This is a genomic window from Vibrio sp. PID17_43, assembly GCF_002608565.1.
In the GTDB taxonomy this organism is placed as follows: domain Bacteria; phylum Pseudomonadota; class Gammaproteobacteria; order Enterobacterales; family Vibrionaceae; genus Vibrio.
Window position 1 is genome coordinate 1 of the sequence record NZ_LIXM01000013.1, and the last position, 115,343, is coordinate 115,343.

General features: G+C 44.5%; 91 protein-coding genes and 6 pseudogenes (1 of these 97 running past the window's edge). 47 read left to right on the plus strand and 50 right to left on the minus strand.

The window, feature by feature from the left end; all coding sequences use genetic code 11:
- Positions 1-106: 106 nt before the first annotated feature.
- The gene (pulA, locus tag AK965_RS10625; protein WP_099079587.1) at positions 107-4,066 is read right to left on the minus strand and encodes a pullulanase-type alpha-1,6-glucosidase; all 3,960 of its coding nucleotides are present in this window, start codon (positions 4,064-4,066) and stop codon (positions 107-109) included.
- 527 nt (positions 4,067-4,593) lie between these two features.
- Here pulA and AK965_RS10630 point away from each other — a divergent pair.
- The 3 genes and pseudogenes from AK965_RS10630 to pdxY all read left to right on the plus strand — a co-directional run bounded on the left by AK965_RS10630 (position 4,594) and on the right by pdxY (position 7,116).
- Positions 4,594-5,790 carry a tetratricopeptide repeat protein gene (locus AK965_RS10630; RefSeq protein WP_099079588.1) on the plus strand — a complete coding sequence of 399 codons (1,197 nt, stop codon included), beginning with the start codon at positions 4,594-4,596 and terminating at the stop codon, positions 5,788-5,790.
- A 210-nt stretch (positions 5,791-6,000) separates the two neighbouring features.
- Positions 6,001-6,145: pseudogene (locus tag AK965_RS20935) on the plus strand (AbrB/MazE/SpoVT family DNA-binding domain-containing protein).
- 101 nt (positions 6,146-6,246) lie between these two features.
- Positions 6,247-7,116 (plus strand): pyridoxal kinase PdxY, encoded by an 870-nt coding sequence (gene pdxY / locus AK965_RS10640; protein WP_099079589.1) that lies wholly within the window; start codon positions 6,247-6,249, stop codon positions 7,114-7,116.
- A gap of 95 nt (positions 7,117-7,211) precedes the next feature.
- Here pdxY and sstT read toward each other — a convergent pair whose 3' ends face one another.
- The 7 genes from sstT to malT form a co-directional block, all read right to left on the minus strand.
- The gene (sstT, locus tag AK965_RS10645) at positions 7,212-8,429 is read right to left on the minus strand and encodes a serine/threonine transporter SstT (RefSeq protein WP_099079590.1); all 1,218 of its coding nucleotides are present in this window, start codon (positions 8,427-8,429) and stop codon (positions 7,212-7,214) included.
- A gap of 365 nt (positions 8,430-8,794) precedes the next feature.
- Positions 8,795-9,871, minus strand: coding sequence for a ribosome small subunit-dependent GTPase A (gene rsgA / locus AK965_RS10650; RefSeq protein ID WP_099079591.1), 1,077 nt, complete (start codon positions 9,869-9,871; stop codon positions 8,795-8,797).
- A 517-nt stretch (positions 9,872-10,388) separates the two neighbouring features.
- Positions 10,389-10,853 carry a copper chaperone PCu(A)C gene (locus AK965_RS10655; RefSeq protein WP_099079592.1) on the minus strand — a complete coding sequence of 155 codons (465 nt, stop codon included), beginning with the start codon at positions 10,851-10,853 and terminating at the stop codon, positions 10,389-10,391.
- Positions 10,843-11,454, minus strand: a complete 612-nt coding sequence (locus AK965_RS10660; RefSeq protein WP_099079593.1) for an SCO family protein — start codon at positions 11,452-11,454, stop codon at positions 10,843-10,845. The genes AK965_RS10655 and AK965_RS10660 overlap by 11 nt, the downstream gene beginning before the upstream one ends.
- Before the next feature lie 9 nt (positions 11,455-11,463).
- Positions 11,464-11,889, minus strand: a complete 426-nt coding sequence (locus tag AK965_RS10665; RefSeq protein ID WP_099079594.1) for a hypothetical protein — start codon at positions 11,887-11,889, stop codon at positions 11,464-11,466.
- Positions 11,890-12,055: 166 nt separating this feature from the next.
- Entirely contained in the window at positions 12,056-12,973 is a 918-nt protein-coding gene (locus AK965_RS10670; protein ID WP_099079595.1) for a DUF368 domain-containing protein, read from the minus strand.
- 818 nt (positions 12,974-13,791) lie between these two features.
- Positions 13,792-16,500, minus strand: a complete 2,709-nt coding sequence (gene malT, locus AK965_RS10675; protein WP_099079596.1) for an HTH-type transcriptional regulator MalT — start codon at positions 16,498-16,500, stop codon at positions 13,792-13,794.
- A 568-nt stretch (positions 16,501-17,068) separates the two neighbouring features.
- Between malT and AK965_RS10680 the strand changes: the two genes are divergently transcribed.
- The 9 genes and pseudogenes from AK965_RS10680 (at position 17,069) to AK965_RS10720 (ending at position 30,563) form a co-directional block, all read left to right on the plus strand.
- On the plus strand, positions 17,069-19,522 hold the full coding sequence (locus AK965_RS10680) for a glycogen/starch/alpha-glucan phosphorylase (RefSeq protein ID WP_099079597.1): 2,454 nt from the start codon (positions 17,069-17,071) through the stop codon (positions 19,520-19,522).
- Between the two features lie 112 nt (positions 19,523-19,634).
- Positions 19,635-21,815, plus strand: a complete 2,181-nt coding sequence (malQ, locus tag AK965_RS10685) for a 4-alpha-glucanotransferase (protein WP_099079598.1) — start codon at positions 19,635-19,637, stop codon at positions 21,813-21,815.
- Between the two features lie 218 nt (positions 21,816-22,033).
- Positions 22,034-24,262: a 1,4-alpha-glucan branching protein GlgB gene (gene glgB, locus AK965_RS10690; protein WP_099079599.1), complete on the plus strand. Its 2,229-nt coding sequence runs from the start codon at positions 22,034-22,036 to the stop codon at positions 24,260-24,262.
- Positions 24,263-24,360: 98 nt separating this feature from the next.
- Positions 24,361-24,950: pseudogene (locus AK965_RS10695) on the plus strand (transglycosylase domain-containing protein).
- A 206-nt stretch (positions 24,951-25,156) separates the two neighbouring features.
- Positions 25,157-27,217: an alpha-amylase gene (locus AK965_RS10700; protein ID WP_099079600.1), complete on the plus strand. Its 2,061-nt coding sequence runs from the start codon at positions 25,157-25,159 to the stop codon at positions 27,215-27,217.
- Between the two features lie 474 nt (positions 27,218-27,691).
- The gene (locus AK965_RS10705) at positions 27,692-28,432 is read left to right on the plus strand and encodes a nucleoside recognition domain-containing protein (RefSeq protein WP_099079601.1); all 741 of its coding nucleotides are present in this window, start codon (positions 27,692-27,694) and stop codon (positions 28,430-28,432) included.
- Positions 28,432-28,899, plus strand: a complete 468-nt coding sequence (locus AK965_RS10710; RefSeq protein ID WP_005374849.1) for a YjiG family protein — start codon at positions 28,432-28,434, stop codon at positions 28,897-28,899. Before AK965_RS10705 ends, AK965_RS10710 begins: the two co-directional genes overlap by 1 nt.
- Before the next feature lie 9 nt (positions 28,900-28,908).
- Positions 28,909-30,033, plus strand: coding sequence for a M20 family metallopeptidase (locus tag AK965_RS10715; protein ID WP_099079602.1), 1,125 nt, complete (start codon positions 28,909-28,911; stop codon positions 30,031-30,033).
- A 155-nt stretch (positions 30,034-30,188) separates the two neighbouring features.
- Positions 30,189-30,563: a YkvA family protein gene (locus tag AK965_RS10720; RefSeq protein ID WP_099079603.1), complete on the plus strand. Its 375-nt coding sequence runs from the start codon at positions 30,189-30,191 to the stop codon at positions 30,561-30,563.
- Positions 30,564-30,636: 73 nt separating this feature from the next.
- On the opposite strand, the gene AK965_RS10725 is transcribed toward AK965_RS10720, so the two are convergent.
- The 4 genes from AK965_RS10725 to AK965_RS10740 all read right to left on the minus strand — a co-directional run bounded on the left by AK965_RS10725 (position 30,637) and on the right by AK965_RS10740 (position 35,283).
- A complete protein-coding gene (locus AK965_RS10725) occupies positions 30,637-31,947 on the minus strand; it encodes a dicarboxylate/amino acid:cation symporter (protein ID WP_099079604.1) in 1,311 nt (436 codons plus the stop codon).
- Between the two features lie 305 nt (positions 31,948-32,252).
- On the minus strand, positions 32,253-33,320 hold the full coding sequence (locus AK965_RS10730; RefSeq protein WP_099079605.1) for a DUF4056 domain-containing protein: 1,068 nt from the start codon (positions 33,318-33,320) through the stop codon (positions 32,253-32,255).
- Positions 33,321-33,330: 10 nt separating this feature from the next.
- A complete protein-coding gene (locus AK965_RS10735; protein WP_099079606.1) occupies positions 33,331-34,452 on the minus strand; it encodes a BamA/TamA family outer membrane protein in 1,122 nt (373 codons plus the stop codon).
- A 12-nt stretch (positions 34,453-34,464) separates the two neighbouring features.
- The gene (locus AK965_RS10740; RefSeq protein WP_099079607.1) at positions 34,465-35,283 is read right to left on the minus strand and encodes a hypothetical protein; all 819 of its coding nucleotides are present in this window, start codon (positions 35,281-35,283) and stop codon (positions 34,465-34,467) included.
- 267 nt (positions 35,284-35,550) lie between these two features.
- Between AK965_RS10740 and AK965_RS10745 the strand changes: the two genes are divergently transcribed.
- Positions 35,551-36,147: a TetR/AcrR family transcriptional regulator gene (locus tag AK965_RS10745; RefSeq protein WP_099079608.1), complete on the plus strand. Its 597-nt coding sequence runs from the start codon at positions 35,551-35,553 to the stop codon at positions 36,145-36,147.
- A gap of 668 nt (positions 36,148-36,815) precedes the next feature.
- On the opposite strand, the gene AK965_RS10750 is transcribed toward AK965_RS10745, so the two are convergent.
- The 4 genes from AK965_RS10750 to AK965_RS10765 are packed head-to-tail and all read right to left on the minus strand — an operon-like array spanning position 36,816 to position 47,870.
- A complete protein-coding gene (locus tag AK965_RS10750; protein WP_099079609.1) occupies positions 36,816-42,092 on the minus strand; it encodes a hypothetical protein in 5,277 nt (1,758 codons plus the stop codon).
- A 2-nt stretch (positions 42,093-42,094) separates the two neighbouring features.
- A complete protein-coding gene (locus AK965_RS10755) occupies positions 42,095-44,488 on the minus strand; it encodes a polysaccharide lyase 8 family protein (RefSeq protein WP_099079610.1) in 2,394 nt (797 codons plus the stop codon).
- The gene (locus AK965_RS10760) at positions 44,488-46,902 is read right to left on the minus strand and encodes a polysaccharide lyase 8 family protein (RefSeq protein WP_253252689.1); all 2,415 of its coding nucleotides are present in this window, start codon (positions 46,900-46,902) and stop codon (positions 44,488-44,490) included. Before AK965_RS10760 ends, AK965_RS10755 begins: the two co-directional genes overlap by 1 nt.
- A gap of 32 nt (positions 46,903-46,934) precedes the next feature.
- Positions 46,935-47,870, minus strand: coding sequence for a hypothetical protein (locus AK965_RS10765; RefSeq protein ID WP_099079612.1), 936 nt, complete (start codon positions 47,868-47,870; stop codon positions 46,935-46,937).
- Positions 47,871-48,249: 379 nt separating this feature from the next.
- Between AK965_RS10765 and AK965_RS10770 the strand changes: the two genes are divergently transcribed.
- From AK965_RS10770 to AK965_RS10805, 8 genes are all read left to right on the plus strand, one after another.
- Complete coding sequence (locus AK965_RS10770) at positions 48,250-49,035, plus strand: DeoR/GlpR family DNA-binding transcription regulator (protein WP_099079613.1); 786 nt, start codon at positions 48,250-48,252, stop codon at positions 49,033-49,035.
- A gap of 14 nt (positions 49,036-49,049) precedes the next feature.
- A complete protein-coding gene (locus AK965_RS10775; RefSeq protein WP_099079614.1) occupies positions 49,050-49,556 on the plus strand; it encodes a PTS sugar transporter subunit IIB in 507 nt (168 codons plus the stop codon).
- Positions 49,550-50,320 carry a PTS N-acetylgalactosamine transporter subunit IIC gene (gene agaW, locus AK965_RS10780; protein ID WP_099079615.1) on the plus strand — a complete coding sequence of 257 codons (771 nt, stop codon included), beginning with the start codon at positions 49,550-49,552 and terminating at the stop codon, positions 50,318-50,320. Before AK965_RS10775 ends, agaW begins: the two co-directional genes overlap by 7 nt.
- The gene (locus tag AK965_RS10785) at positions 50,310-51,206 is read left to right on the plus strand and encodes a PTS system mannose/fructose/sorbose family transporter subunit IID (RefSeq protein ID WP_099079616.1); all 897 of its coding nucleotides are present in this window, start codon (positions 50,310-50,312) and stop codon (positions 51,204-51,206) included. The genes agaW and AK965_RS10785 overlap by 11 nt, the downstream gene beginning before the upstream one ends.
- Positions 51,207-51,218: 12 nt before the next feature.
- Positions 51,219-51,659, plus strand: coding sequence for a PTS galactosamine/N-acetylgalactosamine transporter subunit IIA (gene agaF / locus AK965_RS10790; RefSeq protein WP_099079617.1), 441 nt, complete (start codon positions 51,219-51,221; stop codon positions 51,657-51,659).
- Positions 51,660-51,831: 172 nt separating this feature from the next.
- Positions 51,832-52,872 (plus strand): glycoside hydrolase family 105 protein, encoded by a 1,041-nt coding sequence (locus AK965_RS10795; protein ID WP_099079618.1) that lies wholly within the window; start codon positions 51,832-51,834, stop codon positions 52,870-52,872.
- A 65-nt stretch (positions 52,873-52,937) separates the two neighbouring features.
- Entirely contained in the window at positions 52,938-53,660 is a 723-nt protein-coding gene (locus AK965_RS10800) for a CBM9 family sugar-binding protein (protein WP_099079619.1), read from the plus strand.
- Between the two features lie 58 nt (positions 53,661-53,718).
- Positions 53,719-54,360 (plus strand): RpiB/LacA/LacB family sugar-phosphate isomerase, encoded by a 642-nt coding sequence (locus AK965_RS10805; RefSeq protein WP_099079620.1) that lies wholly within the window; start codon positions 53,719-53,721, stop codon positions 54,358-54,360.
- A 186-nt stretch (positions 54,361-54,546) separates the two neighbouring features.
- Here AK965_RS10805 and kdgR read toward each other — a convergent pair whose 3' ends face one another.
- Positions 54,547-55,329 (minus strand): DNA-binding transcriptional regulator KdgR, encoded by a 783-nt coding sequence (kdgR, locus tag AK965_RS10810; protein WP_099079621.1) that lies wholly within the window; start codon positions 55,327-55,329, stop codon positions 54,547-54,549.
- Positions 55,330-55,595: 266 nt separating this feature from the next.
- Between kdgR and kduD the strand changes: the two genes are divergently transcribed.
- From kduD to AK965_RS10825, 3 genes are all read left to right on the plus strand, one after another.
- Positions 55,596-56,357 carry a 2-dehydro-3-deoxy-D-gluconate 5-dehydrogenase KduD gene (kduD, locus tag AK965_RS10815; protein ID WP_099079622.1) on the plus strand — a complete coding sequence of 254 codons (762 nt, stop codon included), beginning with the start codon at positions 55,596-55,598 and terminating at the stop codon, positions 56,355-56,357.
- Positions 56,358-56,760: 403 nt separating this feature from the next.
- Positions 56,761-57,693: a sugar kinase gene (locus AK965_RS10820; RefSeq protein WP_099079623.1), complete on the plus strand. Its 933-nt coding sequence runs from the start codon at positions 56,761-56,763 to the stop codon at positions 57,691-57,693.
- A 9-nt stretch (positions 57,694-57,702) separates the two neighbouring features.
- Positions 57,703-58,326, plus strand: a complete 624-nt coding sequence (locus tag AK965_RS10825; protein ID WP_099079624.1) for a bifunctional 4-hydroxy-2-oxoglutarate aldolase/2-dehydro-3-deoxy-phosphogluconate aldolase — start codon at positions 57,703-57,705, stop codon at positions 58,324-58,326.
- A gap of 304 nt (positions 58,327-58,630) precedes the next feature.
- Here the strand turns inward: AK965_RS10825 and nfsA are convergent, their stop codons facing one another.
- Positions 58,631-59,353: an oxygen-insensitive NADPH nitroreductase gene (gene nfsA, locus AK965_RS10830; protein ID WP_099079625.1), complete on the minus strand. Its 723-nt coding sequence runs from the start codon at positions 59,351-59,353 to the stop codon at positions 58,631-58,633.
- A 144-nt stretch (positions 59,354-59,497) separates the two neighbouring features.
- On the opposite strand from nfsA, the gene rlmC reads away from it, so the two are divergent.
- The 4 genes and pseudogenes from rlmC to AK965_RS20690 all read left to right on the plus strand — a co-directional run.
- Complete coding sequence (rlmC, locus tag AK965_RS10835) at positions 59,498-60,628, plus strand: 23S rRNA (uracil(747)-C(5))-methyltransferase RlmC (protein ID WP_099079626.1); 1,131 nt, start codon at positions 59,498-59,500, stop codon at positions 60,626-60,628.
- A gap of 114 nt (positions 60,629-60,742) precedes the next feature.
- The gene (locus AK965_RS10840) at positions 60,743-61,384 is read left to right on the plus strand and encodes a MarC family protein (RefSeq protein ID WP_099079627.1); all 642 of its coding nucleotides are present in this window, start codon (positions 60,743-60,745) and stop codon (positions 61,382-61,384) included.
- Between the two features lie 180 nt (positions 61,385-61,564).
- A complete protein-coding gene (locus AK965_RS10845; protein WP_099079628.1) occupies positions 61,565-62,410 on the plus strand; it encodes a patatin family protein in 846 nt (281 codons plus the stop codon).
- A 32-nt stretch (positions 62,411-62,442) separates the two neighbouring features.
- Positions 62,443-62,670: pseudogene (locus tag AK965_RS20690) on the plus strand (GNAT family N-acetyltransferase); the annotation flags it as partial.
- Positions 62,671-62,750: 80 nt separating this feature from the next.
- On the opposite strand, the gene AK965_RS10855 reads toward AK965_RS20690, so the two are convergent.
- On the minus strand, positions 62,751-64,046 hold the full coding sequence (locus AK965_RS10855; RefSeq protein WP_099079629.1) for an alpha/beta fold hydrolase: 1,296 nt from the start codon (positions 64,044-64,046) through the stop codon (positions 62,751-62,753).
- A gap of 325 nt (positions 64,047-64,371) precedes the next feature.
- On the opposite strand from AK965_RS10855, the gene AK965_RS10860 reads away from it, so the two are divergent.
- Positions 64,372-65,529 (plus strand): D-alanyl-D-alanine carboxypeptidase family protein, encoded by a 1,158-nt coding sequence (locus tag AK965_RS10860; protein WP_099079630.1) that lies wholly within the window; start codon positions 64,372-64,374, stop codon positions 65,527-65,529.
- A 65-nt stretch (positions 65,530-65,594) separates the two neighbouring features.
- On the opposite strand, the pseudogene AK965_RS10865 reads toward AK965_RS10860, so the two are convergent.
- A pseudogene (locus AK965_RS10865) lies at positions 65,595-66,494 on the minus strand (LysR substrate-binding domain-containing protein); the annotation flags it as partial.
- A gap of 143 nt (positions 66,495-66,637) precedes the next feature.
- Between AK965_RS10865 and AK965_RS10870 the strand changes: the two are divergent.
- Complete coding sequence (locus AK965_RS10870; protein WP_099079631.1) at positions 66,638-66,856, plus strand: VF530 family DNA-binding protein; 219 nt, start codon at positions 66,638-66,640, stop codon at positions 66,854-66,856.
- A 51-nt stretch (positions 66,857-66,907) separates the two neighbouring features.
- On the opposite strand, the gene AK965_RS10875 is transcribed toward AK965_RS10870, so the two are convergent.
- The gene (locus AK965_RS10875) at positions 66,908-67,357 is read right to left on the minus strand and encodes a thioesterase family protein (protein WP_099079632.1); all 450 of its coding nucleotides are present in this window, start codon (positions 67,355-67,357) and stop codon (positions 66,908-66,910) included.
- 197 nt (positions 67,358-67,554) lie between these two features.
- On the opposite strand from AK965_RS10875, the gene AK965_RS10880 reads away from it, so the two are divergent.
- Complete coding sequence (locus tag AK965_RS10880) at positions 67,555-68,319, plus strand: ferredoxin--NADP reductase (protein ID WP_099079633.1); 765 nt, start codon at positions 67,555-67,557, stop codon at positions 68,317-68,319.
- A 163-nt stretch (positions 68,320-68,482) separates the two neighbouring features.
- Complete coding sequence (locus AK965_RS10885) at positions 68,483-69,319, plus strand: DUF481 domain-containing protein (protein WP_099079634.1); 837 nt, start codon at positions 68,483-68,485, stop codon at positions 69,317-69,319.
- Between the two features lie 63 nt (positions 69,320-69,382).
- Here the strand turns inward: AK965_RS10885 and AK965_RS10890 are convergent, their stop codons facing one another.
- The 7 genes from AK965_RS10890 to AK965_RS10920 all read right to left on the minus strand — a co-directional run bounded on the left by AK965_RS10890 (position 69,383) and on the right by AK965_RS10920 (position 77,010).
- Entirely contained in the window at positions 69,383-70,033 is a 651-nt protein-coding gene (locus AK965_RS10890; RefSeq protein WP_099079635.1) for a DUF2057 family protein, read from the minus strand.
- Positions 70,034-70,231: 198 nt separating this feature from the next.
- Positions 70,232-71,380 carry an AI-2E family transporter gene (locus tag AK965_RS10895; protein WP_099079636.1) on the minus strand — a complete coding sequence of 383 codons (1,149 nt, stop codon included), beginning with the start codon at positions 71,378-71,380 and terminating at the stop codon, positions 70,232-70,234.
- Complete coding sequence (locus AK965_RS10900) at positions 71,373-72,059, minus strand: potassium channel family protein (protein WP_099079637.1); 687 nt, start codon at positions 72,057-72,059, stop codon at positions 71,373-71,375. The genes AK965_RS10895 and AK965_RS10900 overlap by 8 nt, the downstream gene beginning before the upstream one ends.
- 19 nt (positions 72,060-72,078) lie before the next feature.
- Positions 72,079-72,966 carry an HlyD family secretion protein gene (locus AK965_RS10905; RefSeq protein WP_099079638.1) on the minus strand — a complete coding sequence of 296 codons (888 nt, stop codon included), beginning with the start codon at positions 72,964-72,966 and terminating at the stop codon, positions 72,079-72,081.
- A gap of 12 nt (positions 72,967-72,978) precedes the next feature.
- Positions 72,979-73,182 carry a DUF1656 domain-containing protein gene (locus AK965_RS10910; protein WP_099079639.1) on the minus strand — a complete coding sequence of 68 codons (204 nt, stop codon included), beginning with the start codon at positions 73,180-73,182 and terminating at the stop codon, positions 72,979-72,981.
- Positions 73,182-74,831: a TolC family protein gene (locus AK965_RS10915; RefSeq protein WP_099079640.1), complete on the minus strand. Its 1,650-nt coding sequence runs from the start codon at positions 74,829-74,831 to the stop codon at positions 73,182-73,184. The genes AK965_RS10910 and AK965_RS10915 overlap by 1 nt, the downstream gene beginning before the upstream one ends.
- A 13-nt stretch (positions 74,832-74,844) precedes the next feature.
- Positions 74,845-77,010, minus strand: a complete 2,166-nt coding sequence (locus AK965_RS10920) for an FUSC family protein (protein WP_099079641.1) — start codon at positions 77,008-77,010, stop codon at positions 74,845-74,847.
- Between the two features lie 563 nt (positions 77,011-77,573).
- Between AK965_RS10920 and AK965_RS10925 the strand changes: the two genes are divergently transcribed.
- On the plus strand, positions 77,574-78,032 hold the full coding sequence (locus AK965_RS10925; protein ID WP_099079642.1) for a GNAT family N-acetyltransferase: 459 nt from the start codon (positions 77,574-77,576) through the stop codon (positions 78,030-78,032).
- A 141-nt stretch (positions 78,033-78,173) separates the two neighbouring features.
- Here the strand turns inward: AK965_RS10925 and AK965_RS10930 are convergent, their stop codons facing one another.
- The 7 genes and pseudogenes from AK965_RS10930 to AK965_RS10955 form a co-directional block, all read right to left on the minus strand.
- Entirely contained in the window at positions 78,174-78,602 is a 429-nt protein-coding gene (locus AK965_RS10930) for a VF530 family DNA-binding protein (protein ID WP_099079681.1), read from the minus strand.
- A gap of 177 nt (positions 78,603-78,779) precedes the next feature.
- Positions 78,780-80,384, minus strand: coding sequence for an ABC-F family ATPase (locus AK965_RS10935; protein WP_099079643.1), 1,605 nt, complete (start codon positions 80,382-80,384; stop codon positions 78,780-78,782).
- A gap of 419 nt (positions 80,385-80,803) precedes the next feature.
- Positions 80,804-81,874, minus strand: coding sequence for a hypothetical protein (locus AK965_RS10940; RefSeq protein ID WP_143699943.1), 1,071 nt, complete (start codon positions 81,872-81,874; stop codon positions 80,804-80,806).
- Between the two features lie 661 nt (positions 81,875-82,535).
- The gene (locus tag AK965_RS10945) at positions 82,536-82,886 is read right to left on the minus strand and encodes a rhodanese-like domain-containing protein (RefSeq protein ID WP_099079645.1); all 351 of its coding nucleotides are present in this window, start codon (positions 82,884-82,886) and stop codon (positions 82,536-82,538) included.
- Positions 82,887-82,954: 68 nt separating this feature from the next.
- Positions 82,955-83,116, minus strand: coding sequence for a hypothetical protein (locus AK965_RS20445; RefSeq protein WP_172438127.1), 162 nt, complete (start codon positions 83,114-83,116; stop codon positions 82,955-82,957).
- A gap of 130 nt (positions 83,117-83,246) precedes the next feature.
- A pseudogene (locus tag AK965_RS10950) lies at positions 83,247-83,474 on the minus strand (PTS fructose transporter subunit IIB); the annotation flags it as partial.
- 338 nt (positions 83,475-83,812) lie between these two features.
- Positions 83,813-84,292, minus strand: coding sequence for a peptide-methionine (S)-S-oxide reductase (locus tag AK965_RS10955; protein ID WP_099079646.1), 480 nt, complete (start codon positions 84,290-84,292; stop codon positions 83,813-83,815).
- A 193-nt stretch (positions 84,293-84,485) separates the two neighbouring features.
- Here AK965_RS10955 and AK965_RS10960 point away from each other — a divergent pair, with 193 nt between their 5' ends.
- The 3 genes and pseudogenes from AK965_RS10960 (at position 84,486) to sodC (ending at position 85,720) form a co-directional block, all read left to right on the plus strand.
- Entirely contained in the window at positions 84,486-84,866 is a 381-nt protein-coding gene (locus tag AK965_RS10960) for a VOC family protein (protein ID WP_099079647.1), read from the plus strand.
- Positions 84,862-85,049 (plus strand): annotated as a pseudogene (locus AK965_RS20940) (DeoR family transcriptional regulator); the annotation flags it as partial. The gene AK965_RS10960 and the pseudogene AK965_RS20940, both read left to right, overlap by 5 nt.
- 158 nt (positions 85,050-85,207) lie before the next feature.
- The gene (sodC, locus tag AK965_RS10970; protein ID WP_099079648.1) at positions 85,208-85,720 is read left to right on the plus strand and encodes a superoxide dismutase family protein; all 513 of its coding nucleotides are present in this window, start codon (positions 85,208-85,210) and stop codon (positions 85,718-85,720) included.
- A 90-nt stretch (positions 85,721-85,810) separates the two neighbouring features.
- Here the strand turns inward: sodC and AK965_RS10975 are convergent, their stop codons facing one another.
- Positions 85,811-86,464: a nicotinamidase gene (locus AK965_RS10975; protein WP_099079649.1), complete on the minus strand. Its 654-nt coding sequence runs from the start codon at positions 86,462-86,464 to the stop codon at positions 85,811-85,813.
- A gap of 31 nt (positions 86,465-86,495) precedes the next feature.
- Complete coding sequence (locus AK965_RS10980) at positions 86,496-87,221, minus strand: NUDIX domain-containing protein (protein ID WP_099079650.1); 726 nt, start codon at positions 87,219-87,221, stop codon at positions 86,496-86,498.
- A gap of 390 nt (positions 87,222-87,611) precedes the next feature.
- On the opposite strand from AK965_RS10980, the gene pncB reads away from it, so the two are divergent.
- The 4 genes from pncB (at position 87,612) to AK965_RS11000 (ending at position 90,499) form a co-directional block, all read left to right on the plus strand.
- Positions 87,612-88,922: a nicotinate phosphoribosyltransferase gene (pncB, locus tag AK965_RS10985; RefSeq protein ID WP_099079651.1), complete on the plus strand. Its 1,311-nt coding sequence runs from the start codon at positions 87,612-87,614 to the stop codon at positions 88,920-88,922.
- Between the two features lie 123 nt (positions 88,923-89,045).
- A complete protein-coding gene (locus AK965_RS10990) occupies positions 89,046-89,405 on the plus strand; it encodes an acyl-CoA synthetase (protein ID WP_099079652.1) in 360 nt (119 codons plus the stop codon).
- 4 nt (positions 89,406-89,409) lie between these two features.
- Positions 89,410-89,757: a GlpM family protein gene (locus tag AK965_RS10995; protein WP_099079682.1), complete on the plus strand. Its 348-nt coding sequence runs from the start codon at positions 89,410-89,412 to the stop codon at positions 89,755-89,757.
- Positions 89,758-89,980: 223 nt separating this feature from the next.
- On the plus strand, positions 89,981-90,499 hold the full coding sequence (locus AK965_RS11000; RefSeq protein WP_099079653.1) for a glycine zipper 2TM domain-containing protein: 519 nt from the start codon (positions 89,981-89,983) through the stop codon (positions 90,497-90,499).
- A gap of 68 nt (positions 90,500-90,567) precedes the next feature.
- Here AK965_RS11000 and AK965_RS11005 read toward each other — a convergent pair whose 3' ends face one another.
- Both AK965_RS11005 and AK965_RS11010 read right to left on the minus strand, forming a co-directional pair.
- Positions 90,568-91,659, minus strand: coding sequence for a transporter substrate-binding domain-containing protein (locus AK965_RS11005; protein ID WP_099079683.1), 1,092 nt, complete (start codon positions 91,657-91,659; stop codon positions 90,568-90,570).
- A gap of 194 nt (positions 91,660-91,853) precedes the next feature.
- Positions 91,854-92,756, minus strand: coding sequence for a DMT family transporter (locus AK965_RS11010; RefSeq protein ID WP_099079654.1), 903 nt, complete (start codon positions 92,754-92,756; stop codon positions 91,854-91,856).
- A gap of 94 nt (positions 92,757-92,850) precedes the next feature.
- On the opposite strand from AK965_RS11010, the gene AK965_RS11015 reads away from it, so the two are divergent.
- Both AK965_RS11015 and AK965_RS11020 read left to right on the plus strand, forming a co-directional pair.
- Positions 92,851-93,735 (plus strand): LysR family transcriptional regulator, encoded by an 885-nt coding sequence (locus AK965_RS11015; RefSeq protein ID WP_099079655.1) that lies wholly within the window; start codon positions 92,851-92,853, stop codon positions 93,733-93,735.
- Positions 93,736-93,807: 72 nt separating this feature from the next.
- Positions 93,808-94,194, plus strand: coding sequence for a universal stress protein (locus AK965_RS11020; protein WP_099079656.1), 387 nt, complete (start codon positions 93,808-93,810; stop codon positions 94,192-94,194).
- A gap of 62 nt (positions 94,195-94,256) precedes the next feature.
- On the opposite strand, the gene AK965_RS11025 is transcribed toward AK965_RS11020, so the two are convergent.
- From AK965_RS11025 to AK965_RS11045, 5 genes are all read right to left on the minus strand, one after another.
- On the minus strand, positions 94,257-95,075 hold the full coding sequence (locus AK965_RS11025; RefSeq protein ID WP_099079657.1) for a 5'-methylthioadenosine/S-adenosylhomocysteine nucleosidase: 819 nt from the start codon (positions 95,073-95,075) through the stop codon (positions 94,257-94,259).
- A 182-nt stretch (positions 95,076-95,257) separates the two neighbouring features.
- On the minus strand, positions 95,258-95,767 hold the full coding sequence (locus tag AK965_RS11030; RefSeq protein ID WP_099079658.1) for a copper resistance protein NlpE: 510 nt from the start codon (positions 95,765-95,767) through the stop codon (positions 95,258-95,260).
- A gap of 211 nt (positions 95,768-95,978) precedes the next feature.
- Entirely contained in the window at positions 95,979-97,220 is a 1,242-nt protein-coding gene (locus AK965_RS11035) for a glycine betaine/L-proline ABC transporter ATP-binding protein (RefSeq protein ID WP_099079659.1), read from the minus strand.
- A complete protein-coding gene (locus AK965_RS11040) occupies positions 97,213-98,112 on the minus strand; it encodes a proline/glycine betaine ABC transporter permease (protein WP_099079660.1) in 900 nt (299 codons plus the stop codon). Before AK965_RS11040 ends, AK965_RS11035 begins: the two co-directional genes overlap by 8 nt.
- A gap of 88 nt (positions 98,113-98,200) precedes the next feature.
- On the minus strand, positions 98,201-99,190 hold the full coding sequence (locus AK965_RS11045) for an ABC transporter substrate-binding protein (RefSeq protein ID WP_099079661.1): 990 nt from the start codon (positions 99,188-99,190) through the stop codon (positions 98,201-98,203).
- 422 nt (positions 99,191-99,612) lie between these two features.
- Between AK965_RS11045 and AK965_RS11050 the strand changes: the two genes are divergently transcribed.
- The gene (locus tag AK965_RS11050; RefSeq protein WP_099079662.1) at positions 99,613-99,807 is read left to right on the plus strand and encodes a hypothetical protein; all 195 of its coding nucleotides are present in this window, start codon (positions 99,613-99,615) and stop codon (positions 99,805-99,807) included.
- Between the two features lie 83 nt (positions 99,808-99,890).
- Here the strand turns inward: AK965_RS11050 and fusA are convergent, their stop codons facing one another.
- Positions 99,891-101,915, minus strand: a complete 2,025-nt coding sequence (fusA, locus tag AK965_RS11055; RefSeq protein WP_099079663.1) for an elongation factor G — start codon at positions 101,913-101,915, stop codon at positions 99,891-99,893.
- Positions 101,916-102,465: 550 nt separating this feature from the next.
- Between fusA and soxR the strand changes: the two genes are divergently transcribed.
- Positions 102,466-102,894: a redox-sensitive transcriptional activator SoxR gene (gene soxR, locus AK965_RS11060; RefSeq protein ID WP_099079664.1), complete on the plus strand. Its 429-nt coding sequence runs from the start codon at positions 102,466-102,468 to the stop codon at positions 102,892-102,894.
- A 5-nt stretch (positions 102,895-102,899) separates the two neighbouring features.
- Here the strand turns inward: soxR and AK965_RS11065 are convergent, their stop codons facing one another.
- From AK965_RS11065 to AK965_RS11080, 4 genes are all read right to left on the minus strand, one after another.
- Positions 102,900-103,295 (minus strand): DUF2391 family protein, encoded by a 396-nt coding sequence (locus AK965_RS11065; protein ID WP_099079665.1) that lies wholly within the window; start codon positions 103,293-103,295, stop codon positions 102,900-102,902.
- A 9-nt stretch (positions 103,296-103,304) separates the two neighbouring features.
- Complete coding sequence (locus AK965_RS11070) at positions 103,305-104,156, minus strand: tetratricopeptide repeat protein (protein ID WP_099079666.1); 852 nt, start codon at positions 104,154-104,156, stop codon at positions 103,305-103,307.
- Between the two features lie 256 nt (positions 104,157-104,412).
- Positions 104,413-105,000 (minus strand): bifunctional 2-polyprenyl-6-hydroxyphenol methylase/3-demethylubiquinol 3-O-methyltransferase UbiG, encoded by a 588-nt coding sequence (locus AK965_RS11075; RefSeq protein ID WP_099079667.1) that lies wholly within the window; start codon positions 104,998-105,000, stop codon positions 104,413-104,415.
- A 113-nt stretch (positions 105,001-105,113) separates the two neighbouring features.
- The gene (locus AK965_RS11080) at positions 105,114-106,631 is read right to left on the minus strand and encodes a phospholipase D family protein (protein ID WP_099079668.1); all 1,518 of its coding nucleotides are present in this window, start codon (positions 106,629-106,631) and stop codon (positions 105,114-105,116) included.
- Positions 106,632-107,239: 608 nt separating this feature from the next.
- Here AK965_RS11080 and AK965_RS11085 point away from each other — a divergent pair.
- The 3 genes from AK965_RS11085 to AK965_RS11095 all read left to right on the plus strand — a co-directional run bounded on the left by AK965_RS11085 (position 107,240) and on the right by AK965_RS11095 (position 112,130).
- Positions 107,240-108,397: an efflux RND transporter periplasmic adaptor subunit gene (locus tag AK965_RS11085; RefSeq protein WP_099079669.1), complete on the plus strand. Its 1,158-nt coding sequence runs from the start codon at positions 107,240-107,242 to the stop codon at positions 108,395-108,397.
- A gap of 13 nt (positions 108,398-108,410) precedes the next feature.
- Positions 108,411-111,569, plus strand: coding sequence for an efflux RND transporter permease subunit (locus tag AK965_RS11090; protein ID WP_099079670.1), 3,159 nt, complete (start codon positions 108,411-108,413; stop codon positions 111,567-111,569).
- Positions 111,570-111,863: 294 nt separating this feature from the next.
- On the plus strand, positions 111,864-112,130 hold the full coding sequence (locus tag AK965_RS11095) for a hypothetical protein (protein WP_099079671.1): 267 nt from the start codon (positions 111,864-111,866) through the stop codon (positions 112,128-112,130).
- A gap of 447 nt (positions 112,131-112,577) precedes the next feature.
- On the opposite strand, the gene AK965_RS11100 is transcribed toward AK965_RS11095, so the two are convergent.
- Positions 112,578-115,343: the 3' portion of an efflux RND transporter permease subunit gene (locus AK965_RS11100; protein ID WP_099079672.1), read on the minus strand. 336 nt of this gene lie beyond the right edge of the window; only the last 2,766 of its 3,102 coding nucleotides appear in the window; the start codon falls outside the window, past its right edge; its stop codon occupies positions 112,578-112,580.

The following is a 115,343-nucleotide window of genomic DNA, read 5'->3' on the forward strand; positions in this document are numbered from 1 at the left end:
CCCCCATAGCTGCACACTTGGCTTTTTCATTACTTGGCCAATAGTGAGCCATAAATAAAAAAGGGAAGCATAACGCTTCCCTTTTATCTTGTTGTAATCTTAACGGTTAGTTCTTGGTTACCGTTACGATTGGCGCGGTCTTATCTGCTGCATTGAAGTGGAAGCGGTAGTTTCCATTTTCTGGTAACGTGATGCTGATGTTGCCACTTGCACTGCCAGCTTCCATTGTTAGAGGCGTACCGAACTCAATCGCACCTTGACCACCAAAGTTAGTTGAAGCTGCCCAGTCAGAGCTTGCTACCTTCATCTCGAATGTCCCTGCTGTTAGGTCGATGTTTAGTGAGTAAACATCATTCGCTACGTAGCTGAACTTCGCGGTTTCAATGGCTGCCCAGCCCGCGTCGGTCACATCACCACGTAGATAAAGTGCCGTTTCGCCGAATGTTGGAGCATCTGCTGCTTTGGTTACCGACACGACAGGTTTTTCAACGTTATCATCTTGTTCATGGATCGCATTTAGAATGAATGTATATTTACCTGTCTCTGCAATAGATAGTTGACAGTTCCCCTCAGCCCCAAGGTCGAGAGAACCGCTTGCCAACTCAACCGCATCACAACCAAAGTTTGGTGTCCCCCAGTTACCGTCGGCAAACTTAAAGCCATAGTCGCCTGCTTCTAACACGCCAGTTACTGAGTAAATGCCGTTACCAATAAAGGACATTTCCCACTCCGCAGCAGGATTCCAACCATTCATGTCTCCACGAATGTAAACCTTAGTGTCACCGTACGGAGGAATGCTAGAGACATCCTTTTCGCCCACAGGCAGACCAGTACCTTGTGCCCCGTTTTGTGGCTGAACAAAGACCGCCGTCGTCAGGGCTGGTACTGTGAATGTATCGCCAGAGAAGCTCGCACCTTTCACCGTTGTGTCCATCGAGTTCTTCTGAACGTTATGCAGTTCGAAGCTTGTGGCACCTTCAACTTTGAATGATTGCTCTGTCGCTGTTGAGTTTACCACGGCAACGATGGCATCGTAGTTTTGGTCGAGGTCCGCACCTGCCGAAGTACCGTCATCGATAGACATAACGATCAAGCCCTCTACTTGGTTTTGACCTACGTTATGGAAATCAACACGGTTCATCACTTCCTGAGCCGTATCTAAGCGGAACAGTTCGCTTGTACTACGGATTGTCAGTAACTCTAGGAATTGTTGTTTCGTTTGCTCGATGTCTGTTGTATCTGGCTTCGTTGTGCTATCTCCAATGATGGTTTTGATCAGCGCCCAGTTTGCACCGTCTTTGTCTTCACGAGGCAGACCAACGTTCCAGTTGTTGTCTGTGCCGTCGAAGAATACACGGTTAAACCAATCGCCCGAATCGTAAGAATCACGCTGCATCGATTTTGAGCGTAGTAATTCAGAGCCCATGTGGATAAATGGGATACCTTGCCCTAGCATCACAGTGGATAGGGATACTGACTGCATACGAGCACGGTCAGCTGAACTTGTTCCGGCGTCCACTTTGTAGGCGTTATTGTCCCAAAGCGTTTGGTTATCGTGTTTAGAGACGTAAGAGATGTTCTCTGAAGGCGCTTTCGTGTAACCCGCTGGCGCACCATTGTAGTCAACATTTTTACCCAGCTTAGTTTCGCCGGTGTAATCGATAAGAATAAAGTCAGCGAGGTTACCTGCCATGCCTAGACGCACAAGATCTTGATTGTGTAATGCACCATCAATTTCGTCTTGGCTACCCGTTTGCAGTTCATTCGGGTATGCGGCATTGCCGAAACCTTGGTTTTTGCGTAACCCGGTTCCCGCACCATCAAATGGTGAACCACCACGAACCGCATCACGGAGACGGTCAGAGAAGGTGCCGATGTCAGTGCCTGCCATGTTGATTTGATTTGCTTGATCAAAGCGCGCGTTGTTTGCGACTTCACCAAAGTCCCAACCTTCACCATAGAACAGTGTATTCGGATCAATCTTACGAACTTGCTCCAGCGCATAAACCATCACGTCTTTAGGTTGGTGACCCATCAAGTCGAAACGGAAACCGTCTACTTTGTAGTCGTCAGCCCAAACCAGCAATGAGTCCACCATCAGTTTACCCATCATCAAGTTTTCCGTTGCGGTGTTGTCACAACAGGTTGAGTTCTCGACGCCGCCAGTGTTGACGTTAAGGCGGTGGTAATATCCAGGGACGATCTTATCCAGAACCGATTTGTCGTTTACGCCAGATGCGTTGGTGTGGTTGTACACCACGTCCATGACAAGCTTCAGATCCATCTTGTGGGTCGCTTGCACCATTTCGCGGAATTCCAGAATACGCTTGGAGCCGTTCGGATCCGTCGCGTAACTGCCTTCTGGAACCGTGTAATGGAATGGGTCGTAACCCCAGTTAAAGCTGTCTAGCATGCGCAGATCATTCATCAACGCTTGTGCTGCGCCTGTTGTTGGATCGTAGCGGTTTAGCACATCTTCAATGACTTTCGCGTCATCTTCTGTTCCACAAATCGATGCTGCTGGTTTGATGCCACATAGCTTGCCAACGGTATCGGTGATGTCTACGCGTTTCTCTGCGTTTTCATCTACGGTCGCAATGTCGAAGGCAGGCAGAATATGAAGCGTAGTAAGACCGGCGTCTTTCAGTGCTTGAAGGTGAGTAACCGACTCTCGGTCAGCTTCCGTTAGCGCGAGATATTTACCATTCAGGCTAGGCGTTCCTTTGCTATCACTGAAGCTGAAGTCCCGAAGGTGAGATTCATACAATACGTGATCTGCGTCTTTTTCAACGGTTGGGCGAACGTAGTTATCCCATTCTGCTGGTTTCAAGTTTGCACTATCGAGATCAACAACTTGTGAGTACATTGAGTTCTGAGACAAGCTTAATGAGTATGGGTCTGTCACCAAGCGCGTTTCTACAACACCAGTTGTTGGATGATAAACGGTGACTTTATAGTGATAGTATTGGTTTAGGGCATGACTCTGCGCCTCTGATGCCCAAATACCAGTTTCGGGATTTTCCGTCATCTCAATCGTAGAGACTTCTTTAAAATTCTCATCGTAGATGACTAGGTCGACATTTTGTGCAGTTGGCGCCCAAAGTTTAAATGTCGCTGCGCTGCCCTCAACGATTGCACCAAGGGTTTCTCCAATTGCGTTACCAGTATTGGCATCTGCAAATACGGCGTCGAGCACACCAGGCTTTTGTACCTCTGTTGCTGAAATAACGTCACCATCTGCGTTATAAGCCACCATGACGATTTGTGACTTCAGGATAGAGCGCAATGTATCGGTATCAACATCGATCCCTGCGGCTGGTAAACTAGCAAGGTGACGGAAACGCGTTTTTAATGGTTCAGACAATTCACCCGCTTTCGTCAGTTCAACCGCTGTACCGCCTGTGATTTGCTTGTCTTCATCCATCGAGATGTCGTTGGTCAAACTATAGAAAAGCTTCATGATGTCGGCATTTGCTGCCGCTTCCCACGCGATCGTGTTCGCGTCTAACCAGTGCGCTTTTTGGCCATCGATGTCGACCGGGCGTTCTTCAATTGGCTCATAGTAAAGTTCGCTGCTACCATGGAAACCGAACAGACCTTTCGATTCGCCGAGCTTAGTGAGCTCAACTTTCGAGTTTGCGCTGCCGAATGCTTTTTCATCGCCTTTGTGCAGAATGAAGTTCATGCATGTGTGAGGATCGTTCGCATCAGGATCCATTTTGAGTACGTAATATGCGCCGTAGGTTTCACTGATGCCAGTGAAGAGCAGTGGTGCTCCCCAATCTGTGCCACTATCTGCAATGCCCATGGCTTCTAGGTCAGTACTGGTACAACCTTCACCATTCCAAAGGTGCAGACCCCAGCCGTCATAGTTACTGTTTTTTGCGGTTGAGGCCACATCGCGTTTGTAGTAGATGACCACTTCGTTCTCTCCCGCAGGGTATAAACCGGAACTTGGTTTAACGGTGTCATCATTGGAGTTGCCACAACCACTGATCACCGCGACGGAGAACAATGGCAATACAGTTTTAGCAATCGTTGTTAATTTGAATATTTTATTGTCCACGTTTACAAATCCATTTTTATTTGGGTATATAGGCGAAATGCCGAAAGTAGATGTTCAAATAAATGCTAATACAGTCAGTCATCAGCAAAGTGTGAGAGGGGGCCGTTTAGTTTTTTACAAGAGAAAAATTTCTATTCGAAGGGGTTTTGCTCGCAATTTTGATAATAAAACGTGTGCATAATGAGATGTTCAGCGCAGCTTAACGACGTCATTGTTTATAGGAGGAGAAGAGGAGGATGAGAAGGGAGGAGAATACCTCAGCCCCAAAACCGTGATTTGGTTCAATAAAATCTGGGTGAATATTTCTTGTCGAAAAATAAGTAGGATTGATGTGAGGCAATCTTATCGAATACTTTGATGGGATACTTCAGATTTTACTCAAGCGGTCGTTATATAATAGAGCGGTAATTTACTTCAAGATGCTCGGGTATACACCCATGGTTGGCGTGTCACTCGTCTCAGCATTTTCAATACTCCCCGGTTTGTGGGAAGTTCAACATAGGCCCTGACCTAAAAAGAGGATGCTTATGAGTAGTATGGGCATTGCTATTGCGGCAACTGGCCTTTCACTCGTCCTGATATTTTTTTGGATGATCTCGTTGTCAATGCGTAAGCAACGGCTTCAGGCAGAGAGGAAAGCTCGCGAAGTGGCGTATCGCAAAGCGATGCAAAAAGCACGAGAGCAAGAACAAAAAGAGCGAAAGTTTAAAGCAGAAACCGGTCATATCCCGACGATTTTGTTTTTGGCCAAAGAAGCAGAGCGAGAAAATATTAAGGAAGCTCTGTATTGGTACGATAAAGCGGCCAAACTGGACAACATTACTGGCATGTACGGTATGGTGAGACTGAGCGAGCGGATGCGTGAAGATGTCATTCTAAGAGAGCAAGCCAATTTCTGGCGCATGGCTATTGCTGGATTGGAAGGTGATGTAGATGCGACCTTTGCTACAGGTAAAGCGCTCGTCTTTGGCCGAGGAGTAGAGAAGAACCTAGCGAAGGGACATCAACTTATCGAAGCGGCCGCCAACAATGGTTGTATTGCCGCAATGCTGCATATGGGGGAGTGGCAACTTTCCCCTGAGAACGTTTTAGGCCGTAGTGCGGATGCATTGTATTGGTTTATGAAAGCAGCAGATAAAGACAGCGCTGATGGAAAGATCCAAGTTGGACTTTGTCATCTAAATGGCATTGGCACAGAAATGAGCATGGTAAAAGGATGTTATTGGCTAGAGAGAGCCGCTGAAAGTGGTAACGCAGAGGCGATGTTCCATGCTGGTGATGCGTGGAAGGACACCAGTAAAACAGGTAATGCGATTGCGTATATATGGCTCTTTCTTTCTGCGAATATGGGTTTTGAACCTGCACGAGCACTGCGCGATGAGGTCGCTAGTAACATCGGCGTAGATGTGGTTGTCGGTTTGCAATCTATTGCGAAGCCTCTTCAACGTAAACTGGTATCTGGTATGGTGAAGAAGCATTCCATTATCCGTGCATTAAATAAAGTTTATAAGCGTGAAGCATACTTCCCAAGTGGCGCAAAATTGTCCGAAGAGCTTCATCATGCGGATCAAGAAGAGACGCAATCACAGGGTGAGCTTTTAGAGTTAGGTCTTCAGTCTAAGTTGGTTGAGGAGCCTGCATTCTCTACAACCCTCTCTAAGGAGGCACTCGACTTTACGCAAAACTTCTTACAGCCACAGAATCTCAACAAGCCTCATTCGTGAGGCTTTCTTAACGATACCCAAGCATCTAGACGTTACTTGGATAGTATTTCGCACTATTCTAGATTAGTTACCAGCGTATTTTCAATTGAGTCTTCCCGTATGCTGTGTGGAAGGCTCTTTTTTTGGAGAACTGAAAACCCATTTTTAACAATTGGAGCACGAAAGATGATTAGCTAACCTGTTGAGTTCGCGGACGATACCGGCGTAGTCATTCCAAGCGTGAACCTGACTGAACCTCGGGATAACAGAGGGGGATACCCTCAAGATTGCGCTCAACAAAGTCAAAATGGAAATTAAGAAAATGGTCCTGAAAGCGAGCTCCCTTATCGGCTCCAGTGAAGAGCATGAGAATTGAGTTAGAGAATCCTAGTTTGTCGGATACACTACGTCTTTCGTGAATTTGGCGCTTGACGCTGTCTTTGAATTATTGATAACAACAAGAAGAGGTCTGGTACTATGCAAGGTATCCTCTCTATACAATCGCATGTTGCTTTTGGCCACGCTGGTAACAGCAGTGCTGTTTTCCCGATGCAACGTATGGGTTTCGAAGTGTGGCCTATTCACACGGTTCAATTTTCTAACCACACTCAGTATCAAGAGGGTTGGACGGGCCGTGCGTTTTCGGCTGACGACATCAGTGAATTAGTTTGTGGTCTTGGCAACATTGGCGCGCTAGAAAAATGCCAAGCGGTATTGACTGGCTATCAAGGTAGTGCAGAGCAGTGCTTAGCTGTTGTCGACACGGTGACTAAAGTGAAACAGGCTAACCCTGAAGCGCTTTATGTGTGTGATCCAGTAATGGGCGCGCCTGACAAAGGCTGTATCGTTGCGCCAGGTATTGCGGATCATTTGTTGACTCGATTGATGCCGATGGCGGATGTGATCGTGCCAAATCAGTTCGAACTAAGTCAATTTGCTGAAATGGAAATCCACACGCTAGACGATGCAATCACGGCGTGTCAGCGTGCTCTGGAGAAAGGACCTAAAGTCGTATTGGTGAAACACTTGTACTGCCTGTCAGACTCAAGCTTCAACATGTTGTTAGCGACCCAAGAAGGCACCTACTTAGCGAAGCGTCCTCATTTCGAATTTGCTAAAGCACCAGTGGGAGCGGGCGATTTGATCTCGGCGATCTTCACTGCAGGCTTACTGAAAGGGTGGACACCGAAGCAGGCGTTCCAACATTGTCATGATGCTTGCTTTGGCGTACTTAACGCGACTTTCCAAGCGGGTGAATGGGAACTGCAAACCATCGCGGCCCAACAAGAGTTCGTTGAGCCTAGTGCACACTTCCCATTGGAAGAAGTGACACTAAGCCACTTATAATCGTGACGTTTATACTACCCATGCATTTGAAGGCAACGGGAAAAAAGAAAGGGGGAGCAAATTGGCTCCCCCTTTGTTTATTTTCGCACTGCGTTTCAGTGTTCTTTTTGTTGCTCTGCACGGCACACAGCGGCGGTGAAGATAACATCTGTTGAGCTGTTTAGTGCCGTTTCAGCCGAGTCTTGAATCACACCGATGATAAAGCCAACGGCAACAACCTGCATCGCCACATCGTTAGAGATACCAAATAGACCACACGCAAGTGGGATAAGTAGCAGAGAACCACCGGCTACGCCAGATGCACCACATGCAGAAACCGCTGCCACAATGCTAAGAAGTAGAGCCGTCATTAGGTCGATTTCAATGCCCATCGTATGCACTGCTGCAAGTGTTAGCGTGGTAATGGTAATTGCCGCACCTGCCATGTTGATGGTCGCACCAAGTGGGATAGACACAGAATAAGTATCTTCATCTAGCTTTAGTTTTTCACACAGTGTCATATTCACCGGGATATTTGCAGCACTTGAACGAGTGAAAAATGCGGTTACACCACTTTCACGAAGGCATTGAAACACCAATGGGTAAGGGTTCTGCTTGGTTTTGTAGTACACGATTGCTGGGTTTACCACTAATGCAATGATCGCCATCGCACTTAGCAGTACCGCTAGCAGGTGAGCGTAGCTGGCTAATGCGCCAAAACCCGTTGTTGCAAACGTTGATGCAACTAGGCCAAAGATACCAAATGGTGCCAGACGAATGATGAAGCGAACAATATGAGAAACACTGTGGCTTAGATCTTCAAATACCGCTTTCGTTGTTGCTGACGCGTGATGAAGTGCCAGACCAAGACCCACACCCCAAGCAAGAATCCCGATGTAGTTTGCTTCTACGAGGGCGTTCACAGGGTTATCAACCAGTTTGAACAGCAGTGTTTGAATGACTTCTGCAATGCCTTGTGGTGGTGTTGCACCTTCAGCACCAGTTACTAGCATTAAATTAGTTGGGAAAAGGAAGCTAAGAACTACCGCAGTTAGTGCCGCAAAAAAAGTACCGGCTAAGTAAAGCACCACGATTGGACGCATGTAAGTGTGTTGGTTTTTCTTTTGGTTTGCGATAGATGCCGCGACTAAGATGAATACTAAGATCGGAGCAATCGCTTTTAGTGCGCCAACAAAAAGGTTACCTAGCATGCCAACGCTTTCGGCGTGGTTGGGTGAGATTGTTGCTAATAAGATCCCGAGGACGATCCCGACGAGAATTTGGAGGACGAGGTTACCACGAGCGTATCGGGCAACGAGGCTGTTGTGTTGCATACATCATTCCTGCAATTTATGTCTGAGCAACGGCGTAATGTTCCTTGAACGAAAAGGGGGGCCAAATATTGATTTATGCGTTGCTAAGAGCTCTGATTATCGATTTTCCAATTTAATCAATTCAGCTAATTTACCCGCTGAATATCACACATCTTAACTTGGTAATATTTTGTGTCTAGTTTTAGTTTATTCTAAGGATGATTGTTTGCAAAAAGTTGATTTGGGTGAGGGTGATGTTGTTATGTGTAACTAAGTATTAATGGCGGGGCGGCATTAGATTCTAAAAAGGAGGCTTTCGCCTCCTTGGTATTATCGCTAATAAGAAAACAGCATACACCCAAGCATCTCGAGGTTACTTGGGTATATCAAAAACCTTGCTGACGCTTACGTTTACCATCAACAACACTGCGCACCATTTTGCCGAACTGTTTGTTTTGCGCTCTCTGCTCTGCGAGAGTCGCGCCGTTATGGGCTTGTTCGCGCAATAACTTCTGATAGTTAGTAAAGCGTCGTAATTCAAGAGCGCCGTTTTCAATGGCGGCTTGAATAGCACAACCCGGCTCGGTTTGATGTTGGCAATCACTGAATCGACAGTTTTCTGCTAGTGCTTCAACATCGGCAAAGGTTTCACTGACGCCCGTTTCGCAATCCGCTAGTTGGATCTCCCGCATTCCCGGCGTGTCCATTAAGATCCCACCGGAAGGCAGTAGATGGATTGAGCGTGCAGTCGTTGTGTGTCGACCCTTGCTGTCATCCTCGCGAATGTCGCCTGTTGCTTGTTCTTGCTCTCCGAGTAGAGTATTGACCAAGGTAGACTTACCTACACCAGAAGACCCGATGAAAGCAACAGTCTGACCTTCACCACACCAACTCTTCAACTTAGCAACGCTTGCCTTATTCAGACCATTGACACTTTCTACCATAAGCAGTGGGTCGAGTTTTTGTACTTGAGCTTTGAACTCGTCAGCATCTTCACATAAGTCTGCTTTCGTCAGTACAATCACGGGCTCTACGTCAGCTTCATTGATGAGTGCTAAATAACGCTCAATACGGCTGAGGTTAAAGTCGTGGTTGAGTGAACAAACGATAAAGACAGTGTCCACGTTGGCGGCGATTAGCTGCTCCGCGACTTTACTGCCGGCGGCTTTACGGCTGAACAGGCTGCGACGTTCAAGTAAACGAGAAAACTGCTGCTGGTGGTTTAGTATCACCCAATCGCCCACCGTCATGCTAGGTAGCGAGGTCTGGATAGGGAGATGGATTTCGCCTTGTTCGCTAACCAAGACATAGCCACTACGATGGTGAGCAATCACTCGTGCGAAAAGCGTGTCTTCGTAATCGTCTAATGTCAGTTGTTGGTGAAAAAATGGTTTCCAACCTAATCGCTTTAATGGGTTAGGTTGAGTAAGTAGTGCTTCACAAAAAGAGTGTGTTTTGTTCATTGTTGAATTATCCCAGGCGCAACAAAGTGCATTAATACAAACCGCATTAGGGTCTAATTCGCATAGAGCTGACCCCGGTGAAGGCCGGGCAAAGAAGGGAGGAGTTGTGGCTCAGCCATGATAAAAGTTGGATGTTTACCCTTTCACTGCCCAGTTAGTGCTATTCATTACAATCATCATATTTCCTCTTAGTTGGTGAGTTAACGACTGGAGTATAACGGCTGTAATTCGAATCTTACAACTTCTTTGCGTTTTTTAGAGTTATATTCGACGCTCTTCCATCACTTGTGAATAGGCGAGAAATCGATTGTAGCATTGCGTAAAAAATACTTGTAAATCGCGCCTTGATTATATGTCTAAGTGACTTTACGCCAAGTCATTCTCGCCAAATCGGGTATGGGTATATCTAAGAAGGGAAGTCGTAGCACGGAGGTAAAGCGAAATCACGCTTTGAGCTCACCAACTGAAATAAAAAACGCTCCTGATGTACAGGAGCGCTAACAGATGATTCAAGCGATTAATGATGAACGTGCTTTTTCATTCCTGCCATCACTTTCTTAACGGGTGCTTTAAAGCTTTGTTTCTGGCCATTGTCGTAAGTAACAGTCACTTCGATTTCATCACCTTCGTTAAGCGGTTTTGTCAGGTCAAATAGCATGATGTGCAGGCTGCCTGGCTTAAGCTCGGTGGTTTCGTTCGCCTTTAGCGTGATGCGTTCAATTTGGCGCATTTGCATCACGTCACCATCTTTAATTACGTCATGCAGTTCCACTTTTCCGGCTGCAGGTGTTTCTGCTGCGATGATATTGATGTCCTCTTGGCTACGGTTGGCGAACGTGACAAAGACCGCACTCGTCAATGCACCAGGTGCCATTGCACGTGCATATGGGTCCTGCGGCATGACACTTAAGTTCGCTTGAGCAATCGAACTAAGTAGAAGTGCGCCCAGCACTAGCGTTTTGATTGCGTGTTTAACCTTCATTCGAATTTCCTTCTGCAGTCAGTTTTGAAATGGCGTCGACGATCGGCGCTGGTGTGAGTGTGTGCGGCACCTTGGTAATCAGCGTACCGTCAGGTTTTAAGAAGTAAAAGTAGGAACTGTGGTCTAGGGTGTATTTTAGCTCGGATCCTTCAAGCTCAGTCTTACGGAAAATGACGCCATAGCGGTGAGCGAGAGGAGTAGTGACATCGAGTGGTGCCGACAGGCCTTCAATCATTGGGTGGAAGTAGTGGGCGTATTTAGCAGAAGCATCCGCTTCATCACGTTCTGGGTCGAGAGAAATGAACATAGGACGAAGTTTTGCTTTTTGTTCATCATCAATTTGGTTCAACGCACCAGCCAACATCGCGAGTGATGTTGGGCATACGTCAGGGCAACGCGTAAAACCAAAGTACACCACGCGCACACGTTCGTCGCCCGTATCAAAAATCCTGACAGGCGTATCGCCTTCACCGAAGAGAATAACCTGTTCAGAGGTGGCTGCTTGCTTTTTCTCGGTTTCTGCTTGTCCATCTAAGTAGGTTTTGGTGCCAAAGCCGAGCACGAATGCGACCACGAGAAATAGGGACCAGTTGCGGCTCATAAGCGTTCCTTATCTTTGCATTTTTATGGCAGGGTAAATGGTGCTCTGCCCATCTGTGAGTTTTCCGACCCATGTCATGGTATCGTGCATACATACGGGCAGGGTTATCTCTCCTGAGTATGTGCCTAAAGCTTCTTTTTTAAGCACAAATTTAGGTTCTCCCATGTCCATTTCTCGTCCTGAAAGGCTCAGGACTAATTGTTCCGCTTGGCTGTCATGCCATGAGACTTCTAAATAGGCAGGAATCAGAGGTTGAGCGGTATCCACATTGAGTGTCATGCTGACTCCTTGTTGGAGACAAGCCGTGGTTGAGAGCAAGCAATACTCATCGAGAGGCTTTGATTCGGGAGCGGAAGAGAGCTTGTGGATGAGGTCGGGCGCGTAAAAACCCGCGACTAAAGCCGCAACCATCCCTAAGATTTTTAACACTTTCATTAAGATTCAGCATTTATAACTTAACATTGCCCGCATCCTAGCACAGATGCAAAACGTAAAAAGGTGTCACGTCGACAAATTTTGTACTACTCCTATGTAATTGAGTGGGTTGTGGAAATAAAAAAACGGAGCACTTGGCTCCGCTTTTCAATGGTTTTGTATTAGCTTATTTGCCCGAATCTGCGAATTTCTCTAGACCAAGGACAAGCGCAATGGCGACCAGCATCATGATAATCGCTAAGACCAGCTGCGAAGGTTGCGAGGTGATGTGCTCGAATTCAAACGGTGACAGGTTGTGTTGCAATAGTGGTACTTGCTCGCCTTTTGAATTAGTGCGCCAAGTCAGCGTCTCTTTCCATGGCCAAATTTTAGGCAACGTACCGATCATTAAGCCTGTTAGGAACATTAATGTGAAGTCGCGGAACTTGCGTAGTAACCAAGACAATAAATGCGAGAAAGAAAGTAGACCAATCACGCACCCAGTCAAGAATAAGGCGAGAATATCGACTTGGAGCCCCTTTACTGCAGCGAGAACAGGCGTGTACATTCCGATCAGAAGCAAAATGAAGCTGCCAGAAATCCCCGGTAAGATCATGGCACAGATGGCGATGGCCCCCGCAAGCAGAGTGTTCATCGCTGTTGGTTCTATATGTAATGGGTTAAGAACCGTAATGCTGTAGGCAAAAGCCACACCTGCGAGTAGGGTGACAAAGCTTAGGGCATCGCGTCTTTCCACTTGGCGAACGATGTGGTACACGGACACCAAAATCAGACCGAAAAAGAAAGACCAAATTGGAATAGGGTGTGTGTCGAGTAACCAAGTAATTAACTTCGCTAGGGTCACGATACTGGTAAAGACCCCAGTAAACAGCGAGATAAGAAAGAAGCCATTTATATGATTAAACGCGGCTTTAAAGCCATCTCTTCGCCAAATAGAGAAAAGTGATGGATTAATGCGACGAATACTTTCTAGAAGCGTGTCATAAATGCCCGTGATGAATGCAATGGTACCGCCTGATACGCCAGGAACAACATCGGCTGCACCCATCGCCATTCCTTTAAAGAAGGTGATTAGATAGTTCATTTCTCGAGTACTAAGTCATGTAGATGGTATTGAGTATACAAACATTGATGCCAAAAAAGTATGAAATAGTGGTACGGATGATATCGAAACAAATGCCAATTCTGAGAAAAGTAAGTACTTTACGACTTTAAGCTTGGGAAACACAGAGTGATATGGCGTTGTGCGCGGTGTCTATCTCTTAAGTAACCATCGCTGTTAGTTAGGTAAATTACAGCAAATAACAGACAAATACGGTGAATCTAGTTGTTTGATGACTTATTTATCATTTATGTTATCGAGTTGCGCAATGCAAATGCAATTTGCATTATTGTTTTGCATTTTGCAAAAGGTTGTTGCTTAAAGGAATTTGATATGAGATATCGTGCCCAAAAATAACACTTTACATTCATGGCATGATTAATGCATAATTTGTCTCGACCCTTCTTAAGCCGAGGGTCACCTAGCCAACTGACGTTGTTAGTGAATACATATTGTTCACATCAAATATAAGCCAATCGCGTTTATTGCGGTTGGCTTTTTTTTGTCTGAACGATATTCCTAAGGCAACCAACCCTTTGGGAGCGTGTCACTGAGACAATGTTATCGTTAAACAACTTGGAAAGAATTCGCGACTATGTTGCGTTATTTTCTTTGAGCTTGAGTCAGCGACCACGCACTGAATCCTGCATCTTGAAACCACTGGGTGTATATCTAGGTGATGTTGCTATATGTGAAAAGTTGCTTATTTTCTTTGCAATTTGCATTATTTGATAAAATTGCGAAAAAAAAGGGCTGACGTATTACGTCAACCCGGTGTTTTACAGCGGTCATCTAACGGCTTAATAGCCCATCAACTGCAACAAGTTTTCTGCTGTAACAATCGCTTCTTTACGATTAGCAATATTCAGTTTCTGATATAAGTTGCGAATGTGCGTCTTGATAGTCGTGCCAGCAACATCCAATTCTTGAGCAATTTGTTCATTGCTAAAGCCCGAATAAATTAAGCCCAGTACTTGCCATTCACGTTGAGTGAGTGGGCTAGTACGCACTAGTTCTGGCACGTTCGGGTGATTCACCAATTTTTCGATGAAGTCTTCATCAAAGTGAATGGATCGACTCCGCTGATTGGAAGAGATGTCTTTCATCAACTGTTGGGCGCGGTGACGCTCTAGATCGCCCAATTCATGGCGTAGACTCAGTTTTTCGAGTAATCCGCCAATGATCGCGCCATCAATAAGGAAGTTGCCAATCATACCGGTTTGGTTGGTCATCACCAATGCCTCTTTCAGCAGATCTTTTGCTTGTTCCTCGTCTTTTTGACGCACCGCAAATACCGCCTCTACGACTAGGTTGCGGTTGGTGTCAGTGATCAAATTGGCACGCAGTGCTTCACTTTTTAAGAATTCCAACGCTTGGCGAGCTTCATCGTACTGACCCAAATTAATGTGGGCACGTACGATGTTACGCCACTGAAGTTGCTGGAAGTGGTTGCATGCTGACTCAGGGCGCACAGCAGTAATTAACCACTCTTGAATCGCTTCTATATTGCCACGGGCTTGCCAGAAAAGGATCAACGACAGTGAGGCATTTGCTGTCCAATCGACGTGGTAAGTCGATTGATTCATCAAGTGTTGAATGTGCTCAATGAACTTGCCCGCTTTGTCCAGTTCACCACGGCCAATTGCAATACGTGCCAGCATAGAATAGCTGTGTAAGTGCTTGCTTGGTGAATGGTTTTCCAGGATTTGCAGACCCTTGTACGCACACTCTTCGGCTTCATCTAGACGATTCCAACACCAGAAAACTTGCGCACGAATACGCAGCAAGAACTCGTGCAAAGGAACATGCTGCAGTTGTTGGTCTTCAATCAAGCGGAAGGCGGAATCTTGCAATTCGAATGCTGCTTGAACGTAACCTTGCGCGATCATGATCTCACTTTGCTGCAAGATAGCCCAAAGTGCTTGGTGGTATACCTGATATTGGCGTGCCAGTTTTTCAGTTTGTTGCATCATCGGCAACGCTCGGTCTAGTTGACCAAGCACATGATTCACTTCACCTACGACTGAGGTTGCAACGATACGGCTACGGTATATCGTTGAACTTAGCTGGCTCAACGCCAGTTCAGCGAGTTCAAGCGCGCGTTCTGGCTGGTTACTATTTATGGCAACTTGGGCAAGTAGGGCATTGGCTTGGCCTTGGTAGCCAGAGTCTAATTCGATCTTGCGCTTAGTGTGTTCCTTTTCTGCCTCTGCTAGTAGCTTGCCAACTTGATTATAGCGATGCTGACTTTGCGCTAGCCAAGCACGTAGCATGGTTAATTTAGGGTGACTAAACAGCAGCTCACGATCAAGTTGGTTAATTGCCGCTTCGAGAGTGGCCAACTCACCTTGGTTAAACATCTTCCAGCCAAACTCGTTAAGAATTTCAATGATTAAGATTATGTCACTGGATTTCTGTGCATGATGGAGCGCTTGATGTGGTGCTTTTTGGTTTAGCCACGCTACGGCGGCATTGCGGTGTAAGTCTTTTTCTTGCTGAGGAATGCGAGCAAGACGCTCATGAGATAAAAACTCACCAAACAGATTATGGAAACGGAACCAGTTTTGCTCTCCTTCTAACGGATAGATGAAAAGACCGTATCGGTTGAGCGATTCAATCATGCCTAATGCATCTTCACGTTGAGTCAACGCGAACACCAGCTCATCATTGAAGTGGTTCAAAACCGACACTTGCATGAGAAAATGACGGGTTTCGTTATCGAGTAGGTCAAAAACCTCTTCAACTAAGTAATCCCATAGATGAGCGTGATTAAACTGAGAAACTGACTCTACCGTTTGCGCGAGAGTACGGTTTTGATGCTGTGCTTGTAGTGCAATGAGCTGCAATGCCGATGGCCACCCTTCTACGTAACCGCGTAGGTTGTTTGCCATATCTTCATCAATGCCATCGGCAATGCGTTGGTTAAAAAAGCGCGTGGTTTCTTCGGTATCGAATGCCAGCAGCTCATTGCCAATTTCGATCATCAGGTCACGCACTCGTAGGTTAGCAGTCCCTAGTGGTGGGTTAGCACGACTCGTCACGACCACCGTGAGGTTATCTGGCATGTGCTTTAAGAAAAAACGCATCGATTCATGGATTTCGTCGTTGGCGATCAGATGGTAATCATCTAAAACGATATAACACTCGTACTGAAAATCTTCCATCTCAGCGAAAACTTCGCTAAATAAAGAGCGTAAAGAAGAGAATTGACGCTTTTCAGCCAGCTTTTGAGCGTTAGAGCAACTGTAATTGGTTGCTTTGTTTAAAGCTTGTAGTAAGTAATTGACGAAACGGAAGCCATCATTGTCGCTATCGTCGATGCTATACCACCCGACGTTTGGCTTATCTGACAACCATTGAGCTGCCATGGTTGTTTTGCCGTAACCAGCAGGGGAGCGAAACAAAACCAGTTTGTAGTAAGGCGCATGTTGTAGTAAGTCCAACACTCGTGGGCGGACGATGGCATTGTGTAAGCGCCCGGGGCGAGTGAGTTTAGATGGAATCCACATTGTTAATTCTGTCCTTAAATTTTTGAGCTAGCGAAACTAGAAACAGACCCACACGACCAAATTTTGATTGTGTGCAAAAAATGTTAGGGTGGCGAGTCGCTTTGAATGGTACGACATGAGAAATGCTATTTACTTTGATCCACTTCCTAATTCTTAAGAACTGAGTAAACATTGCTCATCTACGCCCTGATTTTGTGATTTTAATCACCTAAATGTTGATTTTGTTAGTCTCGTGTAGATTGGGTTGCGCGATTTTTACAGAAAAACCATTAGCGTAAAATCTTTTAATGTGATCGATAAGACAGTTTTTACATCCCAGTAAAAAGGTCAATTAAAAAAACGTCATGAATAAAATTTACTCTTTCTCTAAATTGGTTGTGATCTGAATCACCAAGAAGGACTGGATAGTCTGTCGTGTTGGGATTTGGATCACTATCTTTGCAATGCACCCCCCCCTACGCCCTACCCCCTACTCCTATCAGGGAGGAGAAATAGGAGGATGTTTCTTCACAGAGGGAAATGCAGGATGTATAGCAGATGAATTACTACAAGACGTGAGCATTTCTTTATGAAACCTACTCAACAGAAACAATTTGACAAGAAGTCGTTCCAAGAAAGCGTGAAGAAACATCTATCTGTCACTTACGCACATACGATTGAAAATGCAGATAGCCGCGCTTGGTATCTAGCAATGGGGCGCGCATTGGCTGAATTCACAACATGCGATTTGTTGGCCACAGAAGAAGATCCTCGCATTAAGAATGCGAAAAGTGTTAACTACCTTTCACTAGAATTCCTTATCGGTCGTTTGACTGGTAACAACCTAATCAGCATGGGCCTTTACGAAGAGATCACTGAAGCAATGGCTGAACTAGGTCACAACCTAACAGACCTTCTAGAAGAAGAGCGTGACCCATCATTGGGTAACGGTGGTCTAGGTCGTCTAGCGGCATGTTTCATGGACTCATGTGCAGCGCAAGAATTCCCAACCGTAGGTTACGGCCTGCACTACGAATACGGTCTGTTTAAGCAGTCGTTCAAAGATGGTCGTCAACAAGAAGCGCCAGACGCATGGCGTGGCGTTGAAGGTTACCCATGGGAAATTGCTCGTCCAGAGCTCGCACAAGAAATCGGCTTCTATGGTCACGTTGAAGTGGTCAACGTGAACGGTAAAGAAGTTCGTAAATGGGTTCCTGGCATGTCTGTAAAAGCAATGCCTTGGGATCTACCTATTGTAGGTTACGAATCAGATACGGTTTACCCTCTACGTCTTTGGGAATGTCAGGCAATTGCACCATTCTCACTAGCTAGCTTTAACAATGGTGATTACTTCGAAGCGCAACACGCGCTGATCGACGCAGGTAACATCACCAAAGTGCTTTACCCGAACGATAACCACGAGAAAGGTAAAACACTGCGTCTAATGCAACAGTACTTCCACTCAGCAGCGTCTGTGCGCGACATCCTACGTCGCCACGAAGCAGCAGGTTACACGCTCGCGGAATTGCCGAAGCAAGAGACTATCCAGCTAAACGATACGCACCCAACGATTGCTATCCCTGAGCTAATGCGCATCCTAGTGGACGAGAAAGGTCTTACTTGGGAAGCGGCTTGGGAAATCAGCTCTCACACGTTCGCGTACACCAACCACACGCTACTACCAGAAGCGCTAGAGACATGGCCAGAGTCGCTAATCCAGCGTCTACTTCCACGTCATATGGAAATCATTTTTGAAATCAACCACCGCTTCCTACAAGAAGTTCGATCGATGTGGCCTGGTGACGGTGAGAAGCAAGCTAAGCTCTCTATCATTCAAGAAGGTTTCAACCGCATGGTTCGCATGGCTAACCTATGTGTCATCGGTTCTTACGCGGTAAACGGCGTAGCAGCGCTTCACTCTGAGTTGGTTAAGAAAGACCTATTCCCAGAGTTCCACGAGATGTACCCAACTCGTCTACATAATGTAACGAATGGTATTACGCCTCGTCGTTGGTTGAAGTTCTGTAACCCAGGCCTTTCTAAGCTAATCACAGAGAAAGTGGGTTCAGAATGGCCAGCGAAACTAGAGCAACTTGAAGGTATTGCTCAGTACGCTACTGACGCGAAATTCCAAAAAGAATTCATGGCAGTGAAGAAAGAGAACAAAGAGCGCCTCGCGAATTGGGTGAAAGAGAACATGGGTATCGAACTCGATACGAATGCTATCTTCGACGTTCAAATCAAGCGTCTGCACGAGTACAAGCGTCAGCATCTCGATCTGCTACACATTCTATCTCTATACCACCGCATCCTAAACGAGCCTAGTTTTGAATGTGAGCCACGCGTATGTTTCTTCGCAGCGAAAGCAGCACCAGGTTACCACCTAGCGAAAGAAATTATGTTCGCAGTGAACAAGGTTGCCGATAAGATCAACAACGATCCTCGCATCGGTAACAAGCTTAAAGTGGTATTTATCCCTGATTACCGCGTGAGCATGGCCGAGATCATCATCCCTGCGGCAGATGTTTCACAGCAAATCTCGCTAGCGGGTAAGGAAGCATCGGGTACAGGTAACATGAAGATGGCTCTTAACGGTGCACTAACTATCGGTACGATGGATGGCGCGAACGTTGAGATTCGTGAAGAGGTGGGTGATGAAAACATCTATATCTTCGGTCTTGATGTTGAGGGCGTGAAAGCGGTTAAAGCAGCTGGCTACAACCCTTACGACTACTACAATGCTGACCACTTACTGAAAGCGTCTCTAGACCTACTAACAGGTGAAGAGTTCACGCCAGGTCAACCAGGTCTACTACGTGCAACGTACGACAGTTTACTTGATGGTGGTGACCCATACCTATGTCTTGCTGACTTCGCATCTTATGTGAAAGCGCATGAAGAAATGGGCAAACAATACAAAGACCAAGCAGGTTGGGCTAAGAAAGCCATTCTTAACACTGCCCTAGTTGGTAAGTTCACATCAGACCGCTCAATCCGAGATTATGTGAACAACATCTGGAAACTTGAAACAGTAAAGCGTTAACAAAGCCCAGTTAAGACCAAGGTAGCCGAGCGCTACCTTTGGCATTTTTAAATAATTATCGATAAAAAAAGACCCTACATGGAAGGTGTTGGTATTACCTTCGGAGAAAGCGATGAAAGAACAAACAGCATTAAAGAAAGTCGCAGACATGGCGCGATTGGCTGATAGCTACGTCAGCGCGTGGGGAGACGAGGCAAAAGTTTCTGAAGAAACATTACGCCGTTTGCTCACTTCACTTGGCTACGATACTAGCAGCGACGAGAAGCTACTGGCTTCTGCTGAGAAAAAGCATAAGAAAGACGTACTAGCCCCAGTTCTTGTTTTACGCGACGGCGAGCCAGTCGAAGTGGAACTAAACCTAGGTACGAGTGCTCGCGAGAGTGAATTTAGCTGGCGTTTAGAAACAGAACAAGGAGAGGTACTTGAAGGCTATCTTCAGTCTCAAATTGTTCGTGACGAACGTGCTGAGGGTGGCCCTCTAGTGTTTGCATTGCCAAAGAACTTGGCATGGGGTTACCACAAACTGATCATTATCCGTAAGCGCCGTAAGACGCCTTATGAAATGTCGTTGATCGTCACACCAAAAGCGTGTTTCAAACAAGAAGATCTCAACCAGCATAAAAAGCTATGGGGCCCAAGCATCCAGCTTTACACGCTACGCACTCAGCATAACTGGGGTATCGGTGACTTTGGCGATCTTAAGCAGTTGGTGAGTGACATTGCCTCTCGTGGCGGTGACTTCATTGGTTTGAACCCAATTCACTCGTTGTTCCCTGCGAACCCAGAAGCCGCAAGCCCATACAGCCCATCTTCTCGCTGTTGGCTGAACATCATGTATATCGACGTAAGTTCAGTACCTGAGTTCGCGTTAAGTAAAGAGGCGCAGCAGCACGTTGGTAATGCGGATTTCCAACAACGTTTGCAAAAAGCGCGAGAATCACACTGGGTCAACTACACCGAAGTGTCTGAGCTCAAGATGAGCGTTCTACCGCTGCTATTTAGTGAGTTCAAAGCACGCCATCTAGATAAGAATACGGTTCGTGCTCGTGCATTCTTAGAGTTCGTTGAGCTAGGTGGCGAAAGCCTACTTCACCAAGCCGCATTCGATGCGCTACACGGTGAACTGCATGCTCAAGATTCAAGCGTGTGGGGCTGGCCGGTATTCCCTGAGAAATATCGCACATTTAATTCTGTGGAGACTCAGAAATACATTAAAGATAACCAAGACCGTGTTCACTTGTACATGTATTTACAATGGATCGCAGACAGCCAGATCAAAGAAGCGCAAGCACTGGCCAAAGAGAAAGGAATGTCTGTCGGTCTTTACCGCGACCTAGCGGTAGGTGTTGCGGATTCTGGTAGTGAAACTTGGGCGGATGAAGGAAACCTAGTGTTGGATGCGAGCATTGGTGCGCCACCTGATGTTCTTGGCCCTCTAGGCCAAAATTGGGGTCTACCTCCGCTAAATCCACAAGTGCTGCAAGCAACAGGCTACGATGCGTACATCAAGCTGCTACGTGCAAACATGAAGCACTGTGGTGCGCTACGTATTGACCATGTGCTGGGTCTTTTGCGTCTGTGGTGGATTCCAAAAGGCGAGAAGGCGACAGAAGGTGCTTACCTGTACTATCCAGTGGAAGACATGCTAGCAATTTTGGCGCTAGAGTCACACCGTTATCAGTGTTCTGTTATCGGTGAAGATTTAGGTACGGTACCAGATGAAATCGTCGACATTCTTCGTGATGCAGGCGTGCATTCTTACAAAGTCTTCTTCTTCGAAACCTCAAAAGAGGATGGTGGTTTTATTTCACCTAAGCACTATGCTGAACAATCTATGTCGGCACTTTGTACGCACGATATGCCAACTCTACGTGGTTTTTGGCATTGTGATGACCTGAAAATGGGGCGTGAAATTGGCTTGTATCCAGATGAAGAGCAGCTAGAAGATTTGTTTGGCGATCGCCTTAAGTGCAAACAGGGTATTCTAGATAGTGTTCGTTGGCATGGTTACTTACCGGAAGGTATCGGTCATGATGCGCAGTATGTGCCTATGGATTCTTTCTTAAGTGAAGCACTGCAACTGCATGTTGCTGCCGGTGACTCTGCGTTGCTTAGTGTGCAACTTGAAGACTGGCTAGAAATGGACCAACCGGTCAATATTCCTGGTACGGTAGATGAGTATCCAAACTGGCGTCGTAAACTGTCGATGAACCTTGATGAAATATTCAGTCGTGAATACGTAAACCGTATATCTCGACGCCTTACTGAAGTACGCGCGAAAGCAAGTAAATAAGTTGAGAAAGGTGACCTAAGTACCAATGAAATTAATTCCGTCAAGGTATGAAACTATAGCCTAGGTCACTCATTAAATCGGCACAATCCGTTAGGATGGAGTACCGTTATTATGCCCGCAACAATAGCGGGCATTTTTGTTTTTTGACGGCGTTTTATTCGAAGTTTGAATAAAGCCATGTCTTTTGTGAATACACAACGTTTGGCTGTGGAAACTCGATGTTCAAAATCTTTATGGAGAATATCGGTGCTAGGGAGAATAAATTGAAAACTAAGGTAAAGAAAAACTACCAACGCGCTTATGAATTACTTGCTGAGGCGGCTTACTCAGACCCATTTGCGTCGCTTGGTCCATTCATTGATGACGGTGAAGGCTCGTTACGCGTTTGGATGCCTGGTGCTGACAAAGTTGAGTTGGTGATCAGTGGTGAGCCTCGTGTGGAACTGGATCGCAAAGGCGAAAGTGGTTTTATCCTAAAAGAAAAGCGCGATTTACATCTGACTCACTATCAACTTGCGGTAGACTGGAATGGCGTAGAACAGCTTGTTGACGACCCTTACCAGTACCATAATATCTATCAAGAATACGAACATCTGCATACACCAAAAGAGATGTATCGCTACATGGGTGCACAATTTGTGACACTAGAGCGAGGTGGTGAAAATATCACTGGTGTTCGTTTCCTTGTCTACGCACCTCACGCTTCGGCAATCAGCTTAGTGGGTGGATTCAATCAGTGGGACGGTCGTCGTCACCCAATGCAGCGTCTGGATTACGGTATTTGGGGCTTGTTCATTCCTGGCTTGGAAGAGGGCGTACAATATAAATTTGAACTCAAAGGTCCAAATGGGGAAGGACTTCCTCACAAACAAGACCCTTGGGGCTTCTACTCCGAACAATACCCGTCATTCGCTTCCATCACTTACGATCACAATCGTTACCAATGGCAAGATGCGAAATGGCAAAACCGTCCAGTTACTCAAAAATGCGATGAAGCCTTGTCTTTTTACGAACTGCATGCAGGCTCTTGGAAGCGCAATTCGGATGGTGATTTCCTAAACTACCGTGAATTAGCCGCAGAGCTTGTGCCATACCTCGTAGATATGGGTTACACCCACGTTGAGCTAATGCCAGTTTCTGAACACCCATTCTTTGGCTCTTGGGGTTATCAGCCAGTTGGCCTATTTGCGCCAACCAGTCGTTACGGCTCACCTGATGACTTTAAATTTTTCGTTGATGCGTGTCACCAAGCGGGTATTGGTGTCGTACTTGACTGGGTACCGGCACACTTCCCATCCGACGATCATGGTTTGGCTAATTTCGATGGCACACCACTGTTCCACGATCCCGATCCTCGTCGCGGTTGGCACCAAGATTGGAACTCGTACATCTACGATTTAGGTCGTGAGCATGTGCGTCGCTTTCTAGTTTCCAACGCGCTGTACTGGTTTGAGCAATTCCATATCGATGGTATCCGTGTGGATGCGGTAGCTTCGATGCTTTATCTTGATTATTCACGCAGCCACGATCAGTGGATCCCGAATGTAGACGGTGGTAATGAGAACTACGACGCGATCGCAACGCTGAAATGGATGAACGAAGAAGTGTACAAGCACTTCCCGAATGCGATGACAATTGCTGAAGAATCTACGGCATTCCCTGGCGTGTCAGCACCTACTTTTATGGGCGGTTTAGGCTTTGGCTTTAAGTGGAACATGGGCTGGATGCATGACAGCCTTTCTTACATCAAAGAAGAATCTGTTCACCGCAAATACCACCATAATACCATCACGTTCCCACTTGTTTATGCACACAGTGAGAACTATGTATTGTCGCTGTCGCATGATGAAGTGGTGTATGGCAAAGGTTCCATCCACAACAAGATGCCGGGTGATGAGTGGCAGCAAACCGCGAACCTACGCGCTTACTACGGCTACATGTATGGCCAACCGGGTAAAAAGCTGAACTTCATGGGCGCAGAGCTTGGCCAAACCGCCGAATGGAACCATGACGATCAGCTGCAATGGTTCTTGTTGGAGTTCGGTCGCCATAAAGGCGTGCAGACATTGATTCGTGACTTGAACCATTTGTACCGCAATGAAGCAGCGATGCATGATCAAGATAGCTCACCTGCCGGTTTTGAATGGCGTTTACAAGATGAAGCGGATGCGAGCATTTTAGCGCATGAGCGTATCAGTCAAGATGGTGAGCGTGTACTGGTGATCAGCAACTTCACGCCAGTGCCACATGAGCGTTTCCGTTTAGGTGTTCCGATGGAAGGTGAGTATGAGCTTTTACTGAGCACCGATGATGCAAAATACGACGGAAGTGGTTTTGAAGTACTGACCAATGTAGTAACGGAAGAAGTGGAAAGCGAGTCACTACCTCAATCGATAGCGCTGCGTTTACCGCCATTATCGACGGTGTTCTACAAGTTGGTTAAGTAAACCTCTGTAGCGAAAAACTAAAAACCCAATATCGAGCCCGTTTTACAATGTAAATCGGGCTTTTTTTGACCAGCTGTTAACGGCCAAAGCTTGTCGATATGAGAGATTCAGGCAATCTTCGCTCCCATTTAAATGTATTACTTGCGGGCTTGGTTAAATATGTTAACCCACCATTATGGGGATGGAAGAGCAGTCGTATGATTTTACCACTAGAGGGGTATCCATCAAGCAGTTCACAAGAATGGGAGCCACTTGCACGCATTTCAAAAAATATTCAACTTGCGGTGATGGCGACAGAAGATCAGAAGTTCCCTCATCATCATGGAGTGGATTTGGACTCTTTATTTAAAGTGATCTCGGGAAGCCGGAGAGAGCACTCCTTCACGCGGAGCGAGTACGATCAGCCGACAAACGGCGAAGAACGTGTTTTGGTTTCCTTCTCATTCTTATGTTCGTAAAGCGTATGAGCTTTACTTCTCGTTACTGATGAAGCTTATGTGGAGCAAAGAACGTATTCTAGAGGTGTTGTGGAGTTCGGCCTTGGTATTTACGGTATTGAAGCGGCAGCGGTGTTCATGCCAGCCACTTATCGAAGTGGCAAGCCGCAAGGCTAGCGGTGGTATTGCCGAATCCATATCGAATCAAAGTGTTCCCCCAAAGTGATTACACTCAACATCGCACCAACTAGGCGCTAGCGTGCAGCTTTGTTGACTCGACGCACTCCAAATCACGCTCAAATAGAACTACGCCCCGATAAAAGCAAAATGTGAAGCGTCACAAGCTTTAGGGCGTAGGCATTTAGAATGATGCGATCAAAAATTAGTCCAAGTATCATTTTAGTGAACAAAACTAATAAATTAGCGCCGCAAACATGCGCAATCAATGGACTGAACGATGAAACTGAATCTGATTACGACTGCCTTATTGCTTGCATCGGCAAGTGCCATCGCCGAGCCAAACATCACCATTTCTACCACGACCAACAGCCGTGATTTCCCACTAAACGCGGAGCAGCCTTTAGTTGTGCCATTAACCAAAGATGGCTACACACTAAAAATCACCGGAGTTGATGGTGACTGTGTTGCGCCTGATGGTCAGAAGGTGAAATTCAACAAGCCGACTGCGCTTAACTGTGGTAAACCCACCGAATTACCGCTGAAAATCCGTTTCACGGGCAATTACTCGTTCGCCTTTGATGAAGAAGCAAAAACGCTGCGCTTTAAACGCGAACCTAAGAAAGCCGATAAGACAGAATTCAAACGCCCAATCCCGCAAGTGAAATGTGAAGTGTACCAAGGTGGTGAAGTGACCATTGCATTGGGTGACAGTTTCCCCAACGGCACTAAGTTGCGTGATGCATACTCAGGTCAGATAGTCGAAGTCCATGATCAACAAGTATCACTAACACCAAGCAAAGATTCTGGTGGTTTGGTGTTACTAGAGACGGTGAAGAAAACCAAACAAGCGGTACCGTTCGACTACCGTAATGCCAACATTTACTTCGTGATGGTGGATCGCTTCAACAATGCGGATACCAGTAACGACGGTAGTTACGGACGCAAGAATGACGGTAAAGATGAAGTGGGTACCTTCCACGGTGGAGACCTTAAGGGGATCATCCAAAAGCTGGATTACATTAAGAGCCTAGGCACAGACGCGATTTGGTTATCGCCAATTGTCGAACAGGTACACGGCTTTGTTGGCGGTGGCGACAGTGGTTCGTTTCCTTTCTACGCATACCACGGTTACTGGACACGCGACTTCACCAAGATTGACGAGAACTTCGGTAACGAAGATGATTTAAAAACGTTGGTGGAAGAGGCGCACAAACGTGGTCTTAAAGTCCTGATGGATGCGGTGATCAACCATACCGGTTACTCAACCTTAGCGGATTTACAGTTCGACGGTATTGAGGTACTCAAGCAACATGCTGAATTGCCTAAGAAATGGGCCGATTGGCAACCGAAAGCTGGCGAGAACTGGCACAGTTACCATCAGAACATTGACTACCAGGGCCCGAACTGGGCGAATTGGTGGGGCGGCGATTGGGTAAGAACTGGCTTACCGGGATATCCTGCGCCGGGCAGCAGCGACATCACCATATCATTAGCGGGTTTGCCAGATTTTATTACCGAATCAGACAAAGCGGTGATACCACCACAATGGCTATTGGATAACCCAGGAACTCGTGTCGAAGCGCGTGATAACTACACCGTAGCGGATTACTTGATTGAGTGGCAAACCGATTGGGTTAAGCGCTTCGGTGTTGATGGCTACCGCGTAGATACAGTGAAACACGTCGAAGGTGATGTGTGGAAACGCCTAAAAGAAGAAGCGTCGAGTAGTCTTGAGCAGTGGCGTAAAGAGAACGGTCAATCGGGTCAGCCATTCTGGATGATGGGTGAGGTGTGGGGGCACACCGCGTACCGTAGCCCGTATTTCGACGACGGTTTTGATGCGTTGATTAACTTCGATATGCAGAAGAAGCTAGATAAAGGCGCGGCGTGTTTTAGCCAAATGGCAGACACCTACCAAAGCTACGCGGATACCATTGCCAACGAGAAAGACTTTAACCCAGTGAGCTATATGTCTTCTCATGATACCGAGCTGTTCTTCTCTCGTTTTAAAGACCACGGTATGCAGCGTAACGCAGCGAATGCACTGCTTCTAAGCCCAGGTGCTGTTCAAGTTTACTACGGTGATGAGGTTGGTCGTAACATTGGTCCTTACGCGGATGATTTCCACCAAGGCACACGCTCTGACATGATATGGAAGCTCTCGGATGACAAGAAAGCCTTGCTGAAACACTGGCAGACACTAGGTCAGTTCCGCAAATCTCACCCAGCAATTGGCGCAGGTCAGCATCAAGTGATCGAACAAGAAGGCGCGTATGTGTTCTCTCGTTCGTTGGGGAGTGACAAAGTTGTGGTCGCGTTTGTCGGCCGGGATAAGTAACGTCGCTTAAACGTTCACATTCAGTTTGAAAAGCTAGTTAATGAGCCTTTCTTTGGTATACCAAGGAAAGGCTTTGTTATTTTTAGATTCTTTATTGCTATAAGCTTTAATGGCGATATATTGAACAGCTTTGAGCCGTTTGAGAACGTTATGGTTCAATTAAAAAAGCATTTAAACAATAAGATAGGTGCTTATTTTCCTGTTTTGGCTAAGTGAAAACTACGTGCTTCAGACATATTTTATATACAATTAAGGGTGAAATTTAACGTGTTTCGGTTTTTATCGTTTTTAGATAAATTCTCCTTATTGCCGTAATAAATATTTATTATCTTTTAAGTGTGATTTAAATCATAAAATAAAATTTCATAATTGAGTGGAAGCCCTGTTCGACGCACGGATTGATTTCGATCATCTCTCTAGCACGTACTTCAAGGGATCATCTATGTGTTCTGTTCCACACATATAGGTGAATTTATGACAAACCCTGTTCAAGCCGAACGCAAAGTGACGATCGGGTGCTATATTGCACTCGCGTTTGCTGTTGTGTTCTTCTCTGGTCTGATGCAATCGAGCGAATGGTACGGTGTATTTGACTTTACAACGCTTAATGGTTCTTTTGGTAAAGTTGCGTACGGCGTAACGGAAGGGGTGGATGGCGCGGTTCAAGCGGCGACGACTTCATTCCGCGGTACTGGCGGTAGTGGTGCACGTGACGGTTTCATTTTTGCTCTTACTTTGATCCCAACCGTTATGTTTGCACTAGGTATGATCAACGTTCTTGAGCACTACGGTGCACTTGAAGCGGCTCGTAAGCTTCTTACACCTCTTCTACGACCTCTAGTGGGTATCCCTGGTAACTCTGGTCTGGCTCTGATTGCTTCACTACAAAGTACCGATGCAGGTGCGGCGATGACGCGTCAGCTAAAAGATGAAGGTCACCTAACTAAGCGCGAAACGGACGTATTCACTATGTTCCAATTCACGGCGGGTGCGACCATTGTTAACTTCTTCTCATCAGGTGCGGTGTTGTTCACGCTGACGATGGCAGATGGTTCTTTAGCAGTAACGTCTTCTATCGGTTTGGCGGTTGTGGTGATGTTCGCATTTAAGATCATCGGCGCGAACCTATTCCGTATCTACCTAAACATCACAGAAGGTAACGAAGACAAACAAGAGCAAAACAAATCAGAGAGCCTAAAAGAGGAGACGGCATAATGGGTGACGTTAAAGCGAAAAAACCAATGGTGACGGATATCTTCGTCGAAGGTGCTAAAAAAGGTTGGGTGATTGCAACGACTTCTACCGTGCCAAACGTATTGATGGCATTTGTGATCATCAAAGCGCTGCAAATCACTGGCGCACTGGATCTGATGGGCACGGTTTTCTCTCCCATCATGGCGGTATTTGGTCTTCCGGGCGAAGCGGCAGCGGTATTGATCGGCGCATGGATGTCGATGGGGGGGGCGGTTGGTGTGGTTATCACACTGTTTGACCAAGGCATCCTGAACGGTACGCACATTGCGATTCTGGCTCCTGCAATTTACCTAATGGGTTCTCAAGTTCAGTACATGGGCCGTATCATGGGTCCTATTGGTACGGAAGGCCGTTATATTCCAGTCATGATTGCAATCTCAGTATTGAACGCATTTGGCGCGATGCTGGTGATGAACTTGTTCGTGTAGGAGTGGGGAATGCAATTTTCTCTAAATGAATATCTTGAAGAGTTGCGTCCGCTAATCAATGTGGACTGCGGTACTTACACCACCGATGGTATCGAGTTTATCGCTTCTCAGTTTGAGGAGAAATACCAAGCAATGTCGGGTTGGAGCGTAAAACGCATCGATTGTGGCAAAGCAGGTATTGGTCTAGAAGTACGAAACAAACCAGAAGTAGAACAAATCGACGTAATGCTGATTGGCCATATGGATACGGTCTTCCCTGTGGGTACGGCTGAACTGCGTCCAATGTCTCAAGACGCAGAGAAAGCGTACGGTCCGGGAGTATCGGACATGAAATCTGGTTTGCTGAATATCGTGTACGCGATGCGCAACTTAGACCAAGCGGTGTTGGATAAGCTGTCTATTGCAATCTGCATGAACCCAGATGAAGAGACGGGCTCTCTGGATTCTGTGGATTGGATTCAATCGGTAGCGAAGAATGCGAGGCATGTTCTGGTAGCAGAAGCGGCACGTGCCGACGGTGGTTTAGTAAAAGCTCGTAAGGGCATGGCGTGTTACAAAATCAGCTTTAATGGTGTTGCTGCTCATGCAGGTAACGAGCCAGAGAATGGCCGCAGCGCAATCACAGAGATGGCGAACTGGATTCTGGCGATCAATGCGATGACCAACTACGAATCTGGTACAACACTCAATGTCGGTGTCGTTTCTGGCGGTAATGGAGCAAACATTGTTCCTGAACAAGCGGAAGCGATTGTTGACGTACGCTTCTGGAGTAATGAAGAGTACGATGATGTCGACAGTAAGCTAAATGGTTTGGTTACGACGCCGTTTGTTGATAGTGTCAGCATCAGTCTAACTCGTGAAGCGTATAAGCCATCCATGATACCTAGCCCACAAACAGACGGTTTGATGGCATTGGTAGAAGAAGCGGCTCAAGAGCTTGCGATTGACATCAAATGGCATGAAGTCGGCGGTGGTTCCGATGCAAACAATACGGCGATCCTTGGCATTCCTACCATAGATGGTTTAGGACCAATCGGTGCTGGTTTCCATAGTGACCAAGAGTATTTGTTGCTTGAGTCTATCGAACCTCGTATCAAAATGCTGATGCGTGTCGTAGAGAAGATTGCCCAATAAGGCATTGTGCTTTAAAACTTGGTTCCAATAACACAATCCCCGGACTTCGGTTTGGGGATTTTTTTATGCTTTCAATATTGTTTCTGGTTATTAATCTTACGTTCAGGTTTCTCTCTTTACACTCTGTGTCACAGTCACAAATATTGGAGGCAACGATGACCACAACCATGTCTGTAAAGTCGGCGCCTAATGACGTCGTCGATGAATCGTTAAATGCGCCAGATGAAAAAACGTTTTGGCGTAAAATGAAAAACTCGGTCAAAAAAGCGGGTGAAGAGGTGGCCGTCATGGGCATCAAATCATGGCTTGCAATGACCGACTCTAGTACTGCTGTGCGTCATAAAGCGATATTAGGTGGGGCGCTGGCGTACTTTGTTCTACCCACCGATATGGTGCCAGATGTGCTTGCTGGAGTGGGGTTCACTGACGATATGGCAGCACTCACTCTCGCGGCAAACTCAGTCGGCAGCGCTATTACTGAACAGCATGAAGAGCAAGCAAGAGAAAAGCTAGGCTCGATGATGGACTAGACCCAACCGCGTCGAAAAACAAAAGCCCCGATGTTTCCATCGGGGCTTGTCTTTGACTGGATAATTGTGCTTGCTAGCTTTGTGCTTCGGCACGTTTCCAGTGCACTTCTTCTTCTGCTACGCCAGCGCTTGGATCGTTAAAGCGAGCTTCATCTAATGCACCTTCTGATTTAGCGACAATGATGGTCACAGCGCTATCACCGGTGATATTGACGGCGGTACGAATCATATCTAGCAGACGGTCAACCCCCATGATCAGTGCGATACCTTCAAGTGGCAGACCAACTTGGTTCAATACCATTGCTAGCATCACTAGACCAACGCCAGGGACACCCGCCGTACCGATAGACGCCAATGTTGCCGTCATGATCACCATCAGGTAATCACCCATCGTTAGATCAATATTAAACGCCTGAGCGATGAACGCTGTTGCAACACCTTGCATAATGGCTGTGCCGTCCATGTTCACTGTCGCACCCAGAGGTACGGTGAAAGACGATACGCGGTTATCAACCCCCATGCGGTACTTTGCTGTTTCCATGGTGACAGGAATGGTCGCGTTTGATGATGCAGTAGAGAAGGCGAACATGATCGCGTCTTCCATCTTGCGCAGGAACTTCATCGGGCTAAGTCCTGTGAAACCTTTTAGCATCAAACTGTAAGTTACCAAACCGTGCAGCAGGAGTGTGCCTGCTAGTACGAGGAAGTACTCTGCTAGGTTCAAAATGGCACCCAATCCAAGGCTAGTAAACAGTTTCGCCATTAGGAAGAATACACCGAAAGGTGCAAGGTGCATTAAGATTGCAACCAGCTTCATGATCACATCATTAAGATCAACGAAGAAAGCGGCAATGCGTTCCCCTGGTTTACCAGCAGTACTGATCGCGATACCGAATAGTACTGCGAATACGATAACTTGCAGGGTTTTACCTTCTGCCATTGCACTGATTGGGTTTGTCGGGAACATGTTAATGATCACCTGACCCAGTGATGGCGCTTCTGCTGATTTAAATGACGTTGCAGCGGTTAGATCAGCCCCTGCTCCTGGTTGGAACAAGCTACCCATCGTTAGAGCAAGGGTAATAGCAACCGCGGTGGTTATTATGTAGAACGCAAGGGTTTTACCGCCCATGCGACCCAAGGTAGTGAGGTCTTTGAGAGAGCTAGTACCACAAACCAGTGAAACAAACACGAGCGGTACGACAAGCATTTTCAAACTGGCAACAAAGATTTGACCACCAACTTCAAATAATCCATTAACAATGTATGCGTCGACAAATCCGTTGTCGGCGAAAAGCGTGCGAATTGCAAATCCGGTCAAGATACCCGCTACCATACCCAATATTACGCGGCTAGTAAGCGACATCGGTTTCTTGGTATTCATGAGAACACTCCTTATAGTTATGCACCTTGAGTTCACTTCAAGGCGGCAAGCAGAGTAGCAGGGGAGGATAAAAATACGAAAGAATAATCGTCTGAATGGTTAGTGAATGTGATCTTCATCACTATAAAGTTTGGGTTTTTAACTGGGCATTAACACTTGTTGTGGTTTAAAGTGCTGGTTTTTTACAATTTCATCGAATATGCAACCGTAGGAAATGTTTTATTACATTTGCAGGTGGGGCTGGATTGAAAGCATCAAAGGGTGTTTTCAGCACCTAGTGCATAACTAGGCGCTGATTATTCAGTTTATTTCTTCAGAGGCGGGCGAGTCTGATCATCGACCGATTTCGCAAAGCTGGCTAATGGTTGAAAGTCTCGTGTCGACCAAATCGATTTTGACTTCAGTGAGTTAGGCAGAGTCGAAAATGCGTTTTCTTGGTCGCCCGCAACAAGCTCAATAGTCATCCATTGATCGATGGGTTGCTGGTTGGTAAAGCGATCATTGAGTGAAAGTGAGTGGGTTGAGCCAGAATAGTTTGGGCTTAATGTGAGTGCTAAATGATAGTCACGGAATCGGACTACCCACTTATCTGGTAAACGTCGTGAGCTGTCCCACCAAGTACCATCAAGTTGCTGAATAAGTTCTTTAGTGATTGATTTAGATTGCGCTTGCAAATCAGAGAGTGCTCGCTGTAACGCACTATCCATCGCCTTTGAAAACGCTTGTTGATCAAGTTCTGGGTTGCTCATCAGCACTTGTTTCGCCAATTTCGCGCCTAGCATATTGGAGTAAAGGTCCTCAGAAGAGAATGCCGAAGCCAGCTCCTTAAAGCCACTCACGGATACCATACCAAACCACTGCGCAATCTCATGCCATTGTGCGAGTTGAAATGCGGTTAAGGCGGCTGCCTGAGCGCTGCGCTCGATTTTCTCTTGCTCACTGAATGGGGTGTTCTGTTCAAACCACCGAATACGTCTGATACGTAGTTCAGCAGGTAAATCGAGATACGCGGCGCGTCCTAAATAATAACGGTTTAGCTGGAATAAATAGTAGGTGTAGTCGGCCGTATCACGAACGTGCGCCGTATCAATAAAACCACCGAGTTCGGTAAAGATAATGCCATTGGCTTCTTCGTTTAGTCCAAGTATGCTAGCAGAGACGGATTCGCTACCATCATTGTAGTGATGAGTGCCCACTTCGCTGCTGGATAAAACATTCTCAAGAGAGAAGAAAGGAACGGGCACGCTTCCTAATTGCGCTTTAAGATCGACACCGAACGCACAGCAAGGTCTGACGCCGACTGGCGCTTTGAGTTCTTGTGCTTGGACGAATCCGGTGCAAAGGCTAAATAGTAATAGTGCTGTTTTTTTCAAACCCCCACTCCTAAAATGCTTCATTAATTTGGAAATAGAAACCCGTGCTGTCTTTACCCACGCCTAAATCAATACGCACATTAATACGAGCTTTAAACGCAAATCGGTAACCAACACCTACCGTCGGTAGCCAACGGCTTTCGAATAAGTCGTGATAGGTTGGTGCGATATTGCCGGCACCCACCCAGCCCACCACACCATGACGACCTGCAATGGTATGGCGAATTTCTACTTGTGTAGAAAGCTGATGTTTGTCGCGATATTGCCCTTGGTAATAACTACGCATACGTTGAGCATCACCCAGTTGGGCATAATCGAACCAAGGAGCATCACCGGAAATCGATTGTGAATATACCTCCATTGCGATAATCGTGGTGTCGGTCCATTGTTGGTAAACACGATAGTTCGCCACGAGATTGTCGTAGTCCTCATCACTGCCGAGCGAATCACGGTTCGCAATCCATTCAAGATCGAGAAACTGACCATGCATTGGGTTTGGTTCGAAATCACGAGTATCGTATTCCATTCCAATCAAGACGCCACTGCTGGTGGCATCGGTGACTTCTGAAGGAAGTATATCGCCATCAACACCGTTTACTTTACTGAATGATTGCCATTGCCAACCGAGCTTGGCGTAGGTATTGGGTGCGATTTCTACCGCGATTTTTGGGTTCAACTGTATACGTTGACCATCATACTGCACTTTATTGTTATCGTTCTCTGCTGCTTGGCTGCCAATACCCCAGTAATAACCGGGTGTATGACTGATCCATGCTTCACCTAAAAGACGAACTTTGTCATCTTTTAAGTAAGTGCGGTTGTTTAACCCCAAGCCGTAAGAACCAGAGGTTGAACCGTAAGACGTTGCCGTGACAGTGGAATAAGGGGCGCCTTTTTGCCAATCGTAAGGGGTGTATAGACCCACCGCGGCAACGCCAATGCCAAAGCCTTGTTCTGGATTCACGAATGGACCGGGCAGCACGCCCCAGTCGATCAGCTTCGACTCGTCTACGGCTTCGCTTGAGCCAAGTTTGGTCAACAACTCATCCATCCAACCGCTATCTTGTTTTTCTGCGAATGTGTGAGGGGGGAAAAACAAGGCAGACAGAGCAATGTATTTTATCGCTTGCATAGTTTTTACACTCTAAAAGCGGCGGTCTAGAGAGAAAAAGATGCTTTGGCGTTCACCAAAACCCGCTTCACCCAAGAGATACCAATCATCATTGATTTGGTATTGCATGCCAGCGATGGTGTTCCATTCAGAAGTCAATTGTTGTTTAACTTCAAAACGACCTGGAAGTCCCTTGATTCCAGCTTGTTTCAGTGTGCCTGATAACTCTTGTTCCACATTTTGGTACATGGCACCGATCCAAAATCGCAAAGGTATGCCATGGTTATTGAAGTCATAACCAATTCGTGGAGACACGACAATAGCGTCAATTGCGCCATCGATGACATTCAAATTGGTTTGGGTATAACTTGCATCAACAAGTGCAAAAAGTTGTTTGTAACCGCCCGCGAGTACGAACCCTCCGCCATAGGTATAGCCATCCAGATCTAAGCGGAAAGGCGTTTCAAATAATGTATGATCAGAAACTTTTAGTTTAACGGTGGTTTCAGAATAACCGTCTAAAGTTCCGACTAGTCCATAAAGGTTTAAAAATGGAAATAGCCAAACGTCCGCACGAAGTGTCATCACATCTGTTGCTTGTTTTCCAACACCAGCTTCTAATGGAAGTTCATCAAGATCAATTGGCCCGAGCTGAACGCCTTTTAAAGCAATAGAGTCGACATTGATGCCTTGCTCCATGCTCATGTAGCTGAGATTTAGACCAAAAGGTTTTGGTAAGTTGTAGCCAAGCTCTTCTGCTTTTTCTTTCCAAATAGGCAGTGAAAAAGAATCAGCATTCGCGATTCCAGAGAGTAAGCAAGAGCAAGCAAAGATCAAAGATCGTAATTTCATAGTTAATTTCATCAAACGTGACGGATAAAAATACGCCGGAGATATTGGAATATCTTCGGTGTTTGCATCACGGAAAAAAAGATTACTTAGTCAGGAAGACAAAGCACCACAGCTTAAGTTAAGCGATTTTAGTTATTGATTGATAGGCTCTTAACATCGACGAGCGCATCTTACTCCTAAAATTGAAAAAGTAAACTTCAAAGTATACTTTTGATTGCTGTGCGCTATACTCTGAACCACTTACATGAGGTTGGTGAATCTAGAACGATGAAACTTTCAGAGAAAAAGCGCTTGGCGCTCATTGAAGCGGCTCAACAAGAATTTATTGAGTATGGCTTTACTTGCGCAAATATGGATAGAGTGTGTGGGCGTGCAGCGACATCAAAACGGACGTTATATCGCCATTTTGAAAGTAAAGATGTGTTATTCATTGAATCCATTCGAGCCGTTTTAGAGACTCAAAGAGCCAAATTACAATTACAGTATTCGCCAACGTTAGAGGTAGAAGCGCAACTCAGAGACTACCTACACGCTAAGCTGGACTCTATGTACGAAGATTTTGGTTTACCCTTGGCCAAAATGGTGATCGGTGAATTTATGCGTACGCCAGAACTGGCAGAAAATTATCTGCACCAACTGCAACGCCAAGACGAGTTGTTGGAGAATTGGTTTTCTGAGGCAATGGCCGATAACAAAGTTAAATCGCTCGATCCTGCGATGATGAGTAACATGTTGATGTGTTTATTAAAGGGCAACTTTCTGTGGCCGCAACTCATCGCAACCCAAGAAGTGCCAAGCATAGAGCAGCGCAAGAAAACCGTTGATGATATTATTGCCCTGTTTCTCGAAGGATATCGCTGTTAACTTATCTTACGATTATTGGTTTTGAACACCATGGTTGAGCGTGGGCAACTGCTTATGATCCCAAGTCCAACGGTCATGTTCATGGTTGTGAATGCCACCGACCCGATAGAGTATCCGTATCGTTTTGACGAATCGCTTTTAAACGTTTCTTGGCGATAGATTTTTGCTGATTGAGATTAATCGAGAAGCTGTTTTGAGATTGCATTTTTCACCTTTCTTACCTCTTCCACACTCGCCAAATTAGACGTTATAAAAGAAGGTAAAAACAGATTGTTCCTGCTAACGAGGGCGGGGGAGTGTGATTGCCGTGAACCGAGTTCTTTCCGCGAGTGTTGGGTGCTTTAGGCGTGAGCTTTTTGATAATAGGTACTGACGTTTGATTATGCAATCAGTAGTTAGAATCATGTCACAAAATGAATGATTGAACTCGACAGTTTATGATCGACAACCCGAACGCGTGGTCAATGGTAATCATTTGTCTGGCTCGTAGCCATCCATGGGCCTATGTCAGGTGAAACATTTAGGGTCTTCAAACATAAGATTTAGTGCGTGAATAAGAAATAGTACAAAGGTCTATCTAATCGGTTACATGTTTGCGATAGAGTTGAGCCTAGCTTGAATAGCTAGGCTCGATTCTTTCTGACTGTTAATGAAGATGGGAGAATTGATTACTTCCAACCAATTGCTATGTTTTTGAAGTAGAAAGCTTGGTCTAATACGCCTGGGCGATTGGGATCTGGGCGATATGAATCGAAGCTAGCTACAACACCGACATTACCGAGCATATTTTCAGCAACGATTGGATATTCTATCGCGTTATATTCAACGTTGTTTATTAGTTTAAAATGAGTTGCGTTGTTAAGCAAACTTTCCAGATGGCCAAGGCCTGTTATAGGATCAAATGTCATCGTTTGAAGGGTATGAGACCAAGTATTTGGAGACCAGAACTTTGTTGAGCCGTCATACCAACCTAGAAAACTAGTTTTACCAAACTTTGTTCCTAAACGTTTGTTATGGTTAATGACATAATTATGTTCTGCAATAATGTTACCACCGCTCATGTCCTTTAAGTGAAGGCTCGGTAAAATAACAATGTCGTTGTTTACTGTATGAACAACATCTTGTTCGTATTTTATGTCATAAGCGATACAGGCTGAGTTAAGGCTTTCAGCTGTTGGGAAGTCAACACTTAAGCTTGAACCGTTGAGAGGTTCATCTTTGCCAGCTAATCCTGCCCCATATGTTACTTTCAATACGGGTCCGCCATCAAGACTTACAACACTCAAATTATTGCGTTCAGCTGAAAATAGAGCATTACCATTCCCCAGTTGTGATGCAATAGCGTTTGAAATAGTTTGGCTATCCGCCCCTTCTAGCCCAGTTAAATCAACAATCCGTGAATGATTAAAGCCTTTCACAGAGCAAGCATTTTCCGGTGTAGGTAGTGCAACTTCTTCCTCATTCCAAGCGAAGGTGATGTTTTTCAATTGAATGACTTGTTCTTTTAGGTCAGATTCTTGATCTGCCCCATTCTTATAGTGACGATAGATCTCAAACAACGCCGCTAGGTGGTATGGGTGTGTCGCATTGACTAAAGTACGATTGTCAATAGCACCTGCAGCAGGTGCTACGGCTGCGTTGTTGTACGCCATCTCGACAGTGCCGTTGGCATTCGCGGTATTGCCCGTGAAGTCATTCGCCGTAAGGTGTTGTTGCACCAGGTTCCAAGTGTTCGCACTGATCCCCAGTTTATCTTCCCCTTGCATCAGAACAGAGTTAGCAAACGTTGCATCCGTCGAGTCTTTACCATAGACGCTTAAATAGTTGTAACGGTCGGTACTGAACTTATAAGTAAAGCCCTCGCCATCTAAACTGACGTTTGGTGTGAACGACGGATTGCCACTGGTGAAGCCCGGTAAGAACAGGTAGTCCGGAGACTGACTGTCGTTGCTGTAACCGATAGGGGTACCCAGTTTATAGTGGTAAGCCATGGTCGCTTCACGCACCAGACCGTTTGGTAGTTCAACCAAGAAGCTGACCCCGTTTCGAAGCGAATTAATGTCCGATGGTTTTCCTACGATTTCCGCATCAATGACGGTTTGGAGCACGTAATCATTGTTTTCTTGAACAACTTCAATATTGATATTGTCCCAAGATGCTTCGACACTAACCCCCCAGTTTGGAGTGATCTTAAACCCAGCTTCGGATGGGAACTGCGTATTTAATTGCTCTTCAATTGCTAGGAGCAGATCTTTACCGTATTGACCACTTAGTTGGCTTAAATCTAGCGTAGCACTGTGCGTGTAGCCGGACAAATCCGCTTGAGGCTCTTCAGGTAGTACGACTTCTTCCGCATTCCAAGCAAAGGTGATGTTCTTCAGTTGGATCGTTTGCTGTTTGAGTGCGGTAGGCTCATCGACACCGTTGATGTGGTGGCGGTAAATTTCAAACAACGCCGCTAGGTGGTATGGGTGTGTCGCATTGACTAAGGTACGATTTTCAATGGTGCCCGCAGCAGGTGCTACGGCGGCATTATTGTACGCCATCGCGACAGCGCCATTAGCGTTAGCAGAGCTGCCCGTGAAGTCATTCGCCGTCAGGTGTTGTTGCACTAGGTTCCAGGTGTTCGCACTGATCCCCAGTTTATCTTCCCCTTGCATCAAAACAGAGTTAGCAAACGTTGCGTCCGTTGAGTCTTTACCATAGACGCTTAAATAGTTGTAACGGTCGGTACTGAACTTATAAGTAAAGCCCTCGCCATCTAAACTGACGTTTGGTGTAAACGATGGGTTACCACTGGTGAAGCCCGGTAAGAACAGGTAGTCCGGAGACTGACTGTCGTTACTGTAACCGATAGGGGTCCCCACTTTATAGTGGTAAGCCATGGTCGCTTCACGAACCAGACCGTTTGGCAGTTCAATGAGGAAGCTGAAACCATTGTTGATGTCAGCGCTTGGCAGGCCAAAGGCTTGGGCATCGATGGTGGTTTGCAAAACAAATTCACCATTGTGTTCAACTACGCTCAGTTGTTGGTTTGCCCAACTGTCGTTTGGTCGAACGTTGAATGCCTCAGCACCTGCAGGTAACGTCGCATTCAATTGAGTTTCAATCGCTTGCAATAAAGCCGAGCCGGATTGGCCATTGAGTTGGCTTAAATCTAGCGTAGCACTGTGCGTGTAGCCGGACAAATCCGCTTGAGGCTCTTCAGGTAGTACGACTTCTTCCGCATTCCAAGCAAAGGTGATGTTCTTCAGTTGGATCGTTTGCTGTTTGAGTGCGGTAGGCTCATCGACACCGTTGATGTGGTGGCGGTAAATTTCAAACAACGCCGCTAGGTGGTATGGGTGTGTCGCATTGACTAAGGTACGATTTTCAATGGTGCCCGCAGCAGGTGCTACGGCGGCATTATTGTACGCCATCGCGACAGCGCCATTAGCGTTAGCAGAGCTGCCCGTGAAGTCATTCGCCGTCAGGTGTTGTTGCACTAGGTTCCAGGTGTTCGCACTGATCCCCAGTTTATCTTCCCCTTGCATCAAAACAGAGTTAGCAAACGTTGCGTCCGTTGAGTCTTTACCATAGACGCTTAAATAGTTGTAACGGTCGGTACTGAACTTATAAGTAAAGCCCTCGCCATCTAAACTGACGTTTGGTGTAAACGATGGGTTACCACTGGTGAAGCCCGGTAAGAACAGGTAGTCCGGAGACTGACTGTCGTTACTGTAACCGATAGGGGTCCCCACTTTATAGTGGTAAGCCATGGTCGCTTCACGAACCAGACCGTTTGGCAGTTCAATGAGGAAGCTGAAACCATTGTTGATGTCAGCGCTTGGCAGGCCAAAGGCTTGGGCATCGATGGTGGTTTGCAAAACAAATTCACCATTGTGTTCAACTACGCTCAGTTGTTGGTTTGCCCAACTGTCGTTTGGTCGAACGTTGAATACCTCAGCACCTGCAGGTAACGTCGCATTCAATTGAGTTTCAATCGCTTGTAATAAAGCCGAGCCGGATTGGCCATTGAGTTGACTTAAATCTAGCGTAGCACTGTGCGCGTAGCCAGACAAATCCGCTTGAGGCTCTTCAGGTAGTGCAACTTCTTCCTCATTCCACGCAAAGGTGATGTTCTTCAGTTGGATTGTCTGTTGTTTTAAACTTTCCACAGAATCCGCAGGAACATCAGAACCATTTCCAGGGTAGAGGTAATGACGGTTTACTTCGAATAGAGCAGATAAATGATAAGGATGAGTCGCATTGGCTAATATACGTTTTTCAATTGCCCCTTTTATTGGCGTGATTGTTGAGTTGTTGTAAGCCATCGTGACAGAACCGTTGGCATTCGCGGTATTGCCCGTGAAGTCATTCGCCGTAAGGTGTTGTTGCACTAGGTTCCAAGTGTTCGCACTGATCCCCAGTTTATCTTCCCCTTGCATCAGAACGGAGTTAGCAAAAGTAGCATCTGTCGAGTCTTTTCCACGAACACTCAGATAGTTGTAGCGGTCAGTACTGAACTTATAAGTAAAGCCCTCGCCATCTAAACTGACGTTTGGTGTGAACGATGGGTTGCCACTGGTGAAGCCCGGTAAGAACAGGTAATCCGGTGTTTTACTCGCATCGTTGTAACCAATAGGGGTCCCCACTTTATAGTGGTAGGCCATAGTCGCTTCACGAACCAGACCGTTTGGCAGTGAAATGAGGAAGCTGAAACCATTATTGATGTCAGCATTTGGAAGTCCATATGCTTGGGCATCGATGGTGGTTTGTAAGACAAATTCATCATTATCTTTTACGACAGTAAGCTGTTGGTTTTCCCAGTTTTCGTTCGGGATGACTTTAAACGTTGATGACCGAGTCGTAAGAGTACTGTTTAATTGCTTTTCGAATTCTTCAATGAGTTCTATGCCTGACTTTCCGTCTAACGAGCTAAGATCAAGCTGAATGGCATTACTGTAATCTGATAAATCAGCGTCAGGCTCTTCAGGCAAACGGACTTCGTCATCGTTCCATGCAAAAGTTAAGTCTTTCAAAAGTACACTTTGTTGCAAGAGGCTACTTTCATCATCAGAACCACTTAAATAGTGGCGATAAACTTCAAACAATGCTGATAAATGGTAAGGGTGTGTCGAATTAATGAATGAGCGCTGATCAATGTTCCCTTTGTCCGTTGTTGCAATGTAGCCATTGTAGTTAATCGATATTGAACCATTCGCATTTGCTTCACTTTCAGTAAAGTCATTGCTTGAATAGTGCTGCTGAATGAGATTCCACGAATCAGCATAACTAGATAGCTTTTGGTCGTCACCTTTGAGTACGGCGTTTGTAAAATCTGAATTTGAAGAGTCTTTGCCTCGCACACTAATGTAATTGTATCTATCCGTACTGAACTTATAGGTAAAACCCTCGCCATCTAAACTGACGTTTGGTGTGAATGATGGGTTACCGCTCGTAAAGCCAGGCAGGAAGATATAATCTGGCGAGTTGTTAGCTTCTTTGCTACCAATGGGGGTACCTAGCTTATAGTAATAGGCTAACGTCGCCTCACGAACAAGGCCATTTGGGAGCTCAACAATAAAACTAAAGCCGTTGTTTACTCCTTTTGATGGCAGCCCATGCGCGTACGCATCTATGTTTGTGTGTAAAACAAAGTCGCCTTCGTGTTCTATTACAGCTAAATTACTGTTGTCCCAATTTTCCGTACTACGAACTTTGAATTCTTTACTCCCGTTAGGAAGTGAAGCATTGATCTGATCTTCAATTGCATTTACTAGCGTTTGGCCGGATTGATTAACTAGTTTAGTTAGATCTAGTTTCACTGCATTAGTATAGCCTTCTACACTAATTTCAGGGGCAGCCGGAGGTGCGACAGGAGTTGGTTTATCATTACTATCATTACCACAGCCAAAAAGAGATAAGGCAGCAGTTGTAGTAAGAATACCTCTAACAATCGTCATTATCATACGTCCTTATTGAGAGAGAATTGATAGCTAGAACCTCTTAGATCAGAGGTATTGATGGAAATTGATCCATCACTATTGAAAGACACTCTATTTTCTAAGTCGCTTTCAACTTTGTAGTGGGGTAGTAATGTGAAGCGAACTCGCGCGGCACGCTGTGTAGGGTCTGATACTGCTAGGCTCAATTTCCCATTTTGATGCTCTTTAATCATCAGAGACATTGGTTGCGCGGAAGTAACCATACCAACACTACTAGGCTGCCAAAAGTTATATCCAGAAATAGATAACGACTTGTGTTGAAGTGCATGCGCATATTCATCATTTCTAAGAATTGAAATTGGAGACTCATTAACCCAGTTGGCCACAAACTCTTCTGCTGAATTAGGGAGCAGTGCATATTGATAGCTATTTTTCAAATCGTGTTTAAGGATTGCTTCAATAAAACAACCGTCGACAGGGAGATTACTTGTACCTATATCGCTGTAATTTCCTTGAGTGCAGACCTTATTAATTTCTGCGTTATGGCTTTCAAGTAAGAGGTATGTAATAGGATTGACCTGCCCGTCTACCGTGATGTCCAAGCGTTGCAAATCTTCTAAATAATTGTTGAAGCTTTCGGTTGAACCAAGTGGCTTTTCGTTCAATGTTATAACGGAGTCATGGTTAATTTTTCTGTTTTCAAGCACCGTAAACGCCGTGTTATTGGAGATATTACTACCTAGCGCTATGATTTCGTTATCAAACATAAACCATGACTTTTTAGCTGCAAGTGTATTGTCCCAATTGGTGAAGTCAAAACCTACTACGCCATATTGGTCTAATGCCGAGCCTCCCGCCCATACTATTTCAGTTTGACGTTTGTTGTTACCTGTTAATTGTCCAGTGCATTCCGCTCGAGGTATGCCAGTAGCAGTTGTCCCTGGTAATTTGTAGGCATTAACAATAGGCCAGTAATCTGTGTAGTGGTCTAGTTGTTGGTTATATAGGTAGTTCATACCATCTGCGGTATGCCAGCCTCTTAGGTTTTCTCCGTTCATACATTCATAATTCCCGACTCGGTATGAGTGCATTGCAATAGCAAAACTCCAGTCTGGGCGGTGATGGATGACGCGGTCCATTGAGGGAAATTGGCGATGTTCAATTCTCTGTTTGTTAGTATCTACGTTTGAATCATTTACAATCTGAAGAGCTAGTTGGTGATTGCGCATGTAGCGAGGGTTACTAAAATAGTTTAAAAAATGGTCTCCTTGAATATGGGTTTTTAAGGTCGATTTTAGCTGTTGGCGAATCTCGTTAGGTGCGCTTTCAACGTAAAACAGCATTGAGTCTAGAATGCTGTGCCCAATTTTGTGACTCTGTCCTAGAGGGCGTGAAATTGCTCGTCCGTTCACTAGATCCATCATTTGTCCCTGGACTAGAAAAGGAGAGAATGTATCTAAGATTAGGGGATAGATTGCATTAAATTTATCAGGTGATGGGTACCAATCTGCACTATGTACAAGATTGAGCATACCCCCAAGACCAGAGAGTAGCTCATTTCCATAGGTACCTGTGTATGGTAAATCCGTGTGCTGAATAAAAGATCCGTCTTCGTAAAAACCATCTCCTTTCGATACGTACTCAAGGACAGGTTCAAGCGTTTCAACTGCTTCGATGAAAGACTTTTGGTCATTATTAAGTAGGCTTCGGATTAGAACGACTTGTGCGTTATGGACTCTATTCGCTCCAGTCGATTCAAATGGTTTTGGCGCTGTTGATGCATGAGCCCCCTCCCCCTGACTTAGGTGAGTGGGAGATGGTACGAAATACTTTGTTGCCGAAATATAGTTCGCGATTATATGTTCAGGTAGCTTTGGATAGAGCAATACTAAAATGTTATTTGCAGAGCGAGAGATACCTAACTGCCAATGCCACCAGTTTCCCCATTCTAGTGCGCCCTCTTTATAGTAGTGTTTATTAAGAGTCTCTAGTCCGTCAATGATCGTTAGTAACAGCTCTTCATTTTGGTATAGATCACTATCAGTTAGTGAATAGCTTTGCGCCATTTTAAATAAACGTTGATAGGTTTTGTATAATTGATCACCTATCTTAGTTTTGTCTTCTTCTGAGTCTGTTTTTAGAGGTAGATCAAGCCACAAACCATGTTGGCTCTGTGTTTGATAGCGACTCAACCAGATCGATACATCATCGCTGAGCAGTTGTATCGATTTTTTTAATTGATCGTCTATTGGTAGCGTAGGGTCAGCTAGATAGTTTGATGACCATACTGTGCGTAAAGACGATAGATCGCTCGTCGTTTCTTGAGGAGTTTTCGGCTCAGAGACTTTAAGATCACATCCAGATATGGTGGTGATTAATGTTATAGCAATCACGGATAGAACAGCGTTCTTCATTACTGTTTCTCCTGAGGGTTAGTTACACGCTTTACGGTAAACTGGTATGTAGACCCTGCGAAGTTTGATAGGTCGATAGAAAATTCGTTGCCATTTTCTAGTTCAATGCGCTCATCGCTATCAAGTAGATGATATTGGCCGTCGAGAGTAAAACGTGTATCCCACCAACTACGAGTTGGGTTTGAGACTGCAATCCGCAACTCATCTCCCGTACGTCCAATCAAAATTGACATCGGTGTATTTGCTGTGACTATCCCTGCAACAGCATCATCCCAAAAGTTGGCAGCAAACAGATTCAACTGAGAATGCTCAACCGCGTGAACCATTGAGTTATTCGCGACAATTGAAACAGGTAGAGATTCTTTGCTTGTCGCGCCTGTAGGTGATATTGCATACGCATAGTGCCCCATAACTTCACTGTCATGAGTAATACTTGCTTTGACGAAGCAACTTTCTAGATTTCCTTGATTGAGACCAATCTCGGACCAGTTACCTTTGACACATTGATAGCTAACATCGATATCTTGATCATCAAGAGAGAAATAGTGAACAGGATTTAAACTTGGATTGTATTGAATACTCAGTGAGTGTAACGGTTGTGTATGATTACTTCCTACGGATAAATTGTATCCATTTAGCGTGACTTGACTGTTCTCTGGTACTTGGCGGTTTTCTATCGTAGTCAACGCAGTTGAGTCAGAGTCATTTTCGATACTTGATCCCAAAGCAACAATTTCATTGTCAAACATAAACCAAGACTTTTTGGCGGAAAGATCTTGATTACCGCTCACAAAATGCATGCCAGCGACGCCGTATTGGTCTAAATACGCTCCTCCAGTCCAGTCCATAGCACTCTGGCGTCCATCACGTTGGGCTGACAATTGCCCACTGCATACGGCTCTATCTTCTTGTAGGGTCGTTGTTCCTGGTAATTGGTATGCATTAACCAATGGCCAATAGTTATTGAAGTGATCAGACTGTATGTTGTAAAGATAAGTCATGCCATCTGCAGTGTGCCAACCCTTTAAGTTTTCGCCGTTTATACATTCATAGTTGCCGACACGGCTGGAATGCATAGCAATTCCAAAGGACCACTCTGGACGATGGTGAGCAATACGATCCATTTCCGAAAATTGGCTATGCATCGTCCTTGGTGGTTGTGAAATGACATTTGGATCGGTCAGCAGCTGCTTCGCTAGTTGGTAACTACTCAGTATCTTAGGGTTTTTAAGTGGTATGCCATCATTTGTGTTGAGCTGAGATTTAATAAAAGCAGCGAGTTGGTTCTGATATTCTTTCGGCGCACCAGGTACATACAACAGCATTGCGCTAAGCATCGCTTGCCCGACTTTCTTGTTTTGGCCTGAGATACGAGAAACCGCGCGCCCGTTGACCATATCCATTACTTTGCCATCAACGATGAGTGGAGCGAAAGCATTGAGTAGGAGAGGGTAGATCTTGTTTAACTCTGGATCTGTTACTTGCCATGGCGTGTTGGCGACTAAGCCCATTAACATGCCAAGTCCTTCAAGCATTACTTGGCCGTACGTTCCACTGTAAGGTAAGTCTTTATGCTGAATGAATGAACCATCGCTATAAAAGCCATCCCCCTCGGTTACGAATGGGACAATGCTTGATAACGCTTTTACAGATGCATTGATTTCATCTTCATTGTTATCAAGAATCCCTCGAATAAGGACTACTTGAGCATTGTCTGTGCGGTTTCCCCCGGTTGATGTAAACATCATTGGAGCAGAGGAATAAGGTGCGCCGAACCCCTCACTGAGATGAGTCGGACGAGGAACGAAATATCGAGTGGCATCAATATAGTTGTCGATAAGGCCAGCCGGCAATTCTTCATGTAGCAAAACAAGAGTATTGTTGACGGTACGAGCAATACCAAGTTGCCAGAACCACCAGTTCCCCCATTCTGCGGCACCAACATGGTAGTAATGCTCATTAAGGAAGCTGAGAGCATCAGTTAATTGGTTTCGAACTGAAACATTGTTTTCAAGTGCTCCTCCGGACAACTTGTAGGCTCGAGCTATTGTAAATAGTCTCAAATAAGTTTTATGTAGATTACTTCCAAGTGCTTGGCGTCCAGCAGTAGAGCTATTATCAAGAGGTAATTCTTTCCATAAGCCATTTTGAGAAAACGATAGCGCATCTATCCAAATTAGAGCTTGCTGGTTAATCTTGTCGACCTGAGCATTCATTTCGCTATCAAAAGGCAACTCTTTGGAACCAAGGAAATAGCTTGCCCATCGCTCTTTTAATAATGAGTAATAGGCTTTTTTATTAAGCTGCTGAGTTTCTAGGCTTGGGGAGTCCATTGTGTCAGCTATAGCAGCGGGTAAATCCATAGTCGTACAGCCCAAAAGAGTCAGTAAGGCGAGATGAGAATTTTTTAGCAAAGTGAGTTCCTCATTAAGCAATTGAGCGTGAGTTAGAAAATACGTTGAACGCCCATTTTGGCGAAATATTTGTCCCGATCCGGTAGTGAATCGTTAAAAGTGGAGTGTTGCTCTTCTACCTGATAATAGAATTCATAAACGAGATTCCATTTACCAGAGACCCCTATATCGCCATAGATTCCTGCGCGAGAGTAATTATTATCACGAGACAAGCCCCATCGAGCTGGATCGTTATGAGCTCTGTCAACAATGTCACGACCTAACCCATATCGAATAAAAGGGTTGACAGTTATACGGCCAATTTTCTGTGTGTAAGTTAAGCGAAATTGCCAGTAGTCAATATCAAAGTGATTTTCGTAGCTGTCATATTCGGTATAAAAGTGAGGTTTGATTGATGTTAGGTTGCTAAAACGATATAACCATCCAAATTCGGCTTCATATCCCCAATCCACGTAATCACTTGCTGTCTTATCGCCCATCCGTTTACCTTTGCTATCTCCGATATACCAATGACCACTTATAAAAGCTTGGCTATTTGCAGAGAAGAAGTAATCAGCCTGAGGATATAAACGGTATTCTATTTCATAGCGATCAATATCGTAGCCGTTATAACGAACACCTACACCTGGGCGGTATCTAAAATTTCCTTTTCGGATCATTTTTGTGTAGTGCATTTCAAGTCGGTCAGTAGATGCTGTAACTTGGTTGTTATCGTACAAAAAATCATTTGGATAGATTTTTTTGAAAGCTCGCCCCCAAACATTCCAATCATTACTGGTTGGCGAATATGAGAAACGAAAATATGGTGTATAGGCATTCAGACGCTCATAGTTATAAGGAGCACCATCCGAGGTACGATCAAAATGCTGTTCATACTCACTTCCCAATTCGATAATTGTACGAGCACTTGATGGTTGAATAAAGAAAGCACAGCCTAGAAACAATGCTGGTAAGAGCCTAACATTCATTGCGTGTCCTCATATAGCCTTTGCCTATAGATGATTAATAGAATGCCCAATATTACATGGAAGTGGCTTTTATTTATTTTCACTTGCTCACATTTTCATTAGCATTTTCAATTTCTTTTATTGTAAATAATTCAGCCAAGTGATTTTTTCATGGAAAAGATGAGTGGAAGTTAACGTCAATCTTGACTTAAGTGTTTGTTTTAATTGTATATTTGTTATTGGTGATCAGCTTGACAAGAATTGTTGAAAGATAAAAAAACTATAATTTGTGATTTAAGTCATAATTGAAACGTATTAAAATTGACGATATCTGAAATAGGTGCAAAATGAAAACAAATGAAAATTACTCAATATTCATTGATGTTGATTGGGTGACGAAATGAAGACATCAATCGAACGAAGAATGGAAATAGTCAACTTGGTTGGCTTAAAAGGAAAAGTTCATGTCGATGAACTTGCAAAAGAGTTTAATGTCACCGGCGCGACTATCCGTGGTGATCTACGGTTTCTCGAAGACAATGGTTATATTGCAAGAGATCACGGGTTTGCATTAGTGAACAAGTCAATCATTTCTCAGTTATCAAAACATAAAAAATATAGAACTGAGGATGAAAAGCAAGAGGTTCAATGTAGCGATAATCCATGCCTTGCTGAGATCATTTTGAGTGAGGTAAATGAAAATGACACAATCTTTATCAATAGTTCAAAGTTTATATGCGATTCGCTCAAGACTATCAAAGAGTTTAAACAAAATACAATTGTTACACGTGATTTAAACTTAGTTAGTAACTTAGAACATATCAAAGATAGCTGCTTTTATTTGACTGGTGGTAAGGTTAATTTGGCTCGAATGGATCTTTCCGGAACAAAAGTGCTGAATGATATTAATCAATATAGATTTAATGTTTCATTTATTCATATTGATGGTATTAGCAATAACTTTGGTGTGCTTTCAAATGATGAATTTAATGTCGATCTAATTAGAGGTTTGAGTCGAATATCAGAAAAGATTGTAGTGGTTGCAAGAACAAAAGCATTTGAGTCCAACTGTCCTTTTTGGGTGTGTGAAATTTCAGATGTTGATGTACTGATAACAGATAAAAAACTAAGTAATGATAAGCTTAACCATTTAACAAACGTTAGGGTTAAAGTTATAAATTTGTAAATTAAGGAAATAAAATGGCAAATATTGTTTTATCCAGAATAGATGAACGATTAATTCATGGACAAATTCGACTGCAATGGGGCAAGCATTCAGGTGCAAATACGATATTAGTTGCTAATGATGAAATTGCGAACATTGAACCTCTACAAGCACCATTTAAAGCATCCGCTGGCAGTGAATTTGCGGTGTTATTTAGAACGATAGAACAAACAATAGCCAATTTACCAAAGGCAGGAAGCGATAGAAAAATTTTGCTGTTATGTAAAGAACCAAGTGATTTTGCAAGAATTGTAAAAGGTGGAATTAATCTACCTGAGATTAACATTGGTAATATGCATTACCATCAAGGCAGGGTATCTGTTAATAAATACATCAACGTCAATAGTCGTGATATGGAAGCATTTCGAATTTTAAATGAGTTAGGTTCAAAATGTACGGTACAACACATGCCTGAAAGTAGCAAAGAGTGCATATTTGAACTGACCAAAAACTTGGAACTTGAAGGAGGAACAGTATGCTAATGGAGGCTATTTTAGTTGGTTTGTGGGCTGCACTCTGTGGTATCGACAAATTTGACGTATTTACTGGAATTCACCGCCCATTAGTGACAGGTACAGTCGTGGGTCTGATCCTTGGCGATTTACAAATGGGCCTGATTGCCGGAGCGACGTTTGAACTGGCGTGGTTAGGTTTGGTGGCAAACGCAGGTGTCCAACCACCAGATACTACTGTTGGAGCAATCGTAGGTACAATGTTTGCTATAAAACTAGATATGAGCCCTGAAGCGGCGATTGGCATGGCGATTCCTTTCGCTCTTGCTATGCAAACACTGGTTATCTTCCTATTTACGTCTTGCGCACCAATGATGCAAAAAGCGGATGAATATGCCGAAGAGTGTAATATTAAGGGTATTGATAACCTACTATATACAGGCTTGAGTTTACGAGCGACATTGTATGCAATCGTAGGTTTTAGCGCGATTTACTTTGGTGCCAATGGTGCAGCCTTTATTCAAGAATACTTACCAGAAGATATGGTTAAAGGTATGGCAATAGCCGGTGGTATGATGCCTGCTGTTGGTTTTGCAATGCTGTTGCGAACTATGTTTAACACCCATATTTTGCCATATTTCTTCCTTGGATTTGTTTGTACAACATATTTTGATCTGCCTATTTTAGCTGTTGCAGTTATCTTTACTTCAATTGCTGTTCTTGATTATTTGAATCAGAACCTATCAAAAAATAACGAAGAAAACAACGCGAAGGAATTTAATGATGAACTCTAATACAGATATCAATTCATTCGACAATGATATTACTTACTCTGATGAAATGAATAAATCGGTCAAGATGACTGAATATACCGATTTATACCAAGATCAAGATAAGCCTAAAGTTATTACAAAACAAGATCTTTGGAAAATAGGTTTCCGTGGTCTACTAATGGAAGGTAATTTTAACTTCTCACGTATGCAAGCTGGCGGGTTCTGTTACTCTATAAGTCCCGCATTAAAAAAAATTCATAAAAATCCAGAGGATTTAAAGAAAGCGCTTAAAAATAATTTAGCTTTCTATAATGCAAACCCTAAGATGTTTACTTTGCCTTTGGGCTTAGCCATCGCGATGGAAGAAAATAAAGAGATGCCAACGACGATTGCGTCGGTAAAGGCTGCAACTATGGGGTCTGTATCCGGTGTTGGCGACGCACTCGATCACTCAGTAATGTTACCTCTAACTTTGGCTATTGGTAGCTCTATTGCATTACAAGGGAATCCTTTAGGTGTATTGGTGTTCTTTGTTCTTTATCAGGCATATCGTATACCAATGTATTTTTGGCTGTTATTCATGGGTTACAACGCGGGTGTTTCAGCTTTAGAAAAACTCTCTGATCATGCGGAAAAGCTCAGTCGAGCAGCAAATATTGTGGGTCTTGGTGTGATCGGCGCAATGGCCGCTAAGTTTGTAAAGCTTGAACTTGATATGACTGTTGAAGCCGGTGCCGCATCGATTGATTTACAAACAGAAATGTTAGATAAAATCATGCCAAATTTATTACCAATGGCGTTAGTTTGGTTAATGTTTTACCTAGTTAAAAAGGGTAAGTCTCCAACTAAACTTATTTTTGGAACACTTTTCGCGGGTGTTGGTGGTCATCTGATTGGTCTTCTATAATTAGGTATTTTTATGATTGGTATTATTGTTTCTGGACATATTAATTTTGCTACTGGTATGCGTTCTGCTGTAGAAGCTATTGTTGGTGAACAAGACTCTTTAGAGTTTATTGATTTTGTTCCAACAATGACAACAGATGAATTAGAAAAACAGATGCTTTCTTCAATTGACAGAGTGAATGATGGTTCAGGTGTTCTAATTTTGACCGATGTTCCTGGTGGTTCTCCTTGTAATCGTGGCGTGTCAATTATGTTGAGTCGCAGTGATGTAAAAGTGGTTGCTGGTTGTAACTTGCCAATGATTACTAATGCATGCTTTGAGCGTGATGGTGTATCACTTGAAGAGTTAACTGAGATTGTTTGTGAGATTGGCTCTCAATCAATGAAAGATATGGCGAAAGAAATTGCCATGTTAGAGAATGACAATTCTGATTCATTCGAAGACGAGTTATAAATAACTTTTACCTCCTGATTAAGATTAAAGGCACTACTAAATTTAATTCAATATCCCCCCTTATTGATTTTTTAGTCAGCTTAGTAGTGCCTTTTTCTCATTAAAATATATTTAATAAAAACATGAATGTCGGTTTTTAAATTAATTAGATGAAATAAGGCGAACGAAACGAATGAATAATGTTCAAATCTTAGAACAAATGAAGCAAGTATATCGTTGGCAGCGAGATAATCGCACGCGCTTTGTCACTCGAAGTACAGGTAAAAAACGTTTCTTGAAAGCGACTGACTGGGAGCGTGGAGTATTTTGGTTGTCGGTTGCACAGGCATGGCAAGCAACTCAAGATAACGAATACCTAGATGGGCTATTAGATTTCACGCTGAACACAGGGTTTCGTCCAGGTCCTTTACCACGCTTTGCAGATGACCATGTTTGTATGCAAGCGTATTTACCGCTATACCCACAGTTTGATATACCAGAAAGTATCGAATATGCAACTAAAGCTCTAGACATCATGATCGACGAACCAAAACCAGGTCGTGAAGATTGGTGGTGGTGTGATTCACTATTTATGGCTCCCCCTGTTTTTGCAGGTTTAACCGTTGCAACAGGTGATGACAAATACCTCAACTATATGGATACCGCGTGGTGGGATGCAGTTGAGCATTTATTTGATGCTGAAACTAATCTCTACTACCGCGATAAACGCTATATCCCAAATGCAGAGGGTAGTGAATTGCGTGAAGCAAACGGTGAGAAAGTCTTCTGGAGTCGTGGCATTGGTTGGGTTCTGGCGGCTGTTCCTCGTATTCTTGCGTATATGCCATCTGATTACCCAACACGTCCACGTTACATTGAAATGTACTGTGCTTTGGCTGCAGAAGTGGTTAAGTACCAGCAACAAGATGGTTTTTGGCGAACAAGTTTACTTGACCCAGAAAGTTTCCCGGCACCAGAAAGTAGTGCAACCTCACTGTTTTGTTATGGCTTAGCATGGGGCATCGAACAAGGCTATTTGGATCGTGAGACTTACTTACCTGCAGTCAACAACGCCTGGGCGGCTCTTGAGGGCTGTATTCACGAAAATGGCATGATCGGTTGGGTACAGTTACCTGCTTTCAATCCACGTGATGTGGAGTTTGACCATAATATCGATTATGGTGCAGGTGCTTTCTTACTCGCTGCAACAGCAATGTTGGCACTAACAAAATAATTGCTTTTCGACGTTGGCTGACCGCCACAAAGTAAATGGATATAGAAATAAATTAGGATGGTTTGATGAGTAAATTGTTTTACATAACAGCCCTTTTACTAGGTAGCTCCCTTGCAACAAATGTTCATGCCAATACAAACAACGAGTACTTAATTCAGTATTCTGCTCAATCACCAGTTATTGATGGTAACCCATCTGATAAAGCATGGGATGAAGCAAACACGTTAACCCAGTTTAGTTTTCCGTGGCGTACCCAACTTGCACCGGCAACAGAGTTTAAGGCGTTGTGGAACGAAGATGGCTTGTTTTTCCGCTACCGAGTTAGCGATAAGAATATTGCCATTGGTATCGACCCAAAGCGCGCCATTTTAGATTCTGATCGCGTAGAGATTTTTTTAGCTAAAGATGAACAGTTAACGACTTATTACACGATGGAGATAGATCCTAAGGCTCGAGTTTTTAGCGCTAAGGCATCTTATGACTCACAGCATAAGAAAATTGGCCATTTAGATAGTACTTGGATATGGCCAGGATTAGAAACACAAGCAGCAACTGTTGATGGTGGATACATTGTAGAAACCAAGATCCCAGTAACGACTTTGACATCGCTTGGACTTTGGCAAGACGAGCAACAAACTGCATTGCGATGTGCTCTGATGCGCGCAGAGTTTACGAAACAAGCTGATGGAAAATTGGATATGGGTTGGATGACTTGGATAGATCCGAACACGCTAAAACCTAACTTTCACAATCCTTATACGTTCGGACTGTGCAAATTAATTAAATAATACTGTCCATGTAAATACTTATTTCAAGCTAAATAAAACAATTTAATAGAGAACTATAATGAAAATCGCTCTAACAATGGAAAATAGCCAAGCGGCAAAAAACGAAATTATTTTAAAAGAACTTCAATATGTAGCATCACAAAGTGGCGACGAAGTGTTTAACGTAGGTATGTGTGATGCAGAAGACCATCATCTGACTTACATTCACTTAGGCATTCAAGCTTCGATTCTTTTAGCGGCTAAAGCGGTTGATTTTGTATTCACAGGTTGTGGTACAGGTCAGGGCGCATTAATGGCTTGTAATGCACATTCGAACGTTGTTTGTGGTTATGCACTAGAGCCATCTGATGCATTTTTGTTTACGCAAATCAATAACGGCAACGCGTTGTCATTAGCGTACGCAAAAAACTTTGGTTGGGCTGCAGAGCTAAATGTTCGTGGAATTTTTGAAAAAGTAATGATGTCCGGATGTGAAGGTGGGCAAGGTTACCCAGTAGAACGAGCTGTTCCACAGCAACAAAATGCAGGAATTTTAAATGACGTTAAATGTGCAGTTGCGAAAGATTACCTAGAAAGCCTGAAAGCGATTGATACTGAGTTAGTACGCGTGGCTTGTAGTGGCGAGCGCTTCCAAAAATGTTTGTTTGAAAATAGCCAAGTCGATGAAATTTCTGATTTTGTACGTGAAATTTTGAACTAATCAAGCGATGTAATTTGCAGATAGAGACCAATCAATTCGATTGGTCCTTTTGTTCCTGTTCATTTGGGTGAGGAATGAATTTTAGTCAACGCAGCAGTTTTGTTTTATTGGGGCAAGATGGGTAATGTTGAGCTTGCTTTAGCAACTAGGTATAGGGTAACTAGTTGCTTGAATTTATCGGTCAGTTTACTCGTTAGAAACGTGATAGCCTAACTGCTCAGAGATTCGATTTGTCGCTGTTTGCAATAGTTTGACGTAATATGAAAGGCGGGCTTCATCGAAACGAATTGTTGGGAAAGAGATTGATAAGCCGGCGATTACTAGCCCAAAACGGTCGTATACAGGGACCGCAATGCAGCGTAAGCCTGGCTCTTGTTCTTCATTATCTTCTGCATAACCTTGCGTCCGTACAAGGCTCAATTCTTCAATCAATTGTTCTGCATTCTCTAGAGTTTTGTCCGTATGTTTAACAAAGGTGACGTTGGCCAATGCTTGTTTTATAAATTCGACTTCGCGTTCCGCTAGTAATACTTTACCAATTGCAGTGCTATAGAGTGGATTACGACGTCCGATGCGAGATTGCATGCTTAGGTTATAGCCCGAATCGATTTTGTGGATATAGATAATGCTATCTTCATCCAATATACCAAGATGAAGCGCTTCGTTGGTTTGCTCTGCAATATGTCTCATTTGCTTGTCAGCAATAGCAATAAGATCTACGTATTCGAGCGATTTAGAGCCCAGCTCAAACAACTTCAACGTTAAGCTGTACTTGTCAGCTGCATCTTCTTGAGCAACGTAACCAAGCATTTTCATTGTTTGGAGGAAGCGGTATGTGGTCGCTTTAGACATCATTAAGCGTTGAGATAGTTCTGATACGCCTATGTATTTTTGCTCGCCAAGAGCATGAAGAATGCTGAATACCTTCATTACCGATGATACGGCTTCAGGTTGAGTTGCCTTTTCCATTGTTCTACCTTATGCATGTGGTGACACGTTGAATTGGCGTCATTATACATTGAGTACTTAACTCAGCTAGCGATTTACATATTGACTTAAGGAAATTGAAACATAGGTTTGATTTTTCTGTTTCGTTTGTGATCTGCATATTGATTTTTGAATCGGTGTTTTAAAAATAAATATACAGCTTTTCATTTTATTGCTATTTTAGCTGTACAGAGTGAAATGTATGCTGAAGTTCTTTCAGCATCTGATGCAGTTATTAAGGAATAAGCATGATTCTCAATTCGTTCAATCTCCAAGGTAAAGTGGCTATCGTAACTGGTTGTGATACTGGTTTGGGGCAAGGTATGGCATTGGGTTTGGCTAACGCAGGCTGTGATATCGTTGGCGTAAATATTGTGGAGCCAACTGAGACAATGGCACTTATTGAGCAAACAGGGCGTAAGTTTGTTGATGTGCGTGCTAACCTCATGAAGCTTGATGACATTCCTGCCATTGTTGACCGCGCAGTGACAGAGTTTGGTCGCATCGATATTCTTGTTAACAACGCAGGTATCATTCGCCGCAATGATGCGATTGATTTCTCTGAGCAAGATTGGGATGACGTAATGAATATTAACGTTAAGTCAGTGTTCTTCTTGTCTCAAGCGGTAGCAAAACAGTTTATTGCTCAGGAAGAAGGAGGCAAAATCATTAATATTGCTTCAATGTTGTCTTTCCAAGGTGGTATTCGCGTTCCTTCATACACTACATCTAAAAGCGGCGTAATGGGTGTGACTCGTCTAATGGCAAATGAATGGGCGAAACACAATATCAACGTTAATGCGATTGCTCCTGGTTACATGGCAACGAATAACACTACTGCGCTTCGTGCTGATGAGATCCGCAATAAAGAAATCCTAGACCGTATTCCTGCGGGTCGTTGGGGTAAGCCTTCTGATTTGGCTGGGCCATGTGTATTCCTAGCATCTAATGCTTCTGATTACATTAATGGCTACACCATTGCCGTTGATGGTGGTTGGTTGTCTCGCTAGTCATAATTAACGTAATCCTAGCATTCTCATTTTTCTAGAGTTTGTCACCAAGTCAGTATCGTTATCTAGTCATAGTCAAATAGCTTACTATTTTAGTGAACAGGTGTACTTTCAGCTTGGCATGGTGATGACTCTATAAATTATTCTGGAATGTGAAAAGGGAAGAAGTGATACCTAGAGTTTTATATTGACCAATCTATTCCAGATGATGTTTATTTAAAATTTAATTGTGTGCACTAAGAAAGTAATAATTTGGCAAAATTAATGTGTATTACATTAGTTTGAGTTTTGATAATTGCAAGACTTAGCCTCTCTACAGCGGCATTGACTTAATAGTATTGAATCATTAGTGCACTAAATAATAGCGCATCTGTTTTCAAGCAGGGAGAAGTGAAGGAATTTTATGAAGCAAATTAGACGTGTCGCGATTGTTGGTGAATGTATGGTTGAACTGAGAAAAAGCCACGATTCACTAATCCAAGGTTTCGGTGGAGATACATTGAATACAGCTGTATACCTTTCCCGATTAACCCATGATCATGGTATTTGTACTTCTTATATCACAGGCTTAGGGAAAGACTCTTTTAGTAAAGATATGTTGAACTCGTGGCAAGCTGAGTCGCTCAATACTGACATGGTTTTTCTATCTGATGACAAATTGCCGGGAATCTACGCGATTGAGACTGCTGCTGATGGTGAACGTAGCTTTTTTTATTGGCGAAATGACTCCGCAGCAAAATATTGGCTTCATGAGCAAAACTTTAATGAGCTTTGTGAGGCCCTGTGCTCACATCAGATGGTATATTTGAGTGGTATTAGCATCGCGATCCTTTCTCCGGAGTGCCGTGAATTATTAATTGAATTACTAAAAGTATGTCGTGAGAAAGGAGTGGTAATTGCCTTTGATAACAATTATCGAGCGGGGTTGTGGAGCAGTAAAGGTGAAGCTCAACAAGCGTATCGTCAAATCTTGGCATTAACAGACATTGCTTTTTTAACATTTGATGATGAACAAGCACTATATGGTGATAAGACGGAGCAAGAAGCAATCGACCGAACTCGTGGTTTAGGTGTAAATGAAATTATAATTAAGCGTGGTGGCAAAGCATGTTTGATTGTTTCAGAGCATGATATAGACGAAGTTATGCCTAAACCTATTATGAATGTTATTGATACGACGGCAGCAGGTGATTCATTCAGTGCGGGTTATTTAGCAAAGCGAATACTCGGCGGTAGTAAACATCAATCTGCAGCGGCAGGTCATACCTTGGCCGGTGTAGTTATTCAGCATCGCGGCGCAATTATCGACCATAATCTAACACCTATCATTGAATGAGACATAAAAATGAAAGAATTGAACCAAAAACTTAAAGAAATTAAAGTTGTTCCTGTTATAGCTATTAAGGATGCATCAAAAGCGGCAAAACTTGCGCAAGTGCTTATTGAGAATGGTCTTCCATGTGCGGAAGTGACTTTTCGTACCGAAGAGGCAGCACAAGCGATAAAAAACATGCGAGAGGCGTTTCCGGAAATGCTTTTAGGGGCGGGTACCGTGCTTACGAGTAAGCAAGTTGATGAGGCAATTGAAGCTGGTGTCGATTTCATCGTTAGTCCTGGCTTTAATCCTACAACCGTTAGGTATTGTCAACAGCGTGGCATTGCGATCGTTCCTGGAGTGAATACACCAAGTTTGGTCGAGCAAGCGATGGAAATGGGAATAAATACGTTGAAATTTTTCCCAGCGGAGCCATCAGGTGGTATTGGGATGCTAAAGGCTCTGTCTGCTGTATATGCAGTAAAATTTATGCCGACGGGCGGAGTTACCCAATCGAACATCAATGATTATCTCGCCGTGCCATCAGTGTTAGCATGTGGCGGTACTTGGATGGTGCCCAATGATTTGATTGAAAATGAGCAATGGGAGCAGATTGCAATCCTAGTTGAAGAAGCAGTACATGCAGTTCGGTAGTCCCAATGTCTCTTTATGATGAGTGTTGGAGGCTTTAGGCATGAGCACTTTGATAATGGAAGGTGGCTTTTTATTATGCCATCAATCGTCAGGGAATTGTGTTACAAAATAAATGATTGAACTGGACAGCTTATGACCGAAAGCCTTGAATGCGTGGTCAATGTTATTAACGGCTAATCATTTTTCGGGCTCGTAGCCATTTTACATTTCGTTGTTCTTTGTGTTGCTCAGTGCTTTGACATACAAACAGCTGAGAGCTTTGTAGAAAAACGCCCAGCCTTTTATGAGCAGGGCGCAATTTTCTTTAACGCTTTGCTAAGCCCTTATTGTTTAAGTAAGGCAAAATGTGTGGCCGCGATTCTCCAGACAGTTTGGTGGTGACGTCTTGCGACCAAGTGCTTTGTTTTTGATTGGCAGAGCGATTTGCGTAGTATACTTGCATAGTTTGGTCATAATGTTGAATATCATCCATATTAAGTGGTTGATATTGATTTTCATGCATAACAACATGCGCTGGCAAACGTGGCTTAATTTCAGGGCTCTGATCCGGATACCCTAAACACATACCAAATAGCACAGCCGTGCCTTGAGGCAGCTCAAGCAGTTCATCCACTTTTTCGGCGCGATTTCTTAAACCGCCAATGTAGACACCGCCTAATCCCATTGACTCTGCGGCAAGCAAGCAATTTTGCGCCATAATGCCAGAATCGACAGCGCCAATAAGTGTTAATTCAGTATAGTCCGCTTGGACTGCAGGATTGATGCTGATGTGACGCTGATAGTCGATACAAAACACCAAAAACTCAGCCGCATCTTCAACATAGGCTTGATTTCCCGCGTATTGAGCAAGCAATTTACGTTTGGCTTGGTCGGTGACTCGGATGATAGACACGGCTTGTAACAGGCTGGAGGAAGAGGCGGCTAATCCGGCTTGGATAATCGCTTGTAGCTGTTCGTTCTCAACGGGTTGAGGCGTAAATTTTCGAATTGAGCGATGAGCCATAATGGTTCGAATGGTATTGTTCACGAGATAGCTTCCTTGTTTTTGTTATGTATGTTTTGTGTCTGAAGGTACAACATAATCATTTTTATCGTGACGGTAAACAATCAGAATAGTAAAGCGGGAGTAGAGAGCTAGACTTGCGCCTTTTCTTTGAAATGGCGATTCATCATGCGATGTGAATTCTTTGCTCAGCAACGTTGTGCTTCTTGTAAAAACAGCGACATCCCATACTCACTTCAAGTTGAGCAGAAAGACGCTCGGCTGAGGGCGATGTTTGCTCCATTTTCCCCAAAACAATGGTTAACACCCGTACTGAGTCACAAAACGCAGTTTCGCAATAAGGCAAAGATGGTTGCATTGGGGGCCGCGCATCAACCGACGCTAGGCATCGAAAACGTTCAGGATGGTTCGCCATTATCATTAGTGAACTGTCCTCTTTACCCAGATGAGACTCAGCAGCTGTTAAGCTATTTGCAAGACTGGATTCGCGTCGCAGGTATTCCGCCTTACAACAAAGTGAAAAAGAAAGGCGAATTGAAGTTTGTGTTGCTGACACGAGCGCAAAACAGCGGTGAATTTATGCTGCGATTTGTCATGCGCAGCGACACGGCTTTGGAGCGTGTGCGAGCGAATTTACCGCGTTTACAGCAAGCCTTTCCTAGCGTAACGGTTGTGACGGTGAACCTACAGCCGATCCATATGGCACGCCTTGAGGGTGAAGAAGAAATCTTTTTGACCGAGCAACAAAGCTTGCTTGAGCGATTTAATCATGTCCCTTTGGTGATTCGTCCCAAGAGCTTTTTCCAAACCAATCCACAGGTGGCTGAACAACTGTATGCGACAGCACAGCAGTGGGTGGCGGAGATCAAGCCCAAGACAATGTGGGATCTTTTCTGTGGTGTTGGTGGTTTTGGTTTACATTGTGCGTCGAAGCATACTGCGGTAACGGGAATCGAAATCGAATCAGAGGCGATCGCGAGTGCCAAGCGTTCAGCCGCAATGATGGGTATTGATAATCTTGATTTTGCCGCATTGGATTCAAGTCGTTTTTCTCAGTCACAAGATAAAATGCCAGAGTTGATCTTAGTTAATCCCCCTCGTAGAGGTTTAGGTGAGTCACTGGCCACGCAATTAGAGCAATCGGGTCCAAAATACGTGATTTATTCGAGCTGTAATCCAGAAACCATGGCTAAAGATTTATTGGCGATGTCGAGCTATCAGGTACTCCGTTGCCAGTGGTTTGATATGTTTCCTCACACCGATCATGCTGAGGCCATGATGCTGTTAGAAAGACGTTAATTAATCACTTTGCGCTTGTGATGTGGGCGCAGGGTTAATAATTAGTCCGTAAGTGATGTAATAACTTGGGTATATACTGAGGATTAGGATCAATAGCTTACAGAAGTGAATGGCATGAAAGATCTAATCCTGCATACCGTTACGGTGTTTATGGGCTTTTTTGCCATCATGAATCCGCTCGCCAATATTCCGATCTTTTTGAGCCTGACGGCAGATGAGAACAAAGAGACCGTGCATTCGATAGCGTTCCGCTCGGTGTTTTTTGCTTTTGTCATCGTCACGGTGTTTGCCGTTGCCGGAAAGCTCATCTTTGACCTGTTTGGCATTACACTGTATGCGCTGCGTATAACAGGGGGAATCTTGGTCTTTGTCATCGGATTCCATATGCTTCAGGGCGATTCGACTCACCAAAAAACCAAAGAGAAGGCGTATTCACCAGCTCAGCAGCAAGCGGCATTGAGTATTGCTGTCTCTCCCCTGGCAATGCCGATATTAGCAGGGCCAGGTACGATTGCTACCGCGATGAACTTTGCGACATCAGGCGGGCTTGATCAAACCATCATAACTATCGTGTCATTCGCCGTGTTATGTGTGATCACCTATGTATTATTTTTATTTGGTGATCGTCTAGTCAAAGCGGTTGGTCCAAGTGCGCTAAATGTTATCACCAAAATGATGGGACTCATCCTTGCCGTGATCGGTACTCAAATGTTCATTGATGGTGCAGCAGAAGCGTATAAAACCGTCTTTTCATAATTCTATCGAGTTTAATCCACATTTGCTTTTGGGCTTGGACTTTGTGAATTTTATGAACCTAAGTTTTCATTTTAAGCGTCAGATAAACATAGACTTCATCTATCTCAATGATAAGAATAACCGATTGTTGCTATAGCACGAATTTCAGTAGTCTTTTAACGTATTTATTGGGGGGGACATATGGCAACAAGAGCAATCGTCGTCGAAGGTGGTGCAATGCGTGGCGTTTTTGCCAGCGGCGTGTTAGATGCATTTTTAGAACAGGACTACAAGCCATTTGATTTTGCGATTGGTGTGTCGGCTGGGGCATCAAACTTAATTGGTTATTTGACCGATTACCCGCACCGCAGCATTAATGTGATCACCAAACTTGCAACCAGCAAGCGCTTCTTCGATCCCACGCGCTTTCTAAAAGGTGGTGATCTAATCGATGTTAAATGGTTGTTTGAAGAATCCAATCGTTTGTACCCGGTCGATGAAGCAAAACTCTTTGATGGTATCCCTTTCTTAGCGGCGACTACTAACGTGGATACAGGCAAAGCAGATTACTACCGAGTGAATCGAGATAATTTTAATCACGCAATTGAGGCAACCACTGCGCTGCCGATTGCTTATAAACATACCCCATGTTTCTCTGGTGGTTGTTATACCGATGGCGGCGTCGCAGACTCTATTCCGGTGCGTGAAGCCCATCGCCGTGGCGCGCGAGACATCACGGTATTGCTTTCACACCCTTTAAATTATGAGAAGAAGCCAGTCAAAACCCCTTGGTTAATGAAAAAACTGTTCGCAGAACACCCCAAAATGGCAGAGGCCATGTTGAATCGCTCAGAGAATTACAATGAGTCACTAGCGTTCATTCGTAATCCGCCTGAAGGGACTCGAGTGCGTGTTATTGCTCCACCTGATGAGTTTCATGTTCAGCGCCTTTCTATGCGCCAGTCGGTATTATTAGAGGGTTATGAAATGGGGTTATTGGCAGGCCGTGAACATTTAATGCAACGCTCTTTTACGGGGCTTAGGTAGAGCAAACGGTCACATTGATATTATCGCAACACTTCATTCATGATCGCTTAATAGTCTCCCCGCATCATGCGGGAGGCTATTAATAAAGCTGAGGTATTGGTCTGTCATTGATGGATAAAATCGAGAGTGATTTGTGTAGTCAAGATATTGAAGAAATTCGATTGACCGTCGCGTCATTTAATCATGAAGGTGAAGATTTCTACCATAAAATGGGCTATAGAGTGGTCACCAAAGCCATGAGAAAACGAGTGAAAGATTAAGTTAATCTGAACTTAGAATGAGTGAGAGTTCGTATACAGAAGCGCCTCTTCATCATGAGTGAAGAGGCGTTTTTTACCCCTTATATCAGAGTCGCAGCGGTTTGTTTACCCATGGCGATTAGCTTATCCAGAATGCGTTCGCCGTCTGCTCGCAGTCCGTTATGTTCATATTCGTTAGTGATCCATGCTTTCGCATTTGGCATGATAGCCAGTGTTTCACGGCTGATGTCCATTTCTACAAACATATCGTCAGCGTAGACCGCACAGCTAACTGGCACTTTGTTTTGCGCCAGTTGCTCTGCATTGTAAAGTGGCGTCCAATCTTTTTTCGTTGCTAATAACTCTGCCGCGGCTTTAAGTGGTTTTAGGTTCGCGTATTGGTCGAACATCCATGGAAAAACCATTTCTCCGGTGAAGTAGAACGGTTTACCTGGCTCATAGTTGAACGCATCGTACGATTGGCGAACTCGATGGGCACTCCAGTTGGAAGCGAAATCCTGGCAGTAGATTGATTCATGTAAAATGGCATAAATTGGGTTGGTCTGGAAATTCTGTTGCGCCAACATGTCATTTAAGAACTCGTAGCGTAGCTGAGGCTTGCCATTGACTTCTATGAAGGCACTTTCCAACCAATAGTAGGTTGGTAGAAAGGTATCGCTAACACCAAAGTTAATGCCGATTTGTTGGAATTGCTCAACGGTAAAACGTTGGCCGTTCGGCAAAAACGCTTCGTTTTCTAGCAGATGATTGGCGATATTTTGGCAAAGTGCTTGTGCCTGTGGAAATTGCTGGAAGAAGGCTCGGTTTTTCTCCATTGTACGCTTAAATGTTGCTTGATAAACATCATCAGCATGACGAGAAACGGAAGGTACGCCTCCTGTAATGTAGCTTTGTAGCAAGCTATCTGGGAACATTGATAGGTACGTCAGAGTGCAGAAGCCACCAAAACTTTGTCCTAAAGTGGCCCACTTTTCGATGCCAAATTGGCGACGAACAAATTCAGCGTCTCTAATGATGTTATCTGCACGGAAGTGGCTTAGATACTCAGCTTGCTGCTCTGGATCTAAATGCGCCAAGGTTTGGTGGTTGATTACGCTGCTGTTACCTGTACCGCGTTGGTCTAAAAGCAGAACGCGATACTCTTGCAGTGCACGCTTGATCCAACCGCTGTTGCCATTTTGACGCGGAGAAGGAAAGCCAGGGCCGCCTTGTAAATACACTAACCATGGCTTGTCTGACTCTTCATCACCGACCAAAGATACGCTGCGTGCGAAGACGTTAAGCGTCCCTTTGCTAGCGTCTTGATAGTTGAGTGGAACGGTGAAGGTATGGGGAATGTAATGCAATCCTGCGTCGATAAATGCTTGAGCGTTCATTGTTATTGGTATTTCCTTATTGAGAACGGTTTGTGCGACTCGCTTTAGTATCATCACTTTACTTCGGTTTAGCGCTTTAACCAATGGCGACAGACTAATAATTCGATAGCCGTAGTGCAGTAGTGCGCGTCTCTCGCGACAGAAAGTGTTCCTTTGAAGTGGTGCTATGTGTGTAGTGGACTATGATCACATTACAGCTTATTGCTTTAGCAATGAAATCACACGCTTAAATGCATGGGCTGTGACAGAAACCCACAATATGTTCGGCAATAGAGGTGTGCGTTGCCGTTAGCTGTATCGCTGTGCTGATCATGGAGGAAGCCAGATGAAACGTTCTTTACCCCGATGGATATTAGTCGTCTACTTAATTAGCGCGCCAGTGTTGGCGGTGATCACGCCAGAGCCCCCGGAACTGCAAGCAAAAGGCTATGTATTAATGGATTATCAATCTGGCGCCATTATTGCCGAGCAAAATGCAAGGGCAGGATTAGCGCCTGCCAGTTTAACCAAATTGATGACGGCATATGTGATAGGGCAGGAGATCAAAGCTGGCCGTTTGAGTTGGGAAGATAAGGTGACAGTGAGTGAAAATGCATGGTCAGCAAAATTTCCTGACTCTTCCAAAATGTTTATTAAGCCCAAAGACGAAATCAGCGTCGGGAACTTGATGCGCGGTGTGATCATTCAGTCCGGAAATGATGCATGTGTGGCGCTCGCAGAACATGTCGCGGGCAGTGAGAGTGCATTTGTGTCTTTGATGAACGGTTGGGCTGAGAAGTTGGGTTTACAAGATACCTATTTTGTTAACTCTCATGGTTTAGATAGTGAGGGCATTCAAACTTCTCCAGCAGATATGGCAAGGCTAATGCAGTCAATTATCAAAGATGTACCAGACGTTTATGCTCTTTATAGTGAAAAAGTGTTTAAGTGGAATGACATCACTCAGTACAACCGCAATAAGTTGCTGTGGGATAACTCGATTGATGTAGATGGTGGGAAAACTGGTTACACCAGTAACGCCGGGTACAGTTTGGTCAGCTCGGCAAAAGAGGGGAAGATGCGATTGATATCTGTGGTGATGGGAACGCCAAGCAAGCGCTCGAGAATAAGCCAATCTAAGAATTTGTTGAGTTATGGTTTCCGTTTTTATGATACCAAGCAAATTGCGAAACAGGGCGAAGTTGAATCTAAAGTGAGGATTTGGAAAGGTGATGTCAGCGAAATCGACTTAAGTTTTGCTCAAGATGTATTCCTTACTCTTCCACGTACCATGCGAGCGAAGTTAGACAAAGTGGTCATTGTGAATGAGCCTTTGATTGCTCCAATCAAGAAGGGGGACGTCGTTGGTAAAGTGATATGGAAAAATGACGACGAAACGGTCGCAAGCTATCCGCTTGTCAGCAACCAAACTGTAGATGAGGGATCATGGATTGGTCAGCTTTGGGACAGCTTCATGCTTTGGGTTAAATCATTATTTAATTAAACAAAAATCCCATATACCCAATACCATCAAGGTGCGTGGGTATATGGAGTCGTCATACTAATTACTCAAAATGTTGCCAGTACTTTCGCCCGTTTCTGACGGCATTTTTCTTGTATGAAATTGCGGAACGAGCGAATGGTTGGCGTCAGCAAATGACGGTCAGCACACATCATGTAGAGTGGCACTGGACCGCAATCCCAGCCTAGTCATACGCGCACAAGTCTACCCTCAATTAAATCTTGGCTAATGTCCATTAATGATTTGTTGGTAATGCCCTTCCCCTTAATCGCTAAGCGATGTGATAAATCGCTGTTGTTGCTCAGTAGATTTCCTCTTACAACGACTTGTTCGGTTTCGCCATTTCGAGTTAGCGTCCATTTGTTGTAAGCCGAATCAGTGACTATGTAACACAGGCAGTTATGCTGATTGAGATCTTCTGGTTTTGTTAACAATGGATGGCGAGATACGTACTCAGGTGAGGCACATAAGGTTTGTTCGTTTGCACCACACCAAGCAAAATCACAAGGTTCACCATAACGAATCGCGATGTCTACCGGCTAGGTGTACATGTCGGTGAGGCTATCAGCAAGGTCAAGCTTAATAGAAACATTGGGGTAAACATTGATGAATTCATCTACCCAGCCGAGGAGCATATTTCGACCCAGTTCCGAGGGAGCGGTGATGTGCAGTTGGCCCGATAGCTCACCACGCGCACTGGCGATTTTATCTAGGCTCTCTTGCCGTGTAACTAAGGCCTGCGTAGTTTTGTCGAGAAATAACTCACCTTCAGAGGTTAAACGCAGACTTCGTGTTGAGCGTACAAACAGTGGAACCCCAATCTGTCCTTCAAGGCGTTTAATTGAGGCGGAGATTGCCGCAGACGTCATATCTATGCTGTTAGCGGCTTTGGAAAAACTCCCTTGCCGGGCCGTTGCGACAAAAATATTTAGGTCATTGAGGGCTTTCGTAGCGGAGGGCCATTAAACTATTTGAGCGACTATAGGGGGGGATGAGTAGGCTAATACAAGCTTAAAATATTAGGTGGCAGGTAAACTTTGGGTTAGATTAGGCGATAATGCATAAGCGAAACTATTATCGGATCAACATTATGAGCCACCAACAGCCGAATAACCCTCTGCATGGGTTGAGTTTAGAAAAAATCCTTACCCGTTTAGTGGAGCACTTTGGGTGGAACGGAATGCATGAGCGCGTAAGTGTGAACTGTTTTAAGAAAGATCCGTCGATCAAATCATCTCTGAAATTTTTGCGTAAGACTCAGTGGGCGAGAGACAAAATCGAATCTTTGTATATTGAGACGTTTTGCTAAGCTCAACAACCATGAGAAGGTGGCAATAGGCCACCTTTTTTATTGGTTCGATTATTTTAAATGGTGCGTGCCGCCACTGCTTTCTAATTCAAGAATGGAGTCACGCACGTGTTTTGGTATCGCTGTTTTCACGTTGTTTTTGAAGTCAAACATCACACCAGTTGCGGTCGCGATCGTCGCAATTTTGCCCCACTTCTTGCTAAACACTTGGTATTCCATCGTGAGTCGGTCTTCTTGCATGTCAACGACACGAGAGCCAATAAGAAGCGTATCAGGGAAAGTCACAGGAAGTTTGTAGCGGCATTGTGTTTCACTCAGTACTGGGCCGACCTGTGTTGTTTTTAGATCAATCAATATATTGATTTTATTAAAGTAATCCAATCTTGCCGTTTCAAAGTAGCGGAAATAAACGGCATTGTTGACGTGTTGTAGGGCATCCATCTCGCCCCAAGCGACTTTTATCTCCGTAATGACTGGAAAGTCATTCAATAGCGTATCCATCTTTGTGTTCCCTTATCTCTACATGACTGCATTTTGCGAAGCGGCTTACTAATTTGAGTAAACATTCTAGATGGGGCTGTCTAGAATGTAATAAGTTTGTGCTAAAAGTGTGAAATTTAATGGTAAATCACATCGTGTAACCATATAACGTTTTATACAGCACTGCTTTAAATATGAACCACCAGAGGAGATGAGCAATGACAGAACTGAAAGGTTTTAACCTAGGCAAGGTAGAGAAGCGAGTCGATTGGACTGATGAACTGTTTAGCTTGCGGGTTTCTGGCGCCCCTTTGGTTTTTAAAGCAGGGCAATTTACTAAGCTCGCTTTACTCGATGAACGAGGAGAACCGATCAGCCGCGCGTATTCGGTAGTGAATGCACCCAGTGAGCAATTCGACTGGTTAGAGTTTCTTATCGTAGCTAATCCACAAGGGCGGTTAACCCCTAAGCTTCAGAAGCTCAAACCCGGTGACCGCATTTTCGTTGGTGAAGTGGCACATGGTGACTTGGTACACGATACGATTCCAAAGCACGCCAATGACTTATGGTTACTCTCTACAGGCACCGGCATTGGTCCTTTTCTTTCCCTCTTAGATGACATCAATTTGCTACCTCACAGTGATAATATCGTGTTGGTGCATGGGGTGAGATATGGAAAAGACCGGGTATATCAGTATTTAATTGAGCAACTTCAACAGCGTTATGAAGGACGTTTGAAATACGTTCCAATTGTCAGTCGAGAAAGTATTGAAGGAAAATTACAGGGGCGAATGCCGGAGCTTATTGCCTCTGGCGAGCTTTCGAATATGGCAGATGTCTCTTTCTCTCAGCAGAGCAGTTTTGTGATGATGTGTGGCAACCCAGAGATGATCAAAGATACCTCTCAGGTCTTGCAAACGCTAGGCTTAGATAAATATCGAACTCGTACCGGAGGAAATATCATTTATGAAAGATATTGGTGATCCTGTGTTATCTGCCACGCTAAGTTTAATGCTGATCGCATTTATGTGATTCAATCTTTCTCTTGCATCGTTACTACCCATTTGACGGTCGCAATTTATCAACGGCCAGTTACAATTTTCGTAACGAACCCATCATTAACTTACATTGCATTGAGGATCAAGGATGACCAAGAGCGCATTGTGGTCAGTTTACCTTGCTACATTAATGCCTTTCTCTGCGCAAGCCGCGGAGTGGGAGATAGAAGTAGGCGGATTTTTCTCGCGAACTGACACGAAACTTAACGCGTACGATCCCTATTTAGATAAGATTCGCTCGATTGACTTTGAATCGGATCTCGATCTAAAAGAAGTGGCGTTACTGCCCTATCTAGATCTCGAGTATTACTTTAACGACAAGCATAGTGTCTATTTTGATTGGCGTAGTTTACATAGGGAAGCAACCAGAACGGCGGTGACTAAGCCGTTTGAGTTCACCTCTGGCGGTGTGGCCTACGTCGTACAAGCGGGATCAAAACTAATCACAGAGTTAGATATCGATATCGCACGGATTGGCTATGGCTACCAGTTTTACACCAATGAGAAGTGGTCTTTAGATGTTTTAGCTGGCTTGCACGTGATGTGGCTGTCGCTAGGCTTTGATGGCAAGTTTGGTGTTAAAGTCGGTGATGAAGTTGAAATCCCGACGTTGCTCATTGATGAAAAGGTGATTAATGAAGTGACAGCGCCTTTACCTGATCTCGGGATTCGAGTTGAATATGCTTTGAGTGAAGAGTGGCTCTTGAGAAGTCATGCGCAGCTGTTTTATTTATCAATAGAGGATATTGAAGGTTACCTTGCTGAGGTCGATATTGGTGCAAAGTACTTTATCACTGATCAGTTTAGTGCCACGGGATCGTTTAATTATTATGAAGTTGGCGTGGATTACGACAGTAGCCGCTCTGATATTGACGTTACATTCCGCTTTTATGGGCCGATGTTGACTCTAGCGTACAAGTTCTGATCAACAAAGCCACACACATGCGTGGCTTCGATTTTCCTAAGAAAGGAATGAGTAAACACAGGATTATTGCTTGTTTACGTATTCTTTAAAACGCGCTTTGGTCTCGGCGTCCGCTTTTTGGTACCAAAAGTGAAGCATCTCTTCTGCGGTTGAGTCCGCTTTTACTGCTACAGCGGCTTGGTTCGCTTGTGTCGGAATCTTTGCCGGCTGAACCGCGCCTGCAACGGCGATTGCCGCTACGCCACCCGTACGATTGTAGTCTTCTACTTCACGAACGTAGTCACGGCCGATTTGCATGCCAGGTTTGATGAGTTTGTCTTGCTCAACAGCAATCGCGTTACCAGATGCATCAATCAGTTTCCAATCTAGGTCTTTGATTTTGCTTTCTGCTTCACGAAGGTCACGGTACTTAGGAAGTTGGAACGTAAGCGTTGCGTCAGTTGCGTTGAATCGAGTGATGATTGCGTCACTTTCAACGCTAACACGGTCATTACCTTGACTAAAGAATGGAGAGTAGCGGAAGACCACTTGATTTATGCCATCTGGTAAAGTGACCGTTTTTTCAGACGCAAAGAAGCCACCTGATACTTTTACTTTCTCTCCATTTGTCGCCAAAATTGAAACGTTATCAGGAACATTTATCGTCACGTCCGCGAAGGCCATACTACTCATTGCAAGAGCAAGCGCACAAGTTAAAGGCTTGATCAATTTCATTGTTTTTATCCTAAGCACAGTCATCAGTATTAGTGGCCATTGAGGTTGCATCGATAAGTGACTGATTGCAACTCTTGAATGTAAGAAGAATGAAAATTTAACAAGAATGTCATTTTAATCTTATTTGACCAGGCAAAACGGTAAACTAAATAGCGCAAACCGCTGGTTCACAGCGGTTTGTTGCAAATTGCTTAATGATTAAATACCGGCACCGTGACCAGAATCAGCTTCTTCTGATGGTTTTTCTTTGGGTTTGCTCTGACCCTCTTGCTGTTGTGCTTTTTCAATGTCTAGCCACCAGACAAATAGTTCATACCAGATCGCGAGAATAACAGCGCCTAAGAACAATCCGACAATACCATAGATCAACATACCACCGATTGCACCGAGCAAAATCACGGGCATTGGCACGTCGACGCCACGTCCCATCAGCATAGGTTTGAACAGATTTTCGGACAGTGCCGCCACTACAACCCATACGGTGAACAGCGTTGCTGTGGTCGTGTCGTTGGTCATGTACATATAGCCAATGACAGGAAGGAGTGGCAGTAGTGCTGGGATCTGAGCAATACAAAGAATCATCAAGATCAACGTGAGTAGGCCAGCTGCTGGTACGTCGAAGAAGAAAAAACCTGCACCAATTAACAGTGCTTGAATTGCTGCCACTCCGACAACGCCGAGTAATACGCTTTTTATGGTGGCAGCGATAAGCGTGGTCCAACTTTTGGCATTCTCACCAGCGGTACGCACTGCGATGGTTTTTAGCCCAGAAGCAAGAGGCTCAGAATACGCCATAAAACCGGCAGCAATCGCAAGGGACAAAATAGAAAGTAACAAACTGCCCAGAGCGCTCCCTACCATGCCCAGAAGTGACGTTAAACCTGATTTGATCTGCGGCATAAACGTTTGGATGGCTTTTTCTAGGTTGGTGGCGAACAAGCTCCATACGTCATAAAGCTTGTCACCGATTAGCGGCCATTCCGCCACGGAAGGTTTCGGTCCCGGAATGTTAATTTCGCCATTTTGCAGCACGTCGAGTGTGTGAGTGGCGCCATCGACAATAGAACCCGACACCATCACCAAAGGAGTAACCAAAAGGGCGATACCGAGCAGCGCAATCGTGGTGGCAGCCAGTCCTCGCTTTCCGCCATAGACACGTTCAAGTTTTTGGGTAATGGGCATCAATGCGACTGCGATGATAGCCCCCCAAATGACGGGTAAGATGAAGGGTTTAATAATGTCATAGGTAAACATCAGTAAGATCAATATCAAACCAATGCGTATTGCGGATTCCACCATGTTGCTGATGAAAACCTTACTTTCATTTTTTTCCGATTGTTTATCCATTTTTGCTTACCTGCTGTTCGATGTTGGAACTGACGAGACTTGAAACAACAATCGCCATATAAAATACGCCTACAATCGCCTCTAGATAGACGATGACTTGCGCTAGAGGTGTAGTAGGACTGATATCGCCATAACCAAGCGTGGTTAGAGTGACGAAACTAAAATATGCTGCGTTGGAGAAGTTCTGCCCCCAGGAGATGGCTTCCATTCCTGTAAAAGAGTTAGGGGAGAACTCAAGTAAAATGAGGTAGGCAATTGCCCACATCAAGCCAAGAAGCAAAAATAGAGCAACAGAACCAATCACTTTGTTGGTGTTGATATGTCCGGTGAAGAGAATCTGCCTTGCGATGGACTTGAATGTGCCAAAGAAGAACGCAAAAGTGAGAGCGAGCATTATTACATCCATCTCTTTTATGCCTAAAAGCACTTGTATGATGATGACAACTACCCAAGTGCCGAGCAAACTATAAAGAAAACGCGACCAGTTTTTATCGAAGCGCAAACTGGCCATACAGACAATGAAGGTTAAAATGGTAAATCCTTGAAGTAGATATTCCATCGTTCCTTCGCCGACAACTTGGACAAATGCACCGCCAATTAACAGCGCTATGAGCGCTAAGGTCAGGTAGAAGAAGTTGTTTTCTTCGTTGATATTTTTGAGTTTTTTGCCAATAGCCATGGTTATTCCTGTTCAATCCTTATTCTTGCTCTTGTGATGACTCTTTCATCACCATGATAGACGCAGAAAGCCCGAATCGAAGATCAATGTCTTCAGGAAGTTCTCGTAGCGAAATTCGTACGGGAATACGTTGTGCCAAACGAATCCATTGGAATACCGGGTTCACGTTTGGCAAAAGGTTGTATCCGACGGTGCCATCTTTGGGGGCAATCCCCCACCCAATAGACTCCACCGTGGCGTCAATCGGGGTATCTGGATGTGACATTAGAGTGACGCGCGCGTCGTTACCAGGCTGTATTTGAGCGAGTTGATTTTCGCGAAAGAAACCAAATACCCAGAAGCTATTTTTATCAACAAGGGCGACGAGCGGTTGGTTTGCGACCGCTTGAGTGCCGTCACGAATGTCGAGATTTGAAATGAAACCATCTACGGATGCGTAGACCTTGGTGTAGTTTAGATTGAGACGTGCAGCCTTCAGTTTCTCCTCGGCCAATTCAATTTGTAATAACGATTCTTGATAAGCAATTTCACGGCGAATCAGATCCTTATGAGAAACGGCACCATGATCTTTGGCTCGAATGTCCTTCAAACGGTCGTACTCGATCTTTTTCCCGCGAGAGCTAACAATCGATTTTTCTAACGACACATTGGCTTGGGACAGGGCGACTTCATAGGTCGTGGGATCGATTTCGAACAGCAAATCTCCCTTTTGTACAGATTGGTTATCTTGTACAGCAACCTGAATGATAGGGCCAGATACACGTGGCGCGATCTTGATGACATTAGCGCGCACTTGCCCATCTCGCGTCCACGGGTTATTAAAATACTCTTCGAATTTTTGATAGCCGAACCATGCCGCGCCACCAAGAATGACCAAATTGAGTGCAATAACGAGTAGTTTTTTCATCTTGCTGGGCACCTAAAACTGTATATATAAATGGTCGATGGCCACCACGTACAACACCATGATGGCAATAAATGTCAGGGACGGAAACGCAATGAAGCGAGACAGACGTGTTTTGTTTAAAATGATCACCGTTATCCATGTTGCAGTAACCGCTAAAAATAGGACCAATAACAAAGGAGAGAAATACACGTCACCCCAAGAGAGTTCATGTGGCATTATGGCTCCTCCCTATGTTGTTGGGAGCTATCCGTTTTCGCTTTGTCTGATGGTGTATCGAGAAGAAGCGGCGGAAGGAGGCGTTCTTCTTCGTCTAGCAAGTCATCCCAATCGCTGCGGTCTTGCATTTGCCTCGCGACGGCTTCTGATAAGAAAGGTTTGCCAGTTTCTGTTTCCCAGCCACCACCTAGCGCTTTGTAAAGCGCGATCACTTGGTTGGCCACATTACCTTTGATGGTTGCGTAACTGTCTTCTGCTCGCGTCATGCTTTCTAAGGACTTAAGTAAGCGCTCAAAGGAGATTTGGCCGTTTTCATACAGCATCATGGAGATATTAAATGCGCGAATTGAGGCGTTTACCGATTGCAGGCGCAATGATTTTTGCTCGAGATACAAATCGTATGCTTCTAGCGCATTAGTCACTTCATTAACGGCTTGTAGGACTTTCTTGTTGTAGTTGGTGAGGGTTTCTTGAAAGCGTGCATCTTCAAAACGAATGTTATTTTTCACCCGACCATATTGGAATATATTCCAACTGAAACTTGGGCCAACCACCATAGTCAGTGAGTCACTGAAGCTAAAGCTGTTTCCATCAGGGACCGTACTATCAATTCCAATGGATCCAAATAGCGAAAAGCTGGGATATAGTGCTGATTCAGCAACGCCAATTTTCGCACTTTGAGCGCGAGCTTGCATTTCAGATACTTGTAGATCTGGGCGGCGCATAACCAAGTTGGCATTAACTTTGCCATCTAAATACGGTGGGCGAGGTACAATCGAGTAGGCATTATTATCGGATTGCGCAGGCTTTCTTCCTGATGATTTAAATTGTTTTTCGTATTCCGCCATGCGTTGGTTAAAGTTATCCGACGTCAGTAACGCCTCGACCTCTTCTGGCAATACACCGAGTAATAATGCTAATGCGGTACGGGCTTGCTTCATGGCGATTTCCAAAGCCGGTTGCGCCGCTTTGGTGTTGTACAGCTGGTTTTTTGCTTGTTGAACGTCAAGTTCGGTAACGTTGCCGGAATCAAACTGTATTTGAGTAATACGGGTTACCCGCTCTTGAATCTCAATGTTGCGGCGAGAAAGTAGAATACGCTCTTGGTACGTACGATAGTTGATGTAATTTCTCGCAACTTCAGCCGTGATGGTTATCATGATGTCTTGGTAGGAAGCGATAGATGCATAGTAGCCTGCTTCAGCGGATTCAATCCCACGTGCATACTTTCCCCAAACGTCTATTTCCCACCCAGCATCGAACGAAAAAGCGGCATTGTTTACCCCTTGGTCGTTGATGTATGCCCGAGCTAAGTTCCCGGAAATTGTCTGCACCTGTGGGTATTGCAACCCGGTTGAAATGCCTAAAAGTGAACGAGCTTGTACGATACGTAGCCCGGCAGCTTCTAGGTCGAGGTTTTGTTGATTCGCTATCTCTACTAACTGATTGAGTGTCGGATCATTAAACTGTTGCCACCATTGTTGTAGCTCTCGCTCTGACGGTTGAGTGCTTTGAATGGAGGTTTTTAGTGACCAATTATTAGGCAGAGTGGGTTGTTTGGGGGGGACGTAATCCGGCCCTACTGTGGTACACGCACTGAGCCCAAGTAAAGTGAGTATCGCGAGGGTTGGTTTAGTTATTACTGGCATCAAATCCTCACTGTTAGAACCGTTTTTGACGTAAGTTCACCCAATCAATGCCCTCATAGGTTTGTTTGCACTGTGTCATTGCTTCGAATACGTTCCGTTTTAGATTCAGTAAGATATAAAAACCGGCTATCTCTGAATAAGCGTAGTCAGATAAATCCAACTCACTAAAGAAATCTTCCAGTTTATTTTCAAAGGATTGGTAAGCTTCACTGTATTGTTCAAACACAGAATCGAGTTCAGTGGTTGTCTTGGGGCTCGCAAGCGCGTTTGCCATCAAAGGTAATATGGTATCTCGGTGTTGATTACGTAATTGTTTGATGAGTCGGTTACTTGTTAGCTTCTGTTCTGCCGCAACCAGAATGTTGATGTGGTTGCTCAATGCATCACACGATTTACTGAAAGCACCAATCGCTTCTGGTGGTGTTTTATTGAATAACTTGTGGTTTATTTTAGATCCCCACGCTTTGAGCTTTTTTGAAGACACATTGAGCGTTATCAGATGCAGTGCTCGTTTGCTTTCTTTATAGGTCGATTCAGATTGCTCGTGATAACAGATAAACAACTCCCTCACGTGCCGGAAATAGCGTTCCTTTAAGGTTAAGAATAGATGCTCTGGACGAGAGTTAAACGGGAAGTAGTGAGCGAAAATGATCATGAACACCACCATATAGAACAAGGTCATAATCGTCATTAAAATACCGAAGTGATAGGTCATGTTGTTATCGAGTCCGAGTACAAACAGACCAATCATATAGAAGATGGTGACGGGACCTTTAAATAGGTAGAAGCCGACAAAGGTGTAGAGGAAGATGAACACCCCTAATTCTGCTCCCAGCTCTAATCCCGGTAAAATGAAGACATACGAAGGCACCGCAAATAGGAAGCCAAACGTAAATAATATCAATAGTACCACTGGGTGAACGGGTACGAATGACAGCAGCGACATAAAAATGGTGGAGAAGGTGACAAATGAGTAGCCACCGGGAGGATTGAAATAGATCCAAATGAGACCAGCAATCCAATAGGTGGTCAATGTTTTGACCGCAGTTTTAAAGTTTTCTGCGTCCCACCAAAGAAATTTGCTTTTTTGTTTTGGCAGCGCTTGTTGGAACGAGATGCTGTTGGTAACAGAATCAATACAACTGATGCTTTCCGCTAATCGTGACAAGCTTTGGTGCATCAGATTAATTAAATGGCCAAGTGTTAGGGCTGACCCTTTTTCTAGGTGCGACGCTCTTGCTAGTGCTTCTTCGTTGTAATCGACGTTAAAGGCTTGTGTTCGATAAGCCGGTCCATCGTTGTCCCACATTTCTTGGCATCGTTTAAACAGAGCTTGAATTTCTTCGATGCCGTCATCGAAGTTATTGATAAAATGTCGGTCTTGTTGATGGCTGAAGTGGCGGTGTGCGGCAACGCTCAGTTCTTGAGTGATTTGTTTATTGAAATGAACGGCGAGTTGCCACTCTTTAATATAAGCCGAGACATCACTGCATTCAGCACTGACGGTTGCAAACCGCAATTCCAGTGCATTTTGTGCAGTGAACACTTGGTCTAGAAGCGCTTCGATGGTGGGCTTGGGCTCTTGATCTTTTTCGTTTTGATTCCGTTCTGAAGAGGCTGATTCTTTATCTCCGTCAACACTGTGCAGAATCGCTGAAAATAGGGCATGTTGAGCGTGGTTGAGTTGCTCCATCATCTGGCGTAGATTCTGTTCAGTCTTGATTGGCCATAAGAAGGTTCCGACTAAGGTGTACATCACAACGCCAAATATCGTCATGTAGGCACGATCAACCCCGTAAAGGAACGCGCCTTCAGCGTCCCCGCCATTAGACATCATTAGTGTCATCACACCGGTCAGCATGAGCAACGTAGGGTCTTTCTGGTACGCATTGCGGAAATAGAAAATAAAGGAGACCACGACAGAAACGCTGAGCATGTACATCAGGCGCTCTTGGGCAAACATGCCTACTAACAGCAAACCGATGACAGCGCCGACTAAAGTCCCGATCACACGCAGTGTCCCTTTTGCCAGAGATTCTCTGCGACTGCCGGTACAAGCTATCAGCATCACGGTGGTGGCGGCAGTAGAGGCTTGCGGCCAACCCAGGGCAAACGGGATCAAATAAGCCAGAGTCAGGCTAAGCGCTACTTTTGTGGCGAATTTGCTTTTATCGTTCATCGTGTCAAAGTTAGCTCTGGGGTATGGTTGTAGTAGATGAATGTAAACAATCAATAATCAGGATTTCGTTCTGAAAAAATCATTGAGGCGGATATTGCGATTGAAAAGAGTTGGCTTGTAAGTCCTTTGCCCAAACCAAATCGAGTAAATGCGCCCAATTATTCACTCTATCCTCGTTACTTATGGCGTGGGGGATAAATGACAAAAACGCTAAACTAGAAAACCTCGTTACGGATTCAGTTTTACAGAAATTACCAATCTAAATTTCTCATCAATATAAGTCGCCAGTTTGTTCGGTATGGTTCACGTCCAAAGTGTTGTGAAAACAAGTGCCTAACAAAAGCATAGATGATGGGAGAGAAGTTGAGAGGAAAGTTTTATTTTTTATTGGTTTGCGGCCGTCTGTCATAACAAGCGCTGTTTATCACGGTGGCCATGTTGGACTTCAGCACATCATGCGACAAGTGATCTAATTAGGGCTTAGTAATAGGTTGTTTCAGCTTAGGTTATGGAATAAATTCAGTGCAGTTGAATGATTAATAAGCGCAACCTAAGGAGGCTATGTGAAGATTGAAGTCGACAATTTAGAAAGATCAGAAGTTATCGCGCTGCTAGAAGAACATTTGCAAGATATGTATGCCACCTCGCCACCAGAAAGTGTGCACGCGTTAGATTTGGACAAACTCAAAACGGCAGAAGTCACGTTTTGGACCGGATGGAAAGATGAAGAGTTACTTGGTTGTGTGGCGATTAAAAAGCTGGACGAACAACATGCTGAACTTAAATCCATGCGTACCACGCCTGCGGCGAGAAACCAAGGCGTGGGGTCCCAGTTGCTGATTCACGTTATCGAGCAAGCAAAGCTAAAAGGAGTAACACGCCTGAGTTTAGAAACCGGTTCGATGGCATTTTTCAGGCCAGCTCGTACCTTGTATGAAAAACATGGCTTTATTTACTGTGAGCCGTTTGCGGATTATGAATTCGACCCCAATAGCCAATTTATGACGTTAGAGTTGAGCTAAGGTAGTACTGATGTATGTAATGCACCATTTGTGATGCTGAAAAAAAGCCAAACAGCAATGTTTGACTTTCTAATTCAATCAATTAAATCACTCTCGAGAGCACGTTATCAGAGATTTTTTCTGTAAGAATGACTAAAAAAACTATCGGCGACGATGAAAATGGGCGCGTTCAGCACGCTGCTTTGACGCACGTTCTTTATGTGCTGAAGCCGCCTTGGCCTGCGAAGCTAAAATCGATTCTACCGTTAGTTCCATTGGCTCACGTGGCTCTAAACCATGTGGGAAAGTACGAGCACGCGGTGGAAGGTTGTATTCATACTCTGATGCTTTAGGCATGCGTTTAAAGCGGTATAGATAAAAGTTCTCTACACGCTCGCGAGCCCACTCAGTTTTCTTCAGATATTTGACGCTACTAGTAATACTTGGGTTGGTATTGAAACAGTTCATACGCATTGCTGTATCAAGAATTTCCCAGCCATAATGGTCAACCAGTTGCTTCAACATATCTTCTAATTTAAGACCGTGCAGTGGGTTATTCTGCTGTAATTCGATACGTTCTTCTTCAGTCATAAACTCATGGTTCATGAGCAGCTCCTCAGTTTTATCAGTGGTGCTCTTCGGCTTACCACCATACCTTTCTAAGGTATAGATTAATTCATTACGGCGAATAGCCAGCATCTATTTTATGCAATTCGACGTTTAATTCCCGTCTGGTTATTCGCTGTTCTTTGGCGTCGTTGCGTTTCATTACGCAGCGTTAAGCACCTTTTGCTGATGGGCCATGTACTCATCGAACGTACCTTGGAAGCTCACCAATTTTTTATCTTTCACATCAATAACCGAAGTGGCAAGTGATGAGACAAACTCGCGGTCATGGCTGACAAAGATCAACGTGCCTGTATAAGTTTTTAATGCACTGTTTAGTGCTTCGATTGCTTCCATATCCATGTGGTTGGTTGGCTCATCCATTACCAGTACATTGATATCCTGCATCATCAGCTTACCAAATAGTAAGCGGTTCTTCTCACCACCAGAGCAGTTTCTGGCTTTTTTATTGGCATCATCTGCGGTGAACAATAAGCGACCTAAAATACCACGCACCATTAAATCATTGTGCTTCACCGTTCGCCATTGGGAGATCCACTCAAAAATCGTCAGGTCATTATCAAAGTCTGCGCTGCTATCTTGCGGGCAGTAGCCAATTGATGCGTTCTCAGACCATTTCACCACGCCTTGGGTTTGCTCTAATTCGTTGACGAGGCAGCGTAGTAAGGTCGTTTTACCGACACCGTTTTCACCGATAATCGCCAGGCGCGTACCTGCTTCCAGCAGTAAATTACCTTTTTCAAACAGCAGTTCGTCGCCAAAGGCATGACCAAGATCTTGCAGCTCAAGCGCTAAGCGATGCAGTTTTTTACCTTCACCAAAATCAATGGATGGGCTGACTCGACTGCTTGATTTCACTTCGTCCAGTTGGATTTTATCCATTCTTTTTGCTCGAGAACTGGCTTGCTTTGCTTTTGAAGCGTTTGCGCCAAATCGGTTTACGAACTCTTGCAGTTCATTAATTTCTGCTGTTTTCTTTGCGTTAGAAGCAAGGAGTTGTTCACGACGTAAGCCTGACGCTTCAAGGAAGTACTCATAGTTTCCTGGATAAATGCGCAGCTCGCCATAATCGATATCCGCCATGTGAGTACATACCGAGTTTAGGAAGTGGCGATCGTGTGAGATGATGATCATCGTGCACTTTCGCTGGTTTAACTCTTCTGCCAACCAGTTGATGGTATGAATGTCCAAGTTGTTGGTTGGTTCGTCAAGCAGCAAAATGTCTGGGTTTGCAAACAGTGCCTGTGCCAATAACACACGCAGTTTCCAACCAGGTGCAACTTGCTGCATCAGGCCAAAATGCAACTCTTCTTCAATACCCGCTTGCAGCAAAATATCACCGGCGCGGCTCTCTGCGGTGTAGCCATCCATTTCGGCAAATTCGCTTTCAAGCTCTGCTACTTTCATGCCGTCTTCTTCGCTCATCTCTGGTAATGAATAGATGCGGTCACGCTCCTGCTTCACTTCCCATAGTTTACGATCACCCATGATCACGGCGTCAATCACACTGTACTGTTCAAAGGCAAACTGATCTTGGCTCAATACGCCGAGCTTTAATCCCGGGGTAATAGAAACGTTACCTGAACTTGGTGTTAATGCTCCGCTTAGGATTTTCATGAATGTTGATTTACCACAGCCATTCGCGCCGATAAGGCCGTAGCGATTGCCGTTACCGAACTTGGCTGAAATATTTTCAAACAGTGGCTCAGCGCCAAATTGCATGGTGATGTTATTTGTACCTATCATAGCAGTGCCCTCGAAGTAAATTTCTTTTAATAACAAGATCTTAATTCACTTTCGAGATACTGTTAAAAAAGGTCATATTGAATGTGGCCGCCATTCTAGCTCATTCATTCATAAGGTGATATAGCTCACGTTAATATCGTAGGGATTTTTACAACAAAAAGGGAGGAAATGGTTGAGCTTTATAGGCGCTAGGCGGCAAAAATAGCCCTTTATCTACGAAAATTCAGCCAAAGCGTTCAATCTAAACATTGGTGGTGAAATATCGTTCAATGCTGCAAGCTTGCTGCCTATCAGATGGTGAGTGAACATGTCTCTAAGACGAGTTAACACAAGAATTGTAGGCATCGCTATGTTTTAACTGTGGCACAAGTGAATTATGCCTCGCTGCCCTGCGATGACGAAACCATGACAGTGAGACGTTATGGTAAAAGCGTTAGGCTAAATCCTTTCGATACGCTTTGAGCTTGTAGGTAATCGATAGTACTTTGTGAAAGCGTGGCCGAGGAAACGTCGACCTCTTCAAGCTTGTTTAAGTTGTCGATATGAAGAACGTTTAGGCTAAGCGGACCGATAGTTAGGTTGGTAAGTTCGACATTGCTACTGAGATCGATATCGGTCACATTTTCGGTCCATATGACCAAGCGCTCAAGCTTAGTTAAGTTGGCAATATCGATGGAGGTTAATGCTTCACCATACACCCCGAGAGATTTCAGCTCGGAATTGCCACTTAAATCGATGGTGTCGGTCAGCGGTGTTAAGGTGAAGGCTCGCGCATTTGGGAAATGACTTAATTCCACATCAATATCGGTATTAAACAAATCTAAAGTATCCAGTTTATTTAATGGCACGGTTTGGAGATCGTTTAACGGTATTGAATCTGCAGATAAATCGAATAGGTTTGGTGTTAATGATAGGTCAAGCGTTCGGATCAGAGTCATATCAATGTCGAGATGAGTCATTGCACTATGATCATCACCCCATGTGATACTACTCAGCTTATTGTTTGCTAATGTTAGCCGCTCTAGATTTGGTGAGCTTGATATATCGATCGTTTGCAATGCGTTTTCTGTCAGTGTTAGGAACTGCAACTGATTTGAGTGTGGCAGCGTGACACTGTAGATTTCATTTTGCTGTGCATCAACGTACCACAACTCAGAGTTTTTACTTAGATCAAGCTGTTGTAAGTTATTGTTAATAAGATCGAGAGAGCTGAGTTCTGTGAGTTGCTCAATGCCATCAATAGTATTGATACCAAGTTCTGAACAGTTAAGTGTGTAGATCTCCTCGGCGTAGGTGAGATCCCGATTCTCGGCTTCCGCCATTACGCATTTATGCAGGTTTTGGTCGGCAAACTCGAGTGAGTTTATGAGTGTTTTGTCGGTCTCATTTCCGTTATTTCCGCCTGTGTTGCTGCTGCTTGAGCTGGATCCTCCACCACATCCTGTGAGGGTGAGTGAGGCTAGGAGTAAGCTGGTCATTTTTATTTTCATTTTTAGTCCTTTATCTAACCGATTGCTGTGCGTTTGCAGGTGTGATTTTGATGAAATGTATCGCTTGATAAAAGCAGAAGGCAATACGAATATTGTAAGGGTGCCAGTATAACCAGTTGTAATATCAGTGTTTTCACTGTATTTGGTTGATCGTATTGACGTGAGAATGTGGTTTAGAGGGATGTGGATATGAGGTGAGCCGCAAATATACAACTTTTGTTTAGTCTTATTGCATTTTTCCGATCTTAACGATGTATCTGGTTTTTAGATGGTAAGTAACGGTATCCAGTAAGAAGGTTAGCTGATAATCCAATCACTCATCGTGATGGTGATATAGAGACTGAATATGAGTAATAACCAACAAGCCGAATTATCCTCTACCCAATAAGCGCTGGAAGAGTTGCGCGAGCGCTTACGCCAAAACCACAGGTCATGCAAAGCTCATCAAAGAAAGCGGATTCCACTTCGCTCATGTCTGGAGTGATGAAAGCCGTGGGGATGTTTGAAAAAAGCTGAGAATTTCTCTCTTTTAAAACTCAAACTGTTCAGGGTTTGTTGATACTTTTTAAGAGAAGAGCACGCAGGTGGTTTGGTATCAATACACAGGCATAAAAAGCACACATTGTAGTGTGCTATTTTTTGTTCAATGAGAGCAATTGCGCTATTTTGCTTCTTGCATTTCAGCGAAGCCACCAGCGTTATGAAGATTGCTGAAACCTCGTGACTTTAGGTGTTGATATGCTTTGCCTGAGCGAGCACCACTTCGGCAGTAAAGCACGATCTGCGTGTCTTTATCGACATTAGCAAAGTGTTTGTCCAACTCCGAAAGTGGGTAATTTACTGCGTTGTCCAGGTGCCCATCGGAAAACTCTTGTGGGGTTCGCACATCGACAATCATCGCACCTTGTTCTATCAGTTGCCAGCCTTGCTCTGCGCGTTCAGAGGCCAGTGCTGTAGTAGGCGGAAATAATGCGGTGCAGAGAATGGATAAAGCGAGAGGGAGGAGCCTCATTAAGTAATCCTTGAGTTAATGGGGAATGCTTATCTTCTATATCATATAGAGGCGAATTTAGTGACTGACTATTTTTCTTGAAAGTGTGAGTTGTCGGTCGATTCTTGCGGCGGGGCGTTTTCACGCTTCTGCTTTTCGTGCATTGCTTCGATAAGTTGGCGATCTAACTCAGCGAAGAATCGGTCTTCCTCAGCTTTGCCACGCAAACGGAGTTTTTCTGTAAAGTCCATGACCTGCTCCCCTTATACAGCATATTTTAAGTATAGACCTGTATCAGGTGACCGGAGACTTGTGACGGGGAACCGCATGATTAAATAGAGCCCTTTAGGGGAAATGGCTCTTAGGAGAGATGCTTAAGGTTTAAGCTTCAATAAGAGTCGCTGCGTTACGCATCGCTTCTTTGGTTGAACACTCAATAACGTTCGCGTTTGCTACATTTAGGTCAGTGATGCGGTTCTGGATACCGTTTTCACCTTGTGTTTCGACTTTGATTTTCAGACTTGCAGCTGCACCTGCTTTTCCTAATGCTCTCGTTGTCATAAATGTGTGTGCTACGCCAGATGGACAACATGTTACGGCATCGATGTCGGTTAAAAAAGCCTCTTTGCTGCTGATTCGGTTATTTTCTAATAGCATTTGTGCCTGCTGTTGAAAGACTTATTTTTTATTATTTGCTTAAAGGTTGCCTTTAATTAAATTGACGTTTGTTAGTTCTGTAATCATTTTTGACTCATAGGTACTGAAGTATTGAGGTAAATGTAATTAATGTTGCGGTTTTCATTTGGTTAATGATTGATGGATTGCGCAAGCCGACGAGTGATCTCGGACAGTTCCTCCCCTTGATACACATTGGCTAATTTAAGCTCCGAATTTGAAGCCAAGGGGAGATTAGGAGGGGTTGTCACGCTGTAGATTGAGCTGATCCATTAAGACTGATTCTTGTACTTATGCAGCAAATCTAACGGGATATGACAGTAGTCATTTGGGAAGCGCGTAAGTCGGTTTTGGTGCTCATCATCACTTGGCAAGTAATTCGTGAGTGGCAGTACTTCTACAGCGATCTTATTGGTATCTGGTCTTGCTGCGATAAATGCTTTCGCGATGGTTAGGTGTTGTTCATTTTGGCTATAAACACCAGTGCGGTATTTCTCACCTACGTCTTCACCTTGCTTGTTAATGCTGTAAGGATCGATGATCTCAAACAGATATCCCATTAAGGTTTCTACTGAAACTTGCTCAGGATCGAACTGCGTTCTTACGCACTCTGCGTAGCCATCGTATTCGGATTGGGTATTATCCGTTGTTCCGTTTGCGCGTCCAGCTTCGGTGCTGATTACGCCCGGCAGGTGGCGCATAAATTCTTGAACGCCCCAAAGGCAGCCGCCTGCGAAGTAAATTTCTTCCATCATTCTGTCCTGAAAAACTTTGCGCCATTATGGGCATCACTTTCGCTCAAACACAACTCCAACCATAGCGTTAATAACCTATCGAATGAGCAGCTCAGACATAAAATAGGAACCACTCGTTGTGATTTGCTCTCTTTTTTGTGCTGCCTTTCCTCGTTAGATTGAGCGCAGTTAAGAGCTAAGGGGAATCCTAATGAAAATTGAACCTATCGCTATTTGGACAGAACGTTTGGAAGAGCTAACAGCTTTCTATGAGAAATACTTTAATGCGGTTTCTAACGATAAAAATCACTACCCAAACAAGCAGTTTTCGTCTTGCCTTCTTTCGTTTGAAAGTGGCGTACGATTGGAGTTGATGTCGATGGAAGGTGTGACCGCCTGTGAGAAACTTCAGGTGATGCAGGTCACAGGGTTAGCGCACTTTGCTTTTGCATTAGGTTCAGAACAGGCTGTGGATCAATTAACCAAAACCTTGGTGGGTGATGGCTATCAATGGATCGACGATCCGAGACAAACAGGCGATGGTTACTACGAAAGCGGCGTATTAGATCCGGATGGTAACCGTCTGAGTTAACGGTATAACGAGTATCAGGCAAGATTTGAACTTCCTTGAGCAGCAAGGCTACCCAAAGCGCATACATGGCGCGACCATCGCCTTGCAAAGTGATGATAACGATACGCGACTTGAAGTGCGTTTCGACATCAAGCAAGCCTTAGCCAGCAAGCTGCGGATTTGGAGTCACCAAACGAAACATTGGGCGACATTTCGTCTGAACTTTCGGAGAGGTAGGTCTAAACTTGAAGCAATTTGCCGCAATTCATGGCGAATATAGCGTGTTGGAGCCCACACAGCACTCCTTACGTGTCACTTATCGTTTGGTACCAATAATTACAACGGAATAGGACGTTCAAGATATGAGAACAAACACTTTACTTGCGGCATTTATGTTTCTCTCGACCTCTGTATTGGCGGAGCCTCTCTCTGTGGAAATGACCGATCTAGGTTCGGGGAAATCGGCTGGTATGGTCACGATCAGTTCGAGTGAATACGGCACGGTATTTACCCCCGATTTAAAAGGTTTGCCTGCCGGTGTGCACGGTTTTCATTTGCATGCGACCGGTTCATGTGAAAGCAGCACCAAAGATGGCAAAACCGTATTGGGTGGTGGTGCTGGTGGTCACTATGATCCAGAAGAAACAGGCAAGCATGGGTTCCCGTGGACGAATGGTAACCATCTAGGTGACTTACCAGCGTTATATGTTAATGCCGATGGTGTGGCGGATCAGCCAGTATTGGCGCCTCGTGTAAAACAGGCGGATGTCAAAGGGCGAGCCTTAATGATTCATGCGGGTGGTGATAATCACTCTGATCATCCGGCTAAACTTGGCGGTGGTGGAGCACGCATTGTATGTGGTGTGATTCAGTGATTTCTCGCTGAGCTTTCCTTAAATATAAAAACGGTCCAGATAAGTTGGACCGTTTTTTAATCGCCACAGGGCAAATTGCAGCAAGGAGAACTACGCAAGTTTTTCCACAAGGATTTCGTCAGCGTTGTCGACGAATATCGTCCCTTTTTCTTTCAACTCAGCAATGACCGAATCTACTGTGTCTGGCAGTACTGCACGAGTTGACGCTAGATTGACAATCACGCTAAAGCCTAAGTTGAGCGCTTGAATAACCGATGTCTTGACACAGAAGTCTAACGCCAAGCCGCCGACTACGAGCGTGTCGATGTTGTGAAACTTAAGGTACTCATTCGCTCCGGTCGTTTTGGTGTCGGCCGCATCATGGAAGAAAATCCCGTAAGGGTGTGCGTCTGGCTCCATGCCTTTGTTCACTTGGAAATCGTATTCAAGCACGGGTGGTAAACCATCAAGCAGTTCTACACCTGTTGTGCCAAGCACACAGTGGCGGTTCCACTTAATGTCCACGTTTGGTAGGCCTACAGGCTCAAGCATATTGGCTGGCGTTTCTGCATCCCACGCTGCTTTGGGCGGGTGTAAGTCTCGGCTGACTAATTTTAAGCGCCCCTTCGTGTGGTTCTTTTGCAGTTCTGGAACGATTTCTAATGCGCCTGTTACTGGCAGTTCGTCAGGGCAAAGTTCGGTGAACCCTTTCTCAGGATCCACGTCGATCACAGCGGTGGTTTGGTAGTTTACTCGAACTGTCATGGCAGACTCCTTGTCTGGCTCTATGTTTGCGTTAGCCACGCAAGCAGTTTTGGAAAAAAGTCACTTCGTCGCTTGCAAGGGTGTACACCATGGCAGGCTTACCGCCTTTACCTTTGTTGGTGGACGCGACTTTGTTGGTTGGTTTGAGTACGCCAGAGTCAACCAAGCGGCGTTTGATCGTCATTCGACTGATATCAATACCAAACTCTTGGTAAGCGGCAATGATATCGGCGACCAAAAACTCTTTGTCGAGTGCAAACAATAAGACAGAGGTGTACTCGATAGAGGCCCGTAACTTCTGCCATGCTTTCTCAATCATGTTCTGGTGGTCAAATGCAAGGCTTTCCTCTCCATCGAGAATTGCTCGTAGTGAAAACCACTTGAGGTGACATTCTGCTACGCCAGCGTTGCTGATCTGTTCGATATTATTGCCGTCGACTAGCGCATAGTGGGTGATATTCAAACTCCAGTCTTCTGGATCGCGTTTTGGGTCCCCGTCAATGAAGGCTTCGCTGAAGTGACGTGGATAGGTGTGAATTTTCTCGCGGCAGATACGACGGCGAGCCGCTTCGAAGTTTTCATCTGCTGGGCGGCCACCTGCTTGGGTCATATCTTTATCAAAAACGAATCCACCAGGCAAAGCCCATACGCCATGGTAAGGGCGATCAGGGTTCGAACGCTTGATAAGCAATACTTCCAGTCCTTTATCAGCGCGGCCTGATAACCTAAATGGAATGATATCGACGGTGACTATCATGATGGTGTCCTGAGATTGATTTGTGAGTAATCTAGCGCATAACAAGCAGTCGATCAATGGGTAAGTAACTTATTGTTAGAAACGTTTTTTGCAAGCATTTATTATCATTATCAAACATAACGATATTTGAATGGTTAAGTTATCCACAGTAACTGAAGGATGGTTGCGCATAAAAAAACCATAAAAATAAGTGGTTAGTAACAAAGGTTGACAAACCTTAAGTGGGTGTTTATTGTTTACGCAATTCAGTTAGTAACAATAAGTTATATACCTAAGTGTGCCTTGTTGAGAACGTTTTTAGAACTTAATTGGGAAAACAATAAGATACGGCTTGCACCATGCTGATGGTACTTGGGTATAAACGAAAAAGGGCGTGTAGAAGGGCTCAGAATGACCACCAATTTATTTTCGTCTCGTATCATTCAAAGTGCGTTAGATTTCGACGTATACAAAGTGAATATGATGAGCGCCGTAGCGGTGTTATATCCAGATGCGATGGTGTCCTACAAGTTCATTGTGCGCAGTAATGAGGAGCTATCTGAATTATTGCCAGAAGTAAAAGCGGAAGTACTTAAGCTGCAAGACGTCTGCTTTACCAGCGAAGAAATTCAGTACATGAAGCGCGTCGCGCCTTACCTTTCTCCAGAATTTCTCGATGGTCTGCATGCATTTCGTTTTAATCCTCAGCGTGATGTTGCTTTCAATATCAAGAGCATGGCCGATGGCTCAAGCCAATTACGTATCACCATCAATGGTCTATGGAGAGAAACCATTCTCTACGAAACGATCATCATGAGTATTGTTTCTGAAGTGCGCAGCCGTGTACGTTGGTCAGACATTCCAGTCGAGCAGTTCCAAGCCGTTCTTGCAGAGAAAGTTAGTCATCTCAAAACTGAACTGAAACGTCGTAATATCACTAATTTCAAATTTGCGGATATGTCGACGCGTCGTCGCTTTTCATTTCAAGCTCAGCGTTTGATGTTAGCGTACTTGAGCAAAGAGTTGCCTAATTGCCTAACTGGAACCAGTAATTACCACTTGGCTAAAGAGCTCGATCTCACGCCGATTGGCACGGTGGCACACGAATGGTTCATGGGACACCAAGCGTTAGTGAATGTACGTGACTCTCAGAAAGTGGCGTTGCAACGCTGGCAAGAGATGTTTAAGGGCGCGTTAGGTATTGCTCTTACTGATACCATTGGTATTAATGCCTTTTTGAAGGACTTCGATGAAGAACTGAGTAAGGCTTACGTTGGTGTACGCCATGACAGTGGTTGTCCGTACACGTGGGGTGAGAAGATGATTGAGCACTACCAGTCTCTTGGTATCGACCCGATGACCAAAACTTTAGTGTTTACGGATGGCCTTAACTTCGAACAAGCCCTCGATATCTGCGAGTACTTTCAAGACCGTGTGCAAGTAAGCTTCGGTATTGGTACATCGCTTGCCAATGACATGGGTGATTATGTGAATGCCCAGAGAATTCCCTACAAACCGCTGTCGATCGTGATCAAAATGGTGTCATGCAATGGTTCTCCTGTGGCGAAGATCAGTGATGAGCCAGAAAAAGCGATGTGTGAAGACATCTTCTTTTTAATGAACCTAAAGCGTCGTTTTGATCTGTCACTTGACCTTGATGAGTGCCGAACTTTACTTGACCGGCTTGAAAAAGAAGGTGATAACTATCTGATTGATGCATAGATAAAAAGTTTCTAATTCAGTTCGAATTTAATCATCACCCTCTATGGTTTCGATAAATTTATATCGGCAACCTTAGAGGGTAATTTGGTTATAGTACAAACAAAGACGAATCAGGAAAGAATGATGAACTTGGTTGTACACTTGCAGAAAAAAACGATAAGAAAACACGGTTACGAACTGGCAACGCGTCAAGCGTGGAAGTGTGGTATCAAAGCGAATCTTGTCAAACGTGTTGTGGGTATCTTCAAGGGGCAAATCGTTTGTGTGGTTGAAGGTTGCCGAGCAGAGTTGTCTACCCCGCTTAATAATCCTTTGCACGATGATGATAATCAGGGACGCTATGTGTTTGTCGGTGGCATCTTTTGGGAACCCAATAGAATCATCGCGCCAGGCTTTCCTGACTTTATGTTTATGCATCTGCGTAATTTGAGCCACCGTCATAAGTACCTAACAGACGATGAGCTGTTTTTAAGTTTGGCGTAAAATGATGACCAGTTTATTTCTTAAATCTTTGCTAGGCGCAGCGGCAGTAATGCTGATTGCGCTGCTTTCAAAATCAAAAAGCTTCTATATCGCGGGCTTGATTCCGCTTTTCCCTACGTTTGCTTTAATTGCACATTTTATTGTAGGGACAGAGCGTGACATGGAAGCGCTACGCGAAACGGCACTGTTTGGGATCTATTCATTGATTCCATATAGTGCTTATTTGATTTCGGTGTTCTACTTTAGCTATCGCTTGAGCTTAGTTGGTACGTTAACCTCGGCCACTTTAGTTTGGGTTTTGTGTGCATCGATGTTGTTGGCGTTTTGGACTCGTTGGATGGTGCCTGCGTAGTTAGCATTATTCATTAGTGGATGACTTTCCTCTTAGTACAGCTATTGAACTCAGTGATACGAAGGCAGATAGGCTGACAGTCTTCGTATCAACTTCTGACCAATTTTTTATAACATGCGGTTTTTTACTTGTTAATGACATAGGCCTTGTCGTCTCCTGATGCGGATTTAAATTTTCGATTTACCATACTGAAAAATAGAGAAAACCATATTGGATGGGAATCATGAATATTAAATCTATTGCAATTGCAGCGGTGGTTGTTGCTGTCTTAGTTGGTTGTAAAGACAAAATGCCACCAATGCCGACGGAAGCAAATATCACGATGGTTGATGCAGTGACGGAAACGGTAAAAAAACCGCGCCAAGTGTGTAAAGACGTGGTGGTGACGCATCAGGTTCAACCAAAAGATGAAAACAAGTTACTGGGTACCGTAGGGGGTGCAGCAGCAGGAGCGGCGCTTGGTAATCAGATTGGCGGTGGTTCAGGTAAAGTGATTGCGACAGCTGCCGGTACGATTGCTGGTGCATTAGCTGGTCGTGAGATCCAAGATAATGTACAAAAAGGTGATGTCGTTACGACCACCGAAAAGAAATGTCACACAGAATACACCGCATCTGAAAAGGTTATGGGTTACAATGTAACGTATGAGGTGGCTGGTACGCCAACGACAGTGCGTTTGCAAAGTAAGCCTGCGGGGAAAACCTTCCCAATCCAAGATGGCAAAGTGATTCTCCCACAATAATTGCTGACATGATTGAATTCAAAAAGCTTTTTGTTTTGATTAACAAAGGGCTTTTTGATATCTATGACCTACTTCTCAATAAAGTAATCGACTAAGGTTTTTCGCCACTCTCTCGATTCTCTAATCTGTAATAATGCGCGATTAATTTCTTCTTCATGTTGATTGTTTTCGGTGATGATGAAGCCATAGTTTTGTTTTTCTAATTGATAAGGTAATACTTCTAGTTTTTCGAACTGTCCACTTACTCTTCCATTGCCGATCATGTATTTAAGTATCACATCATCCCCGACAATGGCTTCAACTTCTCCCCTTTCTAAGGCTTGAAGCAATTCTGGCATATCATCGTAGCGCTTATGGCGAATGCCAAAGCTAGTAAGTAACAGTGAAGAGGTGGTTGCATCTTTAGCCCCAACTTGCACGTTGGCGAGGTCGTTTATTCCTTTTATTTGTGAATACCCCTGGCTGAGGGTGAGTTTACTGGCTAATACGGCAGTAATGCTGGCGATAAAGAGCATACTAAATACGCCAATGAGCACGGTAACAATACGTCCGGTTAAGCTCTTAAATTCAAAGTAATTGAATGGTCCACGCGTGATGAAGAGCAAGCCCAAAATAAAACTCTCTATCCAACGGCCTACTCTACTCTTCATCGAATACAGTTTTTCGTTCTTTCCTTTCTCCAATAGGTAGAAAAATGCGCCAACCACCCCTGCGGTGATGACAATGGCTCCGATGATTAACCACAACGCGGGGTTTAAAAAAATCGATTGCAAGGTATGCAGGTAGCTTTGCTTCTTCACGGCGATAGCAAGGTGGGTTTCATAAAAGGAGTGAGAAAAGTCGGCGAATAACTCACGCTCTGGTGTGATCGAAATGCACGAAACGCCGATGTCGACTTGCTTGTTTTCGATCGCATGAAGGAGTTCATCGAGTTGAAGGATTTCGAAACTGAATTCAACCTCCATGCTTTTCGCAATGCGTTCCCACAGTTCAATACTCAGTCCACTCAGTTGGGTATCGGAAGAAGCAAGTACAAAGGGAGGGCAGGGATAAGTACCTACTTTAATAGGAGAGGCCAAAGAAACGCTACTGAATAAGGAAAGAAGAAAAAGTACTGAAATGACTGTGTGTTGAAGTGTAGATTTAAATACGTTTTGCATGCACAAGACCTCGATAAGAGGCAGGAAATGAACTGCATCAAGGGCGAACGAACGCCCAATAAGCATTAGAAGAACAAAGATTGATGAGATGATGACGAATTCATGCTGCCCTAGTTTTACTTTTTACAGAATTAACTATAGCAGTTGAGACCAAACAGCAAGGGACAGTGAATTGCCCCTTGTTTCGGTTTCGACTACGCCATAGGCGCTTGATGGTGCTGTTGCTCTTCTGCAAGTTTTGCGGTTTGTTTTTGTTTTCTGCGCTCGCATTTGGATAGCCAAATCAGAGGCACGACAATCATTACTGTACCAATTGCCATAAAGGCATCAGGTACTTCACCAAACCAAATCAATCCCACAATCACGGCGCCAATCAAACCGCTGTATTCTGCGCTAGCAACCTTGTTACTGTCGATAGAGCGATAAGCCAGTACACAAGTTGCGGCATAAATCATAATGAACAAGCTTGAGCCCGCCGCAACAGGAAATGAGTGCCAATCCCACGTTTCGCCTTCAATAAACACTAATAACAGCGATACAGGTATGCCCGCTAGGTTGGTCATCAGTAGCGTATGTGGCACCGATTGATTTTGTGGTAGCTTACGGATCAGTAGGTTGTTGATAGCGAGTGTGACCGCAACGACCAATGCAGACAGCGCTGCCCAATCAATTTGGTCTGGACGAATAATCACAATCACTCCGGCAAAGCCCATCACAGCCGCAGCAATAGATTGCGCGGAAAGCTTTTCCCCAAAGAATATTGCAGCCAGTGGCAGCATGATCAACGGCGCGGTATAGAAGATCGCATTAGCGGTTGCGAGTGGCATCGACGAGATGGCTAAAACCATGAAAATCGCCCCCGATAACCAGATATGTGCCCGTACCGCATGCCACTTAAAGCCTTCCATTAATGGTGCTTGCTTAGTCAGTAGATACACTGGCAATAACATCATTACAGCAGATAGCTGTCGGTAAAACACGAACTGAAAAACCGGCACCTCATTACCGACACTTTTGATCAAAGCGTCTGAGAGTACCGCAACTAGGTTACCAACAATTAATAGCAGCATCGCTACGCCGACAGATGTGACTTTCACTTTATTCTTCTCTGGTTTCTTTGCCAAAGAGTAGGGGATGTCATAGGATGAAGTAAAATGATATTTATTAGATTAAGTATGAGATTTTTAGATAATGAAGTTGCCACCTTTAAGAGCGGTACACTGTTTTGAATCGGCTGCTCGTCATCTGAGCTTTTCTCTCGCCGCAGAAGAACTCAACGTGACCCAAAGTGCAGTGAGTCATCAGATTCGATTGCTTGAAGATTATCTCGGGGAGGCCTTGTTCATTCGCCAGGGACGTAAGTTATCACTCTCGGAAACGGGGTCTTGTTACCTTGAAGACATTAGTCCTGCCATCAATTCAATCGCCATGGCAAGCCAAAAGGTGCGTGAAGGTGACAAAGGCAGTCTGCGATTGGCGATCTATAGTTCATTGGCCGTGAAATGGTTGATACCACGCCTTGCTGACTTTAAAAGATTACATCCTGATATCGAGCTTACTTTGAATATGGTAGCAGGCGATCCAGAGCAAACCGACAGTGTGGGCGATTGCTTTATTACGGTACAAAAACCAAAGCGTAACTACATGGCAGTGCGTTTGTATGATGAGACTTTATATCCGGTTTGCAGTCTCAACCTTTGGAAGGAAATCCAAGATCAACCATTGCCAGAAGCGCTTTGGCAATATCCTATTCTGTCTACCGATTCAATCTATCGTGAGCGTGGCAAAGATTGGACAGAGTGGTGCAAAGTTGGTGGGTATGAGTTGCCGAAGGATGTGGATATACAACATTTTAGTCACATGCTACTTGCTATCGAGGCCGCGCGTTATGACCAAGGCATCACGTTCGCCAATGACTTCATGTTGAATGAGCGAGATAAGGCTCAGGACTTGGTGTACATCCCTTCCCATGGTTTGGACACGGGAGACAGCTTTTACTTTGTGCATAAAAAGAATCGTGCTCGTCAGCCAGAAATCATGAAGTTAACCAATTGGCTCAAGCAGCAGTGTTTGTAGCGTATGGGGGGGTGGCTGTTAGCTTCCCCTGTGGTGCTAGACTTAACTTAGATAAATCAGTGGGAGAATATCATGAGCTATGCGCACATATTGGTGGCAGTAGATTTATCGGATTCAAGTCGAGCGGTGATAGATAAAGCTATCTCGATTGCAAAAGATGCAAACAGTAAACTTTCTTTTGTTTTTGTCGATCACGACAGAGTCGCGTTGGAATCGAAGGACGAACGGAAGCTAATGCAAGAGCTTCAATCTTTAGCCGAGCAAAGTGACTATCCGGTTGCCGAGACCATGGTTGTCATCGGGGATTTGCATATCAAGCTTGCCGGTATCGCGAAGGAACATAACATCGACCTAGTGGTTTGTGGGCATCATCATAAGTTCATGAGTCGTCTGTTTTCCTCAATACCAACTTTAGCCAATGCGATTGAGGCAGATTTATTGGTTGTGTATTTGGACTGAAACGCCACTCAACGAACAAACGCAATGGGAGACTCTGCTGAGCCTCCCTTCTTGATGCTTAGTTAGAATGATTGTTTTTTGATCAGCGCTTTGATTACGTCAATGGCATATAGTTGACAATCAACCGCCGTTTGCGGATCGAAGTCTTGCTTGTGTTGGTCAGTGTTTGACAAGATACGAATCCCAACAAATGGCACTTGGTAAGCTTGAGCAACCAGTGCGGCAGAAGAGGTTTCCATCTCTTCTACGGACGTACCAAAAGTCTCGTGGAACCAGTTGATACGGTCTACTTCGCGGTTCCATTCGTCAGCGGAGCCAATCAACCCTTTAACCACTTTACCTTTTTTATATTGCTCAGAGAGTAAGAACGACGTTTCTACAAGCTCAGGGTCCGCCTTGAACTGTTTGTATTCAACAAAATCCCCGTTTTCACGCAGACGCATGGTTACGTCAAAGTTCTGCCATTTGGTTGGGTCGATGCCTTTGTCTTTCTCGGTGAACTGTGACTTGTATGCGCCCATGTTGAAGCTCGCTTCGCCTACCACGATGTCACCACGGTAAAGTTTAGGGTCATGGCCACCGGACGTGCCTTGGTTGATGATGTACTTTGGTTTGAAGTATTCGATACCAATGGTTGTTGATGCGGCAGCGTTAGCGAGGCCAACTTCAGTACGAGATACGACGACTGGATAGCCATCGATTTTACCTTCCCAGAATGTCCAAGAGCCAACGATGGTTTCTTTCTTTTCATCAAGTGCTTCCACTAAGGTGCTTGTTTCGATATCCATAGCGCCTTGAACAAGAATAGGTTGGGTTTGTGCGAAAATAGAGAAGGAAAGAGCAGCAGGAATAAGTGCTGTAAAATGTTTAATGATTTGCATAGAACATACTTACGACAGAAAAAGTGGGCGCAATCTACCAACAGCAAACGTTTGCGTCAATTGACAAACCCATTCATTTTCTTAAACGATGAAAAATCTTGAACACTATTCAGAGGTGGGAGACAGAAATCCGAGCGCAAGGCTCGGATTGTGTGGTTAAGACGTGAAGAAAAGTGAACGTCTTATTGTTGCTTGCTTAGGTTATAGGACGACGCAAGATCGCCCGTGGCTTTTTCCCCATTCATATCTAATTTCATTAGTATGTTCTCGCCAACGAAATATTGGTTTGGCGCCTCTTCTTCGACTAGAGTGACGGTATTACCGGCTTGATTCCAAGTAAATTGACCATCAGAGTTAAATTGATTGCCTTCTTTGCCTTTATATACTTGTACTAGCGTGTAGCTGCCATCTGGATTTAGGGTCAAGGTCGTTTCAATGCCTTCGCAATCGGCACAAGGCAGTATTCCTTGGTAAGTGCCATCCCAATCTAAGGCGTTTTGTGCATTGTGTGCCGAATCTACCAATGTTTCTTCGGCGATCACTTGCTCTTCTTCGATCGGTGTTGCGTTAAGGGTGGTTTCAGTTTCTGTTGCTTGAGGGACATCAACGGTAGTGGTGTCTGCTGGTTTTTCGTCCTGACAACCGGCCAAAATAAATACCGCACAGCTTAATGCTAACAATGTCTTTTTCATTTTAATCCTCTATGAATCAATTAGGGCATGATTTTAATAATAGAACGGTATAAGAAACCTGCGTCAGAATTACGCAAGCTATTGATCCAATTATGTCAAAGCAGAGCATCAGTCGTAAAAATGCAACAAAATAGATGAGGCCGCTGGTGGATGATGAGAACGTGTAAGTCAATCGAAAAAGGCTCATCAATGATGAGCCTTTCGTCAGGGGTTAGGATGCTTTATCCATTCTTGGTGGCTTTTTTGCTTCTTTTTTCTGTGCATGTTGACTTACGTCATCAGTAAAGATTTCCGCGACGGCACTTCGTTCTAGCTCACCTTGTAGGTTACCCTCATTATCGACCACAGGCAGTGAGTAGTCACAAGACATGGTCTCTGGTAACACGTGCTCTATAACGGAGTCCGGTGAGATCACGGGTACGTGTTCGTAAATCTCTTTATCAATTTCTTGAGTTGTGCTGTCCTTCGCAGCGTCCAATAAGCTCTCTTTGGTCACAACACCTTGATAGCCATCGTCAGTGACATGGTAAGCATAATCTTGCTTCACACGCTTCATTTCGACTAACGCTTCTTCAATCGTTGTTGCAGTAATGCGGTAGGCAGGAGGCTGCATGACGGTCTCAACAGTAAGAGCACGGGCGCGGTTTACATCTTTAACGAATGCCTCTACGTACTCGTCAGCAGGATGGAGCAGAATCTCATCAGGAGAGCCTTGCTGAACAAGCTCACCATCTTTCAGGATGGCGATTTGGTCGCCTAGACGCAGTGCTTCATCAAGGTCATGCGTAATGAAGATGATGGTTTTGTGCAGCTTTTCCTGGAGTTCAATCAATTGATCTTGCATTTCACTACGGATTAACGGATCGAGCGCTGAGAACGCTTCATCCATTAACAGAATTTCAGCATCAGTTGCCAGTGCTCGAGCTAAGCCCACACGTTGCTGTTGACCACCAGAAAGCTGTGCAGGGTATTGATTTCCGTAACCCGTCAAACCAACCGTTTCTAGCCATTCATTGGCTTTTGCTAAGCGCTCTTCCTTTTTAAAACCTTGAATTTCAAGACCGTAGGCAACGTTATCAATGACGGTACGATGCGGAAGCAGCCCAAAACGCTGAAATACCATCGACATTTTATTGCGGCGGAACTCTTCAAGCTCAGCGGTGGAAAGCTGCATTACATCGACGCCTTCAACTAAAATTTGCCCCATAGTCGGGTCAATCAGACGGTTGAAGTGACGAATCATGGTGGATTTTCCAGAACCTGATAATCCCATAATGACGAAAATTTCGCCTTTGTTGATTTTCAGATTGATGTCTTTTAAGCCAACGGTGTGCCCTGTTTCTGCTAATATTTGATCTTTACTTTGACCAGATTTTACTCTCTCCACGACAGAGTTTGGTTTTGGACCGAAGATCTTGTACAGGCCGCTGATTTCAATAAGTGGCTTAGTCATGTTTGAGATCTCCTAAGTGAGCTTGAGTTCTTTTAGCATAGGCTTGAGAGGCGCGATCAAACAAGATCGCCAATGCTACGATGGCCAAACCGTTAAGTAGACCGAGAGTGAAGTACTGATTAGTGATGGACTTCAATACTGGTTGCCCTAAGCCTTTTACACCGATCATAGATGCAATCACAACCATAGAAAGCGCCATCATGATAGTCTGGTTGATACCGGCCATGATGGTTGGCATTGCCAATGGGAGTTGTACGCCCATAAGGCGCTGCTTTTTACTTGCACCAAAAGCGGTCGCGGCTTCGAGTACTTCTTTATCAACTAGGCGAATACCTAGATTGGTTAATCGAATTACGGGTGGAATTGCATAAATAACCACAGCAATCAAGCCTGGAATTTTCCCGATGCCTAGCAGCATAACCACAGGAATCAGGTATACGAAAGCAGGCATGGTTTGCATTACGTCCAATAGCGGCGTGACAATAGATTGAATTCGATTCGAGCGTGCCATCGCGATGCCGATCGGTATTCCGAGTACAATGGCGAGCATGGTACAGACGGTAATGATACTAAGGGTTCGCATGGTGTCTTCCCACATGCCGAAATAGCCAATCAGTAGTAATGAACCAAAACAGGCGACAGCGAGCTTCCAAGAACGACTTGCGGCATACACTAACGCTACGCAGACGCCAAGAGTGATAACCCATGGTGTGGAAATCAGGAGTTTTTCGAACCAAACAAGAAATGAGAGAAGAGGGTCGAAGAGTGATTCAATTAGGTCGCCGTATTCGCGAGAAAAATCGCGGTAGGCACCATCTAAAGTTTTACGGATGGCTCTGAGATCTGAGCGTTCCATTTCTGGAAATTCGCTAAGCCAATTCGAGTCAGACATGTTTACTTCCTTTTCTTACCGAGGTTCACCTGAACCTCGGTATACAACAAATACGGTATTCCAGTACCGTTTACGTAACGTCTAAGTCTTACAGTGCGCTTTGCACTTGTTTCGCGACATCTTGTGGTACCCATGCCGTCCAGATTTGTGGGTAATTTTCTAGGAAATGGAACATGGTTTCTTCACCGTCTGCTTGATTGTCTTCCATCCAAGCCAATAGCTCGTTCATGTCCGCGTTAGTGAAACCTCGTTTAGTGAAGTAGTTGTAAGCAGCTGGAGAGCGTGAAGCAAACTCTTCAGTTGTGATCGTATGAACTGGTGAAGGTGGGTACATGGTTGGTTTTGGGGAGTCACATTCCGCTTGAGTGGTGCAGTTTACGAACTCATCTAAGTTAACACCGCTACCAAAGTCGACTTTCACCATGTTGTATTTGCCGAGAACCGCTGTCGGTGCCCAGTAGTAACCAAACCAAGCTTGCTCACGCTCGTAAGCTTTCGCTATCGAACCAGAAAGCCCCGCACTTGAGCCTGGATCAATGATGTCAAAGCCCGATTTTTCCAGATCCATTGCTTTGAATAGGTTGCCTGCACTGATTTGACAGTTCCAACCAGCAGGGCAGCTGTAAAACGCAGATTTGTCTTTGTCTTCTGGATGAGAAAATAGTTTCGCGTGTTTTTTTACGCCCTCAATGGTTTTGATTTCTGGGTATTGTTTTACTAGATAGGCTGGTACCCAAAAACCTTCTTCGCCGCCATCAACCAACGCTTTACCAGCGTAGCGAAGGCGTTTTTCTGCAACACCTTTGTCGAGCGCGTCTTTGAGACTATTACTCCACAGTTCTGGAGCGACATCGGGCTGACCCTTTTCAATCATTGAAGTGCCGGTTGGCATGGTGTCGCCTGGGATAAGTTCAGCATCACAGCCGTAGCCGTGTTCTAGAATAAAGCGGTCTACATTGGCAATCAGAGTTGCCGAGTTCCAGTTCATATCTGCAATTGTGACCGTTCCACACTCGCTTGCATTTGCGTTGGTCGCCAGTGCACCAACCGCTAATAGTAAGGGTGTTTTGTAATTCATTTTGAGTTTCCTTCTCTAATTGTCTTAATAATATTAACGAATTAATTATTAGTGTTCAAATTAATAACCTCTACGTAAGAGATCTGATTTTGTTAGGTAATATGAACAGTAGTGTAAAATTGCGACATTAATTACTAATGAAAATGGAATTTCTCATGTTTTTGTTTTGACTCATAGCATGGCAATTTGATGTTAGTGTGGTTGACATGGTTTGAAGTCTAATTAATGTGTGGTTGGTTCGCTTTTTTTGCAAGCTAAGTTATTGGCATGAGACTCAGATAGAAAGATGTGTATGTGCTATTCGACGTGAGAGCTCAAGTGAGATGAAAACTGTCGATAATCTCTAATTATGAATAACAACGTTTTGCATATTCTTGGACGACTTCTACGCTTTAAATTCGTTTTAGCAAAGGAGAGCCAAAATGGCTGTATTGAAACAGGACATCCCAAATCGAGTAACGGTTTATCATGATAATGCAGAGCAAGAAATTGAGCTAAAGAATGCGATGCTACCTGAAAAGCCGCGTTACTTTAATGGTTCACCGACTTACCAAGCGGATAGTATTGAAGCATTTGAAAATAAGGTCAGTCAGATTGGATTATCGCTAGATAAGTAACACTCAATATGATGTCTTTTGGACTCAGTAGAAACCAAACGCCCTCATGTCGAGGGCGCATTTTTTAGGTTTATCAAGACGTTCTAGTTTTGTTGAGTGGTTCCCTGACAAACTTGCTTTTGTATTGCCGGAGGAGCCGGTTCGTAATGACTCAGTATCATATTGAAACTGCCTTCCCCACCAGTAATCGAACGCAAGCGGCGAGCGTAATCTTGAAGCTCATTGGCCGGAGATTTAGCCCTTAACATGGTGAAGTTATTATCAATCGGCTCTGTTCCTTCAATGAGTCCTCGATTGCCAGATAGGTCACCGGATACGTCACCAACATTGGAGGTTGGAATATGCAGTTCCATCTGAACAATAGGCTCAAGCACGATAGGAGCGGCATTATTGATGGCATCTAAAAACGCTTTTTTGCCTGCGATGACAAATGCAATCTCTTTGGAGTCAACGGAATGGTACTTACCATCATAAACGGTGACCTCTACATCTTTGATAGGATTTCCTGAGATCGCTCCCTCTTCTAGAGCTTGGACAATGCCTTTTTCAACCGCAGGGATCAGAGAGGTTGGAATCGACCCTCCAACGACTTTATTGATGAACTGAAAGCCTGCCCCACGCTCTAACGGACGAACTCGTAATTGAACCTCACCAAACTGACCAGCGCCGCCACTCTGTTTCTTGTGTCGGTAATGGCCTTCAGCGGGCTTGGTGATGGTTTCGAAGTATTCTACGCTTGGCTGACTGGTTTCGACTTCCAACTTATAGACGCTGGACATTTTCTCAAGCGCTACTTTGAGGTGGAATTCACCTTGTCCACTGATGATGGTTTCATTAGTACGTGCACGATGTTCGATACGCAATGATGGGTCTTCACTGGCGATTTTATTCAGCACGTCACCGAGTTTCTGTTCATCACCACGTTTCACCGGTTTAAGGCACAATGAGTACATCGAATCTGGGAAATTTAATGTCTTAAGCTTGACACCGTCTTCTTCATGGGAGTCATGTACAATGGCATCGAACTCAAGTTCATCCACTTTTGCGAGTACGCAAAAGTCCCCCGCGAGAGCTCTAGGAATTTCTGTACGGTCTTTGCCTTGCAATTGGTACAAATGGCCAACTTTAAACGCTTTGTTGTTTTCACCTATGTACAGTTGGCTGCCTGTATTAATCTCCCCTTGGTAAACGCGCAGATAGGCGAGTTTACCCATGTATGGGTCAACGGTGATCTTGTAGACGTGTGCCACGCTATGCTCGAGAGTGTCGCAGTTTACCTTGACCTTCTGACCGTTTTTTTCTAATAGTGGCGGGTTACCTTCATTTGGCATTGGCATGATTTCGGCTAAGGTTCTTAACAAAAGCTCTACGCCTGCGCCTGTCTCAGCCGATACAAAACAGATCGGTACTACGTGTCCCGTTCTGAGTGCTTCTTCAAAGGGATCGTGTAGCTGTTCTGGCGTGAGTTCGGATCCTTGCTCAAGGTACAATTCCATCAATTCTTCATCGACTTCGATAACTTGGTCTATCAACGTCTCGTGCGTGTCTGCCACACTCGCAAGCAGCGTTTCACGTTCAACTTCTGGTTCAAAGTAGCAATCGACGACGGACTGGCCATCAGCGGATGGTAAGTTAATTGGTAGGCAATTATCACCAAAATGGCCAAGGATACTATCCATCAGGGCTTCAAGTTGGTTGCCATGATTATCGAGCTTGTTGATGATGATCATTTGACACTTTTTCTGCTCTTTGGCGAAAGCAAATAAACGGTCAGAGGTTTGGTTGATAGGCGCTTGTGGATCGATGATCAATGCGGAGGTTTCAACGGCCGGGTAAATACTGATCGTTCGTCCAAGTAATTCACTCTGTCCTGGAGTATCGATAATATTGAGACGGTGTTTATTCCAACTTAGGCTGACGGGAGTGGCTTCGATACTGTGTTGATATTGGATAGACTGTGGGTCGAAGTCGGTGACTGTGTCGCCGTTTTCCACGCTCCCGAGGTGATTGGTGGCTTGACAGGTATAGAGTAGTTTTTCGATCAGTGTCGTTTTACCGGTACCAGTTTGACCGACAAAGGCGATGTTGCGGATTTTATTGATAGGCATAGAGCCTCCTTGCAAATAACGTACAGAACCGAGCGATTCAAAGATTAACCTGTGAGCAGGTCACGAACTGCATTGGAGTAGGCGGGTTTACCGCCTGTTCGTCTTCCACGTCATTTTGCGAATGACTCTGTGCATACCACCACCTTGCTGAAAATAGCATTGAGAGGTTTCTTGACTATTAGTATGTCGCAATAACCACAGAAATTGTGTGATTTATTTCATGCTGAAAGCGATCGTTTTTTAATCTAGGTCATGAAATTGTTGATGTCACGTCGATTTGTGCCTTTGAGCTATCGAAAGAGTCTTGAACGTGGAAGAAGGGAGATTGATTTTATCATCAATCGATTAGAAGGCGTGTAAGCCAAAGTGACTCTGCATGAACAGGCTGCGCACCCTGATCTGATTTTCGTTGCTAAGTATTGCAACTTTCGATGAAGCTTTCCTTTGAACGGATTAGCGCATTTTTATTGTGCGAAAATATGTTAAGTTGATTTTTCTTTTACCCTTAAGGCAATTTGAGGGTATTTGTCTAATAAGCAAGGAGTGAGCGATGGACATCAGTGTGGGCGAGGTAGCTAAGCGATCAGGAGTGAAGGTATCGGCACTGCACTTTTATGAGCAAAGAGGGCTGATTTCAAGTTGGCGCAATCAAGGTAACCAGCGTCGTTATCATCGCAGTGTGTTACGGCGCGTGGCGGTGATCAAAGCGGCGCAACAAGTAGGCTTGTCGTTGGAAGAGATCAAGCAAGCGTTGGAAGAACTACCTAAGCACCAAGCTCCGAACAAGGCGCAATGGGAAACCATGGCAAGCCAATGGCACGCTCAACTGGAACAAAAAATTCAAAAGTTGAAGGCGTTACAAAATGATTTGGGCAGTTGCATTGGATGCGGTTGCTTGTCACTGGAGACTTGCGCGTTACGAAATCCGGAAGATGTACTGGGGAACGAGCAGTCTGGGTCGAGTCTCAATTTAACCTGAGGTCGTTACTCTTTATCAAAACTATCGACCACTATTGCCCCCATCGATGCGGGCATAGTGATGACTATCACACGTTTAAATGCAGTGAATGGATCAGTGATAAACGGCAATTTGTTGATGCAAAATAGCACTAGTGCGACGACGACCGCTGCGATGACATAAGCGATGACGACACGGAAAATGAATACTGAAATGCGAGTTCTGATGTTACTTTGAAATACACTTTGGTAGGCAAAAAATCCTAGAAATAGCACCGAAAGGCTAAACAGCATGAGTAGGTTAAACATCGGCAGGTTTTCGCCCAGTCGCCATGCTTCTTCTGAGAATGAGATTGGTACGGCGAGAGTAAAAGCACCAACAAGTACTTGGCTGGCGTCTTCTAGATTGAAATGGCTACTCATGCTGGATTTTCACTGCTCGGGTAGATTGTTATTTAATAGCTGGTCGAAGCGATCATTACCGTGAAGTAGTTCAAGATCTTGTTCATCAGGTAATAGATCTCGGATTGATGGGCTCGCTTCTATCGCACGTTCCAGATCTTCTATTGCCTGCTCTTCAATACCGAGACGGGAATACGCACAGGCTCGTTGGTAAAGCGCTGGCCCATTGGTGTTGTCCACTTCAAGAACTCGGTTACATAAGCTTAATGCCCAGCGGTATTCTTTAATTTCCATCGCAGCATCGGCTTTATAGGTTAGCGCTTCTAAATCGCCAGGGCGAATCAGTAAGATATCATCGTAAATATCAATGCGCTGCTCTGGAGTTTGAGAGCTTTGTGCTCGTAGCCATAAGTTGTGGATTTCATTAATTTTTTCAATCTCTTTATTATTTTCACTGATGATACGAGTCTTACGTTTTAAATCACGTTCAAGTGCCAAGAATTTTTTCTCGTATTCTTGGGCGATCTTTTCTAAGCGCTTATCGGCCATTTCAGTGGTATTGTTTTTGAATTCACGGAGCGATTGCCAACCGACAAACGCAATTAAAGAGGCGACACCGGCAATGATGTAAAAGAAATACGTCACGGTCACATTCGCATAGTTTAATGACTTGTCGGCGACGGTTAACTCGCGGTCAGTGATTTCGACAATCATTCTCCGCTCTAAATCTTGTTGCTCCTGACGCAACGATTTGAGTTCATCGAGTATGTAACGTTCCATAAGCGGTCGGTCTAATAATTCAGACTCGGAATATTGCTCTTCTGACGCGAAAGTTTGGAAAGAGAGGAGGGCGGCGAAAAAAATGGCGATAGCTGTGCGCATAAAACGTCCTTTTGCGTCGGATTTGAGGATGAATCCTTGAAACCATAGCAAATCGAGATGTGGTTTAGCAAAAATCTCTCAAAAATTATTGTGTTATAAAGTATTGTGACTTATCCATGCCTTGTTCTTAGTTATGTGAATATGCTCTATTTACCTCAAGATGCATGGTTCAGCGAGCATAGACTTCCTTACCCGGAGTTCAGGGTATAAAAGCATCGGTATCATGGATACCCAATGCCTTTACTGAGGTCGATAATCAGCGTTTGACAGCAGTAACGCTAAAGACATGCCAATGCTTGTTGCTTCCTACGGCAGTGGTGCCGTCTTCATCTCGTTCATGAAACGTGGCAACGTCATAGTTCTCAAACAAGGTTTCGATTTGTTGTCTACTCAGGGCCGTTAAATTGGGATGCTGCTGTGAATCGACCCAAGAGTCTTTGATGCCAAGAAAATCACCACAAAATACCCCTCCGGGTTGTAATGAGGCGTCTATTTTTTTCCAGACCTGTGTGAAGTGTTCTTGTGGGCAGAAGAATAGGCTCGCACTGGCGATAAATAGCGTGCAGGATGGGTAGTCAAATTCAGCAAACTCCACCTGCTTAAACGTGTATTTCCTTATGCCTTCGAAGCGTTTTAAGCAAGCTTCAACGGCATTCGGGTGGGGATCGAAGGCGAAGACATCGAAACCTTGGCTAAGTAAAAAATGGGAATCTCTGCCAATGCCACAGCCTGCGTCAATGGCGATTTTGTCCGATAGTGAATGATGCTTTAGAGCTTGCTCAACTTGCGGTCGGTGTGGTTGGGTCGCGATTTTTTTGTAGTATTCATTCCATTCGGCGGACATTGCGTTTCCTTTCTTGTTACGGCGAGTACGACGGATGTGTGAGTCGCTGTTTGTCGTTAGCCTAAACAATTTTGGATTTGAATGTCTGGTGTTTTAATCACAATGTGACCGAGTTAAAGCTGATCCTCAATAGGTAATATGCCAGAAAACCATGCGCCCATTTTTCGCCAAACACTCGCTTCAGGCTCGGAATGAAGTGTTTCACCCGATGTGACATCTAGCCAAGCAATGTCACCATCCCTAAGTATTATCTGATAAGCGTTTGCTCTAAGTTGCTGTGGCAGTTGATGTAATGACTCTTGCACGTACTCAGGTTGTTCAATCACTACGGCCATTTCGGTGTTCAGTTCTGCTGAGCGGGGATCCCAGTTCATTGAACCGACAAACAAGGTATGCTCATCGATGAGCATGGTTTTGGCGTGCAAACTTGATCGGCTACTACCTGTAAGACTCCATTTGTTTTTTATGCTTGCGCTGGCTTTGACTTCCCACAGCTGAATACCAGCTTCAACCAAATCTTTACGATATTTTGCGTACCAGCCATGCACCGCAAAAACATCATTCGAAGCGAGGCTGTTGGTTATAATCGTGATATTGACACCTCGTTTCGCGGCTTCAGCTAGCGCTTTAGTGCCGGATTCGGTCGGGACAAAGTAAGGGGAAATCAGCACAAAGGAGTGCTCAATGCTTGCCAAAATCTCGCTGAGATTGTCCACCAATTGGCTCTCTTGGGTTGCGATTTTATCTGGTAGATCAAACCAGACTCGGCCACGTCCCCAGTACAGCTTTAGTGTGCCTTGTTGCAATTTTTGGTAGAGCGTTAATTCTTTAAAGTTATAGGTACCGGTTGAGAACTTTTCTTTTAATTGCAGTTTTTTTACTTGTGCTTGGATTATTTCATCGCTGACTTTTTCTGACCCAGGGACAATCCACTCCATTGGTATGGCATAGAGGCTGTTCCAGTATAAATCGAACTGATCAGCTGTTTGCTGAACGGTCTCTCCATAAAGCATTAAATCAAAGTCACCAAATTCAACGTTGGACTCAAAAGAAAAGTACTCATTACCAATGTTTCTGCCTCCAACAATGGCTGACACGCTATCGGCAATCAGAGCCTTATTGTGCATCCGGCGGTTTAAGCGTTCGAAGTCATTGGCAAAGGCAAACAGACGAGCGTCACGATATTGGTGCGGGTTGAACAGCCTGATTTCTATATTTGGGTGCGCGTTAAGTTCGGCCATACCAGCATCATTGCGTTTTTGCATATCATCTAATAAAAGGCGAATACGTACGCCACGTTGGGCGGCTTCGTACAGGCGCCATGTGATCAGTTGGCTCGTTTCGTCATTGCGGTAGATGTAGTACTGCAAATCCAAACTTTTCCCGGCGGATTCAATTAATGCAATTCGAGCAAGTAAGGCATCATGACCTTGATTGAGTGGGTAAAATCCCGTATCTGTCTTTGGTTCTCTATTGTCGCTTCCGAAAAACTTAGCGAGAGATGAGTCTTCTTGATAGCCGTATTGAAAGCTGGTGGATTTTTCACTTGGATCTCTCGGTTGAATGGATGAGCAAGCGGAGATTAGTATCAGCATAGAACCAAATAGCGCTTTCGAGAGAGAACGTAGCAATGCACACTTCCTTGTTTAAATGCAGTCTTACCTTTTGATTATATACTTAAAGCCACTTGGTGAGATATCAAGATGTCATTTTGGTAATAAGCGGAGGTGTGACTGAATTGGAGTTTTGACGTGAGTGAGCAAGAGCCCAAAAGTGGTCTTTGGATCGAGTATTGGTTTATTTTCAGACGGACAATATCATTTTTTTTAGTTATGTATCACATAGGAGTGGTCAATATCACTAATAATTGGCGGTAATTACTAATAGTGAACTGCAATAAATTCAGTTGTCGTTCTAAGTCGCTGAATTTAAATAAATAAGCTATTGGCATGCCCCTTGCCTATAAAGTCAGAGTGTAATTGAGAGTTACTTGCGCAGATGGTTAATTATTTGTTAATTTTACAGGTTATCTACTGTTCATCGTTTTGTGATTGAAGTTCACAAACTAAGTGTCAGTGCGGCTCTCTTATAAAATTGTCTATTTCAGATGCAGCTATCTCACCGATTGTTCACGGGGATGAGTGGTCAAGTTTTTGAGCGGAACGCTCTTTGACAAGGTTGAACGCTTAATCACAATGTGGGACAGGTAGGTGAATACAACAATAAAAAAGGATTTTTGATGTTAACAAAACCAGTATTACGTTGGCTTTTACCCCTCGTCGTCGTTGGTGGCTCTTATGCGGGTTACGCGGCGATCGCGGCGACGGCCCCAGAAAAAGAGTCGATGAAAACCCCAGTCACTGAGCCAATGGTGCAAACTTCTTCTCTTTTCCCAACTGACCATAAGGTTGTCATCACGAGTCACGGCGAGATGGTTCCTTTCGAAAAAACGCACCTTGCAGCGCAAGTCAGCGGTGAGGTGGTCAGTTGGCACCCCAACTTTGTCACGGGCGGAATCGTTAAACGCGGCGAAGTGTTGTTCACGATAGAAAGTGACAATTATGAGGCTGCGGTATTACAAGCTGAAGCCGGGTTAGCAAGTGCTCGTGCGAAGTTAATTGAAGAGCAAGCGAAAGCTGAAGTTGCTAAGCGACAAGCAAAAAAACTCAGCGACAAACAGGTGACGGACCTTTATTTACGTGAGCCCCAAGTGCTGAGTGCACAAGCTCAGGTCAAATCAGCACAAGCAGCACTTAAGCGTGCTAATCGTGACTTAGACAATTGTGAAGTGATCGCTCCATACGATGCGTTAGTCGTAGAGCGTGAAATTGGTGTTGGTCAATATGTGTCTTCAGGAACGCGCGTCGCAACGCTGAATAATATCGAAGTGGCGGAAATTCATGTGCCGATTGCGGGTTTCGATAGCGCCTTTCTGCCAGAAGCCATCGATGATCTTGATGCTACGGTTACTCAGCAAGGGATTTTATCCACGACACGTGAAGGTAAAGTTGTTCGTGATTTGGGCATGATCGACAGCGCAACGCGTATGATCAATATGGTGATTCAAGTTCAAGATCCTTACGGTTTGAATAACAGCCAAGCACCGATTAAATTTGGCTCTTACGTCGAGGTTAGGTTTACGGGTAAAGAGCTCAAACATATCTATCGCCTTCCTCAAGAGTTGGTGAAAAACCGCACGGTGTGGGTGGTTAACGGTGAAAATGAGCTTCAGCCTCGTGTGGTCAATGTACTTCGTGCTGAAGGGGAGTTTCTGCTCGTTGGTGAAGGTTTAGAGCAATCTGATAAGTTGGTTCTGACACTGCCAGAGTACCCACAGAAAGGTATGGTTGTCCAAGTCGCAAAAAAGAATAACGACTCCGAAACCGTCGTGCAGTAAGTAGGAGTCAATCATGGAAGAGACTAAACAAAAGGGCATCATTGCCTACTTTGCCAATAACTCTGTGGCAGCGAACTTGTTGATGATGTTCATTATCATTATGGGCATTGTGAGTTTCATATTCATCCAGCGCCAGATGTTTCCGAATATCGAAATTAACTACATCAACGTGCGTGCGGCTTATCCGGGGGCTTCTCCTCAAGAGATCGAAGAGAGCATTTTGGTAAAAGTCGAGGAGTCGATCAAAGATGTTACGGGTATCAAAAAGACCGTTGCGCGTGCTTCTCGAGGTAGTGCTCATGTGTCGATTGAAGTTGACGTGAATGCAGACATTAAAGACGTTCTTGATGACATAAAACAACGTATCGACACCATTTCTAACTTGCCAGCAGGCATGGAACCGATGAACGTCTACCAAGCGGAATGGCGTCAGGAAGTGATAGAAATGAGTTTGGTGGGAGATAGACCACTTGAAGAACTCAAGCCGATCGCTAAGCAAGTTGAAGATGAGCTATTGCAACTGAACAACGTCATGCTAGTGGAGTTAAGCGCACCGGAAGAAGAGATTGCTATTGAGGTCGATCCTTTGATCTTACGTAAGTATGACCTCACGCTAAATGACATCAGTAATGCGATTCGTCGCTATTCGGCTAACTTTTCTGCGGGTGAGGTAAAAACGAATTCAGGTATGATCGCGGTTCGTATTGAAAACCAGTACTACCGTGGCGATGAGTTCCGTAACATTCCCGTTAAGTTAGGCGCGAATGGTGCGAAGGTGTTGCTGCAAGATATTGCAACGATCAAGGACGGTTTTACTGAAGAGCAGCGTTACTTTGAGTATTCCGGGCAAAACGCGGTTTACATGGCAGTGAAAGCGACCCGAGATCAAAATATTATCCCAGTGGCGGAATCGGTTCATCACTATATTGAGGCGAAGAATAAAACACTCCCAGATGACATGCAGCTCAAAATTCTTGTTGATATGACCTATTACCTTAATGGTCGCCTCGACATGATGTTGAAGAACCTATTGCAAGGTGCTGCATTGGTAGCGATCATGCTGTCTATCTTCTTGCGTTTCCGTTTGGCGATGTGGGTCATGGTCGGTCTCCCTGTGTGTTTCCTTGGTGCGGTTATGCTAATGCCTGCGCTCGGAATTACGGTGAACATCATTTCGTTGTTTGCTTTTATTATGGTGCTTGGCATTGTCGTTGATGATGCGATCGTTACTGGTGAAAGTGCTTACAGTGAAATTGAGGAAAAAGGTGGTGGTGTTGATAATGTGGTTCGCGGCGTTAAACGAGTGGCAACCCCGGCGACGTTTGGTGTTTTAACCACTATTGCGGTATTCGCACCATTTTTGCTTTCAAGCGGCATTGATGGCGCCTTCTTTTACGGCATCGCTGGCGTCGTGATTCTGTGTTTGATCTTCAGCTTAATTGAATCGAAATTGATTCTGCCTGCCCACCTAGCACATACCAACTTTCAACCCATTCAACCTGGCAGTTGGCGTGAGCGCTTCAACCAGCGTTTCTTTGGTTTCGTCAATGGTCCTTATCGTCGTTTTGTGACGCTTTGTACGCACTGGCGTTGGACGGTATTTGCGGTCTTTTGTGGTTTGTTGCTCGTCAGTGCCGCGTTGGTAAATTCTAACCATGTTCGTGTTATCCCAAATCCAAAAGTACCAACGGATTTCCCGGCGATAACGATCGAAATGAACGATACGGTATCAAGTGAACAGACCATCAGTGCGCTAAAAACCATTGAGGGAGTGATGCAAGATATTGAGGCTCAGACCATCAATGAACACGGCCAGGGGATGATTCGGGATGTGCTTTCTTACAATCGTAGTCGCACTGAAGGTCGAATTCTTGTCCCGTTAGTCGATGAGGAACTGCGTCCATTCAATACCTTTGAACTTGCAAGGCGCTGGCGAGAAGCAATGCCAGTGATCCCGGGGATGAAGAGCTTCAAAATCCGTGAGCAAAGTGGTGGTGGCGGTGATCGTGATGAATTTGGTTACTTGTTGTTTGGCTCAGATATTAGTGAGCTCAACGAAGCGGGTCGCTATTTGATTGATCGCTTACAGCAAGAAGAAGGTCTGTACGATGTCTCCTCTTCTATTGATTCTGGCAGCAAAGAAGTTCTACTTTCCCTTGCGCCCGTCGCGTACGATCTTGGTTTGGATCTCACAATAATTGCAGAGCAAGTGGGTGGGAGCTTCTATGGTGGCGAAGCGCAGCGAATTATTCGTGACGGCGAAGAGGTCAAAGTGATGGTTCGTTATCCACAACTGACTCGAGAAGCATATTCATCGTTGCGTTATGCGGTGATCACCACACCCGCAGGCAAGAAAGTAATGCTTGGTGATGTGGTTAACATCAGTGAACAACCCGGTGTGAGTACCATTCGTCGTGAAGGCGGTTATCAGACAGTTTATGTTTATGGCTCGATTGATGAAGCGTTGGTTGAACCGCAAGAAGTGGTTAAGATCATCGATAAGAATATCTTGCCAGACCTTCAGAAAGTGTACCCAAACGTAAAAACGGAATTAGGTGGTGATATTGAAGAGCAGGCCGCCCAGCGTAATGAACAGATCATATTCTTTATCGCCGGCATGATCATTGTGTACATCTTGTTAGCGGTACCATTGAAGAGTTACACCCAACCGTTGATTGTCATGTCCGTCATTCCATTTAGTTTAACGGGTGCGATTTGGGGGCACTTCTGGTTGGACATGGATATCAGTATGATGTCGACTTTTGGCCTGATAGCCGCCGCAGGCGTTGTTATTAATGATTCATTGGTCATGACTGATTACGTCAATCAAGTTCGAGAAAAGGGCATGAGCATCAAACAAGCAGTCGTAGAAGCGGGCTGTGCGCGTTTTCGTGCGATCACACTAACGTCTATTACCACTTTTGCTGGTGTATTGCCTATTATGTTCGAAACCAGTTTGCAAGCTCGCTTTGTTATCCCGATGGCGGTTGCACTAGGCTTCGCGGTGTTGTTTGCAACCGTACTTACTTTGATTTTGGTACCGTGTTTGTATTTGATGTTGGAAGACATAAAAAATATTTTCCGCGCGACCAAGCGCTTCTTTTCGCGAATTATCAAAAAGCTTGGGAAAGAAGAATCGGATGCTATTGGCAAAGAAAGCATACAAAACTAGCCGCTAGCTCCTTACAGAGTTACCCAGTTTTCCAAAGCAGCCTTTAGGCTGCTTTTTTATTGGTGGTAAGCGAGTCAGTAAAGACGGTCTATACTATAAGCGGTATGAATGGATAGTTATTCATGAATTTCGCTGGTTAATTTAACGCCTATAGTGTGAAATTCGCCATCAAGGATGTTGGTAAAAATCACTGATAAAGTTAAATTATTGATATTTAAGGGGTAAAAAGTTGGCACTCTATGTGCAAAGTATAAAGTGCAACCCAATGAACTGCTAACCCTTAAGGAGCTTACTATGCAAAGCGTATTTCTTTCTACTCTAGGTCTTATTGCTGTAATGTCATCACCAATCGCTACTGCTAACACTCTAGACAGAGATGAGTGGAGTGCAGATTTGCGTCAAGAATTCAAAACGATGAAGCATGAGGCCGTTGCGGACATTCAACAAATGAACATGGATGCTATCGATGAGCGTGACGAGCGTATTGTTAAGCATATTAAAGAACAGCAAGCACAATTGGCAAAGATCAAGTGCCAAGAGGCAGAGGCGAGTAAGTCGTAACCTCTGAAGAATGCGTTTCTGATTTGGTTGCAAGGAAGAGTGACCAATGAGGACGTATCCGATACGAGTTCAACTTTAGATAGCAGTAAACGTTGACCTTGTTGCTCTGTTTGCCAGCCGAATTGGGGCTGGCTTTTTTGTGCGCCACTTGGGGTGTAGCCAGAAAAAGCCCGTGAAGCACAACCTTCACGGGCGAAAAAGGGCACCATATCCGGTGTCTATTCATTTTTGGTGGTGTTCATTCTTATTTTTATAATGCAATCGCTAATGATTCTGTTGGCATAAATGCATTGGTTATATAACTTTTAACACCTGCATTTTTTTCATATTTCTGTATAGGCCAACACAGCCCTTGCCTAATGGTTAATTAATCGTGTTTAACCTTAACTCTAAACAACATAGAGCGACGGAAACGACGCTGTTTAGATAAGGGCGCTTGTGCTACGGCTAGATTTCTTCGTGCTTATGAACTAATCCAAAATCCGCCAGGATGGCGTAAGCGGCCGGGATCATAAATAATACAAGTAGTGTTGATGCAAAAATACCAAATACGATCGATATAACTAGGGGCTGGATCACTTGTGCCTGTAAGCTAGTTTCCGTCAGCAGAGGTAACAAGCCTGCCGCCGTTGTCATTGAGGTTAGAAATACGGCTCTAAAACGTTCACGGCTCGCTTTTACTACGGAGTCATGAACGCTATCGCCTTCATCTATGTGGTGCCGAATGTACTGCACCAACAGAATAGAATCATTAACCACAATACCTGCTAGGGAAACAAAGCCCATCATGCTTGGCATACTGAGCGAGTGTCCGAGTAGTATGTGCCCCCACACCACGCCAATGAAAGCCAATGGGATCGCAAGCATGACAACAAAAGGTTCGAGGTAGCTACGGAACTGATAACTTAGTATCGCGAAGACACCAAACAAACCGAGCAAAAAACCTTTACCCATCGAGGTCCCAGTTTCTGCAGTATCTTTTGCTTCACCCTCGAAATCAAAACGTAACCCAGGGTATTTTTGCATTAACTTCGGTGCTTCTTGTTGCTGGAATTGGCGAATGATGGCGGTAGAGTTGACTTTAGTATTGTCGGTATCCCCAAAAACGCTGATGGTACGAAGGCCATCAATGCGTTGAATACGAACATAATTACGCTGGAAATCTAGCGTGGCGATGGTCGCTAATGGAATCTGGCTCCCATCTGATAAGAAAATGGGGAAGTTTGCCAATTGCTGTAAATCGCCGGCTTGAATCTTATCAAGACGGACCTCGATTGATATATTTTCGACCCCAACTTGTATTTCATCTGCGGTTTGGCCAAAGAACGCTGCCCGAAGTTGGTTGGCAATCAATTGGCCATTGATCCCATATGTTTCTGCTCCCGGGCGTAATTTAACTAATACTTCTTCTTTACCCATACGCATGTCATCCAAAATGCCGTGCACACCTTCAAACTCATTCAGGTATTGTTGAATATCAATGGACGCGGCTTTCAGCGATTCTAGATCATCATGTTTCGCGCGGATCTCTATTGCTCTTCCTCCAGGCCCCATTGTGGGTTGCTTGAATACCAGAGAAATAGGATCGGCAAGTTCACCGATGTCTTCGCGCCATGCCGTAATGAAATCATCGATGAGAGTGTTACGGCTTTCTGCTCCTAACAAGTCGAGGCGTACTGTCGCAATGTGTGGGCCTGACTCATTGGCGTCGGCATTGGTGTTAAACTGACGGGTAATGTGTAAAACCAGTGGAGTGCCATTTTCGACGTTCTGCGTCCACTCTTTGTCCAGTTTTTGCGCGGATGCGACTATCTTATCTACCACAGCCTCGGTTTGAGATAGTGAGGAGCCCGGGGGAAGAATAATACGCGCCTCTGCGATATCACCATCAAGCTCAGGAAACGGTTGGAACTTGAGCATGCCACCAATTAACGTTGAGGCTGAAATCAATAATAAAGTGATGACACCGCCCATAAAGCCATAGCGATATACAATTACTTTGTCGACAGCATTTACTAAGGTTGTATTACGGAAGTTCTCAAAACGTTCCAGCAGTTTTTGCTTAAATTTAGCGGTCGATTTGTCTTGCTTTTGTTTGTGTAGTGAGTGTGAAAGGTGATTTGGCAGAATCAAAAACGCTTCAATCAAGCTAAGCGTTAATACCAATATCAACACTTGCGGCACAGCCTTGAGTACGGCGCCCATCTCGCCGTCTAAGAACAGTAAACTGCCAAAGATACATACCGTGGTTAAAAAAGAGGACATTACACCGGGGAGTACCTTTTTCACCCCGTTAATGACCGCATTGTCTATGTCATCCCCACGGTCAAGGTGGGAGGCAATGGATTCCGCTATCACAATGGCGTCATCCATCATAATACCGATCGCCATAAGAAGACCGACCAAGGACATAATATTAATGGATAGTCCTAGCTGCGCCATTAAGAATAAGCCTCCCAAAAAGGCAACGGGTAATCCTGCGGCAACCCAGAAGGAATAGCGAAAGCTGAAGAATAGCCACATAGTGGCAAACACTAATACAATACCCTGCCAACCATTCTTCACCATCATGGTTAGGCGATCCCAAAGAACGGAAGAGAGATCGTTGGTGAGTTGTAGCGTAACACCATCAGGGGCAATGGCTTGTTGTTCCTCGACAAATTGAACCACGCGCGCTTTGATTCTAAGCGCGTCATCTTCTTTGTTTTTACTCACTTTAAGTAGTGCGGAAGGATGACCATCAAAGAGGATCTTTTGTTCATCTAACTCAAAACGGTCAGTAATGGTTGCGATATCTCGTAGGCGAATGATGGAACCATTTGGCCCAGAGCCGACGACAATCGTTTCCAGTGCTTCGGGGGTAATACGCCGTTCATCAAAACGGATCAGAAAGTTCTTGTCCGGCGTTTCAACATTACCACTAGGGAGTTTGACGTTTTGACGCCCAATTTGCGTCGCAATATCACCCACACTTAGCCCTAGTTGACGAATGGCTTGTGTATCCAGTTCTATGCGATATTGGTGATCGGAAAAGCCTGCAACGTCAACAAGGGAAACGTCATAATCACGCTTTAACGTCCGTTTAAGCTGCTCGGCGTAGTCTTTCAGCTCCGGCCAAGTGGTATTTGCGGTAATCGCGACATCAACGACAGGCTCATTCCAATCCAACTCCTGCACCATGGGGGATTCAATCTCCTGAGGAAAGTCATTAAT

Bases quoted from the DNA above. Each gene is read 5' to 3' on its own strand.
- AK965_RS10630 (WP_099079588.1), top strand. From the start codon at position 4,594: ATGAGTAGTATGGGCATTGCTATTGCGGCAACTGGCCTTTCACTCGTC.
- pdxY (WP_099079589.1), top strand. From the start codon at position 6,247: ATGCAAGGTATCCTCTCTATACAATCGCATGTTGCTTTTGGCCACGCT.
- sstT (WP_099079590.1), bottom strand. From the start codon at position 8,429: ATGCAACACAACAGCCTCGTTGCCCGATACGCTCGTGGTAACCTCGTC.
- rsgA (WP_099079591.1), bottom strand. From the start codon at position 9,871: ATGAACAAAACACACTCTTTTTGTGAAGCACTACTTACTCAACCTAAC.
- AK965_RS10655 (WP_099079592.1), bottom strand. From the start codon at position 10,853: ATGAAGGTTAAACACGCAATCAAAACGCTAGTGCTGGGCGCACTTCTA.
- AK965_RS10660 (WP_099079593.1), bottom strand. From the start codon at position 11,454: ATGAGCCGCAACTGGTCCCTATTTCTCGTGGTCGCATTCGTGCTCGGC.
- AK965_RS10665 (WP_099079594.1), bottom strand. From the start codon at position 11,889: ATGAAAGTGTTAAAAATCTTAGGGATGGTTGCGGCTTTAGTCGCGGGT.
- AK965_RS10670 (WP_099079595.1), bottom strand. From the start codon at position 12,973: ATGAACTATCTAATCACCTTCTTTAAAGGAATGGCGATGGGTGCAGCC.
- malT (WP_099079596.1), bottom strand. From the start codon at position 16,500: ATGTGGATTCCATCTAAACTCACTCGCCCCGGGCGCTTACACAATGCC.
- AK965_RS10680 (WP_099079597.1), top strand. From the start codon at position 17,069: ATGAAACCTACTCAACAGAAACAATTTGACAAGAAGTCGTTCCAAGAA.
- malQ (WP_099079598.1), top strand. From the start codon at position 19,635: ATGAAAGAACAAACAGCATTAAAGAAAGTCGCAGACATGGCGCGATTG.
- glgB (WP_099079599.1), top strand. From the start codon at position 22,034: ATGTTCAAAATCTTTATGGAGAATATCGGTGCTAGGGAGAATAAATTG.
- AK965_RS10700 (WP_099079600.1), top strand. From the start codon at position 25,157: ATGAAACTGAATCTGATTACGACTGCCTTATTGCTTGCATCGGCAAGT.
- AK965_RS10705 (WP_099079601.1), top strand. From the start codon at position 27,692: ATGACAAACCCTGTTCAAGCCGAACGCAAAGTGACGATCGGGTGCTAT.
- AK965_RS10710 (WP_005374849.1), top strand. From the start codon at position 28,432: ATGGGTGACGTTAAAGCGAAAAAACCAATGGTGACGGATATCTTCGTC.
- AK965_RS10715 (WP_099079602.1), top strand. From the start codon at position 28,909: ATGCAATTTTCTCTAAATGAATATCTTGAAGAGTTGCGTCCGCTAATC.
- AK965_RS10720 (WP_099079603.1), top strand. From the start codon at position 30,189: ATGACCACAACCATGTCTGTAAAGTCGGCGCCTAATGACGTCGTCGAT.
- AK965_RS10725 (WP_099079604.1), bottom strand. From the start codon at position 31,947: ATGAATACCAAGAAACCGATGTCGCTTACTAGCCGCGTAATATTGGGT.
- AK965_RS10735 (WP_099079606.1), bottom strand. From the start codon at position 34,452: ATGCAAGCGATAAAATACATTGCTCTGTCTGCCTTGTTTTTCCCCCCT.
- AK965_RS10740 (WP_099079607.1), bottom strand. From the start codon at position 35,283: ATGAAATTACGATCTTTGATCTTTGCTTGCTCTTGCTTACTCTCTGGA.
- AK965_RS10745 (WP_099079608.1), top strand. From the start codon at position 35,551: ATGAAACTTTCAGAGAAAAAGCGCTTGGCGCTCATTGAAGCGGCTCAA.
- AK965_RS10750 (WP_099079609.1), bottom strand. From the start codon at position 42,092: ATGACGATTGTTAGAGGTATTCTTACTACAACTGCTGCCTTATCTCTT.
- AK965_RS10755 (WP_099079610.1), bottom strand. From the start codon at position 44,488: ATGAAGAACGCTGTTCTATCCGTGATTGCTATAACATTAATCACCACC.
- AK965_RS10765 (WP_099079612.1), bottom strand. From the start codon at position 47,870: ATGAATGTTAGGCTCTTACCAGCATTGTTTCTAGGCTGTGCTTTCTTT.
- AK965_RS10770 (WP_099079613.1), top strand. From the start codon at position 48,250: ATGAAGACATCAATCGAACGAAGAATGGAAATAGTCAACTTGGTTGGC.
- AK965_RS10775 (WP_099079614.1), top strand. From the start codon at position 49,050: ATGGCAAATATTGTTTTATCCAGAATAGATGAACGATTAATTCATGGA.
- agaW (WP_099079615.1), top strand. From the start codon at position 49,550: ATGCTAATGGAGGCTATTTTAGTTGGTTTGTGGGCTGCACTCTGTGGT.
- AK965_RS10785 (WP_099079616.1), top strand. From the start codon at position 50,310: ATGAACTCTAATACAGATATCAATTCATTCGACAATGATATTACTTAC.
- agaF (WP_099079617.1), top strand. From the start codon at position 51,219: ATGATTGGTATTATTGTTTCTGGACATATTAATTTTGCTACTGGTATG.
- AK965_RS10795 (WP_099079618.1), top strand. From the start codon at position 51,832: ATGAATAATGTTCAAATCTTAGAACAAATGAAGCAAGTATATCGTTGG.
- AK965_RS10800 (WP_099079619.1), top strand. From the start codon at position 52,938: ATGAGTAAATTGTTTTACATAACAGCCCTTTTACTAGGTAGCTCCCTT.
- AK965_RS10805 (WP_099079620.1), top strand. From the start codon at position 53,719: ATGAAAATCGCTCTAACAATGGAAAATAGCCAAGCGGCAAAAAACGAA.
- kdgR (WP_099079621.1), bottom strand. From the start codon at position 55,329: ATGGAAAAGGCAACTCAACCTGAAGCCGTATCATCGGTAATGAAGGTA.
- kduD (WP_099079622.1), top strand. From the start codon at position 55,596: ATGATTCTCAATTCGTTCAATCTCCAAGGTAAAGTGGCTATCGTAACT.
- AK965_RS10820 (WP_099079623.1), top strand. From the start codon at position 56,761: ATGAAGCAAATTAGACGTGTCGCGATTGTTGGTGAATGTATGGTTGAA.
- AK965_RS10825 (WP_099079624.1), top strand. From the start codon at position 57,703: ATGAAAGAATTGAACCAAAAACTTAAAGAAATTAAAGTTGTTCCTGTT.
- rlmC (WP_099079626.1), top strand. From the start codon at position 59,498: ATGCGATGTGAATTCTTTGCTCAGCAACGTTGTGCTTCTTGTAAAAAC.
- AK965_RS10840 (WP_099079627.1), top strand. From the start codon at position 60,743: ATGAAAGATCTAATCCTGCATACCGTTACGGTGTTTATGGGCTTTTTT.
- AK965_RS10845 (WP_099079628.1), top strand. From the start codon at position 61,565: ATGGCAACAAGAGCAATCGTCGTCGAAGGTGGTGCAATGCGTGGCGTT.
- AK965_RS10855 (WP_099079629.1), bottom strand. From the start codon at position 64,046: ATGAACGCTCAAGCATTTATCGACGCAGGATTGCATTACATTCCCCAT.
- AK965_RS10860 (WP_099079630.1), top strand. From the start codon at position 64,372: ATGAAACGTTCTTTACCCCGATGGATATTAGTCGTCTACTTAATTAGC.
- AK965_RS10870 (WP_099079631.1), top strand. From the start codon at position 66,638: ATGAGCCACCAACAGCCGAATAACCCTCTGCATGGGTTGAGTTTAGAA.
- AK965_RS10875 (WP_099079632.1), bottom strand. From the start codon at position 67,357: ATGGATACGCTATTGAATGACTTTCCAGTCATTACGGAGATAAAAGTC.
- AK965_RS10880 (WP_099079633.1), top strand. From the start codon at position 67,555: ATGACAGAACTGAAAGGTTTTAACCTAGGCAAGGTAGAGAAGCGAGTC.
- AK965_RS10885 (WP_099079634.1), top strand. From the start codon at position 68,483: ATGACCAAGAGCGCATTGTGGTCAGTTTACCTTGCTACATTAATGCCT.
- AK965_RS10890 (WP_099079635.1), bottom strand. From the start codon at position 70,033: ATGAAATTGATCAAGCCTTTAACTTGTGCGCTTGCTCTTGCAATGAGT.
- AK965_RS10895 (WP_099079636.1), bottom strand. From the start codon at position 71,380: ATGGATAAACAATCGGAAAAAAATGAAAGTAAGGTTTTCATCAGCAAC.
- AK965_RS10900 (WP_099079637.1), bottom strand. From the start codon at position 72,059: ATGGCTATTGGCAAAAAACTCAAAAATATCAACGAAGAAAACAACTTC.
- AK965_RS10905 (WP_099079638.1), bottom strand. From the start codon at position 72,966: ATGAAAAAACTACTCGTTATTGCACTCAATTTGGTCATTCTTGGTGGC.
- AK965_RS10910 (WP_099079639.1), bottom strand. From the start codon at position 73,182: ATGCCACATGAACTCTCTTGGGGTGACGTGTATTTCTCTCCTTTGTTA.
- AK965_RS10915 (WP_099079640.1), bottom strand. From the start codon at position 74,831: ATGCCAGTAATAACTAAACCAACCCTCGCGATACTCACTTTACTTGGG.
- AK965_RS10920 (WP_099079641.1), bottom strand. From the start codon at position 77,010: ATGAACGATAAAAGCAAATTCGCCACAAAAGTAGCGCTTAGCCTGACT.
- AK965_RS10930 (WP_099079681.1), bottom strand. From the start codon at position 78,602: ATGACTGAAGAAGAACGTATCGAATTACAGCAGAATAACCCACTGCAC.
- AK965_RS10935 (WP_099079643.1), bottom strand. From the start codon at position 80,384: ATGATAGGTACAAATAACATCACCATGCAATTTGGCGCTGAGCCACTG.
- AK965_RS10940 (WP_143699943.1), bottom strand. From the start codon at position 81,874: ATGAAAATAAAAATGACCAGCTTACTCCTAGCCTCACTCACCCTCACA.
- AK965_RS10945 (WP_099079645.1), bottom strand. From the start codon at position 82,886: ATGAGGCTCCTCCCTCTCGCTTTATCCATTCTCTGCACCGCATTATTT.
- AK965_RS20445 (WP_172438127.1), bottom strand. From the start codon at position 83,116: ATGGACTTTACAGAAAAACTCCGTTTGCGTGGCAAAGCTGAGGAAGAC.
- AK965_RS10955 (WP_099079646.1), bottom strand. From the start codon at position 84,292: ATGGAAGAAATTTACTTCGCAGGCGGCTGCCTTTGGGGCGTTCAAGAA.
- AK965_RS10960 (WP_099079647.1), top strand. From the start codon at position 84,486: ATGAAAATTGAACCTATCGCTATTTGGACAGAACGTTTGGAAGAGCTA.
- sodC (WP_099079648.1), top strand. From the start codon at position 85,208: ATGAGAACAAACACTTTACTTGCGGCATTTATGTTTCTCTCGACCTCT.
- AK965_RS10975 (WP_099079649.1), bottom strand. From the start codon at position 86,464: ATGACAGTTCGAGTAAACTACCAAACCACCGCTGTGATCGACGTGGAT.
- AK965_RS10980 (WP_099079650.1), bottom strand. From the start codon at position 87,221: ATGATAGTCACCGTCGATATCATTCCATTTAGGTTATCAGGCCGCGCT.
- pncB (WP_099079651.1), top strand. From the start codon at position 87,612: ATGACCACCAATTTATTTTCGTCTCGTATCATTCAAAGTGCGTTAGAT.
- AK965_RS10990 (WP_099079652.1), top strand. From the start codon at position 89,046: ATGAACTTGGTTGTACACTTGCAGAAAAAAACGATAAGAAAACACGGT.
- AK965_RS10995 (WP_099079682.1), top strand. From the start codon at position 89,410: ATGACCAGTTTATTTCTTAAATCTTTGCTAGGCGCAGCGGCAGTAATG.
- AK965_RS11000 (WP_099079653.1), top strand. From the start codon at position 89,981: ATGAATATTAAATCTATTGCAATTGCAGCGGTGGTTGTTGCTGTCTTA.
- AK965_RS11005 (WP_099079683.1), bottom strand. From the start codon at position 91,659: ATGCAAAACGTATTTAAATCTACACTTCAACACACAGTCATTTCAGTA.
- AK965_RS11015 (WP_099079655.1), top strand. From the start codon at position 92,851: ATGAAGTTGCCACCTTTAAGAGCGGTACACTGTTTTGAATCGGCTGCT.
- AK965_RS11020 (WP_099079656.1), top strand. From the start codon at position 93,808: ATGAGCTATGCGCACATATTGGTGGCAGTAGATTTATCGGATTCAAGT.
- AK965_RS11025 (WP_099079657.1), bottom strand. From the start codon at position 95,075: ATGCAAATCATTAAACATTTTACAGCACTTATTCCTGCTGCTCTTTCC.
- AK965_RS11030 (WP_099079658.1), bottom strand. From the start codon at position 95,767: ATGAAAAAGACATTGTTAGCATTAAGCTGTGCGGTATTTATTTTGGCC.
- AK965_RS11035 (WP_099079659.1), bottom strand. From the start codon at position 97,220: ATGACTAAGCCACTTATTGAAATCAGCGGCCTGTACAAGATCTTCGGT.
- AK965_RS11040 (WP_099079660.1), bottom strand. From the start codon at position 98,112: ATGTCTGACTCGAATTGGCTTAGCGAATTTCCAGAAATGGAACGCTCA.
- AK965_RS11045 (WP_099079661.1), bottom strand. From the start codon at position 99,190: ATGAATTACAAAACACCCTTACTATTAGCGGTTGGTGCACTGGCGACC.
- AK965_RS11050 (WP_099079662.1), top strand. From the start codon at position 99,613: ATGGCTGTATTGAAACAGGACATCCCAAATCGAGTAACGGTTTATCAT.
- fusA (WP_099079663.1), bottom strand. From the start codon at position 101,915: ATGCCTATCAATAAAATCCGCAACATCGCCTTTGTCGGTCAAACTGGT.
- soxR (WP_099079664.1), top strand. From the start codon at position 102,466: ATGGACATCAGTGTGGGCGAGGTAGCTAAGCGATCAGGAGTGAAGGTA.
- AK965_RS11065 (WP_099079665.1), bottom strand. From the start codon at position 103,295: ATGAGTAGCCATTTCAATCTAGAAGACGCCAGCCAAGTACTTGTTGGT.
- AK965_RS11070 (WP_099079666.1), bottom strand. From the start codon at position 104,156: ATGCGCACAGCTATCGCCATTTTTTTCGCCGCCCTCCTCTCTTTCCAA.
- AK965_RS11075 (WP_099079667.1), bottom strand. From the start codon at position 105,000: ATGTCCGCCGAATGGAATGAATACTACAAAAAAATCGCGACCCAACCA.
- AK965_RS11085 (WP_099079669.1), top strand. From the start codon at position 107,240: ATGTTAACAAAACCAGTATTACGTTGGCTTTTACCCCTCGTCGTCGTT.
- AK965_RS11090 (WP_099079670.1), top strand. From the start codon at position 108,411: ATGGAAGAGACTAAACAAAAGGGCATCATTGCCTACTTTGCCAATAAC.
- AK965_RS11095 (WP_099079671.1), top strand. From the start codon at position 111,864: ATGCAAAGCGTATTTCTTTCTACTCTAGGTCTTATTGCTGTAATGTCA.